This is a genomic window from Sphingomonas citri, from assembly GCF_019429485.1.
Taxonomy (GTDB): domain Bacteria; phylum Pseudomonadota; class Alphaproteobacteria; order Sphingomonadales; family Sphingomonadaceae; genus Sphingomonas; species Sphingomonas citri.
On the sequence record NZ_JAHXZN010000002.1, the window covers coordinates 282,095 to 397,437 of the forward strand.

A 115,343-nucleotide genomic window follows, 5' to 3' on the forward strand; every position below is an offset into this window, starting at 1 on the left:
GCGCGATCGTCATGCTCAGCTCGCGCGCGCCCACCTTGGCGCCGACGAAGGTGCCGCCGCGCGGCGAGGGCATCACCTCGGCGGCGTGGACGTCGGCGCGCTTGTCGAGTCCGAAGGTGACGATCTTGCCCGCATAAGGGTGCGCCGCCGCGATCAGCCGGTCGCGGTGCGGGCTGTCATATGGGACGATCGCGATGCCGCCGGGCTCCAGCCCCCGGAAGATCTCGCCCTTGGCGTCGGCGATCGCGCTCTCGTCGGGGAAGAACTCGGTATGCGCCGGCGCGATCGCGGTGACGATCGCGACGTGGGGGCGGACGAGCGTGGTCAGGTGCGCCAGCTCGCCGGGGTGGTTCATCCCCATCTCCAGCACCGCATAGTCGCTGTCGGCGGGCATGCGCGCGAGGCTGAGCGGGACGCCAGTATGGTTGTTGTAGCTTTTCACCGAGCGGTGCGCGCGTCGGTTGGGCGAGCGGTCGAGCGCGGCGAACAGCGCCTCCTTGGTCGAGGTCTTGCCGACCGAGCCGGTGACGCCGATCACTCGGCCCTTCACCCGCGCGCGGGCGGCGCGGGCGAGCGCCTCGAGCGCGGCGAAGGTGTCCGCGACGCGCACGACGGGATGCGTGGTATCGCTCGACACGATCGCGCCGGCGGCGCCCTGCGCGAACGCCTGGTCGAGGAAGCGGTGGCCGTCGCTCTGCTCGCCCGCCAGCGCGACGAACAGGTCGCCCTCGCCCACCTCGCGCGAGTCGAAGGCGACCCCGTCGGCGGCGAAGTCGGCGGTGGCGGTGCCGCCGGTGGCAGCGGCGATGTCGGACGAGGTCCAGAGGCTCATGCCACGCTCTCCACCATCCCGCTCACGCCGCCATCTCGCGCGCGACCGCGACGTCGTCGAACGGCAGCACCAGGTCGCCGACGATCTGGCCCTGCTCATGGCCCTTGCCCGCGATCAGCACGATATCACCCGCCGCTGCCTCGCGCAGCGCGGCGGCGATCGCGGCGCGGCGGTCGCCGATCTCGCGTGCGCCCGGCGCGCCCTCGAGCAGCTCGGCGCGGATTGCGGCGGGATCCTCCGAGCGCGGGTTGTCGTCGGTGACGATCACCACGTCCGCCGCTGCCGCCGCCACCTGCCCCATCGGCTCGCGCTTGCCGCGGTCGCGGTCGCCGCCTGCCCCCACCACCAGGATCAGCCGCCCCGCGACGTGCGGGCGCAGCGCCGCGCAGGCCGCCTCGATCGCGTCGGGCGTGTGCGCATAGTCCACATAGACCGGCGCCCCGCTCGCGGTAATCGCGGCGCGCTCCAGCCGCCCGCGCACCGGCTGGAGCCGCGCCAGCCCCGCGATCGTCGTCGCCACGTCGCCGCCGGTGGCGATCACCAGCCCCGCGGCGATGAGCGCGTTGGCCGCCTGATAGCCCCCGATCAGCGGGAGCTGGACGCGATGATCGACGCCACCGGCGCGGATCACCAGGCCCTGCCCGAGCAGCGTCGGCACGCGCTCGATCAGCCGCAGGTCGTCGCCGTGCTCGCCGACGGTGACGACGCGATTGCCGCGTTCGCGCGCGATGTCGATGACGCGCTCGGACTGCGGGTCGTCCGCCCAGACCACGGCGCTGCCGTCGTCGCTCAGCACCTGCGCGAACAGCCGCAGCTTGGCGGTGAAATAGGCGGCCATGTCGCCGTGATAGTCGAGATGGTCACGCCCGAGATTGGTGAAGGCGGCGGCGCGCACCGGCAGCCCCTCGGTGCGGTACTGGCTCAGCCCGTGGCTCGACGCCTCGAAGGCGAGGTGCGTGACTCCCTCGCGCGCCAGCCCGGCGACGTTCGACAGGAAGGTGACGACGTCGGGCGTGGTCAGCCCGGTGACGACGCGCTCGTCGGCGGTGGTGACGCCGAGCGTGCCGATCGAGGCGGCGTGCTCGCCCGCCATGCGCCACAGCTGGCGCGTCATTTCGACGGTGGAGGTCTTGCCGTTGGTGCCCGTCACCGCCACCGCGGTCGCGGGGAAGGGCGCGTAGAAGCGTGCGGCGAGGCGGGCGAAGGCCTCGCGCGGGTTGTCGTCGGCGACGTGGACCGCCCCTTCGACGTGCGCGCCGGGCCGCGCCACCACGGCCACCGCGCCGGCCTCGACCGCGGCGTCGATATAATCCTCGCCGTTGACGCGCAGCCCCTCGAACGCGCCGAAGAGGTTGCCCGGCGCGACCTTGCGATGATCGATCGCGAAACCGGTGACGGTCGCGTCGGCGGCGATAGCGGCGGCGTCGCCGAGAAGCGCGGAGAGCCTCATCGCGCGCGCCTCACTGGCCGCCGCTCTTGGGCACGTCGTCGCCCTGCCACAAGGTCGGCAGGATGTCCGAGACATCGACGTCGCGATGATCGTCGGGCACCACGCCGAGCAACGAGCCGACCCGCGCGATCGTGCGTCCCACCACCGGGGCGGCGTTCCACGCCGCGGTCTTCCACCCGCCCGTCTCCTTGGTTCCCTGCGGCGAGTCGAGCATCGCCAGCACGACGTAGCGCGGCGCATCCATCGGGAAGGCCGCGACGAAGGTGGCGACGTTGCGCGACCGGTCATAGCCGCCCGCCACCGCCGCTTCCGCCGTACCCGTCTTGCCGCCGACGCGATAGCCCGGCGCGTCGCCCTTGCGCCCGGTGCCGCGCATCACCACCAACCGCAGCATCTGCCGCATCCGCGCGCTGGTCGCCTCGCTGATCACGCGGCGGCCGACCGGGGCGTGGCCCGGCTGCAGCTTGAGCAAGGTCGAGGGGCGCCAGGTGCCGCCGTTGACCAAAGCGGCGTAGGCGTTGGCGAGGTGGAGCGGCGTCACCGCGATGCCATGGCCGAAGGCGGTCGTCATCGTCGTCGTGCGCGCCCAATATTTCGGCCACAGCGGCCGCCCCTTCTCGCGCACCTCGATGTCGGGGCGGGTGTCGAAGCCCAGCTTGCGGAACATCGTCTCCATGCGCTGCTGACCGACCTCGTCGGCGACACGCGCGGTGGCGACGTTCGACGAATAGATCAGCGTCTCCGCCATGTTGAGCCAGCGCTTCGGGTCGCCGCGCTCGTCGTGGATGGTGTAGCGGCCGACCTGGAGCGGGTGGGTGGCGTCGAAGCGCGCCTCCATCGAGGTGACCACGCCGGTGTCGATCGCGGTCGCCATGGTGATCGGCTTGAAGGTCGAACCCAGCTCGAACACGCTCTGCGTCGTCAAGTTGCGCAGCTGGTCGGTGCCCGACATGCCGACGCGATTGGGGTTGAAGGTCGGCAGCGACACCATCGCCAGCACCTCACCGGTGTGGACGTCGAGCACGATGCCGCCGCCGCCGCGCGCCGAGAAGGTGGTCATCGCGCGGCCCAGCTCGCTCTCCAGCGCGGCCTGAACGCGCGTGTCGAGCGAGAGCGCGACCGGCTGGCCGATGGTGGCGGGGTTGGTGAGCCGCTCGTCGAGCGCGCGCTCGATCCCGCTCATGCCATGACTGCCGCTGATGAAGCCGAGCGCGTGCGCGGCCAGCGTGCTCTGCGGGTAGAGCCGCTGCGTCTCGCGCTCGAACACGATGCCGGGCTCGCCGATCGCGTTGACCGCCTCGACCAGCGCCGGGCTGGCGCGGCGCTGGAGATAGGTGAAGCTCACCGGCTTGGTGATCTGCGCGTAGAACCACGACTGGTCGCCCTTCTCGGGCATCAGTTCGGCGAGCTTGCGCGCGATCTCGGACGGGTCGCCGATCAGCCTCTTGGGATGGACGCCGATCGTCCAGGCGTCGATCGTGCGCGCCAGCGGCGCGCCGTTGCGGTCGACGATGTCGCCGCGCGGCACCGCCGCGGCGACGCTGCCGCCGCGCTCGCTGCCGGCGAAGACGCCGAGTAGCGTCAGCCGCCCGATCACCACCAGCACGCCCGCGACGAACAGCAGCATCAGCACCATCAAACGCAGGTGCTGCGTGGCGAGCAGCTGCTGGCGCTGGTCGCCCGCGCGCGCGCCGCGGACCGGACGGGCGACGAGTGCGGTCACCGCAGGCGACCGCGCTCGGTGCGGGCCCGGCTGAGCAGGTCGCCGACGGTGGTCTCGCTCAGCAGCGCACGATCGAGCATCGCCACCTTGGCGGCGCGCGCGGCGCCGGCGCCCGTGGAGGCGGGTGCGGCCGCCGCCACCACCGCCGGCGTCATGCGGGGAGCGGCGACCGGCTTCGCCACCGCAACCTTCACCGTGGCGACCGGCGCGGCGGCCGCGGTCCGGACGGTGGCGGGAGCGACGGGAGTGGGAGCGGCAGAGGCGGTGACGGCGGTAGCGGCGGCGGGAACGATCAGCTGCGCGGTCTGCACCGGGGCGGCGGCGCCCGGCAGCGGCACGGGCACCGGCTGGTTGGGCGACAGGGAGGCGAGCGCGGCCTCGTCGCGAACGAACTGCGCGGCGGTCGGCACCGTCAGCGCCAGCGTGTCGCCGTTCCAGCGCTCGAGCTGGGCGAGGTTGGCGCGCACGTCGAACTCGGTCTCGAGCGCTCGGATGTCGCGCTCGGCCCCGACGATCTTGCGGTCGACCTGCTCCAGCCGCTTGCGCTCGGCGGCCACCTGCGAGGAGACCAGATAGAAGCCGATCGCGACCATCGCGCAGCTGGTGAGCCAGCCCAACCCCTTCAACCGATACATCGCCGCCATCGTCACGCCTCCCTTACCCAAGCCGCCGCCGCCGTCCGCCGTGCCGCGCGTAGTGTCGCCGAGCGGGCGCGCGGGTTCGCTGCCAGCTCGGTCTCGTCGGCGCGCTGCGCGCGCCCGATCATCTCGAAGGTCGCCGCGCGCCCCGGTGCCGCCGCCGGCAGGTGGCGCGAGCCGCCCGGTGCCGCGCCGGCGCGATCGCGCAGGAAGCGCTTGACGATGCGATCCTCGAGCGAGTGGAAACTGACCACCGCGAGCCGCCCGCCCGGCTTGAGCACGCGCTCCGCCGCGGCGAGGCCGCGCTCCAGCTCGTCGAGCTCGCCATTGACGTGGATCCGCACCGCCTGGAAGGCGCGCGTCGCTGGATCCTTCTTGTCGTGCGGGCGATGGCCGAGCGCGCGGCGCACCACGGAGGCGAACTGCGCGGTCGTGGTCAGCGGGCGTGCCGCCACCACCGCGCGCGCGATCCGGCGCGACTTGGGCTCCTCGCCGTAGCGGTAGAGCACGTCGGCGATCGCTTCCTCGTCGGCCGTGTTGAGGAAATCGGCGGCGGACGGCCCTTCCTGGCTCATCCGCATGTCGAGCGGGCCGTCGCCCTGGAAGGAGAAGCCGCGCTCGGGCTGGTCGAGCTGCATCGACGAGACGCCGATGTCCATCGTCACGCCGTCCACCGGCGCGAGGCCGCGCGTCTCCAGCTCCTCGGCGAGCGCCGAGAAGGTGGCGGCGACCATCGTCAGCCGCGGCGCATCGGCCGCGAGCGCGCGACCGGTCGCGACCGCGTCGGGGTCGCGGTCGAACGCGACCACCTCGGCGCCGGCGGCGAGCAGGGCGCGCGTGTAGCCGCCGGCACCGAAAGTCGCGTCGACGTGGCGCTCGCCGGGGGCGGCGGCGAGCGCGGCGAGCACGGGCGCGAGCAGCACGGGCACGTGCGGCGCGGCAGTGCCGTGGGGCAAGGCGGTCTCAGGGGCGGTCTCGCGTATCATAGCGCGATCCCCTTCTCCTCGCAGGTGAACTCGACATATTCCTTCAGGAATGGGTCGATATCCGGAGTCTCGAGCAGGATGTTGGGCGCCCAGATGGTGATCCAGTTGAACGCGCCGAGGAACACCGCCGCGCCCGCGATCCGCGCGTAGCGGCGCTCGAACGCGGGCATGATGAAGCGGCCCGAGCCGTCGAAGGGCAAAGGCTCGGCGCCGCCGGCGCGGTCGAGGATGTTGTAATCGACCTTGCCGGTGCGCTCGAACTGCGCCGCGTCGAGCGCCTCCAGCCGCGTTTTCCAGAACGGCACGAAGCCGGGATCATAGGCGATCAGGCAGCGGTGCTCGGGGTGCGGGGCGATGATGACCGTGCCGCCGTCCTTGCCGTCGTCGCGGGGGGCATTCTTGGCGAGCATCGCGCGAAGGGTGTTGGGAATAGCGACGCGGCCCTTGTCGTCGACAAGACCGAGCCCCTTTCCCTGATAGTCCACCCTGTCCGCCACGCCCACCTCACACCCGGGACGCAAAACCTCCCTGCCCGGCGAACGGCCATCACCGCCCGCCGACGTTGCCCGTCAGCAAACAACAGTGGTCTTGCCCCCAATGTCGTCGCATGGAGGTATCAGGGTTGCGTGGGGATGAGAAGGGAAATTCGGGGATAGGCGGGGAAAGTCCGGATTTTCTCGGCTAATCCGTTCGCTAGCGCGGCGGCGGAGGGCGTGAGCGAGCGCTCGCGCGAGTGGAACTCGGCGCCGAAGGCGAGTGCGGGCGAGCTTTCCCCGCTTTTCCCCAAGAGAATCGGGGAAGGCGCGGGAGCGAGAGTGCGCGCTGGAGGATCGGACCAGTTTTCGAGGGGATCTGACCGCTCCTCGCGTCGCATCTCCATCCGGCAAGGAGCAGTGCTCGCCTCGACGAGGAGGCCGGTTCCGGTACGATCGTCATCCCGGGCTCGAGCTGGGATCCATCGTTCCGCCGACACGACGGGTGGGAGGCTCGCGGCACCATGGATGCCGGGTCAAGCCGGACATGCCGAGCTCGCCAGAGGAAACTGGGCATCAACCCCGCCGACGGTGGCCGCTGATAGCGGCCAACGCGCTCCCCCGCCCCACGCGCGCACCCGGGCGCGCCGATCGTCACTGAGCGTGCGGCGCGGGCTTCTCGGCCGGCGGGGTGTTGGCGGCGCTGGGGGTGACGCCGAGCTCGGCGAGCGGCTCGTTGGTCGGCGTCACGGTGGGGATCGGGCCCGGCACGCTCATGTTGACCACCACCGCGGGCTGCGCCGCGCCGGCGACCGCGACCGGGCGCTCCTGATCGACGGTCGAGAAGATCGCGCTGGCCACGCCGATCAGCAACACGACCATGGCGAGCCCGACCATGCCGACCCGCACGCGCTGGCGCGCCTGTTCCGACTGCTGGCGCTCGACCGCCACCTTCTTTCGCTGCGAACCCTTCATCTCGTCGTGCGACGTTAACCGATCGTCGCGGCGCTGTCGATCACGCCCCGTCACGACGCTGCCGTACCAGCCCCTTCGCGGCCAGCCAGGCCGGGTCATAGAGCGTCGAGAGATAGCGGAAGCCGGTGTCACACAGGATCGTCGCGATCCGCTTGCCCGGCCCGAGCTGGCGCGCGAGCCGCACCGCGCCCGCGACGTTGATCCCGGACGACAGGCCGAGGCACAGCCCCTCCTCCGCCAGCAGCCGCTCGGTCCAGTCGAAACCCTCCTGGTCGGCGATGCGGAATTGCGCGTCGACCGGCGCGCCCTCGAGGTTGGCGGTGATCCGCCCCTGCCCAATCCCCTCGGCGACCGACGATCCCTCCGCGCGCAGCTCGCCGCACGCGTAATAGTCGTAGAGCGCGGCGCCGTGCGGATCGCTCAGCGCGATGCAGACGCGCTCGTCCTTGGCCTTGAGCCCCAGCCCCACCCCGGCGAAGGTGCCGCCGGTGCCGACCGCGCAGGTGAAGCCGTCGATTCGGCCCTCCATCTGCGCCCAGATCTCCTCGGCGGTGCCGACGATATGCGCGCGCCGGTTGGCGATATTGTCGAACTGGTTGGCCCAGATCGCGCCGGGCGTCTCCTCGGCGATGCGGCGCGAGGTGTGGACGAAATGATACTGGCTCGAATAGGGCGCGGCAGGAACGGTCACCAGTTCGGCACCGAGCGCGCGCAGCGTGTCCATCTTCTCCTTGGACTGGGTATCGGGCATCACGATGATCGTGCGATAGCCCTTGGCGTTGGCGACCAGCGCCAGCCCGATCCCGGTGTTGCCCGCGGTGCCCTCGACGATCGTGCCGCCGGGCTGGAGCTGCCCGCGCGCCTCCGCGTCCTCGACGATGAACAGGGCGGCGCGGTCCTTGACGCTCGCGCCCGGGTTGGTGAACTCGCATTTGCCGAAGATGTCGCAGCCGGTCGCCTCGCTTGGCCCCTTGAGCCGGACGAGCGGCGTGTTGCCGATCAGCGCCAGCGTGTCGCTTGTGGTATGCATGGCGCGCTAGATGCGGAGCCCGGGGGCAATGCGCAAGCGAGCAGATCTATCGCGGCGCCACCCCGGCCTTGGCGAGGTGCGGCGCGAGGCGCCCGGCGAGCCACAGGAAGAACATGCGATAGTCGGCGAGCAGCGACCAGATCGGGTGGCGGAAGGTCGCGGGTCGGTTGCGCTCAACCGCGAGATGCGCGCTCCAGGCGAAGGCATAGCCCGCGACCGGGACCGCGGCCCACCACCAGCCGCCGAACGCCAGCGCGGGCGCCGCCGCGGCGAAGCTGAGGGCGGTGCCGGCATAATGGAGCGCGCGGGTGGCAGGGCGCGCGTGCTCGCGGAGGTAATGCGGCCAGAAGTCGGCGAAGGTGCGCGGTGTCACGGGCGGATCTCCGTGTGCCATCCTCCGCGTTCGCGTGCCCGCGTCAACCCGTCTCTTCGCGCTCGCCACCGCGACCGGATCGTGCCATGTTCCTCATCCGTTCCCTCTCGCGAGTCGCCCGCCGGTGCCGAGCGCCGATCTTACCCTGCCCCCGCGGCCGCTGCGCTGGCTGTTCCTCGACCTCAACAGCTATTTCGCCAGCGTCGAGCAGCAGGTGCAGCCAGCGCTGCGCGGTCGCCCGGTGATCGTGGCGCCGGTCGGCAGCGACACGACGGTGGCGATCGCGGCGTCGCGCGAGGCCAAGCGGTACGGCATCTCGACCGGCACGCCGGTGTGGGAAGCCAAGCGCAAGTGCCGCGACCTGGTCGTCACGCCGGCGCGGCACGAGCTGTACGTCGCCTATCACCACCGGATCGTCGCCGAGGTGGAGCGCCACGTGCCGGTGACGCGGGTCTGCTCTATCGACGAGGTGGCGTGCCGGCTGCTCGACAATGAGAACGGCCGCGACGCCGCGATGGCGCTGGCCGGGCGGATCAAGCGCGGGCTGGCTTCCGCGGTCGGCGACTATCTCACCTGCTCGATCGGGATCGCGCCCAATCGGCTGCTCGCCAAGCTCGCCTCCGACCTGCAGAAGCCCGACGGGCTGGTGGTATTCGAGGCCGCCGCGCTGCCCGAGGCGCTGTACCCGCTCAAGCTGCGCGACATCGCCGGCATCGGCCCCAACATGGAGCGACGGCTGGCGCGCGACGGCGTCAACGACATCCGCCAGCTGCTCGCGCGCCGCCCGCGCGACGCCGGCCACGCCTGGGGCGGGAGCGACGGCGACCGGCTATGGTACCTGCTCCACGGCGTCGACCTGGCCGAGAAGCCGACGCAGAGCCGTACGATCGGGCACAGCCACGTGCTCTCCCCTCGCCACCGTGGCTATGAATCGGTGCGGCTGACGTCGCGGCGGCTCGCGCTCAAGGCCGCCAGTCGGCTGCGCCGCAAGGGGTATCGCGCGCGGCTGCTGGTGCTTCACGCGCGCTTCGAGGACGACAAGAGCAAGTGGCGCGCGAGCGTCAAGCTGCCGGCCACGCAGGACAGTTTCGTGATGCTGGCGCGGCTCGACGCGCTGTTCCCGCGGCTGCGGGCCGCGGGCGCGGCGCATCGCAGCGGCTGCCGCATAATCGGGGTGACTTTGGCGGAGATCGAGCCGGTCGCGGGCGAGCAGGGCTCGCTGTTCGCCGCGCTCGATCCCGACGATCCGCTCGCGCGCGAGACGCGCACGCTGGCGCTGAGCCGGGCGATGGACCGGATCAACGAGCGGTTCGGACGCAACGCGGTCTCGGTCGGCCCACTGAACGGCGGGCGGCTCGATCGTGTGGGCTCAAAGATCGCGTTCGGCCGCATTCCCGAGCTGTCCGAATTCCACGAGTGAGCGCTACCGAAATGGGTCGATGATATAATGACTTTAGTATGACAGGGTTGACGCCCTTTTCCGCATGCGCGAAGCGTGCGGACCTATGCAGAAGCTCGCTTTCCTCCCCCTCGCCGCCTCCTTGTTCGCGCTCGCAGCGTGCAATTCCGAGCCGTCCAAGCCGCAGGTGATCGACTCCAACCCCGATCCGATGGCGTCGCAGCTGGCCAACGCCGCGCCGGTCGAACTGCCGCCCGCGATCAAGGCCGACAAGACGATGCGCTGCAAGGACGGCAGCCTCGTCTACGTGACCTTCTTCACCGGCGACAAGCAGGCGGTGGTGCGCACCGAGAAGAACGGCACGCCGACGATGCTCAAGGGCGAGGGCGGCGAGGCGCCGCTCAGCGCCGAGGGCGGCTGGAAGCTGACCGGCACGCCGACCGAGATCACCCTCACCCGCCCCGGCAAGGGCGCGCTCTCCTGCCACGCCTGAACTGAACCGCGCCGGCGCCTCTCGCGGAGAGCGCCGGCGCTTCACCGCGATCACTCCTTGCCGCACGTCGCGGCCGCCCCTAGCGTCCGACGCTTATGGCAACCATCGCGATCTACAGCCTGAAGGGCGGCGTCGGCAAATCGACGCTGGCGGTGAACCTCGCCTGGTGCGCGGCCACGCTCTCCGCCCGAAGGACGCTGCTGTGGGACCTCGATCCCCAGGCCGCGTCGAGTTGGGTGCTGGGTGACGGCGCCGCGCACGATCGCGCCCAGGCGCTGTTCTCGCGCGACGTCGATCCCGAGCGGCTGATCGCGCGCACGCGCTTCGACCGGCTCGAGCTGCTGCCCGCCGACGCCTCGCTGCGCGACCTCAACCATCTGTTCCGCGAGCTCGACAAGAAGAAACGGCTGCGCAAGCTGATCGCCGACCTGGGCGACCACGACCATGTCATCCTCGACTGCCCGCCCGGGCTGACCGAGACCGCCGACCAGGTCGCGCGTGCCGCTGACCTGATCGTCGTGCCCGTGGTGCCCTCGGCCTTCTCGCAGCGCGCCTACGCCACGATCGAGCGCCAGTTCGGCGGCCAGGTCGCGATCCTGCCGGTCCACAACCTGGTCGACCGCCGCCGCGCTCTCCACGTCGCCGCGGTCGGGCAGCACGCCGATTGGCCCGCCATCCCCGCGGCCAGCGCGATCGAGGCGGCCACTGCCAAGCGGCTGCCGGTCGGCGCCGCCGCCCCCAACAACATCGCGGCCAAGGCGCTCGCGCAGCTGTGGCGCATCGTGGAGCAGCGCTGCGCTTGAGCGAGCCGCTAGACCCGTCGCTGCTGCTGGGGGCCTATTCGGTCGGTGTGTTCCCGATGGCGGACAGCCGCGACGCCGAGGACGTCTATTGGGTCGAGCCGCGCCGCCGCGCGATCCTGCCACTCGACGGCTTCCACCTCTCGCGCTCGCTGCGCAAGGTGATCGCGGGCGACCGGTTCCGCGTCACCGCCGACCGCGCCTTCGCCGACATCATCGCGCTGTGCGCCGAGAGCGCCGAGGACCGTCCCGACACCTGGATCAACGCCTCCATCGAGCAGGCGTTCGTTCGCCTGCACGGGCTCGGCCTGGCGCATTCGGTGGAGTGCTGGGACGGCGACCGACTGGTCGGGGGGCTCTATGGCCTGGCGCTCGGCCGTGCCTTCTTCGGCGAGAGCATGGTGAGCCGCGCGCCCAACGCCTCCAAGGTGGCGATCGCGGCGCTGGTAGCGCGGCTGCGCGCCGGCGGTTTCACCCTGCTCGACTGCCAGTTCATGACCGAGCACCTCGCCTCGCTCGGCGCGATCGAGGTGCCGCGCGCCGACTACATGACGTTGCTGGGCGCGGCGCTCTCTTCGACCGCCTCGTCGGCGGGGGCGGGCTCCTCCCCCGCCGCGCTGGCGGAGGCGGCGGGCGCGGGTGCCTTCGGCGCCCTGGACGCCGCGGCCGGCGCCGACGGCGCGGTACCCGGGAAGGTCATCGCGCAGCTCTTGGTCCAGACGTCGTAGACCGGATGGATCACGACGTTGGCGGCGGGGCGCTCCTTGTAGAGCCAGCCCGAGAAGGCGCGGCGCCACCCACCTTCGACCGCGCGGACGTCGAGCTGGACGAAGGCGCCGGTGAGCGGCTCGGGCTCCCACGGCGCGGTCTGCTCGCACGCGCGCAGCCGCACGATCACGTCGCCCGCGCGCACTGCCTGGCCGGGCTTGAGGGTGATATCGCGGCTGACGCCGTTGCGCTTGTTGAGCAGGCCCAGCACCGCGACGCGCTGCGCCATCGGGGTGGCGCCGAGATCGACCGGATCGTCCTGCGAGTCGAGCGACACCTCATCCGACGCGCGCGGCGCGGGCGCCTCCGTGGGCGCGGGCAGCGCGGTGCTCACGGCCGGCGAGTCGCCGTGGCGTGCGCCGCGCCAGCCCAGGGCCGCCCAGGTCGCCGCCGCCGCCACCACTAATAGCCCGCCGAGCGCGAGCCCCCGCCTCACGCGTCGGGGCTCCATGCCTCATAGTCGCCGGTGGCGGAGGCGCGATGGCCGCCCTTCTCCAGCGCGCCCTGGGGGCGATACGCCAGCGCGGTGCCGGTGAGATTGGGCACCGCCGGCTTCTGCCACTGGCGCGGCGGCGGCAGGTTCTGGTCGGGCGTGCCGTCGACCTGATGGTGCAGCCAGCTGAACCACTCCGGCGGGACGCGGCTGGCGTCGTTGGCGCCGGAATAGATCACCCAGCGGCGCGGGTTGCCCGCGGTGTCGCGGCCGCCTTCCCAATAGGTGTTGCCGAGCGAGTCCTCGCCGACCTGGCGCTTGCCGCGCAGCCCGAGGATGGTGCCCCAGCTGGCGCCGTTCCACCAGGTGAAGGGATTGAGGTTGATGCCCATGGTGCCCCGCGCTTACCCGCCCCGCGGGCGCGGTTCAATGCCTGCCGGTCGTTGCACAGCAATCCTTCCCGCGCGCGGGGGAGTTGAGTAACTTACCAGCTCACCCGGTCGCCCACCGCGATACCGAGCGTGGCGGCGCGGCCGCCGACCAGCTCGAGCACCGCGGCGACGGGCTCGCCCGAGCTCACCTTCGCCTCCGACAGCGGGGTCGTGCTCGGCGCGATCGCGGCGATGCTGTGATCGGCGCGGATGAAGACGATGTCGAGCGACAGCGGCGTGTTCTTCATCCAGAATTCCGCCACCTGCGGCGCGCCGCCGCCGGCGGGATAGGGCGCGAACAGCATCGCGTCGTCGGGCTGCAGGTCGGTGCGGAACATCAGCCCCTGCGCCTGCTGCGCCGCGGTCTCGGCGACCTCGGCACGGAAGGTGTGGCGCTTGCCGCCGCTCTCGATCGTCACCGGCATCGTGCGGCGCTGCGCATTGGTCGTCTCGCTCGTCATGGCGGGGGAGGCCGACGATGTCGCCTCTGGCGCACCGCGCCCGCAGGCGGCGAGCAGCAGCGCCAGGGCCAGCGGCAGCGCGGCGCGGCTCACTCGACCACCGCCACGGCGACCGCCAACGGCCCTTTGCGCCCCTGTATGATGCGCGCGCGCAGGCGCTGGTCGGGCTGCGCTTCCGAAACCCCGGCGCGGCGCAGCGTCTCCATGTGGACGAAGATGTCGCCCGGTCGGCCGCCCGAGACCAGGAAGCCGTAGCCCTTGATGCGGTTGAACCATTTGACCGTGACCTCCTCCCACTCGCCGGCCTCGGCGGCGAGCGCGGTGGGATCGACGCGGGCGCGGTCGCGATCGCGCATGGTCTCCAGCGCGACGCTGAGATCGATGTCCGCGATCGTCACCGCCTGCCAGCCGCGCTGCCCCCGCACCGCGGTGCCGCTGACCCGGGCGCCCTCCGGCAGCGTGCGCCGCCCGAACGCCTGGAGCACGCTGAAATGAAGCAGGATATCACCCATCGCGGGATCGTCCGCGACGATGAAACCGAAACCGCGCGTCGCGTCGAACCATTTGAGAACGCCTGATACCGCTACCGAATCGGCATCAGCCGTCGGCAGTCCGGCCGGATCGTGCGGATCGCCGGCGGTAGCGGAAGCCTCGTCTCGCACGTCGCGTCGTCGTCCCCTTCTTCGCCGTGTCGCAGCGTTAACGCTCGCTATCGGTGCACTGCACAATGATCCTTGGCAAGCGCCGATCGCTCATTCCTCGTCCAGAGTCGCGCCGGGCTCGGCCTCGACGATGCGTCGCGCCAGCGCGGGGGCGTGGCCGGCGCGCAGTAGTTGGCCGAGCTGACGCGCGCGCTGCAGGGCGTCAGCGGGGACCTCGGCGAACGGCCCGATCCGCTTGCGCCGAGCGAGCCGCAGCGCACTCTCCAGCGCCGCCGCCCGCGCCTGCTCGAGCACGGGGGCGGCATCCTCGGCATCGAGCCCGGCGGCGCGCAAAGTCTCGGCGACACGGCGCGCGCCATAGCCGCGCCGACCCAATGCGGCGCCTTTCTGCTCGGCGAAAGCGCGATCGTCGACATAGCCGAGCGCCGCCATCCGCTCCGCCACGCCGCCCGGGTCGGCGGGCTCCCCGTCCCAGCCGCGCTCGCGGATCTTGCGCGCGAGATAGGCGCTGAGCTTGCCGCGCGTGGTCGCAAAACGCTCGACGTAGCGGAGCGCGAGCCGCTCGAGCGCCGCCTGATCGAGCGGCGGCGGGCGGCGGCGCGAGGAAGGTTTGGGTGATTGGGGCAGCGACACGGCCATGTTTGTGCCACACTGGCATCCGATTTTGAACGCTCGGCCAAAGTACGCCTTTAACCGCTTAACTATTGCACCGGCGTGACCGCTGCGACAGGAACACAGGATGACGACCGACATCGCCCCGACTGCCCCCCAGACGCGACCGACGCCGACGGCCGATCCGCTGCCGCGCCGCTTCGCCGATTTCGCGACGCTGGGCGAGGCGCTCGACTATGCCGCGCGGGGCGGCCGCGGGCTCAACTTCCACGATGCGCGCGGCACGCTGGTGCGCGCCTACGGCTTCACCGCGCTGCGCGACGACGCGCGCGCCTGCGCCTATCGCCTGATCGCGGCGGGCGTCACGCCGGGTGACCGCGTCGCGCTGGTGGCCGAGACCAGCGCCGAGTTCGCCGCGCTCTTCTTCGGGGCGGTGCTCGCGGGCGCCTGGCCGGTTCCGCTCCCGCTGCCGACCTCGTTCGGCGGGCGCGACTCCTACATCGATCAGCTCCGCGTCCAGCTCGCCAGCTGCGATCCCGTCATGCTCGTCTTCCCGCCCGAGCTGGCGCAGATGGCGGGCGCGGCGGCCGATGCCTCGGGCGTGCGCGGCGTCGACTGGGTCGAGTTCGCCACTCAGTCCGGCCCGGAGACGCCGCTGCCGACGAGCACCGCGGACGACGTCTGCTACCTGCAATATTCGAGCGGCTCGACGCGCTTTCCGCACGGCGTGGCGATCACGCACCGCGCGCTGCTGAGCAACCTCGCCGCGCACGCGCACGGCGTGCAGATCATCGAGACCGACCGCTGCGTCTCGTGGCTGCCGTGGTACCACGACATGGGGCTGGTCGGCTGCTTCCTCTCGCCGGTCGCCAACCAGGTCTCGACCGACTATCTCAAGACCGAGGATTTCGCGCGCCGCCCGCTGTCGTGGCTCGACCTGATCAGCCGCAATCCGGGCACCTCGCTGAGCTACTCGCCGACCTTCGGCTATGACATCTGCGCGCGCCGCATCTCCAGCCAGACCAAGGCGTCGGACCGGTTCGACCTGTCGCGCTGGCGCGTCGCGGGCAACGGCGCCGACATGATCCGGCCCGACGTGATGCAGGCCTTCGTCGACGCTTTCGCCGACGCGGGCTTCCAGGCGACCGCTTTCCTGCCGAGCTACGGCCTCGCCGAGGCGACGCTGGCGGTGTCGCTGATGCCGCCGGGCGAGGGCATCCGCGTCGAGCTGGTCGAGGAGACCGAACTCTCGGGCATGCAGCACGGTGAGGACCGGCCGCAGCGCTACCGCGCGATCGTCAACTGCGGCAAGCCGGTGCGCGACATGGAGGTCGAGGTGCGCGAGGAGGACGGCACCCCGCTCCCCGACGGCGCGATCGGCAAGGTGTGGTGCCGCGGGCCGAGCGTGATGGTCGGCTATTTCCGCGATCCCGGCGCGACCGAGGCGTGCCTGATCGACGGTTGGCTCGACACCGGCGACATGGGCTACATGTCCGGCGGCTACATCTTCATCGTCGGCCGCGCCAAGGACATGATCATCATCAACGGGCGCAACCACTGGCCGCAGGACATCGAGTGGGCGGTGGAGCAGCTGCCCGGGTTCAAGGCCGGCGACATCGCCGCCTTCGCGATCACCACGCCCGGCGGCGAGGAGACGCCGGCAGTGCTGGTGCAGTGTCGCAGCTCGGACGAGGTCGAGCGCGTGCGGCTGCGCGACGAGATTCGCGACCGCGTCCGTTCGGTCACCGGCATGAACTGCGTCGTGGAACTCATTCCCCCGCGCACGCTGCCGCGCACCAGCTCGGGCAAGCTCAGCCGCGCCAAGGCGCGCAACCTGTATCTCGCCGGCGAGATCAAGCCCTACGACCTCGCCGCCTGAGGCGTGGGCCGGGGCCCGGCAGCGGGCACGCTCGCCTCGTTTGTGGTGGGTGAGGCGCGATGATTCTTCGTCCATTCCGGACGCTTTCTCCACCACCAATCCCGCTGCGGCGCGCAAGCGACTGACAACGCCGACCTTGTCTCCGGCAATCTCGTGCCGACGCGCTGGCATGTTCTTGCCGGCAGCAACGCTTCGTCAACGACGATGGAGCTAAGGCTCGGGCGTGACACGCGATCCCTCCCCCCTGTCGGCATCCGTGCCGATCCGCGCGCGCCTCGGCCTGCGTCGTAGCGCCGAGCGCGCCGCCGGCCACCGCGAGGTGACGGTGGAGCGGCTGGTGGCGCGGCGACTCGCGCCTGCGCTGCTCGCCACGCATCTGCTCGGCGCCGGCGCGGCGATGGCGCTGCTGCGCGACGCGGTGGCCCTGCCTTGGCTGATCGCTTGGGGCGCGGCGATGGCGGCGGCAGCGGCGACGCTCACCCGCATCCTCGTCGCGCGCGCCGAGCCCGAGGCGCCGCTGCCGCTCGCAGGCGCGACCGCCGCCGCGGCCGCGCTGGCGCTGGTCTGGGCGGTGATTCCGCTGCACCTCGCCGCCGCTACCGAACCGGCCGCGACGCACGCGCTCGACCTGCTGCTCGCCACGGTAATGACCGCCTCCGCGCTGACGCTCGCGACTCTGCCGAGCGCGGCGCTGGTCCTCGTCGCCGGCACCGCCGCCGCGACCGCCGCGCCGTTCGCGCTCACCGGCCGGCCCGTCGTGGCGGCCATCGTCGTCGCGCTCGCGCTGCTGCTCGCGGCGGGAATCTTCTCCCGCGCACGCGCGGCGGCGCGGATCGGCGCGGCGGAGAGCGCGTTGCGCGAACGCGAGGCGACGGTGCAGCTGCTGCTGCGCGACTTCGAGGAAGGCGCCGACTGGCTGTGGCAGACCGACGCCGCGCGTCGGATCGTCGGCGCGAGCGAGCGCTTCGCCCGGGCCTGCGGGGTGGCCGCCGCGGAGCTCGAGGGCACGCCCCTGCTCCAGTCGCTCGCGGGCGCCGACTGGGAGAGCGCCGCCGTCCCCGACGAGCTGCGCCTCATCGCCGACAAGATGACCCGGCGCGAGCCGTTCAGCGACGTCGCGCTGCCGGTCACGGTGCGCGGCGAGACGCGCTGGTGGCAGATCGCCGCGGCGCCGCGGCTCGACGCGGCGGGCCGCTTCACCGGCTATCGCGGCGTGGTGTCGGACATCACCGAGCAGCGCGCCTCGGCCGAGCGGATCAGCCGCATGGCGCGCTTCGACGCGCTCACCGGACTGCCCAACCGCCTCTCGGTCAACGAGGAGCTCACCCGCGCCCTGAGCGAGGCGGAGCGCTGGCGCGCGCGCTGCGCCTTCATGATGATCGACCTCGACCGCTTCAAGGCGGTCAACGACACGCTGGGCCACCCGGTCGGTGATCGCCTGCTGCGCCGCGTGTCGGAGCGGCTCGCCGAGCTGGTGACCGAGAACGAGCTGATCGGCCGGCTCGGCGGCGACGAGTTCGCCGTGGTGGTGCGCGACGCGAGCGACCCCGGCCGGCTCGAGCGGCTGGCGCACACCATCATCGAGACGCTGTCGCGCCCCTATGAGGTCGATCAGCACACGCTCTACATCGGCGCCTCGGTCGGCGTCGCTACCGGACCGCGCGACGGCCGCACCGCGGAGACGCTGATCCGCTCGGCCGACTTGGCGCTGTACCGCTCGAAAGACCGCGGCGGCGGCGTCTATCACGCCTACGTCCCGCAGTTGCACCTTGAGGCGGAGGAGCGCCGCGTGATCGAGCTGGCGCTGCGACGCGCACTCGACAACGACGAGCTCCATCTCGCCTATCAGCCCGTGGTTGACTCGCGCAGCGGCGCGGTGCGCGGTTTCGAGGCGCTGCTGCGCTGGAGCCATCCCGAGCTGGGCGATATTCCGCCGGCCAAGTTCGTGCCGATCGCCGAGGAGGCACGGCTGATCGCACCGATCGGCGAGTGGGTGCTGCGCACCGCCTGTGCGGAGGCGGCGGGCTGGCCCGACGACGTGCGCGTCGCGGTCAACGTCTCGCCCGAGCAACTCCACAACCCGCAGTTCGTCGGGGTGATCACCGACACGCTGGCGCGCACCGGCCTGCCCGCGCGCCGGCTCGAGCTGGAGGTGACCGAGAGCGTGTTCCTGCGCGAGGGCACCGGCGCGGTGAAGCTGCTCAAGCAGATCCTCGATCTCGGCGTCGGGCTCAGCCTCGACGATTTCGGCACCGGCTATTCCTCGCTCGGCTATCTGAGCGCCACCCGCTTCTCCTCGATCAAGATCGACCGCAGCTTCGTCCAGGCGGCGTCGCGCGGCACCGCCGAGGCAATCGCGATCATCCGCGCGGTGGTGGCGATGGCGCAGAGCATGGGCATGGCCACCACCGCTGAGGGGGTGGAGACCGAGGCCGAGTTGCGGCTGGCGCAGGAACTGGGGTGCGGCAGCATCCAGGGCTTCTACTTCGGCCGTCCGCTGCCGGTGAGCGAGGCGCGCGCGCTGGCGATCGCGGTGCGCCGCCCCGACGCCTCGCCTGCCGCCACGCGGGCGGCCTGAGACCTTCGGCGCGCTCGCCCCTTGACGAACGCGCGCGCGGCGTCCAACAGCGCCGCGGCACAGGAGTGTAGCTCAGTTGGTAGAGCATCGGTCTCCAAAACCGAGGGCCGTGGGTTCGAGTCCCTCCACTCCTGCCAACCCATATCGGTGGCGAAGGATAGATTCTCCGTCTTGCGCGTTCGCAAGCGCGGCGTAATAGCCCTATACCTCTGACGTACGTCAATCACCAAGGGAGTAGCCATATGCGTTCCATTCTCGCCGGCGCCGCTGCGCTGAGCCTCGTCGCCACTCCGGCGCTCGCCGCCACCGCCAACCCCGCCGCCAGCCTGTCGGTCGCCGGCGCGCGCGCGTCGACCTCGACGTCGAAGGACAGCCAGCTCGCCGGCGCCGGTGTGTTCGGCGCGATCATCGCCGCCGGCATCGCGGCGATCGGCGTGATCGCGATCGTCAACGACAACGACGATGATTCCGACAGCAACTGATCGGGCGCGGTCGCCACGGGCGACGCACCGTCGATAGCGAAGGATAGCGGAAGGGGTCGGCGCCGCGATGCGCCGACCCCTTCTTCATGGCGGCGATCTCGACGTGCATACCGCCACCGCGCTTGCCTTTTCACCGCGGCCAACTTATGTCCGCTCGCACTTCCGACAGCACGGACGGTCTATCATCGCTCTCCCCACCCGCGGGGAAGCGGTAGCGGGCCCATGCCGGTCGCTGCCGGGATATTCTATCACGGCTCAACAAGGGCTCAGTATCGTGGCGAAGACGACCCCGCTCGAGTTCATCCGACAGGTCCGCACCGAGACCGCCAAGATCGTCTGGCCGACCGGCCGCGAGACGGTGATGACGGGGGTGATGGTCGTGGTGATGACCACGGTGTTGGCGCTGTTCTTCCTGGCGGTGGACTCGTTCTTCAACGCCGTGGTCAAGGCGCTGCTGAGCCTGGCGAAGTAAGGACGGGAAGCACGACGATGGCGCGCTGGTACATCATCCACGCCTATTCGGGGTTCGAGGGCAAGGTCCGCGACTCGATCATGGCCGAGGCGACCCGCATGGGACTCGAGCAGTTGGTCGAGCAGATCGAGGTGCCCACCGAGACTGTCACCGAGGCGCGCCGCGGAAAGAAGATCGCGGTAGAGCGCAAGTTCATGCCCGGCTATGTGCTGGCCAAGCTGAACATGAACGACGACGTCTACCACCTCGTCAAGAACACGCCCAAGGTGACCGGCTTCCTCGGCTCGTCGGGCAAGCCGCAGGCGATCTCGGAAGCCGAGGCGGCGCGCATGCTGAACTCCAAGGAGGAGGCAGCGGTCGCACCCAAGACCAAGGTCAAGGTGGACTACGAGATCGGCGATGCCGTTAAGGTGCTCGAGGGCCCCTTCGCGAGCTTCAACGGCACTGTCGAGGAACTCGACTTCGACAAGTCCAAGGTCAAAGTCTCGGTCAGCATCTTCGGTCGCGCCACGCCGGTCGAGCTCGACTTCGAGCAGGTCGAGCGCAGCAAGTAGGCGCCGGGCTCCCGCTAGAGCGGGAGCGCCGCCCTGCTGGGCGATCCCTAACGCGGCCGCGCGGCGCCCTGCGTCTCAGCGGTCGTCGCGGCGCCGCCGGGCAGCATGCCCACGTCCCGGATCGGCACCTCAAGCAGCGCGGGAGCCGTCTGCCCGTCTGCCAGCCACGGTGCGGGGGCGTGCGGCGCGAGATCGGCGCGCTTGCGCTGCTGGCGCACCTCCAGCCCCGGCGTGAGCAGCGGTGTCGGCGTGCGGCGGAACTGTGCCGGGGTCATGCCGACGAACTCGCGGAACTCGCGGTTGAGGTGCGAGGCGTCGTAGAAGCGCAACTCGGCCAGCTCATCGGCACTCGGCACCGCCAGACCGCGCATCACCGCAGCCATGTCGAGGAAACGGCTGCGCCGCATCACCGTCTTGGGCAGGTGGCCGAAATGCTGGCGCACGGCGCGGTCCAGTCGGCGCCCGGAGATACCGAATTCCGCCGCGATCTCCGTCACCGGTCGGGTCGGGTCGACCCGCGCGATCCGCTCGAAGCGCGCGCTGATCATGTCGGGCGTCACGGCGCGGACGACGAGATGCTCGCGTACCACCTGGTGAAGCCGAGCGAAGGTCTGCTCCTGGTCGAACACGTCGTCGCCCGCCCAGCGTAAGGCCTCGTTCCACCGCCCCGGCACGATCGGCACGAGTCGATCGGCCAGCTCGTCCGCGGGCGCGTCGCTGAAGCCGAACCAGCCGGCGGGTCGGATCGCGAATCCCGCGGCCACGATCGGTCCGACGCAGCGCACCGGGAAGCGACGCTGCTGGGCGCCGAACAGCATCGGCCCTTCATAGTCCTGCCATGCCCCATCGATCATCGTCGACCACTGGCCGATCACCGGAACGCGGATGTAAGCTGTTTCATGCAATAGGAAATCTTCGAGCACGGCGTCGCCCGGCCGATCGAAGATGGTGACGAAGAAGCGCGCGACAAAAGGAGCGAGATCGTCGGGCGGCGTACGACTCAGCGATAGCGGCGCGCCGTCGCGTGAAGTACCTGTACGTGGGATGAAGCCGCCCATGACTTCGCGATTACGACTTGGCGCCGCCCTCGGCAATAATCGGGCTCGTAGAACTGACCGGATCGAGCGATAAATTACGTACAATTCGGTGGAAATTTATGACCCGGGCGGAGGGGCACGGTTGCGGTCCGAGACCTTGCCAACGCGCCCCGCTTCGGCTACGCGCGCCAGCTTCCACCGCATCACACGATGGAACACCGCGGGAGGGCGGGGCTGCGGCTGCGTCCGGACGAACCGCTAGACTTGAACCGGGCGCTTCCCTCGGGCGCGCCCAGTAACAGAGTGAGACGAATGGCAAAGAAGATCACAGGCTATATCAAGCTGCAGGTGCCCGCGGGCGCTGCCAACCCGTCGCCGCCGATCGGCCCGGCGCTGGGTCAGCGCGGCGTCAACATCATGGAATTCTGCAAGGCGTTCAACGCGCAGACCGCTGACATGGAGAAGGGGTCGCCGCTGCCCACCGTGATCACCGTCTACGCCGATCGCAGCTTCTCGTTCATCACGAAGACGCCGCCGGCGACCTTCCTGATCAAGAAGGCGGCCAACCTGAAGTCGGGCTCGAAGGAGCCGGGCAAGGTGTCCGCGGGCAAGATCACCCGCTCGGCGCTGGCCGAGGTCGCGCAGACCAAGATGAAGGATCTGAACGCGAACGATCTCGAGGCGGCGACCCGCATCATCGAAGGCTCGGCCCGCGCGATGGGCCTCGAAGTGGTGGAGGGCTGAGGCCGTGGCGAAGGTGAGCAAGAAGCAGAAGGCCTGGACGATCGACCGTGAGAAGCTGCACGGCGTCGACGAGGCGATCGCGCTGGCGAAGCAGAACGCGTCGTCCAAGTTCGACGAGACGATCGAGATCGCGCTGAACCTCGGCGTCGATCCGCGTCACGCCGACCAGATGGTCCGCGGCGTCGTCACCCTGCCCGCCGGCACCGGCAAGACCGTCCGCGTCGGCGTGTTCGCGCGCGGCGCCAAGGCCGACGAGGCACGCGCCGCGGGGGCGGACGTGGTCGGGGCCGAGGACCTGATGGAGACGGTCCAGGGCGGCACGATCGACTTCGATCGCTGCATCGCGACCCCGGACATGATGGGCGTGGTCGGCCGCCTGGGTAAGGTGCTCGGGCCCAAGGGCCTGATGCCGAACCCCAAGCTGGGCACGGTGACGATGAACGTGGCCGAGGCGGTGAAGGCCGCCAAGGGCGGTCAGGTCGAGTATCGCGTGGAGAAGGCCGGGATCATCCACTCGGGCATCGGCAAGGCGAGCTTCGGCGCCGAGGACCTGCGCCGCAACTTCGACGCGCTGGTCGACGCCGTCGTCAAGGCCAAGCCGTCGGGCGCCAAGGGCAAGTACGTCAAGAAGATCGCGGTCAGCTCGACGATGGGCCCGGGGATCAAGGTCGACGTCGCCGAAGTCGCGGGCGCCTGACGCCCCCGCCCTGGCGAGCCGGGGCGCCTCGACAGACGAACAGCGGAAGGGCCGGGAGCGATCCCGGCCCTTCTCGCATCCGCGCCCCGTCGCAACGGCGTGGAACCGCTTCCCGGATTGGCGTACGCCCGCGCTGACAAAGGGAGAGCGAGGATGGCGCAGTTCGGCGACTATCAGCTGGCGATCTATCTCGCCGGGCTGGAGGGCATCGTGCCCGAGTGGCCGGTCGATTTCGCCACGCTCGAACAGCGCGCCGAGGCGGCGATGCCGCCCTCGTTGCTCACCTACGTCCAGGGCGGCTGCGGGGACGAACTGACGCAGCGCCGCAATGCGAGCGCCTACGCGCACTGGGGCATGGTGCCGCGGATGATGGTCGACAGCGCGCAGCGCGATCTCTCCGCCGACCTGTTCGGCACGCGGCTCGCCTCGCCGCTCTTCATGACCCCGATCGGCGTCACTGGGCTATGCACGGCCGACTCGCACGGTGACCTCGCCGCCGCCCAGGCCGCGGCCGAGACCGGCGTGCCGCTGTGCGCCTCGACGCTCGCCAACGATCCGCTGGAGGACGTGATCACCGCCGCCGGCGACACGCCCGCGCTGTTCCAGCTCTACACGCCGCGCGACCGCGAGCTCGCCGCCAGCCTGGTGCGCCGCGCCGAGGCAGCCGGCTACCGCGCCATCGTGGTGACGCTCGACACCTGGGTTACCGGCTGGCGTCCACGCGATCTCAACACCGCCAACTTCCCGCAGCTGCGCGGACACGTGCTGGCCAATTACTTCAGCGACCCGGTGTTCCGCCGCCTGCTCGCGCGGCCGCCCGAGGAAGACCGCCGCGCCGCGGTGATGACCTGGGCGGCGACGTTCGGCCAGGTGCTGACCTGGGGCGACCTGCCGTGGCTGCGCTCGCTGACCGAGCTGCCGATCGTGCTGAAGGGCCTGTGCCACCCCGACGACGCGCTGCGCGCGATCGATGGCGGCGCCGACGCGGTCTATGTCTCCAACCACGGCGGCCGCCAGGCCAACGGCGGGATCGCCGCGATTGACCTGCTGCCCGACATGGCGGCGGCGGTGGCGGGGCGCATCCCGGTGTGGTTCGACGGGGGGGTACGCAGCGGCACCGACATTGTGAAGGCGGTGGCGCTCGGCGCGGATCTGGTCGGCGTCGGGCGGCCGTACAGCTACGGTCTCGCGCTCGGCGGCGCGGCGGGCTGCGCGCACGTGCTCAGATGCCTGCTCGCCGAGGCCGACCTGCTGATGGCGGTCAACGGCTGGCCGACGCTCGCCGCGGTGCGCGACGCGGGGGCGCGGCGGGTGGAGGGGTAGGCCCTCCCCGCTTGCGGCGTCGATCTTGCCTCAGCGCGCCCGCGCCGGCTGCGGCCCCACGGTGGCGGACACGCGAACCGGCACGCGGCCGATCTTGCGCGCGAGCCCCGGCGGATCGAGGAGCGTGACCCGACCGCCCTTCCACTGCAAATCGTTCTCGCGCCGCGCCTGCTGCACCATGCGGTTGACGTGGACCGAGGTGAGCCCCAGCGCGTCTGCCAGCGTCTCCTGCGTCAGCGGCAGGTCGAAGCTGGTGCCGCGCGCCATGCCGTTGAGCGTGAGCCGCTCGTGCAGCTCGAGCAGCAGGTCGCCGATCCGTTCCTGCGCGTTGAGCCGGCCGAGCCGGGTCACGTGCGCGAGCACATAGGCCTGATCGAGCGCGTCGCCCACGGCATAGACCGTGCCCAGCACCGAGCCGGGTGCGGCCGGCGGCGCCGCGCAGACCAGCACGTCGGTGAGGGCGACGATCGTCGCCACCGCGACCGGGCGCGGCTGCGGGCAGTGGCCGACCACGTCGCCGGGTAGCAGGAAGCTGAGGAACTGGCGCCGCCCGTCGGGCAGCAGCCGCACCCGCGCCGCCCAACCGCGCAGCAGCAGCAGCGGCTCGGCGATCTCGCGCCCCTCGCTCACCAGCTCGCGGCGCGCGCGGATCGTCTGCGCCTGCCCGGCGGCCGCGACGATCGTGTCGATCACCTCGGCGTCGAGCGGGGCCAGCGCGGCGAGCCGCTGCAGCGCGGGCTGGCGATCGTCGATGATGGTGGCGGCACGGATCATGGCACGTCCTCCGATGCGAGTAATTGGTCGAGTGCGGCGAGCACCGTCGGCACCGCGAAAGGCTTGGCGATACGCGGTACGTGGCGATAGGCGTCGGGCAGCGCCCAGTCATCGTAGCCGGTGACGAACACGAACGGCACGCCGCGTGCGGCGAGCCGGTCGGCGATGGCGAGCGACGAATCGCCCTCGAGATTGACGTCGAGCAGCGCGGCGGCGATCCCCTCGCGCTCGGCGAGATCCAGCCCGGCGGCGAGGCTGCTCACCGGGCCGATCACCAGCGCTTCCTCGGCGGCCAGCGCGCGGCGCAGATCGGAGGCGATGAAATATTCGTCCTCCACGACCAGTATCTGTTTGCCCGCGAGTCGCCCCGGCATCGTCACGCCCCTTCCTCGTCGCCGCCCAGCGGCAACCCGATGGTGCAGCGCACGCCGCCACCGCGGAACTCGAGCCGCGTCTCGGCACCGAGCCGATACGGTAGAGCCTCCTCGATCAACTCGGTCCCGAACCCCTGCCGCGCCGGCCGGATCGGGATCGCCGGCACGCCCTGCTCGACCCACCTAAGGTCAAGGCGGCGCGCCGATCTTCCATCTACATTAACATCCCAGACGATCGAGAGCGACCCTCCTGGAGCACGAAAAGCGCCGAATTTTAACGCGTTGGTCGCCAGCTCGTGGATCGCGAGACCGAGCAGCTCGACAGCCCCCACGGGCAGCGCCACGTCGGGGCCCGTCATGGTGAGCCCGGGCCCGTCGCTGACACCGACGCTCAGCAGCTCGTCGCGGATCAGATTCTCCAGGTCAACGGTGCCGCTGGCGTTGAGCGTCGCACTCACCTGCGTGCGCGCCAGCGCGTCCAGCCGGCCGCGGAAATGGTCGGCCACGTCGTCGAGCGACTCCGCGCCCTCGACCGTGCGCGCGAAGACGGAGCGTACCACGGTGAGGATGTTGCGGACGCGGTGCTGCAGCTCTGCGACGAGCACGCGCTGGCGCTCCTCGAGTGATTGCATGTCGCTGATGTCGGTCGCGGCGCCGAACCAATGCGTGATCTGTCCGGCGCCGTCGCGCACCGGCACCTGGCGGATCAGCAGCGCGCGATAGCCGACCCCGGCCTGGCGCACGCGGCACTGCACGGTCACGGGCTCGCCCGCGGCATAAGCACGGCGGAAGGCGCGGCTCACCTTGCCCGCCTCGCTCGGGTGGATGAGCTCCATCCAGCCGCCGTTCGAGGCCTGCTCGTCGGTCTGGCCGGTGATCGCGTGCCACTGCTGGTTCGACGCGATACGCAGGCCGTCGAGATCGACGCGCCACAGCATCGCGGGCACCAGCTCGAGCGTGACGCGGCGCTGCTCCTCGCTGTCGCGCAGCGCCATCTCGGCGCGTTTGCTGTGCAGCGCCTGCACGATCGCGGGGGCGAGCTCCTCCGCCGCGGCGAGGTCCTCGTCGCGGAAACCGCCGGCGCGGTTGCCGAGCCCCACCATGCCGATCACCGCGCCGTTCTGGTGCAGCGGCACGCCGAGGAAACACTCCAGCGGCGGGTGGCCCGCGGGCGTGCCGACGCGATCCGCGTGAGTCGCCGCGTCGTTGAAGATCAGCCCCTTCCCCTCGCGCAGCACGCGCCCGTACAGGCCGTGGATAGTCAGCCCGGTCGGCACCTTGCCGTGCGGCCAGTCGCTCTTCGCTGCCTCGAAGGCAGCCCAGCCGCGCTCGCTGATCGCGATCTCGTCGAGCAGGTCGGTGGCGCGGTCGATCTCGCCCATGAAGCTGAACGACGCCCCCGTGACGTCCTCGGCGACGCGCAGGCAGACGCGGCCGAGCGCCTCCAGCGAGGGGGCGGTGAGCGCCTCGTGGAAGATTCGGTTGATGCCCTCCAGCACCGCGTTCTTGCGCGCGAGCGTCGCCAGCAGGCTGGTCTCGTCGCGAGGCTCCATCCTCATCGCTCTCACCCTTCCCGGGCCAACGTCCTGCGACGTAAATAGCTCAAATCAAACACCTTAACCTATGTCCTGGGGCAGCAGACCCGCGGGTGACGGGCGCGCAAGCCCAAGTCGGCGTCGAGCACGGCCGGGCACGTCACGTTCGTCATCCCGGCGCCGAGCCGGATTCCATCGGGCCGCATACGCCTCGGCCGTCGCTCTCGCGGACCATGGATCCGGCTCGAGGCCGGGATGACGGACGTGGATGCGTCAGGCGCCGCGCCCGACACTGGGCTCAGTTCGCAGGGGCCGCCCCGGCGCGCCCGCGATAGCGGTCGAACCAGGCAAGGATCGCCGCCGCCTTGGCCGCCGACTGCGACGGCCGCGACGTGAAACCGCCGTGGCTCGCGCCCGGCACCTTCACCAGCGCGGTCGGCACCTTGGCGATCTGGAGCGCGGCATAATATTGCTCCGACTCGCTCACCGGGGTGCGATAATCCTCGCTGCCCACTACCACGAGCGTCGGCGTGGTCACGTTGCCCACGAGGCTGAGCGGCGAGCGCACCCAGTAGCTCATCGGATCCTCCCACGGCAGCTTGCTGAACCAGTAGCGCGAGGTGAAGGTGGTGTTGTCCATCGTCAGCGCCTCGCTGAGCCAGTTGATCACCGGCTTCTGCGTCGCCGCCGCCTTGAAGCGGTGAGTCTTGCCGACGATCCAGGCGGTCAGCACCCCGCCGCCCGAGCCGCCGGTGACGAACAGGTTATCCCCGTCGGCGGTGCCGTCGGCGATCGCGGCGTCGACCGCGGCCATCAGGTCGTCATAGTCGGCGGAAGGATAGTTCTTGTCGATCAGGTTGGCGAACTCGGCGCCGTAGGAGGTCGAGCCGCGCGGGTTGACCCACAGCACGGCATAGCCCGCCGCGGCGTAGAGCTGGACGTCGCTGGCGAAGGTCGGGCCATAGGCCGAGTGCGGGCCGCCGTGAATCTCGAGGATCAGCGGCACGCGCTGCCCCGCGGCGCGCGTCGGCGGCGTGGCGAGCCAGGCGTCGATCGCGCGGCCATCGGGCGCGGTGACGCTCAGCTTGCGGACGGGGGCGAGCGTCTTGGCGGCGGTCATCACCGCGTTGAGCTGGGTCAGCCGGCGCGGCCTGCCGCCGGCGAGGACCCAGACGTCGGCCGGCGCGCCCGCGTCACCGCCGGTGTAGGCGACGGTGCCGTCGCGCGAGACCGAGAAGTCGCCGCCGGTATAGGGCCGGTCGAGCCCGCTGCCCTGGAGATTGTCGGCGATCACGCTGAGCTTGCCGTCGGTGCCGACGCGCGCGAGCTTGCGCTGGCCGCGGTCGTCGTAACTGGCGTAGAGGCTGCGCCCGTCGCGCGCCCATTGCACGTCCTCGACGCTGCGATCGAGCGACGCGGTGAGCGAGCGTGGCGCGCCGCCGTCGGCCCCGCCGACGTAGAGCTGCGCGTCCTCATAGCCGCGGCGCTTGTCGTCGAAGCCGATCCAAGCGACTCGCTGGCCGTCGGGCGAGACGCGCGCGTTGGCATCCGGCCCCTGGCGCGTGGTCAGCGCGGTGACCGCGCCGGTGGCGAGGTCGACCGACTGGACGTCGGTGTTGAGCACCTCGCGCTCGGTGTCGCCGGCCCGGATCGCCGCGAACAGGATCCGGCGTCCGTCGGGGCTCCACGCCAGCGGGCCATCGTCGTCGAAGCGACCGAAGGTGAGCTGGCGCGCCGCGCCGCCGTCCGCCGCGACGACGAACAGGTGCGCATAGCCGGGCTTGCGATAGCCGGGGCCGTCGTTGCGATAGGTGACGCGGTCGATCACCTCCAGCCCCGGCGCCCATTTCGCGCCCTCGGGCTTGGCAGGCGCCTTGCCGAGCGTGGTGCCCTCGCCCGCGACATTGGCGACATAGGCGAGGCGGGTGCCGTCGGGCGACCAGGCGAGCGCGCTCGGGTCGCCGGGCAGCGAGGTGACGCGCGCGCTGCTGCCCGTCGCGAGCCAGCGCACGAACAGCTGCGACTGGTCGCCGTCACCCGCGACATAGGCGATCCGCGTGCCGTCGGGCGACCAGCGCGGCGAACTGCCCGAGGTGGCGAACGGGGTCTGGCGCCCGCTGGCGACGTCGACCAGCCACAGCGAGGAAGCCATGCGGTCGGTCATGATGTCGCCCGAGCGGCGGACGTAGACGATCGTCTTCCCATCCGGGCTGATCTGCGGGTCGCTCGCGACCGACAGGCCGAACAGGTCGGCGCCGGTGAAGAGGCGGGTGGGACCGTCCGCCGTGGCGGCGCGGGGCGGCTGCTGCGCGGCGGCGGGGGCGGCGAGCAGAGCGAGGCAGAGAGCGAGACGGGAGAGCGCTGGACGCACGATGAGGACGACTCCGCGGGGGATGGGACGGGCGCGATCATGGACGAAAGTATCGGCGGCGCAATGAGGCGGGTGGGTGAGGTTTGAGGCGAAGTGGAAGGCGCGAGGAGAAGCCCTCTTATAAGGAGCGGCGTCCTATCCCGAGCGCGAGCGTGCCCCGGCGAAGGCCGGGGCCCAGGTAGGGACGTGAGTGGCTCTCACACCGGGCTTCCCAACTGGGCCCCGGCCTCCGCCGGGGCACGCGCTCGCGATGGCGAATGCTCCCGACGGACGGCCGGACACGCGCTGCGGTAGATCATGAAACGAGTTCGGCATGAGGTCCGAGCGGGCGGCGCGACCTCCTGCTCCCCGCCCCGCCCCATATCGGCGGCGCCCCCTTCCCTCCCGCCCCGCCTCTGTTACGCTCCTCGCAACGACGAACATCGGGAGGGAACGGGCATGACCCCGGACGGCGACCAGCGCGCGAGCGGCTATGCGTGGTACGTGCTCGCGGTCCTGTTCGTCGTCTACATCCTCAATTTCGTCGACCGGCAGGTGATCTCGATCCTCGCCGAGGACATTAAGCGCGATCTCCACCTGCGCGACGAGGACCTGGGCTTCCTCTACGGCACCGCCTTCGGCGTCTTCTACGCGCTGTTCGGCATCCCGCTCGGCCGCCTCGCCGACAGCTGGCACCGCGTGCGGCTGATGACGGTGGGGCTGGCGCTGTGGTCGACCATGACCGCGCTCTCCGGCCTGGCGAGCGGGGGCGCGCAGCTCGCCGCCGCGCGCGTCGGCGTGGGGGTCGGCGAGGCCACCGCGTCGCCCTCGGCCTATTCGCTGATCTCGGACTATTTCCCGCGCAAGCTGCGCGCCACCGCGCTGTCGATCTACTCGGCGGGCATCTATGTCGGCGGGGGCTGCTCGCTGCTGGTCGGCGGGCTGGTGGTGCAGCATTGGCAGCGCGCCTTCCCGACCGACCCGCCGCTCGGGCTCGCCGGCTGGCAGGCGGCCTTCCTCGCGGTCGGGCTGCCCGGCCTGCTGCTCGCCGCGCTGGTGGCGACGCTGCGCGAGCCGGTGCGCGGCGCGGTCGAGGGGCTGCCCCCGCCGCCGGCGCATCCCGCGCCGTTCCGCGCCTTCGGCAGCGAACTGCTGACGATCCTGCCCCCGCTCACGCTGATCGCGGCGGCGCGGCGCGGGGTCGGCGCGCTGGCGGCCAATCTCGTCGCGCTCGCTGCGGTGGTCGCGGCGGTGGCGCTGCTGCAAGCGCTGGGCGAGCCGCTGCCGCAATGGATCGCGGTCGGCACCGGCGTCTACGCGGTCTTCTCCTGGGCAAGCGCGCTGCGCCGGCGCGACCCGCCGACCTTCGCGCTGATCGTCGGCACACCCGCCTTCCTGTGCGTGGTGGTGGCCTATGGGCTCAACGCCTTCCTGAGCTACGCCGCCTCCTTCTGGGCGGCGCCTTACGCGATGCGCGCGCTCGCGGTGTCGCCGGCAGAGGCCGGGTTGATCCTGGGCGGGGGCGCGGCGCTGTCGGGCTTCCTCGGGGTGACGAGCGGCGGGCTGATCGCGGACCGGCTGCGGCGGACCAATCCGTCCGGGCGACTGGTGCCGGTGCTGTGCGGCGCGGTGCTGCCGGTGCCCTTCCTCGTGATCGGCTTCACCGCGAGCGCGCCGCTGACGCTCTATCTGTGCCTATTCACGTCGCAATATCTGGCGAGCTGGGGTCTCGGCTCGGCCGCGGCGGCGACGCAGGACCTGGTGCTGCCGCGGATGCGCGGTACGGCGACGGCCACCTTCTTCATCGGCACGACTCTGCTCGGGCTGGCGCTCGGGCCGTATCTGGCGGGGCGGATCTCGACGCTGAGCGGCAGCCTGTCGACCGGGATGCTGGCGCTGCTCGCGGTGGTGCCGCTGGGCGTGGCGGCGGGCTTGGCGGCGTACCGGCTGGTGCCCGAGGCGGAGCGGACCCGCGAGGCGCGGGCGCGGGCGGCGGGGGAGCTGGGGTGAGGCGGCGGGGGTACGTCGTCTATCTCTCTTCGCCACCCGCGCGCCCCTCACGCATTGGCGTCATCCTGAACTGGTTTCAGGATCCACCGTCCCGCGAGCGCCTCGGCGTCTGAGTGTGCGACACGGTGGATCCTGAGACGAGCTCAGGATGACGCCAGTGGGAGCGGGCCGATGCGCCGCAGGAACATCGGCACCTGAGTTCGCGGCACGGTGGATCCTGAAGACGAGCTCAGGATGACGCCAGCGAGAAGGGACCGGCGTTACCGGCCCCTCCCTCACCCCGCCTGGAACACGCCGCAGGCGATGCGCGCGCCCGAGTTGCCGCTCGGATCGGTCTTCAGATCATCCTGCCCGGCGTGGATCACCATCGCGGCGCCGTCGGCGTCGAGCAGCCCGGCCATGGTCGCGCCCGGGATCGTCGCACCGATCGTGCCGCGGCCGTCGTTGCCGATGACGAGGTTGGGCAGGTCGCCCTGGTGCGGCCCCTGCGGGTTCATCGTGCCGTGCTTCATCTGCGTCGGGTTCCAGTGGCCGCCCGCGCTCTCGAAGCCCGGCGGATCGCAGCGGCCGACCATATGGACGTGCGCGCCGTGGGTGCCCGACGGCATGCCGCTGGCGTCCACGGTGAAGCGCAGCCCGCCCGCCACCTCGGTCGCGGTGGCACGGCCGGCCGGCGCGCCCGTCGCGGTGGCGAGCTGCGCGGTGGCGCTGGCACCGCCCGCGACCGGCGCGCCCGTGTCCATCTTCGCCTGGTCGTTGCACGCGGCGAGCGCCAGCGTCGCCAGCCCCACCGTCGTCATCGCCGTGATCCGTCGCATCGCTCGCTCCCTAAATCTCGCTGATCCATGTTCTTGCCGCAGGCAACCCGCGGGCCGCGCGCGCGGTTCCGCGCCCGACCGGCTTGGGTCAGCGGTGCCCGTGCGCGATCAGCGCGGTCATCCGCCGCCCGACATAGGCAGCCTGCACGATCGCGAGCACCAGCACCACGTTGAGCACCACGATCTCGATCAGGAAGAACCACAGCGGCGTTCCCGCGAACATGCTGAGTCCGAGCAGGATCGTGCGCGGGTTGGCGCCGAGCACCGCGGCGGCGGGCAGCAGCTTGCGCCCCTGCTCGCGCGCGATCTGCGCGATGCGGCGGCGTTCGGGCGGGTCAGCGGCGGCGCTTGCCACCAGCGCGTTCACCACCTGCGTCGGCCCTGACATCTTGTGCCACGCCCAGAGATAGAGGCCGGACAGCTTCACACCGATGCCGTCGCCGCCGGACTTGGCGGTCTGCAGCCACGGCACGTCATAGGCCCACCATTGATAGGTGCGGCGCTGGCTCTCGGCGAAGACCGACTGCACCGCGCGGCTCACCCCCGCGAGCAGCACGATCGGCCAGGCGACCCAGCCGATGCGGTCGTCCATCGCCGCACCCAGCAGCGTGTACATCACCGCGTGACCGGCATAGTCGCACAGCCCGTCGACGATCTCGCCCGAGGGCGAGGCGCGGCCCGACAGCCGCGCCAGCGCGCCGTCGGCGCCGTCCACCACGTGCCACAGGCAGTGGAGCAGGAAACCGAGCGCGATCGCCGCTGGCGTGCCCACCCGCGCGTACAGGACCGCCGCCGCCATCACCATCAGCGCGCCTGCGATCGAGACCATGTTCGGCGTCACCGGCGTGGGCACCAGCGCGCGCGCCAGCAGGTGCGCCAGCGGGTGATAAATCGTCCTGTTCAGAAAGCCTTGTAGCTCGCGCGGCTTCCCCGCCACAGCCGGTTCGGAATCGTTCACGCGTTCCTCGTGCATTTGCCCCGGCGCGCCTATACAGGCGATCGGTCCGCTTGACAGTTGCCACGTATCTGTCACGAAGCGGCAACGTATATGTCTTCAGCTCGGCTAGGGGCCGACAAGTGGGGTAGAATGGCTTCGATCAAGGTGGCGGTCATCGGGGTTGGGAACTGCGCGAGCAGCCTCGTGCAGGGCAAATACCACTATGCCGGCAGCAACACCGCCGCCGGTCTGATCCACGAGGAGATCGGCGGCTACAAGGTCGGCGACCTCGATTTCGTCGCGGCGTTCGACGTCGATTCGCGCAAGGTCGGGCTCGACCTCGGCGAGGCGATCTTCGCCAAGCCGAACTGCACCAAGGTATTCCACGCGGACGTGCCCAAGACCGGGACGATCGTGAAGATGGGTGCCAAGCTCGACGGCGTCGCGCCGCACATGCTCACCGCCGCCAACGACCGCGGCTTCGAGATCGACGACACGCGCGACGCGGAGAAGGCGGAGATCATCGCCGAGCTCAAGCGCTCGGGCGCCGAGATCCTCGTCAACTTCCTGCCGGTCGGCAGCCAGGAGGCGACCGAATTCTACATGGAGTGCGCGATCGAGGCGGGCCTCGGCGTGGTCAACTGCATGCCGGTGTTCATCGCCTCGCGCCCCGAGTGGGAGAAGAAGTTCGCCGACGCCGGCCTGCCGATCATCGGCGACGACGTGAAGGCGCAGGTCGGTGCGACGATCGTCCACCGCGTGCTGTCGAACCTGTTCGGCCAGCGCGGCGTGACGATCGATCACACCTACCAGCTCAATACCGGCGGCAACACCGACTTCATGAACATGCTCGACCGCAACCGGCTGGCGAGCAAGAAGGAGTCGAAGACCGAGGCGGTGCAGGCGGTGATCGCCGAGCGGCTGGCGGACGAGAATATCCACGTCGGCCCGTCGGATTACATCCCCTGGCTCGGCGACAACAAGCTTTGCTTCCTCCGCCTCGAGGGTGACCTGTTCGGCGGCGTGCCGATGAACCTCGAGCTGCGCCTGTCGGTCGAGGATTCGCCCAACTCGGCCGCGGTCGTGGTGGACGCGATCCGCTGCGTTAAGCTCGGCCTGGAGCGCGGCATCGCCGGTGCGCTCGAGGGTCCGTCGGCGTTCTTCTGCAAGCACCCGCCGCAGCAGGTGACCGACGACGTGGCGGCGGCGATGACCAACGAGTTCATCCACGCCGACGCGCGCCTCGCCGCCGAGTAAGGCCTACCCCTTGCATGCGCTCATCGTCGCGGCCGGCTATGGCAGCCGGCTGCGCGCGGTCTCTCCCTCGAAGCCGCTGACGCTCGTGCAGGGCGTGCCGCTGATCGAGCGCGTGCTACGTGCCGCGCTCGACGGTGGCGTCACCGACGTGACGGTCGTCACCGGGCACGAGGGCGAGCGGCTGGAGCGTCATCTCGCCGTGGTCGCGGCGACGCTCGACGTGCCGCTGCGCTGCGTGCGCACGTCCGACTGGTCGCTCGCCAACGGCCATTCGGTGCTGACCGGCGCCGAGGCGATCGGCCCGCGCCGCCACCTGCTGATGATGGCGGACCATCTGCTCGATCCGGCGCTGATCGCTCGCGTCGTGGCGGCGCCCGCGGCGGCGCTGACGCTCGGCGTCGATCGCCGGCTCGACAATCCCTTGGTCGACCTCGACGACGTCACGCGCGTGCGTACCGAGGGCGACCGCATCGTCGCGATCGGCAAGCACCTGCCCGACTATGACTGCTACGACACCGGCGTGTTCGCGGTCGACGCGCGCTTCCATGACGCGCTGCGCGAGTCGATCGCGGCCGGTGGCAGCGGGTCGATCTCGGCCGGGGTCGAGGCGCTGGCATCGCGCGGCGAGGCGCAGGTGATCGACGTCGGCGACGCCTGGTGGCTCGACGTCGACGATCCGCGCGCGCTCGACCAGGCCGAGGCCGCGCTGGCGGCGCACCCCCGCGCCGCCTGACAGCAAGAAAATGTAACCTCGATCAGCGGGAACGTGACTGCCCGCTATGCCATTGCCAGCGGCGAGACCCGACGACGAGGACCGCCATGGACACGAACAAGCACGGCTTCTCCTATCGCAGCTTCGCCGGCTGGCCGGCGCTGCTGGCGATCGCGCTGCTGATCGCGACGGTGCTGTACCTCAACTACGGCCGTGACGCGTCGGCGACGCGGCTCAAGCCGGCCACCGGCACCGCGCGCGCGATGGCGCTGGCGGCGCAGGGTGGCGAGAAGGTGCCCGAGCGGCCGTAGCGGGAACGCTTGAAGACAAGGCTTCGACGGGCTCAGCCTCCCCTCAGCGCGAACGGCTGGAGATGTCAGGCTTGGTCCTGAGGCATCCGTTCATGCTGAGGAGGGGTCGAGTCCGTCGCAGCGCCGTTGTGAAGCACGTCGCTCACGTCGCCTTACTCCACCCGCACGCGCAGCATCGCCGCGGCCGCCGCCAGCATCGTCGCGGCGGCGAAGGCCATCGTCCAGATCGGCGCGGTCGGGAAGAAATGCTTGGTGATCGATCCCATCACGGTCGCGACCAGCAGCTGCGGCAGTACCACGAAGACGTTGAACAGACCCATATACACCCCCAGCTTGCGCTGCGGCAGCGCCGAGGCGAGGATCGCATAGGGCATCGCCAGGATGGTCGACCAGGCGATGCCGATCGCCACCTCGCTCAGCAGCAGCCAGCGCGCGTCGGGCACCACGAACACGCTGGCGAAGCCGAGCGCGCCGCAGGTGAGCCCGATCGCGTGGGTGCGCGACTTGCCGACGCGCCGGGCCAGCCACGGCAGCAGGAGCAGCGCGGAGAGCGCCGCCACGCCATTGTAGGTGGCGAACAGCACGTCGACCCAGTTGGCCCCCTCCTGATAGGCCGGGCTGGCCGCGTCGGGCGCGCCGTAGAAGGCACCGGTGACGACGGGGGTGGTGTTGATCCACATGATGAACAGCGCGGACCAGCTGAAGAACTGGACGAGCGCGAGCCGTTTCATCAGCGGCGGCATACCCGCGAAATCGCCGACGAGATGCCCGAGCATACCCGCGCCCCGCGCTCGCCGTGCGCGCTTAATCGCGACCAGGCTGGCGAGGCCGTAGCCGGCGAGCAGCGCGCCGAGCAGGTACATCTCCTTCTCGAGCCCGAGCGCGGCGACGAGCGCCACCACCGCGGCGCCCGCGCCGAGCCAAGCGAGCGGCGCGCCGTCACCCCGCGCGGCCAGCGCGGCGTGGCCCTCGGCCTCGTCGGCGGCTGGGGCCCCGTCGAACGCCGCCATCTCCTCGGGCGCATATTCGCGCGTGGTCAGCACGGTCCACAGCACGCTCAGCAGCAGCGCGGCGCCGCCGGCCCAGAAGGCCACGCGGACCGAGTCGGGGATGACGCCCGGCGGCGCGACGTTCGACACGCCGGCTCGCTCGAGCAGCCAGGGGAAGATCGAGCCGACCACCGCGCCCGCGCCGATGAAGGCGGTCTGCACGCCATAGCCGGCGGCGTGCTGGTCGCGGTCGAGCATGTCGCCGACGAAGGCGCGGAACGGCTCCATCGAGACGTTGAGCGAGGCGTCGAGCACCCACAGCATCAGCGCGGCGACGAGCAGCCCCGGGCTGAGCGGCATGATCAGCAGCGACAGCGCGGCGAGCAGCGCGCCGGCGAGGAAATAGGGCCGCCGCCGCCCGAAGCGGCCGAGCCAGGTGCGGTCGCTGAGGTGGCCGATCACGGGCTGGACGAGCAGCCCGGTGAGCGGCGCGGCGACCCACAAGGCGGGCAGATCGTCGAGGCGCGTGCCGAGCGATTGGAAGATGCGGCTCATGTTCGCGTTCTGCAGCGCGAAGCCGATCTGGATGCCGAAGAAGCCGAAGCTGATGTTGGCCAGCCCGGCGAGCGACTGACGGCGGCGACGCGGCTGGGTCATGCGCGGGGGGCTGCGAGCGCGGTGGCATCCGCCGTGGCGTCCGCGCCGGTGCCGGCGGTGGGGTCGGCGTCCACCACGTTCTGCGCGAGCGGCGACGACCTACCCCCCAATTCCGACCACCCCGGCGAACGCCGGAGTCCAGTTGCGAGCGGCACGCGAGATGCGGAAACGCCTCCCAACTCAGCCCCGGCGTCCGCCGGGGCGGTGGTGGAGGAAGTCTCGCGCCCCTCACCACCCGCGTGCTCCGGCGTAGGCCGGAGCCCAGTTGCGGGCGGCGTGCGAGATGCACGAGCGTCTCCCAACTGGGCCCCGGCGTCCGCCGGGGCGGTGGTGGAGGAACCGACCGGCGCCTCTTCATCGCCCCACCCCGGCGCAGGCCCGGCCGCCGCCTCCGCCGGCGCACGCAGCGCCAGCAGCGCGCCATAGCCCTCGAAGCTCGCCCCGCTCACCCCGCTCGCCACCAGCGTCACGCCATCGGGCAGCGCCAGCGCGCGCGGCTCGGGTGTCAGGTTCACCACGCACAGCAGCCGCTCGTCGCCGGAGGCGCGCTCGAACGCCACCACCCCCGGCCCGAGATCGACGAAAGCGATCGTCCCGACGCGCAGCGCCGCATGCGCGCGGCGCAGCGCCAGCAGCCGACGCGTCCAATGCAGCAGCGAGCCCGCGTCGGCCTCCTGCGCGTCCACCGCCAGTGCGCCGTGGTCCGCGCCGAAGGGCAGCCACGGCGTCCCCGCGGTGAAGCCGTGCCCCGCCCCCTCCGCCTGCCACGGCATCGGCGTGCGCGCGCCGTCGCGGCTGAGCGTCAGCGGCCAGTTGGCGATCGCCTCCGGGTCCTGCAGCAGCTCGAACGGCACCGCCACCTGGGTCAACCCGAGTTCCTCGCCCTGGTAGAGGAAGATGTTGCCGCGCAGCCCCGCCAGCAGCACCATCTTGGCGCGCGCGAAGGCGTCGCGGTGCTCGGGCAGCGCCCAGCGCGACACGGCGCGCGGCGCGTCGTGATTCTCGAACGCCCAGCTCGGCCAGCCCTCGCCTGCGGCGCCGGGCCATTGCGCCAGCGCGGCGCGCACCAGTGCCGGGGTCAGCTGCTCGGCGTAGAGGAAGTCGAAGCCATAGGCCGTGTCGAGCCGGCGCGGCGCGGTATAGTCCTTGCGCACCCAGTCGCTCTCCTCGCCGCCGATCTCGGCGACGGTGAAGCGATCGGGGTATTCGTCGGTCAGCGCGCGGATGCGCTCGACGAAGGGCAGCATGTCGGGCTGATCCTGGCTGTGCTGCTTGAGCTGGAAGTCGAACGAGCGCGTCCGCGGCTTGTTCGAGGGGGGCGCGGGCGGGTTGTCGGTCAGCGCCGCGCTGCCCATCGCGTGGTTGATCGCGTCGAGCCGGAAGCCGTCGACGCCGCGCTCCAGCCAGAAGCGCCCGACCGCCAGCAGCGCCTCCTGCACCGCCGGCTCGCGCACGTTGAGCTGGGGCTGCTCGCGCAGGAAGGTGTGGAGGTAATATTGCTGGCGCCGCGCGTCCCAGGTCCAGGCCGGGCCGCCGAACACCGACTGCCAGTTGTTGGGCGGCGAGCCGTCCTGCTTCGCGTCTGCCCAGACGTACCAGTCATGCTTGTCGCCGTCGCGGCGCTGGCGGCTCTGGCGGAACCAGTAATGCTGGTCCGAGGTGTGCGACCACACCTGGTCGGTGATCACCTTGAGCCCCAGCGCGTGTGCGCGCGCCACTAGCGCGTCGAAGTCGGCGAGCGTGCCGAACGTCGGATCGACGTCGCAGTAATCGGCCACGTCATAGCCGAAGTCGCGCATCGGCGAGGTGTAGAAGGGCGAGATCCAGATCGCGTCGACGCCGAGCGAGGCGACATGGTCGAGATGCGCGGTGATGCCGCGCAGGTCGCCCACGCCGTCGCCGTTCGCGTCGGCGAAGCTGCGCGGGTAGATCTGGTAGACGGCGGCGCCCTTCCACCACGGGTCGGTCATTCTGTCTCTCCGATAGCGCACACGGCATAGCCGAGCGGCGGCAAGGTCACACGCAGCGATCCGGGCGCGGCCGCGCGCGTGGCGCAGCCCGCGCCCGCGAGCGTGGCGGCGGTGGCACCGCGCGCCCCGATCTCGACCAGCCGCTCGATCGGCCGGGTCGCGGTGTTGAAGGCGAGCAGGATCTCGCGCCCGCTCGCCGGGTCGACGCGCGACACCGCGAGCAGCCCGGGCTTGTCCTCGCGCGCGCGCAGCAGCGTCCGCCCCTCGCGCAATGCCGGCTCGGCGCGGCGCACGCGCGCGAGCGTCGCGATCTGGCGGAACAGCGGGTTGTCGCGGCCGAAATGCGCGGTGGCGGTGGTCGTGGTGGTGCCGAGCAGGCGATTGTCGTTGTAGCTGGCCACGCGGCTGGCGAACATGTCCTCGCGCGCGTCCTGGTCGTTGCCGTCGCCGATGAAGCCCTGCTCGTCGCCCGAGTAGATCGTCGGCACGCCGCGCAGCGTGAGCAGCATCGCGTTGGCGAGCTCGACCCGGCGCAGCACCTCGTCGTCGTTCGCCTGCGGCAGCGCCTGTCGCACGTAGAAGGCGAAGCGGCCGTTGTCGTGGTTGCTGACGAAGGTGGGGAGCGTGCGCGCGACCGCCTCGCCGCCCTCGTACAGCGCGTCGCCGCGGATCAGCGTCTCGAACGCGTCGGTGCCGCGCGTTCCCGCCACCGCGTCGAGCACCGCGCGGCGGAACGCGAAGTCGAGCACCGCGGGCAGCTTGTCGACGCGCGTGTGGACCGCGAGCGGGCCGGGATCGAGCTGATCGGCCGCCACCTCGCCGAAGACGTGGAAATTGGGGATGCCGCGCGCCTTCGCACGCGACAGGATCGCGGGGACGAATTGCTGCCAGAACGCGGGGTTGACGTGGCGCGCGGTGTCGATGCGGAAGCCGTCAACGCCGAAGCGATCGATCCAGCCGCCGAAGATCTCGATCATGCCGCTGACGACGCGCGGGTTCTCGGTCATCAGGTCGTCCAGCCCAACGAAATCGCCCATGGTCGAGCTCTCGTTGCTGAAGGTGGTGTTGCCGCGATTGTGGTAGAGCGTGACGTCGTTGAGCCAGGCCGGCGACTTGGCCTTCTCCTCGCCCTTGGGAACGAAAGGGGTGTAGGCGTAGCGGGGATCGGTCAGGCGCGCGAAATTGGCCGCGCTCCCGTCCTGGTCGCCGGCGAAGCCGGGGTTGATCGCGGCGCCGTCGACGCCGCCGCGGCGCTGGTAAGGATAGTCGGCGCGGCTGCGATAGGCGCAGTCGCCGCACTCGCGATACTGGATCACGTCGGCGGTGTGGTTGACGATGATGTCCATGTAGACCTTGATCCCGCGCGCGTGCGCGGCGTCGACCAGCGCCTTGAACTCGGCGTCGGTGCCGAGGTGGGGGTCGACATGCTCGAAGTCGGTGATCCAATAGCCGTGATAGCCCGCGCTCTCCTGCCCCCTGGGGCCCTGCACCGGTTTGTTGCGGAAGATCGGCCCGACCCAGATCGCGGTCGCGCCGAGAGCGTCGATATAGTCGAGCCGGCGCAGCAGCCCCTTGAGGTCGCCGCCGTGGTAGAAGCCCTTGGCGGTCGGATCATAGCCGGTGACGAGCCGGTCGCCGGTCAGGCCACCGCGGTCGTTGCTCGGATCGGCGTTATCGAAGCGGTCGGGGAGAGCGAAATAGATCACCTCGTCCTGCGGCGGTCGCGCGCGCAGGTCGGCCAGCGGGTCGGCGAGCGCCGGGGTGGCGGTGGTGAGCAGGGCCGCGAGGGACGCGAGGGCGAGCGGGCGGATCCGCACGCTTCCTTCCTTACTGCGCCGCTGCCCCTTCCCACTGGCGTCATCCTGAACTCGTTTCAGGATCCACGATCCCGCGAGCGCCGCGGCCGCTGAATACGCGGCACGGTGGATCCCGAAACAACTTCGGGATGACGGTAGGAAGGAGGGAGCGGCGCCGTGCCCCTCCGGTGACGGCAACGAGGGCGGAGCGGCGGCGTGCATCTTCTGCCGCAGCGACGGCGAAGAGGAAGCCACCCTCGCCTCACCCGTGTTCCCGCGCACGCGGGAACCAAGCGCCGCGAACGCGCCGCTCTGTGGCTCTAGGCTCCCGCTTTCGCGGGAGCACACCTCCAGCGAAGATCCCGGCACCACCATCCGCTCACCCTCCCCGTGCCGCGTCGGGACAGGCCGCGCGGTTCGGCACCTGATGCGGCGCGCCGGCGCGCTTGGCCAGCGCAGGGCATACGTATTCACAGCGCGGCGCGTGCGCGGTAGAAGATGCTCCCGCTGGAGAGACCGATCCGCCGCCATGGCGCTGTCCGACAAAGTCACCTCGTTCGACATCGCGGCGCTGGCCGGCGTCTCGCAGCCCACCGTGTCGCGCGCGCTGCGCGGCGACAAGACGGTGAGTGCGGCGACGCGGCTGCGCATCGAGGCGATCGCGCGCCAGCTCAACTACAAGGTCGACCGCGCCGCCTCGTCGCTGCGCAAGGGCGAGGCGCGCACGCTGGCGCTGCTCTTTTTCGAAGACCCGCTGCCCGACGATTCCCACATCAATCCCTTTTTCCTGTCGATGCTGGGGTCGATCCTCAAGACCTGCGCGCTGCGCGGCTACGACCTGCTCACGTCGTTCCAGCAGCTCTCCGCCGACTGGCACGTCGACTATGCCGATTCGCGCAAGGCAGACGGGCTGATCCTGCTCGGTTACGGCGACTGGCAGCTGTACCGCGCGCGCGTCGAGCAGCTGGTCGGGCAGAAGACGCGCTTCGTTCGCTACGGCTCGGTCGCGGCCAGCGGCGGGCTCGGAACGGTGATCGGCTGCGACAATCGCGCCGGCGGCGCGGCGGTGGGGCGCCACCTGATCGAGCGCGGGCGCCGCCGCGTCGCCTTCATCGGCGAGGCGAGCGATCACTATCCCGAGTTCCGCGATCGCTACCGCGGCCTCGCCGACGCGCTGCGCGAGGCCGGGCTCGCGGCGGATCCGGGGCTGCACGTCGACGCTCTATCGTCGGAGCAGGCCGGCTATGAGGCGACGCAGCGGCTGATCGCTCGCGGCATCGGCTTCGACTCGCTGTTCGCCGCCTCCGACCTGATCGCGCTGGGCGCGCTGCGCGCGCTCGACGAGGCCGGGCTGGTGGTGCCGCGTGCGGTGTCGGTGGTCGGCTTCGACGATATCCCCGCGGCGAGCCTGACACGCCCGCCGCTCACCACCGTGGCGCAGGATTACGCGCGCGCCGGAGCGGTACTGGTCGATACGTTGGTGCGCCAGATCGCTGGCGAGCCGACTGATCACCTCACTTTGCCCGCGACGCTGGTGGTGCGCGCGTCGACGTGAGGCAGCAGGCGGTCGCGTCACGGAAGGACGCTGAAGACGAGAGCCCGCCGGTGAAGGCGGCTCTCCCGGCGGCGATACGGTGACACTGCGGTCGATCGGGTCATCCCACCGGGTTTCCGACATCCGCCAACTCCGACCCGCGGCTTGCGCGACGCCGTTCACTTGCTGAAGAGCTGCACTCGTCCCTTCCCTCCGGCGTCAGCGCGTGACCGGCGCGCCGTGGGGCCGCGCGTCGAGCGTCTCGTGCATGCGCGCGGGACCGTCGAGCCGGAAGGGCGCGAGCTTCGCCGCGCCGTCGCGCGCCACGCCCACCGCAAAGGCCGCCGCGATCTGCGCCTCCCCCATCCCGCTGCCATAGCGCACGTCCACCGCCGCCACGGGCACGAACATCGCGCGCCCGCCCATGTCGATCGGCCGGATCGCGGCGCGCGGTAGCGTGAGCAGCAGCGGCAGCACGCGTGCTTCGCCCGGCGCGAGCACGAACGGCGCCACCGCCGGACGCACGCGCGGCTCGGCGAAGAGCGCGTCGAGCTCGGCCTGCTGGTCGCGGTGCGCGCTCAGCAGCCGCGCGGCGACCTGTACCGTCCCCGCCGACGCGTCGCCCGTGTTGACGATCTCCAGCTCCACGTCGAGCGTCGCGGTGAGCAGGTTGATCCCGCCGCGGCGCGGGCGCAGCGCCACGGTCAGGCGCGCGCGCGGTGGAGAAGCGGCGGGCGATGCCGGCAGGGAAGCGCGGGGCGCGGGGGCGATGGGCGACACCGGCGCTGAGGTTGGTGGCCGGTGCGCATGCGACTCCGCTGTCGGCGAAGAGATTGCCACCTCGCCGGAAGCCGTGCCGCTCAAGTCCTTGCGGCGCCGCTGCCACAGCAGCAGCGCGACGCCGCCGATCAGGACGAGACCACCCGCGATCAGCCAGTCGGCTCGCCACAGCGGCGCCGGCGGCGCGGAAGCGGGCGGAGGTACTGGTACGATGCCGGTCGCGGCCGCGGTCGGCGACTCTGCCGTCGACGGTGTGTCGACAGGAGCCGCGTTGGCCGGTGTCGCCGACGGCCTGGGCGCGGCGACCGGCGCCGCGACGCCGGCAGGCGCTGGGGTGGTACGTGGCGCCGGCGTCGGGGCGGCGCGCGGCGTCGCACTCGCTCGCGGCGCCGGCGCGAGGGTCGCACGGGGGGTGGGCGTAGGCGTGGGACGTAGCGCCGGCGCCGCTCGGACCGGCGCGACCACGGCGGGCGCGCTCGGCGTCGCACCCGGGCCCGGCGGCAGCGACCAGGAGATCGGCGGCGGGACCGCCGAATCGGCCGGCGGCACGGTGGTGACCGGCGCCGGCTTCGCCTGCTGCGCCGACCCGGGCACGGCGAGCGGCAGCGAGGCCAGCAGGACGAGGAGGTTACGCGTGAACATCGCCGCATCCGCTACCGCGCCCGCCGAGGAGGTCAACCGCCCTCCCCTGCGCTGTCCCGCCGCCTCCGCCCGGTTGACGCTCCAACACGACGGGCCTATATCACGACCACTTCCTTCGATCTCGGGACATGGCACGCCGTCGCGCAGCGGGTCATACGTATGGTTCGAAGGGTTCAGGACGCTGAAGGTCGCCGTCTCCCGCTTGGCCGGGATCAGACGCGCGGCCTTTCGCCGTTCGGTCCCATGCGCCCGTATATACTGGCTGACGAGGCACACGCTCCTATGGCAACCAAGGCGATCGACGCGGGCTCCGCGCGCTCCGACCGGCTCAGCGGCACGCGCAAGCGGCGCATCCGCAAGGTCTTCGGCAACATCCACGAAGTCGTGCAGATGCCGAACCTGATCGAGGTCCAGCGCGAGAGCTACGAGCAGTTCCTGCGCTCGGATCCCTCGATCGGCTATGTCTCGGGTCTCGAGAAGACGCTGCGCAGCGTGTTCCCGATCCGCGACTTCGCCGGCACCGCCGAGCTCGACTTCGTGACCTACGAGCTCGAGCCGCCGAAGTTCGACGTCGAGGAGTGCCGCCAGCGCGGCATCACCTATGCCGCGCCGATGCGCGTCACGCTGCGCCTGATCGTGTTCGAGGTGGATCCCGATACGGAGACCCGCTCGGTGCTCGATATCAAGGAGCAGGACGTCTACATGGGCGACATGCCGCTCATGACCGAGAACGGCACCTTCTTCATCAATGGCACCGAGCGCGTGATCGTCTCGCAGATGCACCGCTCGCCGGGCGTGCTGTTCGACCACGACCGCGGCAAGACGCACGCGAGCGGCAAGTATCTCTTCGCCGCGCGCGTCATCCCCTATCGCGGCTCGTGGCTCGACTTCGAGTTCGACGCCAAGGACATCGTCAACGTCCGCATCGACCGGAAGCGCAAGCTGCCGGTGACGGCGCTGCTGTACGCGCTCGGCCTCAACTCGGAAGAGATCCTCAACCACTTCTACAACCGCGTCACCTATGTGCGCGGCGAGGGTGGCTGGCAGATCCCGTTCGCGCCCGAGAACTGGCGCGGCGTGAAGCCGACGTTCGACCTGATCGACGCCGCCTCGGGCGAGGTGGTGTTCGCCGCGGGCACCAAGGTGACCCCGCGCGCCGCCAACAAGGCGGGCAAGGACGGGCTGCAGACGCTGCTGATCCCCACCGAGGAGATCTACGGCCGCTATTCCGCCTATGACCTGATCAACGAGACCACCGGCGAGATCTACGTCGAGGCCGGTGACGAGATGGGGCCGGAGAGCCTCGAGAAGCTCGACAAGGCCGGGATCGACCGGATCGAGCTGCTCGACATCGACCATGTCACCACCGGCCCGTGGATCCGCAACACGCTCAAGGCCGACAAGGCCGAGGAGCGCGAGCAGGCGCTGTCCGACATCTATCGCGTGATGCGCCCCGGCGAGCCGCCGACGCTGGAGACGGCGGAGTCGCTGTTCGCCGGCCTGTTCTTCGATCCGGACCGCTACGACCTGTCGGCGGTGGGCCGCGTCAAGCTCAACATGCGCCTCGACCTCGACGCCGAGGACACGGTGACGACGCTGCGCACCGAGGACATCCTCGCGGTGGTCAAGACGCTGGTCGACCTCAAGGACGGCAAGGGCGAGATCGACGACATCGACAATCTCGGCAACCGCCGCGTCCGCTCGGTCGGCGAGCTGCTCGAGAACCAGTATCGCGTCGGCCTGCTGCGCATGGAGCGCGCGGTGAAGGAGCGCATGTCGTCGGTCGACGTGTCGACGGTGATGCCGAACGACCTGATCAACGCTAAGCCAGCGGTCGCCGCGGTGCGCGAGTTCTTCGGTTCGTCGCAGCTGTCGCAGTTCATGGACCAGACGAACCCGCTCTCCGAAGTGACGCACAAGCGTCGCGTCTCGGCGCTCGGGCCGGGCGGCCTGACGCGTGAGCGTGCGGGCTTCGAGGTCCGCGACGTCCACCCGACGCACTATGGCCGCATCTGCCCGATCGAGACGCCGGAAGGCCCGAACATCGGTCTGATCAACTCGCTCGCGAGCTTCAGCCGCGTCAACAAGTATGGCTTCATCGAGACGCCGTACCGCAAGGTCGTCGACAACAAGGTCACCGGTGAGGTGGTCTATCTGTCGGCGATGGAAGAGGCCAAGCACACGATCGCGCAGGCCTCGGCGGATCTCGATGCGGACGGCCGGCTGACCGAGGAGCTGGTCTCCGCGCGTCAGGCGGGCGAGTTCCTGATGGCGCTGCCCGAGACGATCACGCTGATGGACGTGAGCCCCAAGCAGCTCGTGTCGGTCGCGGCGTCGCTGATTCCGTTCCTCGAGAACGACGACGCCAACCGCGCGCTGATGGGCTCGAACATGCAGCGCCAGGCGGTGCCGCTGGTCAAGGCCGAGGCGCCGTTCGTCGGCACCGGCATGGAGGAGACCGTCGCGCGCGATTCGGGCGCGGCGATCGCCGCCAAGCGCGCCGGCGTGGTCGACCAGGTCGACGCCAGCCGCATCGTGATCCGCGCCACGGGTGACGTCAGCGCGACCGAGTCGGGCGTGGACATCTACACGCTGATGAAGTTCCAGCGCTCGAACCAGTCGACCTGCATCAACCAGCGCCCGCTGGTGAAGGTGGGCGACGTGGTCAACGTCGGCGACGTCATCGCGGACGGCCCGTCGACCGAGTTTGGCGAGCTGGCGCTTGGCCGCAACGCCCTCGTCGCGTTCATGCCGTGGAACGGGTACAATTACGAGGACTCGATCCTCATCTCCGAGCGGATCGTGAAGGACGACGTGTTCACGTCGATCCACATCGACGAGTTCGAGGTGATGGCGCGCGACACTAAGCTCGGGCCGGAGGACATCACCCGCGACATCCCCAACGTCGGCGAGGAGGCGCTGCGCAACCTCGACGAGGCGGGCATCGTGTACATCGGCGCCGAGGTGGAGCCGGGTGACATCCTGGTCGGCAAGATCACGCCCAAGGGCGAGAGCCCGATGACGCCGGAGGAGAAGCTGCTCCGTGCCATCTTTGGCGAGAAGGCCAGCGACGTGCGCGACACCTCGCTGCGCCTGCCGCCGGGCGTCGCCGGGACGATCGTCGACGTGCGCGTCTTCAATCGCCACGGCATCGACAAGGACGAGCGCGCGATGGCGATCGAGCGCGAGGAGATCGAGCGCCTGAAGAAGGACTCGGACGACGAGCGCACGATCCTCAACCGCGCCACCTGGTCGCGCCTGCGCGAGATGCTGCTCGACCAGGTCGCGACGGCGGTGCCGAAGGGCCTGAAGAAGGGCGCCACGATCGACATGGACCTGCTCGACAGCGTCGACCGCCACGAGTGGTGGAAGTTCGCGGTGCAGGACGATGCGGTCCAGGCCAATCTGGAAGCGGTCAAGGCGCAGTATGACGAGGCCGCCAAGAAGATCCGCGACAAGTTCGAGGATCGCCGGGAGAAGCTGGAGCGCGGCGACGAGCTGCCGCCGGGCGTGCTCAAGATGGTCAAGGTGTTCGTCGCGGTGAAGCGCAAGCTGCAGCCGGGCGACAAGATGGCCGGCCGCCACGGCAACAAGGGCGTGATCAGCCGCATCCTGCCGGTCGAGGACATGCCGTTCCTCGCCGACGGGACGCCGGTGGACCTCGTGCTCAACCCGCTGGGCGTGCCGTCGCGCATGAACGTCGGGCAGATCTTCGAGACCCACCTCGGCTGGGCCGCGCGCGGTCTGGGGCAGCAGATCTCGCACGCGCTGGAAGACTGGCGCGAGGCTAACCCCGACGCCACCGCGGGCGAGATGCCCGCGGCGGTCAAGGAGCGGCTCGAGACCGTCTACGGCGAGCATTATCTCGACGACATCCGCGCCCGCGACGGCAACGAGATCGTCGAGCTGGCGCAGAACCTGAAGGCGGGCGTGCCGATGGCGACCCCGGTGTTCGACGGCGCGGTGGAAGCCGATGTCGCCGAGATGCTGGAGCTCGCCGGGCTCGATCGCTCGGGCCAGTCGGACCTGTTCGACGGGCGCACCGGCGATCAGTTCGACCGCAAGGTGACGGTGGGCATCATCTACATGCTCAAGCTGCACCACCTCGTGGACGACAAGATCCACGCGCGCTCGATCGGGCCGTACTCGCTCGTCACCCAGCAGCCGCTGGGCGGCAAGGCGCAGTTCGGCGGCCAGCGCTTCGGCGAGATGGAGGTGTGGGCGCTCCAGGCGTACGGCGCCGCCTACACGCTGCAGGAGATGCTGACGGTGAAGTCCGACGACGTGGTCGGCCGCACCAAGGTCTACGAGGCGATCGTCAAGGGCGACGACACGTTCGAGGCCGGCATCCCCGAGAGCTTCAACGTGCTCGTCAAGGAGATGCGCTCGCTGGGTCTCAACGTCGATCTCAAGACGATGGACCTGGGCGTGGACGAGGACGGCGTCGCCATCGCGGCCGAGTGAGCACATAACACCGTTCGTCCTGAGGAGCCGCTGAGCGAAGTCGAAGCGGCATCTCGAAGGACTGAGGCCGGGCGTGCCCTTCGAGACGGGCCTTCGCCTCGGCTCAGTCCCTCCTCAGGGCGAACGGATGTGGTTTTTCCCTCCCTGTGAGGAAAGCAAGATGAACGAACTGACCAATTTCGCCAATCCGCTCGCCAAGCCGGAGACGTTCGACCAGATCCAGATCGGGATCGCATCGCCGGACAAGATCCGCAGCTGGTCGTTCGGCGAGATCAAGAAGCCCGAGACGATCAACTATCGCACGTTCAAGCCCGAGCGTGACGGCCTGTTCTGCGCGCGCATCTTCGGTCCGATCAAGGATTACGAGTGCCTGTGCGGCAAGTACAAGCGCATGAAGTACAAGGGCATCGTCTGCGAAAAGTGCGGCGTCGAGGTGACCGTCTCGAAGGTCCGCCGCGAGCGCATGGGCCATATCGAGCTGGCCGCCCCGGTCGCGCACATCTGGTTCCTCAAGTCGCTGCCGAGCCGCATCGGCCTGCTGCTCGACATGCAGCTCAAGCAGCTCGAGCGCGTGCTGTACTTCGAGGCCTATATCGTGATCGAGCCGGGCCTGACCCCGCTCGAGAAGTACCAGCTGCTCACCGAGGACGAGCTGCTCGAGGCGCAGGACGAGTATGGCGAGGACGCCTTCTCGGCCGGCATCGGCGCCGAGGCCGTCCGCATCATGCTCGAGAGCCTCGACCTCGAGGGTGAGAAGGTCGCGCTGCTCGAGGAGCTGGCGACGACCAAGTCGGAGCTGAAGCCGAAGAAGATCATCAAGCGGCTCAAGGTCGTCGAGAGCTTCCTCGAGTCGGGCAACCGTCCCGAGTGGATGATCCTCGAGGTCGTGCCGGTGATCCCGCCCGAGCTGCGCCCGCTAGTGCCGCTCGACGGCGGCCGCTTCGCGACGTCGGATCTCAACGACCTGTACCGCCGCGTCATCAACCGCAACAACCGCCTCAAGCGCCTCATGGAGCTGCGCGCGCCGGACATCATCGTCCGCAACGAGAAGCGCATGCTGCAGGAGGCGGTCGACGCTTTGTTCGACAACGGCCGTCGCGGCCGGACGATCACGGGCGCCAACAAGCGTCCGCTCAAGTCGCTGTCCGACATGCTCAAGGGCAAGCAGGGCCGCTTCCGCCAGAATCTGCTCGGCAAGCGCGTCGACTATTCGGGCCGTTCGGTGATCGTGACCGGTCCCGAGCTCAAGCTGCACCAGTGCGGCCTGCCCAAGAAGATGGCGCTCGAGCTGTTCAAGCCGTTCATCTACGCGCGCCTCGACGCCAAGGGTCTTTCCATGACCCTGAAGCAGGCGAAGAAGTGGGTCGAGAAGGAGCGCAAGGAAGTCTGGGACATCCTGGACGAGGTGATCCGCGAGCATCCGGTGCTGCTCAACCGCGCGCCGACGCTCCACCGGCTCGGGATCCAGGCGTTCGAGCCGGTGCTGATCGAGGGCAAGGCGATCCAGCTCCACCCGCTGGTCTGCTCCGCGTTCAACGCCGACTTCGACGGCGACCAGATGGCCGTGCACGTCCCGCTGAGCCTCGAGGCGCAGCTGGAAGCGCGCGTGCTGATGATGTCGACCAACAACATCCTCAGCCCGGCGAACGGCAAGCCGATCATCGTGCCCTCGCAGGACATGGTGCTGGGCCTCTATTATCTGTCGATGGAGAAGCAGGGCGAGCCCGGCGAGGGCATGCTGCTCGGCGACATGGCCGAAGTGCACCAGGCGCTCTACGCGGGGGCGGTGACGCTCCACTCGAAGATCATCAGCCGCGTGCCGCAGACCGACGAGAACGGTAAGCAGTATCTCAAGCGCTTCGAGACCACCCCGGGCCGCATGCTGCTGGGCGAGACGCTGCCGAAGAGCCACAAGGTGCCCTTTGACGTCGTCAACCGGCTGCTGACCAAGAAGGACGTCGGCGACGTCATCGACGAGGTATATCGTCACACCGGCCAGAAGGAGACGGTGCTGTTCGCCGACGCGATCATGGCGCTCGGCTTCCGCCACGCGTTCCGCGCCGGCATCTCGTTCGGCAAGGATGACATGATCATCCCGGGCGACAAGGAGCAGCTGGTTGACGAGACGCGCGACCAGGTGAAGGACTATGAGCAGCAGTATCAGGATGGCCTGATCACGCAGCAGGAGAAGTACAACAAGGTGATCGACGCCTGGAGCCGCTGCGGCGACCAGGTGGCGGCCTCGATGATGAACGAGATCAAGGCGGTGAAGGTCGACCCGGAGACGGGCCGCGAGAAGCCGATCAACTCGATCTACATGATGGCGCACTCGGGTGCGCGTGGCTCGCAGGCGCAGATCAAGCAGCTCGCGGGTATGCGCGGCCTGATGGCCAAGCCCTCGGGCGAGATCATCGAGACGCCGATCATCTCGAACTTCAAGGAAGGCCTGACCGTCCTCGAGTACTTCAACTCGACCCATGGTGCTCGTAAGGGCCTTGCGGACACCGCGTTGAAGACCGCCAACTCGGGCTATCTCACCCGCCGCCTCGTCGACGTGTCGCAGGACTGCGTCATCATCGAGGAGGATTGCGGCACCGAGCGCGCGCTCGAGATGAAGGCGATCGTCCAGGGCGGGTCGACCATCGCGTCGCTCGGCGAGCGCATCCTCGGCCGCACTACGGCCGAGGACGTGGTCGACGCCAAGACGGGCAAGGTGGCGATCCCGGTCGGCACGCTGCTCGACGAGCCGATGGTCGCGCAGATCGAAGCGCTGGGCATCCCGTCGATGAAGATCCGCTCGCCGCTGGTCTGCGAGAGCAAGGTCGGCGTCTGCGGCAAGTGCTACGGGCGTGATCTCGCGCGCGGCACCCCGGTCAACATCGGCGAGGCGGTCGGCGTGATCGCGGCGCAGTCGATCGGCGAGCCCGGCACGCAGCTGACGATGCGGACCTTCCACATCGGCGGCGCGGCGCAGCTCAACGAGCAGTCGAACCTCGAGGCGCCGGTCGACGGCACCGTCGAGTTCCGCGACGTGCGCGTGATCGAGGACCAGCGCGGCCGTCGCGTCGTGCTGAGCCGCTCGGCCGAGATCGCGATCGTCGACATGGACGGGCGCGAGCTGGCGGTGCACAAGATCCCGTACGGCGCGTACGTGATGTTCGACGACGGCCACATCGTCTCCAAGGGCGACCGCATGGCCGAGTGGGATCCGTTCACCATGCCGGTGATCACGGAGACCGGCGGTACCGTGAAGTTCCAGGACCTGATCGAGGGCAAGACGCTCACCGAGCAGGTCGACGAGGCGACCGGTATCGCGCAGCGCGTTGTGACCGAATATCGCGCGACCACCAAGTCGAAGGAGGATCTGCGCCCGCGCATGACCCTGCTCGACGAGGGCTCGGGCGAGGCGGCGCGTTACCTGCTGGCGCCGGGCGCGGTGCTGTCGGTGGAGGACAATGCGACGGTGCAGGCGGGCGACGTGCTCGCCCGTGTCGCGCGCGAGTCCGCCAAGACGCGCGACATCACCGGCGGTCTGCCGCGCGTCGCCGAGCTGTTCGAGGCACGCAAGCCCAAGGAGAACGCGATCATCGCCAAGGTCTCTGGCCGTGTCGTGTTCGGCAAGGACTATAAGGCGAAGCGCAAGATCGGCATCCAGCCCGAGGACGGCGGCGAGGTCGTCGAGTATCTCGTGCCCAAGTCGAAGGTGATCGACGTTCAGGAAGGCGACTACGTCAAGCGTGGCGACAATCTGATCGGCGGCAGCCCCGACCCGCACGACATCCTCGAGGTGCTCGGCATCGAGCCGCTGGCGGAATATCTCGTGTCGGAGATCCAGGAGGTCTATCGTCTCCAGGGCGTGAAGATCAACGACAAGCACATCGAGACGATCGTCCGCCAGATGCTCCAGAAGGTCGAGATCACCGAGAGCGGCGACACCACGCTGCTGGTCGGTGAGCAGGTCGACCGCGAGGAGATGGACGCGATCAACGAGAAGCTGGAGGACGGTCAGGCGCGCGCCGCGGGCAAGCCGATCCTGCTCGGCATCACCAAGGCGTCGCTGCAGACCCGCAGCTTCATCTCGGCGGCGTCGTTCCAGGAGACCACCCGCGTCCTCACCGAGGCGGCGGTCCAGGGCAAGCAGGACACGCTGATGGGCCTCAAGGAGAATGTCATCGTCGGCCGGCTGATCCCGGCGGGCACCGGCGCGGGCATGAACCGCCTGCGCGTGGCGGCCTCGTCGCGTGACGCCGCGCTGCGCGTCCAGCAGCGCAAGCTGCAGGAGGCGATGATCGCGGCGGGCTCCGCCGGCACGGCGTCGCAGACCCGCGCCGCCGAGGAGGCACGCAGCCCGCGCGACGATGCCGGCACCGGCAGCGATCCGCTGGCGGCGGTGGTGCCGTCGGGTACCGGTACCGACGCCGACGCGGGCGAGTATCTCAACGAGGAGTGAGACGAGACGGGCGGCACCGCGCGCCGCTCGTCGACCTGATCGAGCCGCCGCCCGGGATGCCGGGCGGCGGCTTCTTTTTTGTGCCCCGTCGCGGCGGTGCCATCGCGGAGCGTCCTAAGATGAGCGGGTTATCCATGACGGAGCCCGCGCGTGATCGACCAGCCCCGCCCCTGGCGCCCCGAGGACGTGCTCGCCGACGGCGTCGATCACGCCGAGATCGACGGGGCACCCGTGCGCAAGGGCACCATCGCCGCCTTCCTCCGCAACGCACGTCGCTGGGCCGAGCCGGATGTCGCGCCGCCCGAACGCGCGCTGCTGACGGGCGCGATCGCCGAGGCGGTGCCGGTGCTCCGCTTGCTCGGCCTGTTCGAGGTGCTCGAGGTGCGCGATCCGGCGCTGCGCGCGCTGATCGACGCCTGCTGAGCCATGCCCGGCCGGTGCGGTCACGCGGCGCGGCGGCCGCCTCCCGCGCCGGAGCCGGACGACGCGCCGGCACCGCCCACTCGGCAGCCGCTGCGCCGTCGCCGGGGTCGAGCGCTACGGCAGCTCGCCCGCGCCAAGCGCCTGGTGCTCACGCTGTCGACGCTGGCGGCGGCGCTGTCGATCGTGACGCTCTCGACCAGCCCGCTCGAGTGGATCGGCGCCGGTGACGATCTCATGCCCGGGTCGCGGTGTGCCGTGCTCGGCGCCCGCGACCCGGCTCGGCCACTGCTGGCGACGCTCACGCTCCTCCCCGTGGTGGCGCTGTTGCTATGTGCCTGGTGGCGTCCGCGCTCCCGGCTCTGCCTTCTTCTCGGCACGGCGACGCTGCTGCTGTGGGTCTATCGCTTCCTGCTCCGCCACTTCGGCTGCTGAGCGGCCGGCAGGTTGACGGCACGTTAACCGATCGACGCGCAAGGTGCCGACGTGCCCGCCCCGCTCTCGTGCCCTGTCCCGCCGCCGCCCCGTGCCATCGCTCGGCTGCTGCTCGCGGCGACGATGATGCTGATCGCGATCGGCCTGCTCTCCCCCGACCCGCCGACGACGCGCCCTGCCGCCACCGCCGCGAGCGGGGATGCCGCGCTGTATCGTGCGATCGACCGGCGCGTCGCCGCTGGGCAGCATTATTACGCCGCGACCGCCGCCGAGCATCGGACCCGCGACTTCCCACTGCGGCCGTTCGTCGCGGTGAGGCTGCCGACGCGTGCCTGGTTCTATCGTCTGGTCGGCGCGGAGGGCGCTCTGTGGGTGCTGCGCGCGCTGGCGCTGCTCGCTGCGCTCGCCACCGCTTGTCGGCTGCGCGCGGCGGTCGGCCCGCGTCTCCTCTGGGGCGCCGCCAGCGCGATCGCCGCCGCGTCCTCGCTGCCGCTCGCCACTGCCGTGGTCGCGCTCTGGCCCGAGTGCTGGGCGGGGCTGCTGGTGGCGCTATCGCTCGCGTCGCGCGACCGGCACCACTGGCGTGTCGCCGCGCTGCTCGGGCTCGCTGCCGCGCTCTTCCGAGAGTTGGCGCTTCCCTATCTCGTCGCGATGGCGTTCGCCGCGGCACTCGAGCGGCGGCGTGGAGAAGCGCTGGGGTGGGCGGCCGTCGCGACCGCCGCCGTTGCCGCGCTCGCTGTCCATGCGAGCGCGGTCGCCGCCATACTGCGACCGGGCGACGCGGTCTCGCAGGGATGGATCCGCGCGGGCGGCTGGAGCTTCGATCTCGCAATGGCAGGCGCCACGACGCCGCTCGCGCTCGCTCCGACAGCGATCGTGGCCGTCCTCGTCCCGCTCGCCCTCTACGGCTGGGCGAGCGCGCCCGGAGGTTATGCACGGCGCGTCACTCTCACCTTGGTGACGTTGCTGCTACCCACACTGCTGATCGGCCGGCCCGAGAACAGCTATTGGGGGCTGATGCTCGCGCCGGTGTGGCTCGCCGGCCTGCCGCTCGCGTTTACCGCCATGGTCCGCGCGATTGCGCCTGCTGCAACGGCGACGCGCCAACTTGCAGTTGCGTGCTAACCGCGCGTTGACCACATGACGGCCAGTGCTGCAGCGCAGCATCAAGCCTAGGATCTCCCATGTTCTCGCTCGTCTACCTCATCATCAGCCATCGTCGCGCCGAGCGCGCCCGTGCTGCCGAGGCGCCGGTCGCCGCGCCGATCGTTCCGGTCTCGGTCACGGACGAGCCGTACCGCCTCGCTGCCTGAGGGAGCGCGGACCGACGCTCGGCCCAGTAGGAGCCGAAGTGGAGGTCCCAACCGACCGGCCGGAACCGATCGAGCCCCGAGCCGGGATAGAGCGTGAACTCACCGAAATAAGGTCGACCGGTGACGTCGTAGAGATCTACTCGTGCGAAGTCGTGCGGGGCGCCGAGCGTCTCGGCCGCCGCGATCATCCGATCGAGCGACGCCGGTGGAGTCACCGGGCGCGGATCAGCGGGAAATTCGAAGGCAAGGTCGAGCCGGCGCCATGCGCGGTCCAGCATCACGCGGCGGTGGCGATGCTCGCGGTCGAGATCGACCTGGATGAACTCCACTCGCCCGCCGAACACGAAGAACTTATAGTCGACCGGCAGCTCACGGCCGCAGCCGATCAGCGGCTCGACCAGCAGTTGCGGCGCGATCTCTGAGTAGAGCCACTCATGCAGCAGCGGCGCATAGGGCCGGCGCAGCCAGCGTGCCGCGCGGCGCCGCACCGCCGGCCAATCGAGCGACTCGCCGGCGCGGACGAACACGTTCTGCTGGCTCGCGTGCGAGGACTTGAGCACGAAGGGACGCGGCCAGGGCGGCACGTCGGGGAGCGCGGTGCCATGCCACAAGGTGAGGATCACCCACTCGCCGCCCAAGGCCGCGGCGACATGCGCCTTCACCGCGACCTTGTCGGCGAGTTTGGGCCAGCGCGGGTCGCGTTCGAACAACTTGCGCGCATACACCAACTCGCTGAAGCGTCGCGGTGCGGCGAGATCGGGCAGCCGCCCGAACCGCCAGAGATAGATCAGCCGCGGCAGCACGTTGGGCGCGCGGCGCGGGCGGCTCTGCTCGAGGTATGGCACGCTCGGTCCCGGACTGCGGAGGCTCGTCGGGCGGTTACCCAGACGGCTGGCCGGGGGCAAGCGCCGCCATCGCCGCGCCGGGGCGTTTGGCCGCAGTGACGCTCGGGGCGCCAACAACAAGCGCCCGGCGCGGGGGAGCGCCGGGCGGAGGTTGGTCTAGGGAGCACTAGACGGTTCGGTGCGGCGCCCGTGGGAGAGGCGCCGAAACTCGGATCAGAGCGTGTTGCCGGCGGTGGCGCTCACATTGTCGCCGGTCGCGTTGGCGGGCAGCGCGCCCAGGTCGGTGCCGTTGCCGACCGACGCGAAGTTACCCTCGGTGGGCAGCTCCTCGTTGAGCACCGTCTCATTCGCCAGCGTGTCGTTGGCGGCGGTGTCGTTGCTGGTCTTCGAACCGCAAGCGGCGAGCGCCAGCGCCAGGCAGATCCCGGTCGCACCGGCGACGATCTTCTTCATCAACTCCGATCCCCTTCAGATAGGCGGCGCCTCGCGCCGTCACCGCTAATCTACACTGCTCCGATCGGAAAACAAGTGAGTAGATGCCTTGACCGACCCATGGAGGCGAAAAGCGGCGGAGCGCGCACGATGACGCTCGCGCCCGAGAGGGCGGCGGTCTCCCTCATTGTAGGATGTAGTCAGGGGAGGAGGAACGTACCCTCGATCACGGTGACGCAGTCGCCGCGCAGGATCACCCGCTCGCCGTCGAGCCGGCAGCCCACGCGCCCGCCCCGCGCGCTCGCCTGGAACGCGCCGAACGAGTCGCGGCCGAGCTGCTCCGCCCAATAAGGCACCATTACCGCGTGCGCTGAGCCGGTCACCGGGTCCTCGGGGATGTCGAAATAGTCGGTGAAGACACGGCTGACCACCTCGGCGGTCTCGCCGCGCGCCGCGACGATATGGACGAACGGCCCGAGCGCCTTGATCGCACGCCCATCCGGCGTCGCCGCCCGCACCACCGCCTCGTCGGCGACGATCACGAGCGCATAGCCCTTCTCGTGCCACAAGGTCTCGACTGCCTCGACCCCGAGCGCCGCGACGATCTCCGGCAGCGCGCGCGGCGTCGGCTTCCACGCCGGCAGCGCCATGGCGTAGCTCGCCCCCACCGCGCCGTCTGCGCGCGCGACCTCGAGCACGCCGGCCTGCCGCGTGCGGAAGCGCACCGAGTCGCGGTTACCGTCCGATGAGAGCACGAAGTGGCCGCTCGCCAGCGTGGCATGCCCGCACAGCGCCACCTCCGCGGCCGGGGTGAACCAGCGCAGCTCGAAGTCGCTGTCGCCGCTCGAGTCGGGGACGAGGAAGGCGGTCTCGCTGAGGTTGTTCTCCTCCGCGATCTGCTGGAGCAGCCGGTCCTCGGGCCAGCTCGTCAGCGGCATTACCGCCGCCGGATTTCCTGCGAAGGCTGCGTCGGCGAAGGCGTCGATCTGGGCGAAGGGGATGCGCATCAATAGCCTACTCGCTTGCCGAACCAATGCGGCGTGACGTCTGCCTCGACCAGCGGATTGTCGGTGTCGACATGGCCCTCGGGGTCGAGGTGGATCAGCGTCTCGACGCGCGGGAAGGTCTGGCGAAGCGCCACCTCGACCCGCTCGACGATGTCATGCGCGTCGCGCACGGTGAGGCTCGGGTCCACCTCCATGTGGAACTGCGCGAAATCGTGGCTGCCGGCGCGGCGCGTGCGGAAATCGTGGATGCCGCGGATGCCGGGCTGCCGCGCGGCCACCTCCATGAAGGCGGCGCGCTGGTCCTCGGGCCATTCCTTGTCCATCAGCATGTCGATCGCCTGGCTCGACGCCTGGAACGCGCCCCAGGCGAGCCACAGAGCGATGGCGATGCCGAATACCGGGTCCGCGCCCGCCAGGCCGACATATTGGTCGAGCACCAACGCCGCGATCACCGCCACGTTGAGCAGCACGTCCGACTGATAATGAACGTTGTCCGCCAGGATCGCGACCGAGCCGGTGCGCCGGATCACGCTGCGCTGATAGGCGAGCAGCGCGAAGGTGGCGAGGATGGCGAGCACCGAGACGCCGATGCCCAGCCCCGCGTCCTCGTTGGCGGCGGGCGCGGAGAAGCGTTGGATCGCGCGCACCGCGATGCCGATCGCCGAGGCGGTAATCAGCACCACTTGGAAGAGCGCGGCGAGCGCCTCGGCCTTGCCGTGACCGAAGCGGTGATCGTGATCGGCGGGCTCGGCGGCGAGCTTGACGCCGTACAGCGTCACCAGGCTGGCGAGCAGGTCGAGCCCGGTGTCGGCCAGGCTGCCCAGCATCGCGACCGAGCCGGTGTGCCAGGCGGCATAGCCCTTCACTACCAGCAGCGACGTGGCCATCGCCACGCTGGCGAGCGCCGCGCGCATCGCCAAGGGCACGACGCGGCGGCGTTCCTCATTGGTCATGGGAACAGCAGCCCCTCGTTCCAGCAGTCGCCCGCGCGAGTGAACAGCCGTCGCTCGTGCAGCCGGTGCGCGCGATCCTGCCAAAATTCGATCTCCTCCGCGGCGACGCGATAGCCGCCCCAGAACGGCGGGCGCGGCACGTCCTGTCCGTCGAACCGCTCGCGTATCGCCTCGACGCGCGCCTCGAAAATAGCGCGGGAATCGAGCGGGCGCGACTGGTCCGAGGCCCAGGCGCCGAGCTGCGAGTCGCGGCCGCGCGAGGCGAAATAGGCGTCGCTCTCGGCGTCGCTGACGGGGCTCACCGCACCGGTGACGCGCACCTGACGACGCAGCGACTTCCAGTGGAATAGCAGCGAGGCCTGGGCATTGGCGCCGAGCTCCTCCGCCTTGCGGCTGCCGCGGTTGGTGTAGAAGACGAAGCCATCGGGGCCGTGCCCCTTGAGCAGCACCATGCGGACCGACGGCCGTCCGCCGGCATCGGCGGTGGCGAGCGCCATCGCGTTGGGGTCGTTGAGTTCGCTCTGTTCCGCCTCGGCGAGCCAGCGGTCGAAGAGCGCGATCGGATCGTCGGCCATGCCGCGCATCTAGGCGAAAAGGGCCGCGATTTCCACGCCCGATCGGGCGTGACCCGGACCGAGGGAACCCGCTCGGCAGCAAATGATTGAATCGCCTCCGGAACAAGGGAAGCGACATGGCCGCGCGGGCATATTGGCAGGGACAGATCAGGCTCGCGCTGGTGTCGATCCCGGTGGAGATCTACTCGGCGACCAAGTCGGGCGCGCAGGTCAGCTTCCACCAGATCCACGAACCCTCGGGCAAGCGGATCAAATATGAGAAAGTCGTGCCGGGCATGGGTCCGGTCGACACCGACGAGATCGTCAAGGGCTTCGAGGTCGAGAAGGGCGAATATGTCCTGCTGGAGCAGGACGAGATCGACGCGGTCAAGCTCGAGTCGAAGAAGACGCTGGAGCTCACCCAGTTCGTCGATGCCAGCGACATCGACGTGCTCTATTACGAGAAGCCCTATTTCGTCGTCCCCGCCGACGACCTCGCCGAGGAAGCGTTCATCGTGCTGCGCGAGGCGCTGCGGCGGACCAAGAAGGTTGGGCTGGGCCAGCTGGCGATGCGCGGGCGCGAATATGTCGTCAGCCTGAAGCCGTGCGGGCGCGGCATGGTGCTGGAGACGCTGCGCTACGCCGACGAGGTCAACAAGGCGCAGGGCTATTTCCGCGACATCCCCGACGAGAAGCCCGATCCCGAGCTGCTCGACCTGGCCGAGGCGCTGATCGAGAAGAAGAGCGGCGCCTTCGACCCGCAGGAGTTCCACGACCGCTACGTCGACGCGCTGCGTGGGCTGATCGAGCGCAAGCGCAAGGCGCACGGGCGCAAGATCATCGAGGACAAGGACGAGGGTGGCGGGCGCTCGGGCTCGAACGTGGTCGACCTCATGGCCGCGCTGAAGAAGTCGATGGAGGGCTCGCGCGGCGCGGCCAACGAGAACGCCGGCTCGGGTAGGGCCGCGGCGAAGCCGGCGACGAAGCGCGCGCCGGCGAAGAAGCCGGCGGCGCGCAAGCCGGCGGCGAAGAAGAGCGCGTGAGGGTCGCTCTCCTCCTCCGTCATCCCGGACCTGGTCCGGGATCCACTCGTCCGCGCGAGCATCTACTTCTGAATACGCAGCACGGTGGATCCCGGACAGAATCCGGGATGACACCGGTCGATGAGGCAATGGCGTCTTGCAGCGGCCACCCGCATGAGGATCAGGTCGAGTGACGAGGAAGAAGGTCGAAGGCGCCCCACCCGCCTCCCCTCCCTCATCCCCCGCCGACCCGCTCGCGCGCTACAACGCCAAGCGCGACTTCACCCGCACCGCCGAGCCTGCGGGCACGCTCGCACCCGGCAACGGCAACAGCTTCATGGTGCAGAAGCACGACGCGACGCGCCTCCACTGGGACTTCCGGCTCGAGATCGACGGCGTGCTCAAGAGCTGGGCGGTGACGCGCGGGCCGAGCCTCGACCCCGACGAGAAACGGCTCGCGGTTCGCACCGAGGACCATCCGCTCTCCTACGCCACGTTCGAGGGCACGATCCCCAGGGGCGAGTATGGCGGCGGCACGGTGATGCTGTGGGATCGCGGCACCTGGTCGCCGGTCGCGGGCAAGAGCGCGCGCGACCTCGACAAGGGCCATCTTCACTTCGTGCTCGACGGCGAGCGGATGAAGGGCGAGTGGCTGCTGATCCGGTTGCGCCCGCGCGGGAAGGAGAAGAACGAGAACTGGCTGCTGCGCAAGATCGACGACGCCTTCGCCGGCGGGACCGACACGCTGGTCGAGACCGCGCTGACCAGCGTCGCCACCGGCCGCACGATGCAGGAGATCGCCGAGGGCGCACCGCCGCATGAAGAGGCCGCCGCGGCGAGAGCGAAGCCTGCGAAGGCCAGGCCGTCCAAACGCGCGCGCAAGGCCGCCCTGCCCGCCTACGAGCCACCGCAGCTCTGCACCTTGGTCGATTCGGTGCCGGGCGGCAGCGACTGGATCCATGAGGTGAAGTACGACGGCTATCGCGCGCTCGTCGCGGTCGCCGGGGGACAGGCCAAGGTCTACACGCGCAACGGCCTGGACTGGACCGACAAGTTCGCCGGCATCGCGTCAGCCGCGGGCGCGCTCCCGGTCGGCAGCGCGCTGATCGACGGCGAGATCGTCGCCTTCAAGGACGGACGCCCGGACTTCTCGACGCTCAAGGACGCGATCAGCGGGGGCGGCGCGATGACGCTCTTCGCCTTCGACCTGCTCGAGCAGGACGGCGAGGACCTGCGCGGGCTCGCCAACGTCCAGCGCAAGGAGCGGCTGCGCGCTCTGGTCGGCGCGGGCGAGGAGCGGCTCCAGTTCGCCGAGCATGTCATTGGCGCAGGCGAGCGCCTGTTCGACACGATGTGCCGCGAGGGCTTCGAGGGCGTGGTCTCCAAGAAGGCCGACGCGCTCTATCGCGGCAAGCGCACCCAGGCGTGGCTCAAGGTGAAATGCACGCGCCGGCAGGAGTTCGTCGTGGTCGGCTGGACACCGTCGGACAAGCGCCACGGCTTTCGCTCGCTGTTGCTCGGCGTCAACGAGGGCGGCGAACTGCGCTACGCCGGCAAGGTCGGGACCGGCTTCTCGGGCGCGCTGATCGAGGAGCTGACCGCCCAACTCGAGAAACTCGAGCGAAAGACGCCGACCGTCGCGGCGCCCCGCGCGGCGGTACGCGGCGCGCGCTGGGTCAGCCCGAAGCTCGTGGCCGAGATCGCCTTCACCGAGACCACCCCCGAGGGCGTGCTGCGCCACCCGAGCTTCCTCGGCCTGCGCGGCGACAAGAAGGCCGCCGAGGTGGTGGTGGAGCGGCCCGCGCCGGCGCCGAAGGCCGCAGCGGCGCCGACCACCTCGATCAAGGTGTCGAGCCGCGACCGCGTCATCTTCCCGGAGAGCGAGGTGACCAAGGGCGATCTCGCCGATCATTATCTCGCCGTCGCCGGGATCATGCTCCCCTGGGTCGGGCACCGCCCGGTCAGCCTGGTGCGCTGTCCGCAGGGACGCGCCAAACACTGCTTCTTCCAGAAGCACGACGCCGGCTCGTTCGGCGACGCCGTGCACCAGGTGCCGATCCACGAGAAGGACGGCTCGACCGAGAATTACCTCTACGTCGACTCGGCGGACGGGCTCGTCGCCTGCGTCCAGATGGGGACGATCGAGTTCCACGGCTGGGGCTCGACCGTGGCGGCGCTGGAGCGACCCGACCGGATGGTGTTCGACCTCGACCCCGACGAGGATCTCGACTTTGCCGCCACCAAGCGCGCCGCCGAACATCTCAAGGAGCAGCTCGCCGAGCTCGGCCTGACGAGCTTCCCGCTGCTGTCGGGCGGCAAGGGCATCCATGTCGTGGTGCCGCTGACGCCCGCGGCGGAATGGCCCGCGGTGCGCGACTTCGCCGAGCGGTTCGCGCGCGCGCTGGCGCAGGCCGAGCCCGAGCGCTTCGTCGCCAACATGAGCAAGGCCAAGCGCAAGGGCCGGATCTTCATCGACTATCTGCGCAATCAGCGCGGCGCCACGGCGATCATGCCCTATGCCGCGCGCGCCCGCGCCGGGGCGCCGGTGGCCGCGCCGGTGTCCTGGACCGAGCTGCGCGACCTCGACACCGCGGCACGATGGCACGTCGGCGACGCCGCCGAGCTGATCGCGCGCGCCAACGGCCGCTCGCTCAAGGGCTGGGGCGTCGCGGATCAGGTGCTGCCCGAGGTGTGAGGGGGTGGGGACAAACTCTTCGCCGCTAGTGGAGAGGATCTTAGCGCCCGGCTGCCGCTATAATGGACGGATGCCGCTCCGCCGCCTCCGCGCCCCGACCCTCGTGACGCTCGCCGCTGCCCCGGTCGCGATCGGGTCGGTGCAGCTCTCCTGGATCGGCACCGCGCAGGACCGCCTGGCCGCCGACGCGGCGTTGCATGCGCTGAGCGACCGTCTCGCGGCCAGCGACAGCGCCACGCTCGTGCTCGACGGCTGGTGCGCCGAGCATCGCATGGCCGCCGATCCCACGATCAGAGCCGAGCGGATCCGCGCCGACGCGCGCCCCGCCCCGCCCGAGATCCGCGCCCTGCTCAAGGTATCCGCCGCCGAACGGCTCGGCTATCGGCACGTCCGGCTGCGTTGCGGCACGCACGTCCTCTCCGACGCGGACAATTGGTACGTCCCCGCGCGGCTCACGGCTGACATCAATCGCCAGCTCGACACCAGCGACACGCCGTTCGGCCGCGCCGCGCAGCCGCTGCAGTTCCGCCGTCACAGCTTGTCGAGCCGGCACCTCTGGCCGGCGTTTCCGCGGCGCCAGGAGAGGCGGGAGTCAGACCGCTGGCCGGAACGCGCCGGGATCGACGCGACGGAGATCGTGATCGAGAACCGCGCATTGCTGCTGCTGCCCGACGGCGCGCCGATCAGCGCTGTGGTGGAGCGCTATACCGGCGCGGTGCTCGCTTATCCCGCGCCGCCGGTCGCGCGCTGAATCATCGCGCCGCGGCTTTGCACTGCACCGCGGCATCGCCTAGGGTCGCCCCTGCCCGCGCACGGAGGACCGAGTGGCGACCCAGCCTGCCCTGTTCGATGCCGGGACCAACGCCCGCCGCTGGCTCGACGATTATGCCGGCGGCGCCGACGACGCGATGCGCGCGGGCGAGGCTACCGCAGCGCTGGCGATGCTCGAGGAGCTCGCCGCCGTCGCGGGCGATGATCTCGGCCACGCGCGCGAGCGGGTGCAGCGCCATGCCGCCGACATCGGCACTGGCTTCCGCATCATCGGCGAGGACAGCGAGCGCCCGTGGCCGGTCAGCCCGATCCCGCTGCTGATCGACGCCGACGAGTGGACCCGGATCGAGCGCGGCGTGGCCCAACGCGCCGACCTGCTCGAGACGATCCTCCAGGACCTGTACGGCGCGGCACAGCTGGTCGAGCGCGGCCACCTGCCCGCCACGCTCGTCACCGGCAGCCCCTATTTCCTCCGACCGCTCGTCGGCCTGACGCCTCCAGGCGGCTATCACCTCCGCTTCGTCGCGGTCGATCTCGGGCGCGGCCCCTCGGGGGAGTGGCGCGTGCTCGCCGACCAGCTGCGTGCGCCCACCGGCGCAGGCTATGCGCTGGAGAACCGGCTCGCGGTGAGCCGCACGCTCGGCGGATTGCAAGGGCGGCTCAACGTGCGCCGCCACGCCCCCTTCTTCGCTGCCTTCCGCGACGGGCTCGCCGCCGCGTGCCGCCGCAGCGACCCGCGGATCGGGCTGCTCACCCCCGGCCGCTACAATCCCAGCTATCCCGAGCAGGCGCATCTCGCACGCTACCTCGGGCTGCTGCTGGTCGAGGGGGACGATCTCGCCGCGCTCGAGGACCGGCTGTACGTGCGCACGATCGGCGGGCTCAAGCGCGTCGACGCGCTCTGGCGGCGGCTCGACCCGCGGCTGCTGGACCCGCTCGCGTTCGACTCGCACTCGCGCATCGGCGTGCCGGGGCTGATCGACGCCTGGGCCGCGGGCAATGTCGTGCTCGCCAACGCGCCCGGCGCGGGGGTGCTGGAGAGTGCAGCGTTCGGCGCCTTCCTGCCTCAGCTCGCCACCCGGCTAACCGGTGCGGACCTGATGCTGCCTAACATCGCCACTTGGTGGTGCGGCCAGGAACGCGAGGCGCAGCACGTCGCCGCCGAGCTGCCGTCGCTGCTGCTCTCCTCCGCCTTCGGCGCGCGCACGCTCGGCCTGCCCGGCGAGGCGGCAGTGGCAGGCGCCGACCTCTCCGAGGCGCAGCGTGCCGCGCTGCTGGAAGGGATGGCGGCGCGGCCGCAGGACTATGTCGGGCAGGAGATCGTCCGCCTCTCGACCATGCCCGTGGTGATCGCCGACCGGATGGAGCCGCGCCCCTTCACGCTGCGGGTCTTCGCCGCGCGCGACCGCGACGGGCGCTGGCAGGTGATGCCCGGCGGCTTCGCACGTATCGGCGCCCACCCGGATCCACGCGCGGCGGTCATGGGCGAGGGCAGCTGGTCCGCCGATGTCTGCGTTCATGGTAGCGATCCGGTCGCGCCGGTGTCGCTGCTGCCCGCGGTCGACACGCTCCACGTGCGCCGCAATCCGGGCACGCTGCCGAGCCGGGTCGCGGACAATTTCTTCTGGCTCGGCCGCTATCTCGAGCGCGGCGAGGCGATGCTCGCGGTGATCCGCGTGATGCTGGGCAACTCGATCGACGCAGACGCCGGCGCCGCGCTCGGCACCGCGACGGTTGGCAAATTGGTCAACGAGCTGGTCGGTGCGGGTGCCGCGCCGGCACCGCCATCGCTGCGCCGCGCCGACCTCACCCAGTTCGCGCGCACCGCGATGGAGGCGCGCGCCGACGGCTGGCAGTCGGTCGCCGCGATCAACGCGCACGCGCAGCGGATCGCGGGCGGCTCGCGCGACCGGCTCTCCGCCGACATGATCCGGCTGCTCGACGCGCCTTTCCCCACGCACCGCGGGCTGCTCGACCGCGCCGGCTCGCTCCAGCGCCGCTACGCCGCCATCGCGGGACTGTCGGCAGAGCATATGGGGCGAACCGCGGCGTGGCGCTTCCACGACCTCGGCCGGCGCATCGAGCGCGCGCAGGCGATCGCGCGCGCCGCGCGGGTGTTCGGCGCGACCGGTGCCTCGCTCGACGACCTCTCGACCCTGCTCGACCTCGGCGACAGTCAGATCAGCTACCGCCAGCGCTATCTCACCGGGATCGCGCGCGTGCCCGTGCTCGACCTGGTCGTGCTCGATCCCGGCAACCCGCGCGCGCTGATGTTCCAGGTCGAGGCGATCCGCGACCATCTCGCCCGGCTGCCGGTACTGGAGGACGACGGCATGGCCGAGGCGCAGCAGATCGAGGCGACCGAGCTGTACGCGATGGTCGCGCCCGAACAGGCCGCGACGCTGACCGGCGAGCTGCTGCTCGCGGTCGAGCAGCGGCTCGGGCGGCTGTCCGACGCGGTGGCGCGGCGCTACTTCCTGCAGGGCGCGGAGCCGCTGCGCGCGGGCGGGCTGACGCTGGCATGAGCGACGTGCTCACGCCCGCGCCGCTTCCCGCCGTCGCGGGACAGGTCATGCGCTACGACATCGTCCACGTCACCCGCTTCGACTATGGGAATGCCGTCAAGTTCGCGCGCTGCAACCTGCGGCTGCGCCCGATCGACTGGCCGGGGCAGCGCGTCGAGTCCTACGCGCTGACGGTCGCGCCGGCCGGGCGTGTCCAGCCGGCGCGTGCCGAGGCCGGGCTGGCGCATGTCGCGCGGCTGGTGATCGAGGAGCCGGTGCGCTCGCTGACGATCGAGAGCCGCGCGCGCGTGACGATCGATCGCGCCGTGCCCGTGCCGCAGGCGGACGACCCATCGCTCGCGGAGGTAGCGGCACTGGCGCGCGCCTCGAACGACCTCTCCGCGGCCGGGCCGGCGGCCTATCTCTTCCCGTCGCCGCTGATCCCGCTCGATCCCGCCATCGCCGATTATTGCCGCGCCGATCTCGCTCCCGGGCGCAACGCGCTGGACGCGGGAATCGCGCTGGCGCGGCGCATCCAGCGCGACTTCGTCTTCGATCCCGCCGCCACCTTGGTCGACACCCCGCCGCACGAGGCGTTCCGCCAACGCCGCGGCGTGTGCCAGGATTTCGCCCAGGTGATGATCACCGGGCTGCGCGCCGCCGGTCTGCCCGCCGCTTACGCCTCGGGCTATATCCGCACGCTGCCCCCGCCCGGACAGGAGCGGCTGGTCGGGGCCGACGCCACCCACGCCTGGGTGCTGCTGTGGTGCGGCCCCGCGCGCGGCTGGGTTGGGCTCGACCCCACCAACGGCATCTGGATGGCGAGCGACCATGTCGTGGTCGCGATCGGGCGCGACTATGCCGAGATCGCGCCGGTCGACGGTGTGGTGCTCGGCTCGGGCGCACAGGCGATGGAGGTCAACGTCGACGTCGCGCCGCTGGCCGGCTGAGCCCGCGGCTCAGCCGCGCCGCGCGATCGTCTCGATCGCATGGGCCGCGGCGCGACGCGCGCTGTCGGCCAACGCGGTCTCGCCCTCCGAGAAGCGCAGCCACAGCCGGCCGAGCGCGGCGAAGCCGAGCGTCCCCGCGATTCCTGCGACGCGATGCGCCATGTCCGCCAGTGCGGCCGGATCGCGCTCGTCGCGCGCGGCCACCAGCATCGCGCCGAAGCGCTCGACCAGCGCCGTCACCTCGGCGGCACCGAAGCTCGCCTCGAGCCGGTCGAGCGTCGCCCATGTGGCGTCGCGGTGCCAGTCCGCGAGCGCGCCGGCGAGCGCCTCGGGCATGGCCGCCGCCGACACCGCCGCGTCATAGCCGAGCGCGCGCCAATCGTGCCGGTCGATCCAGTCGTCCGGCGCGAGCGCGACCACGGGGAGGTACGGCACCTCGGCCAGCGCACGAACCCGCGCGGGCGCCGGTGCGCCGGGCGTGATCGCGACGAGCGCGGCGTCGGGCGGGCCGGCGTCGGCGCACGGACCGGCCGCCCCGTCGCAGAGCCGCCAGCCGGCGACGTGCAGCGTGGTCGCGGCGGGTCCGACGAGCATGAGACAGTGATTCTTCTTTATCCGCATCAAAGTTCCACCGTTCCGGTCGAAAAATCGCTCGACAGACCGGTCCCATCGCGAAACCTTCCTACCGGAAAAAAGATAAGCAAGTCGGTATGATGTCAGAGCAGGAGCAGAGATTAGGGGGTCGAGCCCTCGTCGCTGACGATCACCCGCTGACTCGCGAGGGGTTGTCGCTTGCCGCACGGGCGGCGCTGCCCGGCGTCTCGGTGGTCGCGGTGGGTACCGTGGGCGAGGCGAGCGAGGCCGCCGCGCGCGGACCGTTCCGCATGATCCTGCTCGACTTCCACCTGCCCGACGCGAACGGCTTCTCGGGCCTGCTGACCTTGCAGATGCACGCGCCGCGGACGCCGGTGGTGCTCGTCACCGCCAGCGAGGAGCCATCGCTGGTCGAGGCGGCGCGCGCGCTCGGCGCCGCCGGCTATCTGTTCAAGAGTCTGCCGCTCGACGCTTTGGCCGAGCGGCTGCGCCGGATCGACGCGGGCCAGACCGCCTTCCCACCGATCAACGGCGCCGCGCCCCAGCTCGGCGACCTTCGCGCGCGCATCGAGACGCTCTCGCCGGCGCAGCGCGGCGTGCTGATCGCGCTCGCCGACGGTCGCTCGAACAAGCAGCTCGCGCGCGACCTCGACGTCACCGAGGCCACGATCAAGGCGCATATGACCGCGATCTTCCGCAAGTTGGGCGTGACCAACCGCGCGCAGGCGATGCTGGCGGTACAGCCGCTGCTCGGCGCCGCACCGCGGTGACCGCGGTGGCGCGCCCCCGGCCGCCCTCGCGTCGACGCTTCCTGCTGGCCGCCGCGCTCGTCCCGCTGCTGATGACGGCTCTGATCGCGTGGACCGACGCGGAATATGCGCGCTCGCTGCGGTTGCAGGCGGCGGCGACCCGCTCATTCGACCGCGAGCGCGCGCAGGTGATGCTGCTCTCCGCGATGAAGGACGCCGAGACCGCGCAACGCGGCTACCTCCTCACCGGCGATCCCGCCTTCCTCAATCCCTATGCGCCCGCCCGCCGCCTCGCGTCGAGACTGCGCGCGATGGAGGGAGTCGCCGCACCCGAGGTGGCCGCGCTGATCGACAGCAAGTTCGCCGAGCTGGACCGCACGCTCGCGCTTTTCCGCGGCGGGAAGCACGCCGCGGCGCGTGCCGCGGTGGCCGACGGCGAGGGCCGCCGCGTCATGGACCGGCTGCGCGCCGCCCTCGCGCGCGCGGGCACCAGCGAGCGGGCGCTGACCGCCGAACGCCGCGCCGCCTTCGCGCGGCAGCGGGGCGAGCTCCGGCTGCTGCTGCTCGCCACCGGCGCCGTGCTGACGCTTGCGCTGGCGGTGACGCTGCGCTCGCTGTGGCGGTCGCGCTGCGAGGCCTATGATGCCGCGCTCGACGCCTATGAGAAGGGCGAGCGCAATGCCGCGATCCTGCGCGGCACCAGCGACGCGCTGCTGATCCTCAATCCCAGCGGCACGATCGAGATGATCAACGACGCCGCCAGCGCGCTGCTCGGCTACACGCCCGAGGAGCTGGAGCGGCGCGACGTCGTCACGGTGCTGCGCATCGCCGAGGGCAGCGGCGCCTTCCACCAGCGCATCGGGCTGCACGACGGTCGGCTCGATCGCCCCCTCCTCACCGACCGGGTCGCGCGCCACCGCGACGGCAGCGAGCGGCACGTCGACGTCGCTATCGGTGTGATGCGCGTGCCGAGCGGCGACCATCTCGTGCTGTCGCTGCGCGACGCCTCCGAGCGCACCCGGATCGAGCGCGCCAAGGACGAGTTGATCTCCACCATCGGGCACGAGCTGCGCACCCCGCTCACCTCGGTGGTGGGGTCGCTCGCGTTGCTGCGCGGCGGTGCCGCTATGGACCTGCCGCCCCAGGCGGCGCGGCTGGTCGACATCGCCGACAACAACGCGCGGCGCCTGATACGGCTGATCAACGATCTACTCGACATCGACCGGATCGAGTCCGGCCAGCTGGCGATGGCGCGCACGCCGCTCGACCTGCGCGAGGTGGTGGCGCGCGCCGCGCTCGACAGCGACGGCCTGGCGCGCAGCCGCGACGTGGTGCTCACCGACGCGTCCGCGAACGCCCCCGTGCCGGTCGAGGGCGACGCGGAGCGGCTGCTGCAGGTCGTCACGAACCTCGTCTCCAACGCGATCCACGCGTCCCCAGCGGGTGCCACGGTGACGATCGCGTCGCGGGTCGAGGCGGGGCGCGCGCTGATCGCCGTCGAGGATCGCGGCGAGGGCGTACCGGCGGCGGTGCGGCCGCGGCTGTTCGAGCGATTCGAGAGCGGCCGCGCCGCAACGCACGCGCCCGCCTCGGGGTTGGGGCTGGCGATCTCGCGCGAGATCGTCCGCCGCCACGACGGTACGATCTGGTTCGAGGACCGCGACGGCGGCGGTACGCGCTTCGCCTTCGCGCTGCCGTTACCTGGATCGGTGCTCGGAGGCACGCCCGCCTCCGACGCGCCGCTGCCGCTGCTGCTTCACCTCGATGACGACCCCGACGTCCGCGACACCGTCGCCGCGGCCCTCGTCGGGGTCGCACGCGTGCTGCCGGCGGCGAGCCTCGCCATGGCGCGCGCGCTGCTGCGCGGCGGCGCGCCGGACCTCGCATTGCTCGACATGCAGGTGGTCGACGGGCACGGGCCCGAACTCGCGCCCGAGCTGGTCGACGCGAACGGTGCGCCGGTGCCGGTGGTGATCTACTCGGGCCAAGCGGTACCGCCCGCGCTCGCCGCCCGCGCGACGGCGGTGCTCACCAAGGGGCGCCACGATCTGCCCGAGCTGGTCGCGACGGTGCGGCGGCTGCTCGCCGAGCGACGCGCGCCGGTCGACGCCTGATGCCGCTGCGCCTGCTCTTCGTCGACGACGACCCCGATATCCGCACCATCGTCGAGCTGGCGCTCGGGCTCGACCCGACGATCGCGCTGCGCGTCGCCGCCAGCGCGGGCGAGGCGTTGAACGCGCTCGCCGCGACGCAGCCCGACGCCGCGCTGCTCGACGTGTCGATGCCCGACATGGACGGGCCTGCGCTACTCGCCGCGCTGCACGACCGCAGCCCCGGTCTGCCGGTGATCTTCATGACCGCGCACGGGCGCGAGCGCGAGGTCGCGGCGCTGCGCGCGATCGGCGCGCGGGGCGTGATCGTCAAGCCGTTCGACCCGCTGTCGCTGTCGGCGCAGATCCGCGCGCTGCTCAGCGGCTGAGCGTCGCCTCCAATCGCGCGATCGCACCGGCGAGCTGGCGCACGCTGAGCGGGGCGGCGAACTCGATCGCGAACGCCTCGCCCCCGGTCCAGGCGAGCTTGCCGCGCACGACCAGCTCGGCATCGATCACCACCTCCATCGCGCTGCCGGCGTCGGCCGGGGGCGCACCCGCGACGCGCACCCCGCCGAGCCCGAGGTCGATCGCGCGATGCTCGGTGAGCCGCGCGTCGGTGACGAGCTCGACCGGGCCGTCGTAGCTGAACCGCGGGCTGCGCGGCGTCTCGGCCACCACGCGCAGCGTCTCCTCGCCGAGCGGCTCGTCGAAGCTCAGCCCTACCATCGCATCGCGGACCCAGCGCACCGTGGCGGCGCGCGCGATCAGCCCGCGCGTCTCGATCGTAACCGCGGTGCCGACGGCGGGCGGCGGATCGAGCTCGATACCCGCACCGCCCGGCCCGAGGTTGCGCACGGTGCAGACGTGCTGCCGTCCCGCGACCATCAGGCGCCCGAGCGCGTAGAGCGTGCGCTCGCGCGGGGTGGCGCGCTGCTCCTCGCCCGCGCGCGACGGCACCTGATCGGCCCCCTGGCTCATCCCGTCCTCCGTCATGCGCCAGCGCGCCGCGTGATTGGTCATCCTGCCCGCCCCAACAATGATCCGACGCTGTCGCGGTCGAACTTCAACCGCAGCGTCACATACGGCCCCCGCCGCGTGTAGCGATCCTGACCGAAGTCACGGTCACGATAGCCGCTGACGTTATAGCCCGCGCTGATCCACAGGTCACGTGCCGGCGACACGCCCAGGTTCGGTCCCGCGCTGAAGGCCATGGTGTGGCTGGAGATACCGTGCTGCACCGAGCCCTGCACGCCGAGATCGAAGCGGCGGCCGAGATCGCGGCGCAGCTCGACGCCGACCACCTGTGTGAGCCCGGTGTAATCGTCCGCCCCGAAGCTGCCGCGCACCCATTTGATGCCGTGGTACAGCGTCAGCTCGGTGCCGTGGCCCTCGCCCTCGGCGCCGCTGCGATAGTTGAGCGCGGCGTTGTTGATCGTGCGCAGCGTCGCCTGGAAGGCACCGCCGCCCGCACCGACGCCGAGCACGTTGCGGTCGGTGACACCCGCGTCGGCCTCGTCGTGGCGAAGCGAGAGCCGCTCCAGCAGCGACCAGCGCCCGTCGAGCGGACGCCACGCCAGCGCCACGTCGCCCGCGAGCGAGGTGGCCTTGGCGTCGGGCGACTGGGTCACGCTGTACCAGCGCAGCCCCGCCGCGAGCGTGCGCCCCTCGCCGAGGGAGCGCAGGGCGCTGCTGGTGAGCCCGAAACGATCGCCGGCGTCGCTGCCGCGATATTCGGCGCGACCGTTCCACGACCAGCGCCCCGCACGGTAGCTCGCGCCGAGCGTCACCGCGGCATAGTCCGCGCCGGTGCCATCCTGCGTGGCGGTGCCGGTCACGCCCGACTGGAAGGCATTGACGGTGGCGCCCTCGGGCAGGTGGCCGCGCAGCGTGCTGCTCGCGTCGAGCGTCGCGTCGACGATCCAGCGCGAGCCGAGCGGCAGCGACTGGCTGAGCCCATATTGCGCGAAGACGCGCTGCGCGTTCTCGCTGCCGACCGCCTGCTGGTTGAGCGTGCTCATCAGCTTGCCGCCCGTCCAGGGCGCGACGTCGAAGCCGAGCCGGGCGGTCTGCGCGGTGTAGCTGGCGCCCTCGGCGATCTCATAGCCGCCGATCAGCCGCACCGTCGGCGCGACGCGATAGGCGGCGCTCAGCTGATGGCGCACCGGGAAGTCGACGCTCGCCTTGTCGCCGCCGGGTGCCACCTGGGTCTGACCGGTGAGGGTCAGCTTGCCGTCGAGCACCGCCCGCGTGCCGCCGAGCGTCAGCAGCCGCGAGTCGCGCGCCTGGCCGTCGACCCCGCGATCGGAGGCGAGCTGCGCCCCGGCGAACAGCGCGCCCGTCTCGCGGCGCCACTCTAGCCGCGCGTCGAGCGCGCTGCGGCTTCCCGGCGCGTCAAGCTGGCGCTGGTACCAGCCGGTCGCGGTGAGCGACAGCGCGCCGCTGAGCTGGACGCGACCGTCGACGCCGAGCCGGCGCGCGCCGACGTCCACCACGTTCTGCTGCGACACGCCGAAGCCGCGATCCTGCTGGCGCGCGTAGACGAGCAGGTCGCCGCGCGCGCCGTGATGCTCGGCCTCGGCCAGCCAGGCGCGGCCGGCCCCGAACCCGCCGCGGCCCCCGGTCGCGGCCTCAGCGCGCAGCTCGGTCGCCGCGCCGGCATGCGCCTTGAGGTCGACTGCGACGAGGTCGGCGGTGGCCGTGGTCTCGTCGTGCAGCGCGGTGGCGCCGAGCTCGACCTTGCCGCTCGCCAGCCGCACCGCGCCGCGCGCGCCCGCCACCTTCTTGCGGCCGGTGCCATAGGTCTCATAATCGACCACGATCACCACCGGGTTGAGCGCGGCGTCGCGCGTCAGCACCGGCTCGCGGAAGCGGATCGTGCCCGCCGCGGCGTCGATGTCATAGTCGATGTGGCGCGTCATCTGCGTGGTCGCGACGATGCGGTCGGGGCGGAAGCGGTCGCGTACCTCGATCCGCAGCTTGTCGCTATTGGGCACGATGTCGCGCGCCATCAGCCGGTACGGTCCGCTGAGTCCGTTGCCCGCGATCTCGTCCCGCGCGTAGCGCTCGTCGGTGTGCGCGGCGAAGGCGCTGAACAGCAGCCGCTCGCCGTCATACTCGGCCTTCAGCCCATTGAGCGTGCGGCTGTAACGGCCGAGCCGGGTCTGCGTCAGCCCGGTCTCATAGTCGCCGAACAGCGCGTAGAACTCGCGCCGCTCCAGCCGCAGGTACAGCTTGCGATCGGTCGCGGCGTCATAGCCCTGGCGCGTGCCGTCGCCGTAGACGGTGTAGTAGCGGTCGGGGTCGATCGTGCCGAGCAGCCCGCGCGTCGGGTCGCGGCGGCGGTCGCTGTCGTAGGCGATCGTCGCCAGCCACGAACCCTTGATCCGCCCCTTGGCGTAGAGCGCGAGCTGGCCGTCGCGCACCGTGCCGCCGCGCACGCCGGCGGGCAGCGTGCCGCCGTGGCGGCGCAGCGTGTCATAGCCGAGCGTGCCGGCGCCGAAGCCGACGACGGTCCAGCTCCGCGCCGGCGCGGCGAGCCAGCCGGTGAGGTCGACGGTGCGGCGCGTGTCGCGGTCGGCGAGCTCCACGTGCGCGCGCACCGCGCCGCTCTGCATCGTCGGTTCGAGCGCGATGAAGGCATAGCCGTCGTCGCCGACCACCTGCGCGCTGTGCGTGCCGCCGTCGGCGACCCGGCGGCGCTCCTGCGCGATCGCGACCTCTTCGGCGACCGCATAGGGCGCGTCGACTCGCACGGTCAGCAGCGTCCCGGCGCGTACCGGGCGCCCGCTCGCGTCGGTGGCGCGCAGCGCGAGCAGCGGGCGGGCGAGCCCATCGGCGACCAGCCGGCTCTTCTCGGGAATCGCGACGACCTGCGCGGGCGCGCCGGACGTGTGGACGGTGCGGGTCAGCGTCGCCGCGACCGCGCCGTCCGCGCCGAGCACGCGCGCGACGAGTTGATTATCCCCCGCACGCAGCGGCACACCGGACCAGCGCGCCACCGCGATGGTGCGGGTGGGGTCGAGGTCGGTGCCGTCGAACGCGAGCGGGTCGCTCGGCTCGCCGTTGATCGTCAGCGCGACGCGCTGGCCGGGCAGGTGCTTGATCGCGACGCGGACGGCGGGCGCGCGCGGGTTATGATCGGGCTCGGGGAACAGGAAGGCGATGCCCGGCGCCTCGCCGGCGAACCAGTCGCGCGCGGCGCCCGCCGCGGCGGCGTCGGCGAGCACCGGCACCGGCAGCGCGGCGGCCGCGGCGGCGGTGCGGCCGGTCGGGCGGAGCTGGAAATCGACTCGCTTCAGCAGCCCGCCCTCGCTCTCGACGAAGCGCGAGGTGGCGCTGCCGGCCTGACGGGTGTCGGCGTCGCACGCCACCGGCGCGTGGCTGGCGGGCACCGAGTCGCGGTCGAGCGCGACGACGTGGCGACCTGGGCGCACGCCCTCGAGATGGTACAGACCGTCCTTGTCCGTGACGACATAGGTGCCGTCCTCGAGCAGCAGCCGGATGCCGGGCACGCCGCGCCGCCCCGCCACCGGATCGCGGCAGTCGCCCTCGGTCACGCGACCGATGACGGTGAAGCCGTCCGAGAAGAGCAGCGGCCGGATCCGCACCGCCGCCGCGGCCTCGTTGCCGGTGACTCCCGCGCTGCCGCTGGCGAGCACGCGGTTGACCGTGTCGCCGGGCCTGGCGCCCGCAGCGATGGAGACGGTGTAGCGCAGCTCCGCGGTGGCATGCGCCGCGATCTCGGACACCGCGAAGGTGAGCTTTCGCCCGTCCGGCGCGAGCTCGGGCTCGGCGACCCCGCGGGTCGAGCCGCGCTGGTAGCGCAGCCCGGCGGGCAGAAGATCAGTGACCGAGACGGCCCGCGCCGCCTGCTCGCCGCGATTGGTGATGGTGACGCGATATTGCACCACGTCACCCGGCGACGCCTCGCGCGTCGAGGCGGTCTTGCTCAGCAGCAGGATGGTGTCGCCGGTGCGATCGAGCGGGATATCGGAGTAGAAGGGATCGGGCGTGGTGATCGTGAAGCCGGCGCCGAACGAGGCGGCGTTGATCATGTACGGCCGCCCCCCCGGGTCGAGCAGCCGCGCCAGCTCGCCCGGGTCGCGCGTCGACGGCGCGACATAATTGGCGGGCGGGACGATGCGCAGGTGGTAGGTGCCGGGCGCGACCAGCGGAAAGCGGTAGTTGCCGGTGGTGAAGCGATACTCGCGGCCGCTCGAATCATGCGCCGAGCCGCCGCTGATGACGGTCGCCGGATAGGCGCTGACGCCGTCGTCGCCGTAGACCTGCGCAAGATTGCCGTCGCCGTCGAGCAGCGTCACCTCGGCGCCGTCGACCAGCGCGCCGGTGGCCGAGTCGAACACGTAGCCCGCCGGGTCGACGAGCACCGACGCCTGCGATGCCATGCTCAGCGCGTTGCCCGCGTATGACATGCGCAGCCGCATGCCGCGATTGCGGGTCGGGTCGCAGGCGGCGAGCTCGGGCTGGGTGCCGCCGCCCGGCACGCCGCCGGCGAAGACGCCGGTGTTCGGCCCGGTCTCGAGCAGCGGCAGCTTGACGGTGCGCGTGTCGGTGGTGACGTCGATCCAGTCGGTCTCGCGCACCGCCGGATCGTGGTTGTCCGCGGCGGCGTCGAGCACGATGATCATCGGCTGCTTGGTGTCGATCGTGCGCAGCGGGGCCGCGCGCGCGAGATCTGCGGCCTCGATCGGCGCCGGGGTGAACGGCGCCGCGGCATCGGGGTCGCAGCGCATGCCGGTGAGCCGATAGCCGATCGGCAGCAGCCGAAAGCTCAGCGAGCTCGGCCGTCTTGTGCGGTCGACCGCGAGCGTGACGGTGTTTGAGTCGATCGTCGTGCGCGCGCTCGCGCCGCCGAAGCTGAGCCGCGCGGTGTTGCTCACCTGCGCGAGCTGGCCCTCCGCGCCGGTCGCCAGCGCGGCGAGCGCACACAGCGTCGCCGCCGCGAGCGTGCGCAGCGTGGCGAAGGCAGAGAGGGCGCGCGATGCGGGCATGCAGGGTCCCTGCCCGGCGCGCGGGGGCGCACCGGGATGGATGACGAGCGGGGCTGAGCGGGGCTTAGTCGATCGTCACCTTGAACGACGCCGCCACCGAGCCGCCGCCGCTGACGGTGCCGACATTGGCGACGACCTTCTTGGCGACGCCGTCGAACGAGGCGGTGACGCCATCGGTCTCGGTCGCGTCGTCGGAATCGTCGTCCTCGGTCGATCCGTTGACGACGCAGGCGATGCCGAGCGCGCCCGGCGTGCCGATCGAGATCGAGCCGGGCACATAGGTGGTGTGCGCGGGGACGACGTCGTTCAGCGTCACGCCGTTGGCGCTGGCGTTGAGCGTGGCGTTGCTGACGCGCAGGCAATATTCGACCGTGGCGCCGGGGATCGCCTTGGGATTGGCGGAGCCGAGCCCGTCCGCCAGCACGCGCGCCGATTTGGCGACGCTCAGCGCGACGTTGTTGATCGCGACGAAATAGCCCGAATAGGCGCGGCCCTGACCGTTGCGAGCGATGTCGCCGAGCAGCGCGCCGTCGCTGTCATCGTCGGCGAAGACGATGTCGACGGTGCCGTCGGCGCCGTTGAGATTGAGGTCGGTCGCGATCAGCGCGCTGCCCTGCGTCCCCGACTGGCCGCCCGCCGCGGCGACGACCCGGAGCGAGTCATAGGCATATTGCGCGCCCGCCTGGTTGGGGACGTTGCCGACGATGAAGACGGTGACCGAGGCGTCGGGGGCGAGCTCGTCGATCCACGTCTGCGTGTCGACGCCCGCGTCGTAGCGGCCGTTGCCGTTCGAATCGACATAGGCGCGCAGGCTGGTCAGATCGAAATTGTCGCTGCCGGGGAACAGCCCGAGCGAGATGTTCTGCTGATCGGGATCGAGCAGGAAGTCCTGCACGTCGTTGGTCAAATTGGTGACGCGGAAGGTCGTTACCGCATTCTGGTCGCCCAGATTGACCTGGGTCGGCCCGGTCTGCGCCGTGACGACGGTGAAGTTGACCTTCTTGTCGACCACGAACGAGGCGGTGGTCGAGGTGGTCGACTGGTTGGTGCCGTTGACCGAGTAGGTCACAGAGGCGGTGTTGTCGATCCGCGTGCCGGCGGTGGTCAGCTGCGCCGCCGCGGTCTGCGCCTGTGCCGCGCCGGCAAGGCCGGCGAGGGCTGTCCCCGCCAGCAGCACGGCCATGGCCCTTCTCACGAACATGTTGGGTCCTTCCTGTTAAACGTGGGTCGTCGGGATCACTTGAGCGCGGCCTGGAAGGCGAACTCGCCCTGCGCGCCGGGCGCGAGCGGGCGCGCGAGGCGCCAGCGCACATGGGTGACGTCGTCTGCCGCGGCGGCGCGGCGCGCGCCGTTCGCCGCCACGGTCAGCTGATCGAGCGCGCCATAGGCGCGGCCGTCGACCGACAGCTCGGGTACGGCCGAGCCCGGCAGCGGCGCGCGATAGGCGACCCCGCGCGGCACCGGATTGTCGAACACGATGTTGCTGAGCGGCTGCGTGCCGGTGTTGCGATAGGCCAGCACGAAGACGACCCGGTCGCCCGGCACCGCGCGCTTGGCTGGCACCAGGGCGACGCGCGTGGTGCCGTCGGCGGCGCGCTGCTTGCTCTCGACCAGCACCTTGGAGGTGACCTGGAGCGGGCCGGCGGGAGCTGCGGCGACGGTGGCGGGCGCGGCGAGCGCCGCACCGAGCAGCAGGAGCGGACGGATCATGCGGAGACTCCTCACAGGATGATGGCTTTGAAGCGGATGGTGCGGGTGGTGCCGGCGGGCATGTCGCCGAGCGCGACGCGAACGGTGCTGCCGTCGAGCTGCGCGACATCGCCGTCGGCCCCGTCGCTGAGCGGGCGGTCGTCGAGCGTCATGCTGCCGGCCACGAAGCGCGTGCCCTCGGGCACGACGTCGCTGACCTCGACCGCGGGGCAGGCGCGCGCGAAGCGGGCGACCAGCGTGTAGGTCACGATTGAGCCGACCATCGCGCGCGCGCTGCCGTCCGGCGCGACGACCGACTGCGCCTTGTCGAGCCGCGCCGCGGCGGTGTCGGCGGTGAGCCGGCTGGTGGCGCTCGCGCGCGCGCCATTGGTCCCCACCACCGCGTCGGTACCGGCGGGGCCGCCCGCAGGGAGCAGCGTCCCCGCGGCACCGCTGCCCGCGTGCGCCGTCGCCGTGGCGGCAACGGTCGCGCCGTTCGCGGCACCGGCGATCAGCACGAAGACGCGCGCGCTGGCACCCCCGGCGAGCGTCACCGTCGCCTCGCCCTGGTCGATCGCGGGATCGTAGCGGCCGTTGCCGTCGACGTCGGGCACGATCGCGGTGACGCTCGCCCCCAGGTCGACGGTGGCGGTGAGATCATAAGGCGCGGGCGCGTTGCCGCTGTTGGTGACGGTGAAGGCCACCGGGAGGGTCGCGGCCCCGGTCACCGCCACGCTGGCGGCGTCGGCGGCGAGCGCGACATCGACCAGCGCGTCGACCGCGACCGAGACCGTGTTGCTGTCGATCGCGCGCGGCGCGTCTCCGGCGACGATCAGCTGCGCGGTGTTGACGATGCGCGTGCCGGCGGGCGTGGCGGCGCGCGACGGTGCCGCGAGCGACAGCGCCGCCGCGATCACCGCCATCCCTGCCGTCCACCGTCCCGGCGTCATCGCCTTCACCCCGCGTCTCGCCCGATGTGGGCGTGCGAGAGTGATCAGCGGCCGATCTGGTTAAGCAGGTGCTAGCGACGTCGCTTCATTGCCGGCTGTTAAGACCGAAGTCGAACGGGCAGACCGCGCATTTTACATCGAACGCCGCACGGCCGGACCGATCGATCGATCGCGGCGCCTTGCCTCCATCGGGGGGCGGGTCCAGCATTACGGCGCATCGATGCGTCCGCGCGCGGGCGCGCATCCGGGGGGTAGAGAATGACCGAGGCGCCCGCGATCCTGGTCGGCTGGAAGCGCGACCGCACGCGCCACGGCTACGTGGTGACGCTGCAGCTGGCCCGCTCGGCGGAGGACGTGCGGCGGCAGGATTATGAGCGCGTCAGCCTGGCGGTGAACGAGCGCCAGCTGCGCTCGCTCACGCGCGACCTGGTCCGCGCGCTCGACGACCGCGGGCTCGATACCTTCCACCGCCCGACCGGCTGGCGTCGCTGGACCGCACTGCTGCGCAAGGGGGCGCCGAGGTAGCGAGAGGCGCGCCGCGCTCGCAGGTGAGGAGTGAACAGCAGGGAGCGTCGCCTTGACGCGAGCGAGCTCCCCTTCAGGACTCCGCCGCCAAACTTCGGGAAGGTTCCTTACCCTCCGTCATCCTGGACTTGTTCCGGTGACGTGAGAGGGACGGGGAAAACACATGCGCCGTCATCCCGTCCGAGGCTATTTCCCCGCCCCTGGCTCGGCAGCGTGAAGCGGCGCGTGGATGCGCGCGAAGGTGGCCGGCGGCAGCTTGCTCTCGGCGCGATCGTAGGTGAGCAGGCCGTTGATCTCGCCCTCGACGTCGGTGGTCTGGGTATAAACCGCCGCGCTCAGCCCCAGCTCGCGCGCCTGGCGGATCACCTCGTCGTACTTGCGCTGGTAACGCGCCTGATAATCGGCCTTGTCCTTGGCGGTCTGGTAGCCCCAGTTGTTGCGCGCCGGGAACCAGAGATGCCCCGGCACCGGCAGGCCGATCCCGCCGAACTCGCCGATTACGATCGCGCGATGCGTCTGATGCGTCGGCGCCTTGGGCACGTCCTCGTAGGTGTGGATGTCGTACAGGTCGGACCCGGCGTCACCGGTGTCGAGCCAGCCCGATACCTTGTTGACCAGCCGGCTGGGATCGAGCTCGTGGACCATCTTGGCGAGGCGCGTCGAGGCATATTGCCCCCAGCCCTCGTTGTTGACGACCCAGGTCACGATCGAGGGATGGTTGCGTAGGTCGCTGATCATCCGCGTGAGCTCATATTCGAACTCGTTGGTGGTCTCCTGCGGCATCAGCGCCTCGCCCTGCGACGACGGGCGGACGAACTGGTCGAGGCTCTCGTCCTCCTCGCCCGAGGGCATGTCCTGCCAGATCAGGATGCCCATGCGATCGGCCTCATAGTAATATTGCGCCGGCTCGACCTTGATGTGCTTGCGCAACATGTTGAAGCCCGAAGACTTGAGATAGTCGATCTCGAAGCGGATCGCCTCCTCCGACGGCGGGGTGAGCAGCCCGTCGGGCCACCAGCCCTGATCGAGCGTACCGTTCTGGAAGAGCGGCTTGTTGTTGAGCATCATCACCGGCTGGCCGGGCACCTTGCCCGCGCCGATCGAGCTCTTGCGCATCGCGAAATAGCCGTCGACCGTGTCGCGCGCGCCGCCCTGCACCGCGGCGGTGCGATACAGCGCCGCCTCCTGCGCGGTGAGGATCGAGTCACCGCGCTGGCGATGCGGGCTGTTGTCCGGCCCGGTGTAGGGGCTGCGCACCTTAACCAGCTCGACCTTGAGATCGTAGAGGAAGGGATCGTCGGGCGACCACAGATGCGCGTCGGGGATCGCCAGCGTGGCGGGGCGGTTGCCGCGCACCAGCGTGGTCGCGACGGTGCGGCCCTTCTGCGAGGCGGTGATTCGCACCGCGTCGTCGTCCGCCGCGCTGCGGTTGAGCGCGACGTCGACCGAGAGCGTGCCGCGGTCGATATCCGGCGTGATCTTCATGTCCTCGACATGGAGCGCGGGGACGGGCTCGAGCCATACCGTCTGCCAGATGCCGGTGACGGGCGTGTACCAGATGCTGTTGGGCTTGAGCACCTGCTTGCCGCGCGGCTGCGCGCCGGTGGAGGTCGGGTCGGTGACCTGCACCACCAGTTCGTTGTCGCCGGACTTCAGGTAATCGGTGACGTCGAGGCTGAACGCGTCCGACCCGCCGCGGTGCGTGCCGACCAGGCTGCCGTTGACCATGATGCTCGCCTCATAGTCGACCGCGCCGAAGTGGAGCAGCACGCGCTGCCCCTGCCAGTCGGCGGGCACCGCGAAGCTGCGCTTGTACCACAGCCGATCGTCGGGCGTGACCGAGCGCGCCACGCCCGAGAGGCGCGATTCCACCGCGAAGGGGACGAGGATCTTGCCGTCCATCGCCGCGGGCTGCGGCGCCGCCTTGGGGCGCACCGCATAGTCCCATTGACCGTTGAGGTTGAGCCACTTGGTCCGCTTCATCTGCGGGCGCGGGTAGCTGCGCCAGGCATTGTCCGGGGTGACGGCGCGGCCCCAGCGCGTGACGAGATCGCTGGTGTAGATCTTGCCGGCCGGCGTGGCGGGGGCGGTCTGCGCCGCCGCGAGCGGACAGGTCGCCGCGCCAGCGAGCGCCGCGACGATGATGGCCAGCTTGCTCATGTCTCTCTCCCTGCGAGGCGTTCCGCCCGTCTTGTCAGCGAGATGGCACAGGCAGTCCGATAAAGGAAAGAGTATTGTCAGATTATTCTACGTTCCCACCAGCGTCGCGTGCCGCGGCATCTGCGCCACCTCGCGCCGCACCAGCTGCGCCCATAGCGAGAGAAACTCACGCGCCTCGTCGAGCGGCTCGGCGGCGGCGAGCGGGTGATGGCCGTTCGGCAGCACCCCCTGCCCGATCAGCACCTGCACCCACGCCACCTCGGTGAACAAGTCGTCCTGCTCGCGCAGCACCACGCCCTGCTCGCGCCACAGCGCCAGCTTTGCCGCGAGCGTCTCGGGCAGCGGCAGCTCGCGGCAGTCGCGCCAGAACGCGCCGTCGCGCCGGTTGGCATGATAGTGGAGCACGAGGAAGTCGCGGATCCGCTCCCACTCGGTCGCGCTCTGGCGGTTGAAGGCGTCGCGCGTCGCCGGCCCCGCGGCCGCACCGGGCAGCAGCGCGATCAGCCGCGCGATCGCCGACTGGACGAGGTGGAGGCTGGTCGACTCGAGCGGCTCCATGAAGCCCGCCGCCAGCCCGATCGCGACGACATTGCCGCACCACGGCTCGCGCCGCCGCCCGGTGGTGAAGCGGATCGCGCGCGGCGCTGCCTCGGTGCCGCCGTCGAGCCCGGCGCGCAGTACCTGCTCGGCCGCGGCGTCATCGAGGTGCGCGCTGCTGTAGACGATGCCGTTGCCGGTGCGGTGACGCAGCGGGATGCGCCACTGCCAGCCGGCGTCGTGCGCGGTGGCGCGCGTGTAGGGGATCGGCGGCGCGACGCGTGTGCAGGGCAGCGCGAGCGCGCGGTCGCACGGCAGGTGGCGTGACCAGTCGTCGTACGGCACCGCCATCGCGCCGCCGATCAGCAGCGCGGCGAAGCCGGTGCAGTCGACGAACAGCTCGCCCTCGACGCGCCGGTCGCCGTCGAGCCGCAATGCCGTGAGCGCCTCGTCCGCGCGCTCGACACCGAGGATGCGCCCCTCGACTCGCTCCGCCCCGCGCGCCTCGGCGAAGCGGCGCAGCAGCGCGGCGTAGAGCGCGGCGTCGAAGTGGAAGGCGTAGGGCATCTCGGGCAGCAGCGCGGCGGTGCGCGCGCGGCCGAGCTGCATCCGCCCCTCGCGCGCGGCGACCTCGTTGAGCGAATGGTCGCCGAGCGGCGCCACCGTCCCCGCCGCCCGCGCTCGCAGCCAGCGCTGGTGAAACGGTACCAGACCCGAATCGCGCCCGACGTCGCCGAAAGCGTGGAGGTAGCGCTCGCCCGGCGCGCCCCAGCCGGCGAACTCGATGCCCAGCTTGTACGTGCCCTCGGCGGCATCGAGGAAGGCGCGTTCGTCGAGGCCGAGCGCCTGGTTGAAGGTGCGGATCTGCGGGATCGTCGCCTCGCCGACGCCGACGGTGCCGATCGCCTCGGACTCGACCAGCCGCACGTGCCAGCCGGGGCCGAGCAGGTGCGAGAAAGCCGCGGCGCACATCCACCCCGCGCTGCCGCCGCCGGCGATGACGATGGTGCGCATGCGTAGCTCCCCGCGGCCGGATCGGCCGCGACGATGGTGATCGGTCAGCGCGCCCGGGGCAAGACGCGGCTGGTTCGACCAACGGCGCGGCCGCGCCGGGATCGCCGCGAGCACGTTGCCTTCAGGATGGTTCAGACGTCAGAAGCTGAGCCCCACGCGAATCCCGCCGAAGCGTCGGAAGTCGCGCGGCAGCAGCGCCGCGGTGGCGACCTGGCCGCCGAAGTTGTTCGCGTTGTTGACAAGTGACGTATAATGCCGCTGGTCGAAGACGTTGTCGACGAAGACGGCGGCGTCCCAGTGGCGATCCGCGTCGCGCAGCCCCAGACTGATGTTGGCGATGTGATAGGCGCGCTGCCACAGCTCAGGATCGCGCGGCGCGTACGACATCGCGCCCTGATATTGCCACGCCGCCTGCATCACTGCGCGATAATGCTGGCCGAGCTCGGGTGCATATTCGGCGGACGCGTCGAGCCGCCAGGTCGGCGCCTGCGGCAGACGCTCGCCCGACAAGTCCTGCCGCGCCGGCGAACCGACACAGCCCTGCGCGACCGTCTGCAGCGGGAAGCAGGGCGCGGAGGAGAAGGAGAGATAGCGGGCGCGCAGGTAGGTGGCGTTGGCGGCGAGGGTGAGATCGCCGGTCGGCCGTGCCGCGCTCTCCACCTCCACGCCGCGCGTGACCAGTCGGCCGACATTGGTCAGGCGATTGCGATAGCTGCCGTCCGCATAGAATTCGACCGTCTGCGCCTGCAGGTCGCGGTAATGCGTGCCGAAGAAGGTGAGGTTGGTGGTGAGGCGCCGATCGAACCACTGGCTGCGAACGCCGATCTCCTTGTCGCGCGACCGTTCCGGGCGGATCGGTCCGCCATCGGCCCGTTTCTGGTCGAAGCCGGTGGTGAGGTCATAGGCCTGGCCCTTGTAGCCGGTCGCATAGGTGGTGAAGAGCATGAGGTCGCGCGTCGCCTGATAGGTCAGGCCGAGCCGGTAGGTCGCCGCGTCGTCGCTGTCATGGCCGGCGTAATGGTGCGTGGCCTGCGGGTCACGCTGGGCGACGAGCAGGTCGTCGAACGTGTAGCGGACGCGCTCGTTCTGGACGCGACCGCCGACGGTAGCGGTGAGCGAGGGCACGAATTCCCAGTCCAGCTGCCCGAAACCGGCGATCTGGCGCGAGCCGGCGGTCGCGTGGAGATGGGAGAGAGCGAAGCCCGGGCCGCGCTCGAACGGTCGCTCGAAGCGGGTGTCGGCATAATAGAGGCCGAGCGCGTAGCGGAAGGCGGAGTCGCCGGGCGAGAGGATCCGCACCTCCTGCGTGAACAGTCGCGACCCGAAGCGCCCGATCTCGCGCGCGTTGCCCAGGGGCGCGGACGAGGCGGTATCGTCGAAGTCGAGATAATCGTAGAGCTTGAAACGATCATAGTTGGTCAGGCTCAGGAAATTGAGCTTGCCGAGATCCCATTCGCTGCGCAGCAAAGCGCCGCTGCCGTGATAGTCGGTGCCCGATCGGGCGTTGTACGCGACCGACTGGTTATCGGCTCCGGCCTCGACCCCGGGTAGGACCACCGCCGGGGTGAGCGCGGGATCGCTGCGCAGTCGAGCCGCGGGATCCAGGCGGACGAAGGGTCGGCCGAAGGCCGTGCTGCCCTCGGCATGATTGCCGGAGAGCGTGAAGGTGAGGTCCGGTGTCGCGCGCCAGCGCAGCTTGCCGCGGGTCGTGATCGTGTCGCGCCCGCCGATGCGCTTGCCCCTGACGGTGTCGCGGAGGTTGCCGTCCCAGTGCGTGAAGCCGCCGGTGACGACATAGCCCAGCGTGTCGGTCAGCGGTCCGGTGATGCTGAGCTGCTCGGCGAACTCGTGATCATCGGTGAGGCGCGCGTTGGCGCGGACGTGCAGGTCGTTCGTCGGCTGCGTCGTCATGATCTTGATAAGGCCCGCCGAGGCCGCCTTGCCGTAGAGCGTGCTCTGCGGCCCCCGCAGCACTTCGATCATCGCGACGTCGGGTAGATCGCCGATGGCACGCGCGAGAAAGGCGACCGGCGCGCCGTCCACCGTGACGGCGACGCTCGACTCCACGCCGATCGCATAGGCGAAGGTGCCGACGCCGCGGATCGAGACGTTGGTGTTGACCGGCTGGTTGGCGGGACGGACGACGAGCGAGGGCATCACCCGCTCCAGTTCCTGGAAATGGTGGACACCCTGCGCTTCCAGCTGCGCGGGATTGACGACCTGGACCGCCAGCGGCACGTCCTGGATGTTCTCGAAGCGCTTCTGCGCCGTGGTGGTGACGACGACCTCGCCGTCCGGTCCCTCGGTGACGATGCCCGGAAGGGGGGCTTGGCTCGATGCCTGGGCGTGCGCCTGGCCGATGCTCAGCGCGGTCGCGGCGACGGCGATCAGATATTGGCCGGCGCTCGAAACCCTGATGTGCATGTGCCCTCCCCTGATCGCGTGCGGACCTGAGAGCTTTGTAGAGGTTCGACGCGCGCGCCCGTCGAAGGAGGACGCTTTTATCGAGCGCGCGAGGCCGCGACGGCGAGCGGCGATCGGCGTGTGGACGAAGCACCGTGCGCCCCGAGCGGATCAAGCCTTACCGGTCTCGACCCCCCGGCGCGGCGCGGGCGATCGGCGGGCGGCCCGTCACATCGCCTTCAGCGCCTCCGCGTGGCGTGCCACCATTGCCGCATTGCGCGCCGCTGCCGCCTTCAGCGCCGCCGCGCCGCCACCCGCGGCATAGGCCTGGTGCAGCGACAGCGCGCGCGCGTGCGCGGCGCGCTGCTGCGCGACATAGGTGGCGTCGCGTGCCAGGCCGGTCTCGGCCCGCAGCTCAGCGATCAGCTCGGTCTGGAGCGGGCTGATCGCCGTCGCGGGCACGCGCACCCTGGCGCGCGCCGCCGCCGCGCGCAGCGTCGCGCTGCCACGCGCGTGATCGGCCAGCATCATGCGGGCGAACTCGCGCACCTTCGCGTCGGTGGTGGACTCGAGCACCATCTGGCTCGCCGCGCGTTCGTACAGGTCGGCCGCGCCCGCCGCCTCGAGGTAGCGCGCGGCCGACATCGCCTGCGCTCCCGCGGGAGCGGCCGTAACCGCAGCGGCTATCGTCAACAGCCCGGCGGTCAAGCGCATCGTCCCTCTCCTCACAGGCCGAACGCCGACTTGAGCCGCGCCACCGCGTAGAGCTCGGCGTCATAGGCGCCGCGCACCAGCCGGCCCATGCCGAAGAACTCGTGGGTCACCCCGTTGTACGTCCGCTGCTGCACGCTCACGCCGGCGCCGCGCAGCGCCTGGGCGAGCGTCTCACCGTCGGAGCGCAGCGGGTCGATCTGAGCGTTGACGATCGTCACCGGCGGCAGGCCGCGCAGGTCGGCCTTCACCAGGTTGAGCCGCGGGTCGGCGGCGTCTCCGGCGTTCGCGCCATGATAATGCGCGAACCAGCCGAGCATGGCGGTGTCGAGTGGAGTCGCGCCCGCGGAGTCGCGCCGGGACGGCAGCGCGGGGTCGCTGTTGGCGATCGGGTAGATCGCGAGCACGTGCGCCGGCCGCGCCAGCGCATGGTCGCGCGCGGAGATCGCGGTGTTGAGCGCGAGATTGCCGCCCGCGCCCTCGCCCGCCAGCGCCACGCGCGCCGGGTCCGCCCCCCAGGCGGCGGCGTGCTGCACCGCCCAGCCATAGGCCGCGGCGGCGTCGTCGTGCTGCGCCGGGAAGCGGAACTCGGGCGCGCGGCGATATTCGACCGAGACCACGATCGCATTGAGCTGCTTGGCGAGCAGCCGCGGAGTCGCGTCATAGGCGGTGAGATCCGCCAGCACCCAGCCGCCGCCGTGATAATAGACCAGCAGCGGCAGCGGCGCGCCCGTTCCCGCCGCCGCACCCGGCCGGTAGAGGCGTGCATATTGCATGGGGTCGGTGCCGTAGGCGAGGTCCTGCGTCGTCACCGTCGCGTCGGGCGCGACCGACATGCCCGACTTTCGGATCGCGGCATTGTACGCGTCCGCCGCCGTGGGCTCGAGCCGCGCCTCGACCGGTGTTAGCGTCGCGATCGGTCGAGCGCCGAGCAGCGGCAACTGCTCCAGCACGCCTCGCATGTCGTCCGCAACGGCTGGCGCTGGCCCGGCCGCGGTGGGCGGGGGAGGCGGCGCATCGTTGAGCGCGGCCGGCGATTGTGCCGCCGCGCCGACACCCCATGCCAGCGCGGCCGCCGCGGCCGCACACCATCCCCGTCGCATCCCTGCCCCCTCACGCTCACTCGCGCCGCAGCGCCTCAACCCCTGTATTCGCCGGCCCGTTCCGGCCGTGAAACGCGACCCAGGTCAATAATCGCGCGACACCCGCACGTTGGCACTTTGCCGCCCCAGCGTCGAGATCGACGACAGCAGCGACAGCCAGCGCGTCACCTGAAACTCGACCCGCGTCGCCGAATAGCCGGCGCCGTCGGTGATGATCTCGGCGTAAATGCGGCGTGTCACATATTTGCCCGCCGCGATCGACGTGCCCTGACCGGTCTGCGGGTCGGCGGGCAGGATGCGCAGCCGGTCCAGCCCGGCGGCGCGGCGCACCGCGTTGATCGGGTTGAGCCCGCCGCCGCCGTCCTGCAGCGCCGCCACCGCGGCCGCCAGCTGGAGCGCCTCGGGCGCGGAGAGGTTGGTGATCGAGGTGCCGAACAGCAGCCGCGACAGCAGCTCGTCCTGCGGCAGCGCGGGCGTGCTGGTGAAGCTGATCTCGGGCTTGAGCGCGACGCCGGTGACCCGGATCGTCGCGTTGAGCCCGGTGGTGTTGGCGCTCGCCTCGATGTCGAGGGCGGGGTTGGCGGGCACCTCGCCGGCGAAGCGGATGATCCCGCGCGACAGCTCGAACTCGCGCCCGGCGAACTCATAGTCGCCGCGCACCAGATCGGCGCGGCCGGTCAGCGCCGGGTCGGTCGGCGTGCCCGCGATCTGTACCTGCGCGGTCCACTCGCTCGACAGGCCGAGACCGGTGACCATCAGTCCGTTGCGCGCACGCGCGCGGACGTCGAGCCGCCACGGTGCCGCCACCTCGTCGTCGGCATTGTCGCCGCCGGGCACGTTGATCTCGCGCACCGCGACCTGCGGCAGCGCGCTCGCGACCGTGGCCTGGCCGAACTTGTAGCGGCTGGTGTCGAGCCGCACGTCCCCGCCGATCACGCCGCCATCGCCGTCGGAGCGGAAGGTGATCGGCCCGGTGACGGTCGCGCCGATGTCGTCGCGGTCGATCAGCACGGCGTGATCGGCGTCGACGCGCAGGTCAAGCGCGACGCCGGTCGAGCGCAGGTCGAACCAGCCGCCGCCCGACACCTTGCCGCCGCGGGCGGTGTCCCCGGTGAAGCGGTCGAGCTGGAGCCGGGAGCCGCTGAAGCGCCCGCTCGCCGCGACGTTGGTGATCGAGGTGCCGGTGGTCGCGCTCTGTATCCGCGCGCCGGCGGCGCGAACCACGCCGCGCAGCTGCGGCGCCTGGGTGGTGCCGGAGACGTCGGCGGCGAAGGCGACCGGGCCGGTCAGGTCGAACAGCTCGATCCGGGTGAGCCGCCACAAGGTATCGGCCGGGCCGCTGTAGCGCACCTGCGCGAACAGCCCGGCGCGCGACAGCCGCTCGACCAGGCTGCCGCTGCCGAGCGGCTTGAGCTGCGCCTGCGCGCGACCGACGATCTTGCCCGCCGACTGCATCACCACACGAGCGCCGGCATGATCGGGCGCGAGCACCGCCGCCAGCCCCATGTCGACCGGCGTGGACGAGGTCACCAGCCCCGATCGGGTCAGCCCGCGCACGGTGAGGTCGGCGCGCCCGGTCGGCGCCGCGCCCGCGCGGGCGTCGAGCCGCAGCGAGCCGCTCGCGCTGCCGCCGAGCCCGAGTCCGCTATAGCCTATGTCGAGCACTGCCAGCGGCAGGTTGGCGAGCGTGGCGCGGACGCTCGTGTCGTCGTCGCCCAGCCGGCCCGACACCTCGGCCGAGCCGCCCGCGAAGCTCAGCCTGGTCGGCGCGAGCGTCCAGGCGTCGCCGTCGCGGCGCAGCACCGCGGGCGTGTCGAGCCGGATCGGGCGCTGGCCGATGCTGCCGCTGGCGCGCACGGTATAGCCGTCGGGCGTCACCGCGGTGACGGTCTGGACGCGGAAGCCGACCCCGCGCGAGCCAGCGATCGCGGCGCGGATCTCGCCGGTCTCCCCCGCCAGCGCGACCGTGCCGTCGAAGCGCGACACCGAGAGCGCGCCGTGGCGCAGCCCCGCGCCGCGCGCGGTGGCGTCCAGCTTGGTGCCGGCGGGATCGAGCAGCGCGGTGAACTGAAGCCGCGCCACGCGCACGGAGGCGAAGGCACCGATGCGGGCGTTGCGCGCCTGGAGTTCCGCGGCGATGCGCTGGACCTCGCCGACGGGCGCGAGGTCCAGCGCGCCGCTCCAGCCGCCGCCGTTCACGTTCAGGCGCCCGCGGAAGCCGCCGTCGACGATGTCGAGCGCGCCGGTCGCGCGCGTGCCGCTGACGTCGAGCCGCTCGACGAGGATGCGCGACTGGCCATCGCCCGGCGGCAGCACGATCTGTCCCGCGCCCGCGAAGTCGCCGAGCCGCGATCCGCCCGCGGCGGTGAAGGCGAAGCCCTGCGCGGTGGGATCGAGGTGCGCGCGCACCGCGGCGAGCCCCAGCGTCGCGTTGGGGTGCGCGAAGACGAGATCGAGCGTCGGCCGCTCGATCCTGCCGTCCAGACGCAGCGTCACGGGGCCGTAGGTGCCCTGCGTCCCCGCGCCCTCGAAGAAGAAGGTGCCGTCGCGGCGACGATAGCCGTTCCCCGCGAACCGCAGCGTCGGCGCGGTGAGCACCAGCCGGGTGAAGTGGAGGATCCCGTCCGGGGTGCGCTCCAGCTCGGTCTCGATTCGCGGAAGGCCGCCGGTGAGCGAGCGGAAGAAAGCGTTGTCGAGCCGCAGCACGCGCGCGGTGCCGCGCCCGACCACGCGCGTGCCGTGACCGTTCGGCCCCGGCACCGCCTGGAGTCGCGAGTCGACCTGCACCAGCCCGATACCGGGGATGAGATAGCGCCCGAGCCCGCCGCTCAGCGCGACGTCATAGCGCCCGGTACGCAGGTCGAGCCGGAGCCCGATCTCGCCGGCGAGCTGGTCCGAGTGCAGCCGCAGCCGGTCGCCGGCGACCTGGGTGGCGGTGACCTTGAGCAGGCCGTCGACGCTGAGGTTGCGCAGGATGCCGCCGGCGACGTCGCCGACGCCGGTGACGCGCGCCGCGGTGAAGCGCGCCGGCACCAGCACCGGGGTCTTCGACCATCGCCCGCGCCCCGCCGCGCGCGCCTGCTCGAAGCCGGTATCGTCGAACGCGAAGCGGTCGGCGGAGAGGCGATAGTCGAAGGAGAAGGTCCGGAAATTGCCGTCGAGGATGGCGCGCAGTCGCATGTCGCGCGCGGTCATGTTGCGGAACAGCGCCGCCGGGCGCAGCAGCCGTGCGCTGACGCGCACGTTGCGGAACGCGCTGGCGGCGAGGTCGACCATCCCCTCGACTTGGGCGGCGATCGCGGGTGAGCGCAGCGCCAGCGCGCCGTCGAGGCGGCGGTCGGCGAAGGTGGCATGCCCATCGACCGCGACGCGCGGTGCGGTGAGCGACTGGAGCTTGCCGCCGGTCACCGCGCTCGGCGCCACCGTGCCGATCAGCCGGTAGCGCCCGTCGCGATTGGCGAGCGCGAGGTCGATCACGCGCGCCGCGCCGGCCTGCGCCACCGCCCGCCCGTCCCAGCGGTGCCAGTCGCCGTCCCCCGCGACGTCGAGCGCGAGCGCGCGGTTGAGCCCGGTCAGCTTCGCCAGCACGCCGCGCGCGGTGCCGCGCGCGCGCGCCTCCAGGTCGAAGCGGCCCGCGTCGGGGCGCGAGTCGAGCCGCAGGTCGAGCGAGTCGCTGCCCTGCACCAGCGCGGCAAGGTCGACCAAGGCGTGCCCGTCGCGGATGTCGGCGCGCCCGCGCAACCGGCCGTAGCGCACCACGCCGGTGACCCGCGGCGCCACGATCAGCCGGTCGACCGCGAGCCGCCGGATGGCGATGTCGAACCTGGGCAGCAGCGGCCCGCTGCGGCCGGTGTCGCGCGGCTCGGGCAGCTTGGCGAGCGTCGCGCTGGCGATATCGAGCGAGGTGATGTCGAGGCGATTGTGCCACCAGGCGAGCGGCGACCAGTCGAGCCGCGCGCGCGGCACGGTCAGCACGAGCCCCTTGGGATCGTACAGCCGGACGTCGACCAGCTCGGCGCGCCCGTACAGCGAGCCCTCGATCCGTCCGATGCGGAAGCGCAGTCCGTTGTCGGGGCGCAGCGCGTTGACCCGGTCGGCGACGAAGCGGTGCCCCACGCCGGTGTCGAGCACGAACACGACGAGCAGCGCCAGCGCGACCAGCCCCGCCAGCGCCAGCCCGAGATAGCGCAGCACGCGGCTCAAAAGGCCTGCCCCAGCGAGACGTAGACCGCGAGCCGGCTGTCGCCCTTCTGCGGGTTGATCGGGGTGCCGAGATCGACGCGGATCGGCCCGAAGTTCGAGTAATAGCGCACCCCGATCCCGGCGCCGTAGCGGAAGCCGGTGAGGTCGGGCAGCCCGCCGGTGTAGATGTTGCCACCGTCGAAGAAGGGCACCACGCCGAAATTGCCGAACGCCCTGATCCGCGCCTCGAGCGCGAACTCGGCCAGGCTGCGCCCGCCGATCGGATCGTTGTTGGGGTCGCGCGGACCGATCGACTGAAAGCCGTAGCCGCGCACCGAGGCGCCGCCGCCGGCGTAGAAGCGCCGCGACGGCGCGATCTGGTCGCGCGGCGCGCCCAGGATCGTCCCCGCGCGCACGCGGCCCGCCAGCACCGTCCCCTTGGTGACCGGCTGGTACGCGCTCGCGTCGAGCTGGACCCGCGTGTAGCCGAAGGCGCGGTTCTGCAGCGACAGCTCGGGGCTCACCCGCCCGGCGAGGCGGAAGCCGCGCGTCGGGTTGAGCAGGTCGTCCGACCCGTCATAGCCCAGGCTGGTCGGCAGCGCGCCGATCAGGAAGGTGCGGCGGCGCGGCTCGCCGGTGGAGAGGATCACGTCGCGCTCGTCCGAGGCGACCAGCTCGGCGCCGAGCGACCAGGTCCAGGTCTTCTGGAAGAAGATATTGGTCTGCCGCTCCAACGCCGCGGACAACGACAGCGTGTTGGCCTCATAGGCGTCGCGCAGCAGGTGCGCCGCGGCGAACTGCGCGGTGAGCACACGATCGCGCGCGTGGAAATTGTTGCGGCGGAAGGTGACCTGGCCGAGCTGCTCGCGCGTGCCGGCGACGCCGCGCAGCGTCACCGCCCCCTCGGGTGGGAACAGGTTGCGGTGGGTCCAGCTCACCTCCGAGCGCGCGCCCTCGCCGGTGCCATAGCCGAGCTCGACCGCGACGGTGCGCGGCGGCGCCGGCTCGAGCCGCACCGCCACGTCGACCACCGACGGGTCGTCGGCCGCGACCGCGCGCACGTCCGCGGTGGAGACGAGCCCGGTCTGCACCAAGGCGCGGCGCAGGTCGTCGAGCTGCGACGCCTCGTACGAGTCGCCGCTCTTGAAGCGCGCTATATCGGCGACGTGCGCGGCGTCGAACACGCGATTGTCGGGGTTGGCGGTGATACGCCCGAACCGCCGCGCGGTGCCCGGCGTTACCTCGACCGACACGGTCGCGCTCTGCGCGGCGCGGTCGACCACCACCTGCGGGTCGCCGATCCGCGCGAAGGCGAAGCCCTCCTCCCCCGCGCGCGTGCGCAGGTTGGCCTCGGCCGCGGCGATGGCGTCGCTGTTGACCGGGTCCTCGGGGCGGACCGCGAAGGCGTCGCGAAGCGTCTGCGCCTTCGCGCCCGCGGCCTCGACGCCCGCGAGCGTCACGCCGGCGAAGCGGTAGAGCGTGCCCGGCGTCGCCACCAGCACCACCACGGGGCGCTTCTCGGCGCGCTCGAAGCGTGTCGCCACCGCGGCATCGTAGAAGCCCTCGCCCTTCAGCAGGGTGAGCAGCAGCTCGGCGTCCTGCCGCGCGCGGCGGTCGAGCTGCGCCGGATTGGCTTCCTTCCCCTCGTTGCCGGCGAGCACCGACAGTTCCTGGAAGCGCTGGCGCAGCAGCGGCGTGCCCGCGGCGTCGAGCCCGTCGATGCGCCAGGCGTAGCGCGTGGTGGCGCCGATCTGCGCGCGCTCGGCCACCGGCGCGGCGGGGGCGGCGCTGAGATCGGGCCAGTCGACGCCGATGTCGGGCAAGGCCGCGAGCGGTGCGGTCGGGTCGACGTCGTCGAGCGCACCGGCGCCGGTGTCGGTCTGAGATGGAGACGGCGACGCGGCCGCCGGCGCCTGCTGGGCGCGCGCCGGTACAGCTCCTGTCATCACGCCGACCACGGCGCAGACCAGCGCGCCGCGCCGCCCCACGTCCGGCCTCATCCGCTCCGTCTAGCCGCCGCAGGTGGAGAGAAGAAGGGGGGAAAACCGACCGATCGCGGCCGGGATCGCGCGTCCGGCACGGTCGGTCGCGGCTGGCGTGCGCGGCGAGGGCGTGGCAGAGCGCGTCGATGCCCCCTTCCCGCTCCCCGCTCGCCGGCGGTTTCCCCATCGCCGCCCTGATCCTTGGCGGCACGATCCTCGGTCTGATGGCCGGCGAGCCGACGATCGGCTTCCTCGTCGGCTTGGCGCTGGGCGTCGCGATCGCTCTGTGGGTCTGGTGGCGCGACCGCTAGGCGACCACCTCGACCTACCCGCCGTGTTCCTGCGCTAGCGCGAGCAGAAGCGGGACCGCGCCTCTCGGTTGCACCGAGCTAGCCGAAATAGCGATATCGCGCCGGAAAGTACGCGGTCGTAACGAAAACGTCGCGAAAACGTCGCGGCGTTTACATCGAGCCCCCCTAGCGGCCCGCGCCGAGACGGCACTCATGCCGCTTTGGGGGTAATCGATCATGCTATCCTATGTCGGCCTGCTGCGGGCGTCGGCCGCGCTCGTCACCATCGCCGCGCTATCCGGGACCGCGAGCGCACAGACCGTTGCGCCGGCCGCTGCCGCCACGCAGGCGAGCGACTCCGCCGCCGACCAACCCGGCGAGGACATTGTCGTCAACGGCACCTATGCGCGCAGCATCGACGCCGCGGTCGAGACCAAACGCCGCGCCGCCTACGGCGTCGACTCGATCAGCTCGACGGACATCGGCAAGTTCCCGACGCAGAACGTCGCCGAGGCGCTCCAGCTGATCCCGGGCGTGGCGATCACGCGCCCGCGCGGCGAGGGGCTGTACGTCAGCGTCCGCGGGCTCGGGCCGCAGTTCCAGAACACGCTGATGAACGGGCGCACCGTCGCGCTCAACGACCTCATCGAGAACGGCGGCGCCAACGGACGCCAGTTCCGCTTCGAGATGCTGCCGGCCGAGTTCACCTCGCGCATCGACGTGGTGAAGACGCCCACCGCCGACATGAGCGAGGGCGCATTGGGCGGCAACATCGACGTGACCACCTTCCGCCCGCTCGAGGTCGGCAACAAGACCACGCTCAACCTGCGCGGCACCTACACCACGCAGGCCGAGAAGGTGCGCCCCAACGCGACGTTGCTGACCAGCGCTACCACCGACGACGGCACCTTCGGTCTGCTGGCGGGGGCGCAATATTGGGCCAAATCGGTGCGCAACGACCGCTTCATGGGGTTCGGGTGGATCGCGGACCGCTATGCCACCACCGCGACCGGAGGCCTGCCCAAGGGGCTCTACTCGCCGACGCGCACGCGGCCGACGGTCGAGACCGAGGATCGCGAGCGCGTGTCGGGGATGATCTCGGCGCAGTGGCGTCCGTCCGCCGAGCTGGAGACCGTCGTGGACGTGGTCGCGACCCGGCTCGACGTCGCCTACGACGAGTTCGGCCTCGACATCTATCCGGACGACGGCAAGGGCACCTACAATCCCTCGGGGTCGTCGATCGTCCCCGGCTCGGTCGTCACCGACGGCGACACGATCACCAGGGCGACGATCAACAACGTCCGCTTCATGGCGTCGCGCGAATATAGCCTCAACCGCCACGACCTGCTGACGGTCGGGCTCAAGCAGCGCTGGAACCCCGATCGCTGGCATCTGTCGGCCGACGTCAACTGGTCGGCGGCGCACAGCTATCACCCCGACTATCGCGAGGGCACGGTGCGCAGCCGCGCGATCTTCATCGCCCCGCTCAGCTATGACGCGACCGGCGGCTACAAGGTACTGCCCAGCCTCACCACGCCGGTCGACGCCACCGACCCGGCGAACTACAGCCTCTACACCTTCAACATCGCGCCCAAGGACAGCAAGGACTGGGATCTCTACACGCGCGCCGACGTCGCGCGCGACCTCGACGGCTTCGTCTCCAAGCTGGCCGCGGGCGGGGAGTATCACCGGCGCCGACGCGACTATTTCCGCCGCGACTTCCTGGTCAACCCGCCCGCCGGCACGCCGCTGAGCGTGCTCGGCAGCGGCGCCTATGAGCAGCTGCCGTTCGACGACTTCCTCAAGGGCGTCCCCGGCAACGCGCCGCGCACCTTCCTCGTGCCGGTGACGAGCGCCTATCTCGACGCCTTCTTCACGCCCGCGGTGGAGAATTCGGCACTGACGCTGGCGGACCGGCGCTCGAGCTTCACCGTCACCGAGCGGATCGCGGGCGGCTATATCCGCGCCGACTATCAGTTCCCGGTCGGCGCGGTGGCGGTGAGCGGCAACGTCGGCGTGCGCTACGTCCACACCGACCAGGTCGCGAGCGGCACGCTGACCGCGGGCTCGGTCGCGACGCCGGCGAGCTTCCCGAAAACCTTCAACAACTGGCTGCCCAGCTTCAACCTGCGCGCCGATCTCACCACCAAGCTGGTCGGCCGCCTCGCCGCCAGCCGCGTGCTGACGCGCCCCAACGTCACCGACGTCGCGCCGCGTATTACCGTCTCGACCGACGCGGCGACCGCGAGCGGTGGCAACCCGCAGCTCGTCCCGTTCCTGGCGACGCAGTTCGACGGTTCGCTCGAGTGGTATTTCGCGCCCTCGGGGCTGCTGTCGGGCGCTGTCTTCTACAAGGCGCTGGACAATTACATCACGCAGAACAACGTCCAGTTTGAAATACCGGGACGCGGCAACGTCAATCTCTCCACGCAGATCAACGGCGGCGACGCCAAGGTCTACGGCGCCGAGTTCGCCTACAGCCAGGTGTTCACCTTCCTGCCCAAGCCGCTCGACGGGCTCGGCGTGCAGGCCTCGTACACGCACACCTCGGTGCAGGCGGACTATAAGGCGGGCGACCGCGAGATCCGCGACCAGCTGCTCGGCCTGTCGAAAAACAGCTTCAACCTGGTCGGCTTCTACGACATGGGGCCGGTGTCGACGCGGCTCTCCTACGTATGGCGCGACCGCTATCTCAACGGCACCGGCAGCACGGTGCAGGCGCCGAGCTATGTCGCACCGTTCGGCTCGCTCGACGGCAACTTCTCGGTCAAGGTGGCGTCGCAGCTGACGCTCAGCCTGGAGGGGATCAACCTCGCCGGTGCGCGGCAGAACACGTACAACGACAAGGAGCTGCGCTTCGGCGAGGTCAATTACTACGGGCGCACGATCCTGTTCGGCGCGCGCGCGGAGTTCTGAGCGTCAGGCTCCTCCCCGCTCGCGGGGAGGGGACCGCCGCGAAGCGGCGGTGGAGGGGGGCTCCGCAGGCGCTGCGTCTGGTGGAGAGCCCCCTCACCACCCGGCTTTGCCGGGCGGTCCCCCTCCCCGTGCCCGGGAGGATCTTGGGTCAGAACCGATAGGTCAGCCCGACGTAATAATCGGTGCCGTAGCGCTGGTAACGCCGCACCTGGCGCGGGTCGCCATTGGTGTACTGGTAGAAGGCCTGATCGGTCAGGTTCTTCGCCTGCGCCAGGATGGCCAGGCCCTGGAGCGGACCGCTCTGGAATTCATAGCCGATCTGCGCGTCGAGGATGCCCTCCGCCTTGGCGGTGTTCAGCTCCGGCGTCGCCGACAGGCCGCGCACCTCGGCGAGGAAGCTCGAGCGGTAGCGATAGGTCGTGCGCGCCTGGAAGCCCCATTTCTCGAAATAGGCGGTGCCGTTCAGCACCCACTTCGACAGGCCCGGCACCGTCTGCGTGTCCGCCGGCGCGCTGTCGTAACGCACCGCCGAGCTGGTGTAGCTGCCGCTGCCGAACAGGCCGAAGCCGTCGAGCGAGCGCGTCAGCATACGCAGCGGCAGCGACAGCGTCGCCTCGGCACCGAGGATCTCGCCGCGGCCCGAGTTCGCGGGCAGCTTGAACAGGCCGTTCTGCGCATTCTGCGCGCGCACGATCGCCTGCTGCTCGGGCGTGAGAGAGCTGAGCAGCGGCGAGAAGTCGTAGAGCACGTTGTTGTTCGGATCGACATAGTCGGTCAGCCGCTTGTAATAGCCGGTCAGCGCGACATAGCCGCCGCCCGGGAAGTACTTCTCGAACGACATGTCGATGTTGGTAGATTTGTACGGGCGCAGCTGGAAGTTGCCGCCGTCCGACGAGAAGGGGCTGTTGAGCGGGTCTGAGCCGCGCCCGACGTTGCCCGGCGTGATCGCGACGTTCTGCGAGATCCGCTCCTGGTCGAGCCGCGGGCGCACCATCGTCTGCGACGCGCCCATCTTGACGAAGCCGCTCGGGATCAGCTCGACCGACAGCGTCGCGCTCGGCAGCACGTTGGTGTATTTCGCGCCGCCCGACACCTCGGACAGCGTCACCGCGCCGGCGTTGAGCCCGGCGATGCGACCGTCCGAGCTCTGGTCGGTGTGCACCACCTGGACGCCGAGCGAGCCCTTCATCGCCTTGCCGCCGGCGGTGCCGTCGAACACCAATTTGGCATAGCCGGTCGCCACCTTCTCCTTCACGCCCCACACCTTGGCGAGGCTCTCCGGGCGGTTGTCGAACACCGGGGTGAGCAGGTCGAGCACGCCGCGCGAGTCGAGCGCGAGGATGTTGGGCACGCCGATGAAGCCGAGCGAGACCGGATCGAGCACCACGTCGCTCGGCACCGCGATCGAGGTTGTGGTGCCGCTGGCGACGGTGCAGCCGGTGCCCATGCCCGACGGGCAGTAGAAATAGGAAGTGTACTGCGCCTTCTTCTCGCGCTGCGAGTAATTGGCGCCGACCTCCCAGCCGCGGATCACGCCCAGGTCGGCGAAGTCGCCGGCCAGGCTGGCGCGCAGCGACTTGAGATCGTCGCTGAACTTGGGCCGGTTCTGGAAGCCCGCCTGCACCACCGCGGTGGTGCCGTTATAGCCCCAGCCGCCCGGGTCGGTGATGCGGATCACGTCGGTGTTGGTATAGTCGAGCGTCGGCACGATCGAGTAGATGCCGCTGTTCTGGCGCGTGATCGTGATCGTGTCGCGCTGACCGGTCCCGCCATAGCCGGTGCCGGAATAGGTCTCGATCAGCTCGTCCTGGCGGTTGGCGTGCGACCAGCTCGCGTCGACGTTGAGGTGGATCGAGTCCGACAGCTTGAGATCGTTGTTCCAGCCGAACGAATACATGTCGGCGCGGCGCTCGTTGAGGTCGTTGCGCTGCACGGTGTACTGGGGCGAGAAGGTCGCGGTCTGGACGTAGCCGTCCTGCACCGTCACCGAGCCGGGATTGGGCGCGACGTTGTATCCGAGCGGGAACTCGATCCCGCGCAGGTGCTGCGTCTCCTCGAAGTGGGTGTAGAGCGCGTCGAAGGTCGAGTGGAACGAGTCGCTCGGCTGCCACTCGATCGTGCCGACGCCACCATAGCGCTTGAGCAGGTTGGACTGGACATAGGGCTTGGCGCCGCCGAGCAGGCACGGGTTGCCGGCCGCGTCGCAGTTGACGTTGCGGTCGTTGAGCCCCGGATAGCCCCAGGCCTCGTACTTGTCGTAGTTGGTCGGCGACTCCTGCGCGGCGAGGCCGATCGAGATGCCGAGCGTGTCGCCCGCAAACTTGTCGACGAAGGTGGCGGTGGCGCGATAGCCGTAGCGCTGGCCGTCCGGGTTGCGCTTGCCGATGCCGTTCATCTGGCCGCGCGCCGAGACGACGAACAGCCGCTCCTTCTGGTCGAGCGGGCGCAGCATGCGCAGGTCCACCGTGCCCGACACGCCGGCCGCGATCAGCGACGCGTCTGCCGACTTGTAGACGTTGACGTTGCTGAAGAACTCCGAGGGGTACTGGTCGAACTCGACGCCGCGATTGTCGCCGGTGGTGACCTGCTCCCGGCCGTTGAGCAGCGTGGTCGAGAAATCGGGGCCGAGGCCGCGGATCGACAGGCTCTGGTCGCGGCCCTCGACGCGCTGCGCGGTGACGCCCGGCAGACGCGCGAGCGAGTCGGCGACCGACACGTCGGGCAGCTTGCCGATGTCCTCGGCCGAGACCGAGTCGACGATGATGGTCGAGTTGCGCTTGATCTCGGCCGACTTAGCGAGGCTGGCGCGGATGCCGGTGACGACGATCTCGTCCGCGCCCGCGTCGGTCGCGGTGGGATCGGGGTTGGCGTTGGCGTCGGGCGTGGGATCGGCCGGCGGCGCGGGCTGGTCGACCGTCGCCTTGGCGGTCGGGTTGGCGGTGGGCGCGTTCGCCTGCGGCGGCGCCTCCTGCGCCTGCGCGGCGGCGGCGACGAGCAGCAGCGCCCCGGCGAGCGCACCGCCGCTTGCGTGCGAGACGAGGCGCGTGCGCGCCGACGATATGGATGACGAGCGGTCCAAGACGATCCTCCCCTGTCCCGGCGGCCGCGTTGGTGCGACCGTGCCTGGGTTGATGCCGCCGATTAGGCCCGCGCCGGACCGCGTCACAAGAAAGCCACATACGTATTCAGCCGCCTCGGGGCGGGCTGTGGCGCGTCGGACACAGCGGCTCAGTCGAAGCGGCGGATCCAGTTCAACGTCACCTCGGCGCCGTGCGTCTCCATGGTGAACGGCGTGCGAATGACGTCGTGTCGATACTCTTCGAACCGTATCGGTCGAATGAGACGAGCGACACGGCGATAGCCGCGCGGAACGCCACCGTTCGCCGCGTCGCCCAGCGATGGCAGCGCAGCGGCGCGAACGATGACGACGCTGTCTTGATCGATCATCGCCATCTCGGGGGTGAGCGACGCTGCTATCGCCGCGGTACCGCCGAGCGCAGCGACATTGGTTGATCCCAAGATCGTCAGCCAGTTGGACGACCGCGGTCGCCGATGCGCACTAGTGAGGCGGACTTCACTGAAATAAGCGCCGACCGCATCATACTCCAGTGCCGGGTAATTTAGCAGCCAGGGGTACTGATAGGGTTCGTCCATCTCGGTGCCGGGAACAGATAAGGCGCCCAGACCCGCGGTCCCATGAACGACAGCGAGCAGCGACGACCAGCGCGCGATCATCGCGATGAACCGAGCGGGATCGGCGAAAACGATGTTGGGTGGGAAATGAACTTTGATGTTCGAGAGCCGCGCGCCGGCAGATCCATCACTCGCCAGCAAGATGAAGCGATACAAAGCGGGGTCGTCGTGCTCGGCGCGTTTGTAGCGCTTCACGGACAGGTAGAAGCTCGGTTCGATGAGGCGCCTCTGCTCGCGATAGGGCGGCGGCAGACCACCGTCGCGCCACCGTCGCGGCCAGCCGCCGTCGCCCAGATCGTAGTGAGTTACCCCGTCGGGACACAGGCTGAGATACTCCTCCAGACAGGCGAGGGCGGCGCGCCGCTTGTCAACGTCGCAGCCGCATTCGAAGTAGAGCGATGCCATGATGCCGACGCGGGAGACGATGCGATGCCGCGGGATCTTGCGCCACTTGCCATCCGCGGCGAACACCTGCCGGTGACCGAGATGGATGCCGATGCCGCGGCACTCTATGTCATCCGCAGCGCACCGCAGATCGGTCGGGAAGAGCACCGGCGGCCTCGCTGTTCACGCGTCACCCATGATTATAGGCGTACGGAGCGCACGACGACTCTTGCGCGTGGCGGAACGCGGCGGGGGCGCGCGACGTTGGCGCGCTTCAGCCGACGGAGACTGTCATGACCCGTGCCCTGCCCCGCGCCGCCTTCCTCGCCGCCCTCCCGCTCGCACTCGCGCTCGGCGCCTGCGGCAAGGGCGACCAGACGATCACGGTCGACGAGAACAACAATGTCGTCGCCAACGAGAGCCAGGCCAACGGCCTCACCGCCTCGGGTGCGGCGGGCGACGTGATGGCGACGGACAATGCCATGAGCGGCAACGGCATGATGATGGAGAACAGCGACACGCTCGGCGACCTGTCGAACGGCACGATGTCGGGCACTAAGTAGGAAGAACAGGCGGGCGACGATGCGCCCGCCGCGTGTTTGAAGCGTTCAGTTTCTGAGCGGAAGCCGGCGTCGCTGGGCGGACGTGGCGATGTTCGCAAATCCTCCCCTGCAAGGGGAGGTGGCAGCCCGTAGGGCTGACGGAGGGGTGACCCGGCCGGCGCAGGTCTCTGGTCTAACGACTGGCGACACCCCTCCGTCGTGCTTAGCGCGCCACCTCCCTTGCAGGGGAGGCTCAAAAGCCAGCCTTCCTACCTACTTTCCCGCCTCCCACGCGCGCTGGCCGCCGATCCATGTCTCCAGCACCTTGGTCTGGCGCAGCTCCGACGCGCCCGCGAGCATCGGGTCGCGGTCGAGGATCAGGAAGTCGGCGCGCTGGCCGGGTGCCAGCACCCCAAAGCGATCCTCCGCGAAACCGGCGTAGCTCGCGCCGCCGGTATAGGCCCACCACGCCTGCTCGCGGGTCACAGCCTGCTCGGGGTGCCAGCCGCCGATGGGCTCGCCGTTCGCATCGGTGCGCGTGAACGCCGCCGCCCAGCCGGCCCAGGGATCGGGCCGCTCGACCGGCACGTCCGAGCCGAACGCCAGCTTGGCACCGCTGTCGAGCAAGGACTTCCACGCATAGGCGCCCGCCAGCCGCGCCGGGCCGAGCCGCGCCTCCGCCATCAGCCGGTCGCTGGTCTGATGCGTCGGCTGCATCGAGGCGATGATGCCGTAGCGCCCGAACGACTTGAAGTCGGCGGGATCGACCACCTGCGCGTGCTCGATCCGCCAGCGCCGGTCGCCAGTGTAGGTCTGCGACAGCTCGGCGATCGAGTCGATCACCTGCGTATCGGCGCGGTCGCCGATGGCGTGCACCGCCACCTGGTAGCGGTCCATCGCGGCGCGGCTCATGATGTTCTGCAGCTGGTCGTCGCTGAGGAAGCCGAGCCCGCGCTGCCCCGGCGCGTCGGCGTAATCGGCCTTGAGCCACGCCCCGCGCGAGCCGAGCGCGCCGTCGGCGTAGAGCTTGACCCCCTCCAGCCGCAGCCGGTCGTCGTACAGCCACGGGGTCGGCCCGGTGCCGCCGATCGTCACCGCGGTGTCGATGCCGAGCGCGTAGGACATGATCCGCACGCGCAGCGCGCCGGTGTCGCCCATGCGGCGATAGGTCATCCAGTCGTCGAGGCTCGTCCCCATGTCCGCGATCGCGGTGACACCGTAGCCGAGCAGGATCTGCTGCGCCTTGAGGAAGGCGGCGGTGCGGTCCTTCGGGCTGACCTTCGGGATCACCTTCTCCATCAGGTCGGTGGCGCGATCGACGAGGGTGCCGAGCGGCTTCTCGAGCCGCCCGCCCGCCGGGTTGGGCGTCGCGGCCGTGACGCCGGCGGCCTTGAGCGCGGCCGAGTTGGCCCATATCGCGTGGCCGTCGGCGCGCGTCATCACCACCGGCCGGTCGGCCACCGCGGCGTCGAGGTCGGCAGCGGTGGGAAAGCGGCCGAGCCCCCACACCTCCTGGTTCCAGCCGCGGCCGACGATCCATGGCCGCTCCGGGTTCTCGCGCGCATAAGCGGCGATCTTGGCCTTGGCGTCGTCGAGCGTGCGCGTGTCGGAGAGATCGAGCGTCAGCGCGGCGATGCCGAGCTGGACGACATGGCCGTGCGCGTCGATCATGCCGGGGACGAGCACGCGCCCCTTCATATCGGCGCGCCAGTCGTAGCGTGGGCCGGGGTTCTTCTTGGTCGGCTTGGGCGGCTGCTCGTCGGGCGCGATCAGCCGGACCACCTTGCCCTGCGCGTCGATCACCATCGCCTTGAAGCGGACGACTCGCTGGTCGCGGTCGAGCGTGAGGCCGGTGACATTGTCGATCAGCGCGTCGGCCGCGGCCCCGCTCGCCGAGACGAGCAGGCAGGTCGCGACGGCGGTGCCGAGCAGGCGCGGGAGCAAGCGGCGGTTCATGCGCTCGCCATATGATCGCGCGCGGTCTTTGGCGAGGGTGCGATGCATCGGGTGTGGAGTGGGTTGGCGATCGGCGCGGTGCTGCTGGCCGCCCCCGCGCGGACGGAGAAGGCCGCCGATTACACGTTCGTTTATGTCGCGCCATCCGCGGCGACGCGCCTGTCCAGCCTGCGCCAGTGGCTCGAGCAGGACCGCGCTCGCTTCCGGCGGACGGCGGCGACAGAAGCGGCCGCGGATCGCGTCGAGGCGGCAAAGGACGGGCATCCGTTTCACCAGCACGAGGCAACGCGGGCGTGGAAGGTGGTGACCGAGACGCCGCTGCTGCTCAGCCTCTCCGCCGAGACCTATCGCTACACCGGCGGCGCGCACGGCGGCACCGCGATCGACTCGCTGGTGTGGGAGAAGGTGCGGTCGCGGCGGCTGGACCCGCGCGCGCTGTTCGTGTCGGCGGACGCGCTCCAACGCGCGCTCGGCGCGCGCTGGTGCGCTTGGCTGCCGCGCGAGCGCGCGCGTCGGCTCCAGGTGGACGAGGTCGACGATCCCGTTTTCCCCTGCCCCAAGATCGCCGAGCTGACGCTGCTGCTCGGCTCGACCGACCGGCGCGCGATCGACCGGGTCGGGCTGATCGCCGGGCAATATGTCGCCGGCGCCTATGTGGAGGGCATGTACGAGATGACCGTGCCGGTCACGCCCGAGCTGCTCGCCGCAGTGCGGCCCGAGTGGCGCAGGGCGTTTCGCGTCGGGCAATGACCGTGCCGCCTGACCGTGCTCCGGCGGACGCGCAGCCCAGGGCCGCGGGCGCGACGCCGGTGACGCTGGATTCCTGCCTCCGCAGGAACACGAGAGAGGGTATCTTAGTGGCCCGCGGCCTCACCCGCCCTTCCGGCAATCCTCCGCCGTCACCGTGTAGCTCGTCTGCTCGCCCGGCCTGACGTCGCCGCGCAGCACCTCGCGACCGCTGCGGCACAGCAGCCGCACCATGCCGTCGAACGCCGGGCGCGTCGCCCAATAGCCGCGCGCGAACGCGTGCAGCGGCCGACGTCTCGCGCCGAGCCCGTCCTCCAGCACCGCCCCCGCGATCAGCGCGCGCGGGTCGTACACCACCACGAAGCCGCGGGTGGCCAAGTCGATCGCGCTCACCGCCACGCCCGCGACGATCACCAGCAGCGCGATGCGGAGCGAGAAGAAGTAGCGCTGCACCGGGGACCAATGCGCGTCGGCGCGGGGGTGTTCCTCTATCCTCGATCATGGGCTAGCACGGCGCGATGGCCAGCCTTCCCGTGTCCGATCCCGCCCTGCCCGTCTCGATCGACGACGTCCGCGTCGCCCATGCGCGCATCGCGCCCTCGATCGTGCGCACGCCGACGCTGATCAGCCGCACGCTCTCGGAGCTGACCGGCGCGACCGTCTATCTCAAGTTCGAGAACCTCCAGTTCACCGCGGCCTATAAGGAGCGCGGCGCGCTCAACACCTTGCTCCAGCTGTCCGACGAAGCGCGCGCCAAGGGCGTGATCGCGGCCTCGGCGGGCAATCACGCGCAAGGGTTGGCCTATCACGCCAACCGGCTCGGTGTGCCCGCGACGATCGTGATGCCGCGCAACACGCCGACGGTGAAGGTCACCCAGACGCAGGCGCACCGCGCCGACGTGATCCTGGAAGGCGATACCTTCGACGCCGCCTACGCGCACGCGCGACTGCTGGAATCGGAGCGTGGCTTCACCTTCGTTCACCCGTTCGACGATCCGCGCATCATCGCCGGCCAGGGTACGGTGGCGGTCGAGATGCTAGAGGATCACCCCGACATCGACACGTTGGTGGTGCCGATCGGCGGCGGCGGGCTGATCTCGGGCATGGCGACGGTGGCGCGCGCCGCGGCGCGCCCGATCGAGGTGGTCGGCGTCCAGGCCGAGCTCTACCCCTCGATGTACAACCGCATCAACGCGACGCAGCTCGCCTGCGCCGGCGACACGCTGGCGGAGGGCATCGCGGTCAAGGAGCCGGGCGGCATCACCGCGCAGATGGTGGCGCGGCTGGTCGACGAGATCGTGCTCGTCTCGGAGCGCAGCCTGGAGGAGTCGGTGAGCCTGCTGCTCCAGATCGAGAAGACCGTGGTGGAGGGCGCGGGCGCGGCCGGGCTCGCCGCCTTGCTGGCGCATCCCGATCGCTTCCGCGGACGCACCGTGGGCGCGGTGCTGTGCGGCGGCAATATCGACACGCGGCTGCTCGCCAACGTGCTGCTGCGCGACCTCGCTCGCTCGGGGCGGCTGGCGCGGCTGCGGCTCCAGCTGCAGGATCAGCCCGGCGCGCTGTACGGCGTGATGCGCGTGTTCGATCGCGAGCGGGTCAATATCATCGAGATCTACCACCAGCGCGTGTTCACGACGCTGCCCGCCAAGGGCCTGATCACCGATATCGAGTGCGAGGCGCGCGACCGCGCGCATCTCGACCGGCTGATCGTCGCGCTGCGCGAGGCCGGCTACGAGGTGCGCCCCGTCGACCTCGCCTGATCCGACATGAGCAAGGCAATGGCGCCGAAATCTTGGTGAATCCACTTTTCACCATCGGCGCGACCCTACATATGGGAGATCACGCACCGGGGGCGGAGTCGAAGAGGAGGCTGAAGGCGGTGACCGCGCCATTTCGATTCCCGCGCTTCTTCGTCACCAGCCCGCAGCCGTGCCCGTACCTGCCCGGCCGGCAGGAGCGGAAGGTCTTCACCGAACTGAGCGGCCCCAACGCGGGCGAGCTCAACGATGCGCTCGGCCGCATCGGCTTCCGCCGCAGCCAGTCGGTCGCCTATCGGCCGAGTTGCGCGGGTTGCGCCGCCTGCGTGTCGGTGCGCGTGCTCACGCACCAGTTCGAACCCAACGCGAGCCAGCGCAAGCTGATGCGCCGCCACGCCGATCTCGAGGTCAGCGCGTGCCGCCCTTGGGCGACCGACGAGCAATATCAACTGCTGCGCCAGTATCTCGCGGCGCGTCATCCCGGCGGCGGGATGATCGGCATGGACGAGATGGACTATGCCGACATGGTCGAGCAGTCGCCGGTCAACTCGGTGGTGGTGGAATATCGCGAGCCCGCGGACGGCGACCGCCCCGGGCGGCTGGTCGGCGCCTGCCTCACCGATCGCCAGACCGACGGGCTGTCGATGGTCTACAGCTTCTTCGCCACCGAGCAGGACGCGCGGCCTGGGCTGGGCAACCTGATCATCCTCGATCACATCGCGCGCGCGCGCGAGGCCGGGCTGCCCTATGTGTACCTGGGCTATTGGGTGAAGGGCTCGGCGCGGATGGCGTACAAGACACGTTATCGCCCGCTCGAAATGCTCGGCCCGCGCGGCTGGACGCTGATGCCGGAGGAAGAGAGCGCCGCGATCCGGGTGTGAGGGGTGGCGGAGCGGTGTGCTAGCGCGACGCAGGCAGCTCCTTCCCGCCCGCTGGCGTCATCCTCAAGCCGTTTCAGCATCTACCACACGCCCTCCCCTTGGAGTCATCCTGAACTCGTTTCAGGATCCACGGCGCGGCAAGCGCCTCCAGCCGGAGAGTGCGCGGGGCGGTGGATCCTGAAACGAGTTCAGGATGACGGCGGCGGAGGAGGAAGGGGCGGTGAGCGCCGCACCGCCGTGCTCCTGCGCACGCAGGAGCCCAGGGCCACTACGCGCGCCACCCGCTACCCTGGGTTCCTGCCTCCGCAGGAAAACGGCGTCGGCAAAGCGCCCGCCTCACTCCCCCGCTAGATAGCGCGCGAGCGGCTCGATCATTTCCTCGGGGATACGACGCGCGATCACCGGCATTACCTGCTGCGGCTGGCGCGCGTCGACGATCTTCTCGTCGCCGCGCCAGTGACGCAGCCGTTCGGCGAGATATACCGCGCGCTGGCCCGCGAGCACCGGCTGCGGCTTGCCCGGCGCGTGGCAGCTCGCGCAGGCCGGCAGCTGGCGCTCGGGCAACCCTCGCTCGACGATCAGTCGCGCGCGCGCGTCGCGCCCCGGTGCCGCGCCCAGCCCCGGCATTGCCGCGAAATGCGCCGCCAGCGCGCGGCGCTGCGCGGGCGTGAGCACCGCGGCGACATTCCCCATCACCGCGCTCTGCCGCCGCCCGTCGGCGTAGGCCGCCAGCGCTGCCTCGAGATAGCCGGCACGCTGCCCGCCGAGCACGGGAATGTCGGGCTGGCCGCGCCCGCGCCCGTCCGCGCCGTGGCAGGCGACGCAGCCCGCCAGCGTCGCGCCGGCGAGCGCGCGCGCGTCGGTCGTCCCGGCGCCGGTCGCGCCACCGCTGAGCAGGCGGTACTCCGCCGCCGACATTACCGGCAGCCGCCGCACGAAGGCGACCATGCGGCGGATCTCGTCGTCGCGCCCCTTCCCGCCCCAGGCGGGCATGCCGCTGTATTTCACGCCGTGACGCAGGATGTAGAACAGCTGTTTGTCGGTCCACTGTTTGGCGTTGACCGACAGATCGGGCGCGGGTGGCATCGCCTGCTGCATCACCGGCGACGGGCGCTGGCCGGGTGCGCCGTGGCAGGTCGCGCAGGCCGCGGCGAAATGGCCCGCCGCGCTCACCATCGCGCCGTCGTGCGCGATCGGGTCCGCAGGCGAGTCGAAGAAGCTGTGCGTCTTTACCGAGTTGCGCATGGTCCAGTGGAGGAACCACTCGGTCACCGCCCAGTGGCCCGACGAGGCCGCGATGTTGAAGATGCCCGACCAGGCGAACAGCAGCCCCGCCGCCGCCAGCGTCGCCAGCGCGGCGACCAGCCGCTTCCAGGTCACCCGGATCGTCATGCCGCGCGCGGCTCCCGCAAGAGGGTGGCGAGCAGCCACAGCCCACCGAGGCAGTAGCTCGCGCCGCCCACCACCAGCATCACCACGCCGCCGAGCTGCTGGTCGGCGAGCGCGTCGAGTCTCGGCGCTGGATGCATCGCCATCATCGCGTAGAGCGGACGCGGCGCCAGCCCGATCAGCGCGCCCAGCAGGGTCATGTGCATCGAGGTGAGCAGCAGCGCCGCCGCCCCCGCGGCGGGCTGCACCAGCGCGGCGCGCCACAGCGCGACGCCCGCGGCGAGGAACAGCGCCTGCTCGGCCAGCGCGACCGCGACGTGCGCGTCGGCGAGCGCGCGCAGCGCGGGGAAGTGCCACGCCCAGACGATCGCGAACTCCACCATCGCCCAGAGCAGCGGTGCGCCCGCGCCAGTCGGACGCCGCGGCAGCGCGGCGGCGAGCGCCGGCGCGGCGACCGCCACCGCGCCCATATGCGCCGCCATATGCCCGGTCATGCCCAGCCCGGCGAAGGCGAGCGCGGTGGCGCCGAGCGCGAGCGCGAGCGCGAGACCCAGGGCGGAACCGGGCGCGGCTCTCATCGGCAGTCCGTCAGCAGCAGCGCGGGCGCGGCGGTGAACAGCACCGCGACGAAGCTCAGCCCGGCGAGCAGCAAGGTCGCTGTGGCGAGGAAGCGCAGCCGGTCGATGTCGGTGCCCTCGTCGTGCGGCGGGTCGTCACCCGGCGTGCGCGACTGTACCCAGGCGATCCAGCCCGAGGCGAGGATGATCGCCAGCGCCGCCCCCGTGCCGACCACGAAGGCGACCGGGAAGCGCGGGAAGGCACCGAGCTTGGCGCAGCTCACCGCCACCCAGAGGTAGCAGAACAGGAAATGCACCGCCCAGACGGTCGGCGGCACGATCAGCGTCCACAGGGTGACGCGCAGCCCGCGCACCCGCTCGCCCAGGCTCTGCCGGCCGCGGGGGGCGTCCTCCTTCATGCCGCCCCCGGGAACAGGCCGATCGTGGCGTAGGTCACCACCGCGGTCAGCGCCATGAAATGCTGGTAGACGGTGATGTTGCGCAGGTCGGCGTCATGGCGCGGCGTCATCCGCCCGGCGAGACTCCGCGCCAGCGTGTAGAGCTGCATGATCGCGCCGACCCCGCAATGCGCCGTCGTCCAGATCGCCAACGTCCACACGATCGCTGGATAGACATGGAGCTCGGGCTTCAGGCCACTCAGCCACGGCCCCGCCAGCCCCGCGCCGATCGCGCCGAGCGACAACAGCGCCGCCGTCGCCAGCGCCGCGCGCGCGGCGCCCACCGCCGCGCGCCGGTTGAGCTCGCGCGCGGCGACGGTCAGCGCCCAGCTCGCCAGCATCACCGCCATCGCCAGCATCGGCCAGAAGCTGCCCGGACCGTCCATGCCGGGGCCGCCCGGCGGGAAGTCCTCGTGCCGCGTCCAGAAGAAGTAATAGCCGAACACCAGTCCCGAGAAAGCGGTGGCGTCGGCCATCATCGTGATGAACATCGCCCACCAGCCGCTCGCCGACGCGCCCGAGATGTACAGCGGCAGGTCGATGCCGTGCCCGATCGGCTTGCAGTCCTTCTCCGGGATCTCGGCGGTGCCGGTCCACAGCCAGTAGAGCACCATCGCCAGCGTCACCACCGCCCCGACCAGCGCCGCCCAATAGAGATGATAGGTCGTCAGGATGAAGACACTGCCCAGCGCGATCGCGGTGAGCATCGGCACCACGCTGGGCCCGCCGAGCCGCAGCACCTGCACCGGCCGCGCGTCGAGCACGCTGGTGACGATCGTCTCGCGCCGCCCTTCTTGCGCGTCGGGCAGGAAGAAGCGGCCCTCGTCCACCTTGGCGACGAAGTTCTTCTGGTCCCAGATCGGGTAGCGGCTTTCGATCAGCGGGATCGAGCGGATTCCCCAATCCTCGTCGTCGGGATGGGCGAGCCACTCGAGTGTCCCCGCCTGCCACGGGTTGCGCAGCGACTTGGAGCGTCGCGGGCTCAGCGCGAGGTCGATGCACACCAGCAGCACGCCCGCCGCGAACACCCACGAGCCGATCGTCGAGGCGAGATTCAGGCCGCCGATGCCGAGCTCCTCCGGATAGGTGAAGACGCGCCGCGGCATGCCCATCAGCCCGGAGAAATGCATCGGGAAGAAGGTGAGGTTGGCGCCGCCGAACAGCAGCCAGAAGGCGGTGCGCCCGATCCGGTCGGACAGCTTCTTGCCCGTGATCAGCGGCCAATAATAATAGAGGCCGCCGAACAGCGGGATCAGCGTGCCGCCGATCAGCACGTAGTGGAGGTGCGCGACGATGAAATAGGTGTCGTGCGCCTGCCAGTCGAACGGCGCGATCGCCACCATCACGCCGGTCAGCCCGCCGATCACGAAGATCGCGATCGAGCCGGTGACGTAGAGCAGCGGCGTCGACCAGGTCACGCGCCCGGCCCAGAGCGTCGCGATGAAGGCGAAGATCTGGATGCCGGTCGGGATCGCCACCGCCTCCGACGCGGCGGAGAAGAACGCCAGGCTGATCTTGGGCAGCCCGGTGGTGAACATGTGATGCACCCACAGCCCGAAGCTGAGGAAGGCCGTCCCCACCGCCGCGAGCACGATCCACGGATAACCCAGCAGGTGGCGCCGCGCGAAGGTCGGCACGATCATCGCGAACAGCGCGATCGAGGGCAGGAAGACGATATAGACCTCGGGGTGGCCGAAGATCCAGAACAGGTGCTGCCACAGGATCGGGTCGCCGCCCTTGGCCGCGTCGAAGAAGGGCCAGCCGAGCAGCCGCTCCAGCTCGAACAGCACGTCCCCCGCGATCAGCGGCGGGAAGGCGAACAGGATCATCACCGCGACGACCAGGATGTACCAGGCGTAGAGCGGCATCAGGTTGAGACGCATGCCAGGCGGGCGGCATTTGAGCACGCCGGTGATCAGCTCTACCGCGGCGGCGACCGAGGACACTTCGATGAAGCTCAGCCCCAGCATCCAGATGTCGGCGCCGAGCCCGCTGAGGTCGGTGCGCGTGGTGAAGGGCGGGTACATGAACCAGCCGCCGTCGGGCGCGGCGTCGAAGAAGATCGAGCCCGAGACGAACACGCCGCCGATCAGGAAGCTCCAATAGCCGAACGCGCTGAGCCGCGGGAACGGCAGGTCGCGCGCGCCGAGCAGCTGCGGCAGCAGGATGATCGAGACCGCCTCGAACATCGGCACCGCGAAGAGGAACATCATCATCGAGCCGTGCAGCGTGAACAGCTGGTTGAAGGTCGACGGCGTGACCAGCTCGTTGCCCGGCTGCGCCAGCTGCACGCGCATGATCAGCGCGAGCACGCCGGCGAACAGCATGAAGCCGAAGGCGGTCAGCGTGTACCACACGCCGACCTGATTGTTGTTGGTGTCGGTCCAGCGCAGGAACAGCCCCTTGGGCGGCGCCCAGACGGCGCGCAGCCGCTCCTCCTGCGCCGCGCGCAACGCGGGATCGTCCTGCGCGTGGAGGCTCATCGATTCGTCTCCAGCCAGCGCGCGATCGCGGTGGCGTCCGGCGCGGACATCTGCGGGTAAGCGGGCATGCGCGCGCCGGGCTTCACCGCGGGCGCGTCACGGATGAAGCGGACGAGGTTGGCGGTGGTGAGCGGCTGGATCCCCGCCGCCATCGTCGCGCGCGCGCCGAGATGCGTGAGGTCGGGCCCGATCGCGCCCGCCGCGCCGGTGCCGCGCACCGCGTGGCAGCCGCCGCAGCCGTAGGCGTCGAACAGCCGCGCACCCGTCGAAGCGGCGGTGGTGACCGGACGGCGCTCGGCGGCGAGCCAGGCGTCGAAGGCGGCGGGTTCCATCGCCACCACGTCGAACGCCATCAGCGCGTGGCTCAGCCCGCAGAACTCAGCGCATTGCCCGCGGAAGCGGCCGGCGCGCGTCGCGTGGACGACGAGTGTGTTGGTGCGCCCCGGCACCATGTCCATCTTGCCGGCGAGCCCGGGCACCCAGAAGCTGTGGAGCACGTCCCCGCCCTCGAGCGCGAGCACGACGTCGCGCCCGACCGGCAGGCGCAGCTCGTTGGCCGAGGTCACCACCGCGGCGCCGGCGCGCCGATAGGCCATGCGCCACCAGAATTGCTCGCCGGTGACGGTGACGCGCAGGTCATCCCGCGCGGCGCGGATCGGGCGCATCGCGGGCAGCGTCGCGATCAAGAGCGCGAGCAGCACGACGCTCGGCACGATGCCGCCCGCCCACAGCACCAGCCGCATGCCTTGTCGGTGGCTCAGCGCCCCCTCGCGCGAGCGCGACGCGGTGACCATCAGCGCGGCGAGCGCCAGCGCGATCACGACCGCGCCGAGCACCATCCAGCCGGTCAGCCCGGCGAGCCAGGCGGCCTCCGTGCCGAACGTGGTGAATGCGGATTGGCGCCCCGAGCCGATGATCGTGTCCCCCTCGTTCGTGAAGGATCGTGACGGAGCTTTGTTCCTGGCCGCGCGGTGACGAAATGTTGCTGCGGTATCGATTGCGTCGCCTCCTCGTGCCCCGGCGCAGGCCGGGGCACGAGGAGGAAGACCGGCAGTAGCCCCCTCCACGACCGTCATCCTGAACTGGTTTCAGGATCTTCCGTGCCGCACATCCGGCCGCGGCGGCGCGTGCTGGCCGGTAAATCCGGAAGCGAGTTCAGGATGACGCGGAGACTGTACGCTTCCGCCTTGCCGCGGGCGCAACACTGTCCCGCGCAACATCTCGCCCGCCGGACGGTTATCCTCCGTGATGCGCCACTCCGACGATCCGCCGCCGCCCTGGTGGGAGAGCGGCACGGTCTATCAGATCTACCCGCGCTCGTTCCAGGACGGCGATGGCGACGGCGTCGGTGATCTCGCCGGGATCGAGCGCCGACTCGACCATGTTGCCGCGCTCGGTGTCGACGCCATCTGGTTGTCGCCGATTTTCCCCTCGCCGATGGCCGACTTTGGCTATGACGTCGCCGATTACTGCGGCATCGAGCCGATGTTCGGCGACCTCGCCGCCTTCGACCGATTGCTCGCCGCCGCGCACGCGCGCGGGCTCAGGCTGCTGCTCGACTTCGTCCCCAATCACTCGTCCGACCAGCACCCCTGGTTCCAGGCGAGCCGCTCGAGCCGCACCGACACGAAGCGCGACTGGTACATCTGGCGCGATCCCGCCCCAGACGGCGGCCCGCCCAACAACTGGATCAGTGATTTCGGCGGCTCCGCCTGGGAATTTGACGCGGCCACCGGGCAATATTACCTCCACGCCTTCCTCAGGCAGCAGCCCGACCTCAACTGGCGCAACCCGGCGCTCAAGGCGGCGATGCTCGACGTCATGCGCTTCTGGTTCGACCGCGGGGTCGACGGCTTCCGCATCGATGTGCTGTGGCACATCGTCAAGGCCGAGGGTCTGCCCGACAACCCGCCCAATCCCTATTGGCGCCCCGGCATCACCGAGCGCGACCGGCTGATCCAGCAGCATTCCACCGACCAGCCCGAGGCGCATGCCATCGCCGCCGAGATGCGCGCGCTGGCCGACAGCTACGGAGAGCGCGTGCTGATCGGCGAGATCTTCCTGCCCAACGATCGCCACGCGCGCTGGTACGGCACGCCCGAGCGGCCGCAGGTGCACCTGCCCTTCAACTTCCAGCTGATCGAGAATGCGTGGAATGCGGCGTCGCTACGGCGGGTGATCGGCGACTATGAGGCGTCGCTGCCGACTCACGGCTGGCCCAATTGGGTGATCGGCAGCCATGACGCGCCGCGCATCGCCGCGCGCGTCGGTGAGGCGCAGGCGCGCGCCGCGGCGATGCTGCTGCTGACGCTGCGCGGCACCCCGACGCTGTACCAGGGCGACGAGCTCGGCGTCGGTCAGGTCGAGATCCCGCCCGAGCGCGTGCGCGACCCGCAGGAGCTGCGCCAGCCCGGCATCGGCATCGGCCGCGACCGCTCGCGCACGCCGATGCCGTGGGACTCGAGTCCGTTCGCCGGCTTCTCCACGGTCGAGCCGTGGCTGCCGCTCAACCCCGACTGGCGCACGCGCAATGTCGCCGCGCAGGAGGCGGACCCGCGCTCGATGCTGACGCTCTACCGCCGCCTGCTCGCGCTCCGCCGCGCGCATCCGGCGCTGGCCGTCGGCAGTTTCGCGCTGCTCGACGCCGCGCCCGACGTGCTGGCGTACGAGCGGCGGCACGGCGACGCGGTGCTGCGGGTGGCGCTCAACCTGTCGGCCGAGCCGCGCCCGCTGCCCTTCGACGGCGCGGTGCTGCTGTCGACGCTCGTTGGCGGGGGTGACGGCGTGCTGCGCGCGGACGAGGGCGTGGTGATGCGGTGAGTGTTTCTCCCACCGGCCTCTCGCCCGCCGTCATCCTGAACTTGTCTCAGGATCCACCCTGCCACAGACGAACCCGCCGCGATGCCCGCGGTGACGTGGATCCTGAAACGAGTTCAGGATGACGGCAGGAGAAGGGGAAACGCCCACGCCCCGCATGACGAAGGACCACATATGAAGATCGCCATGCTCGCCCCGATCGCCTGGCGCACCCCGCCGCGCCATTATGGCCCGTGGGAGCTCGTCACGCACCTGCTCACCGAGGCGCTGGTCGCGCGCGGCGTGGACGTCACTTTGTTCGCCACGCTCGACAGCCTCACCGCGGGCACGCTCGACGGCGTCGTCCCCGCGCCCTATTCGGAAGACCCGAGCATCGACGCCAAGGTGTGGGAATATCGCCATCTCGCGCACGTGTTCGAACAGGCCGACCAGTTCGACCTGATCCACAACCAGGCCGATTTCCCCGCGCACGCCTTCGCGCGGCTGGTCGACACGCCGCTGGTGACGACGATCCACGGCTTCTCGTCGGATCGCATCCTGCCGATGTACCAGCCCTTCCAGGACCGCGTCCATTATGTCGCGATCAGCGACGCCGACCGCCACCCCGCGCTGCGCTATGCCGCGACGATCCACCACGGCATCCCGCTCGACGACTTCGCGTTCGATCCGCGCGGCAGCGACGACCTGCTCTTCTTCGGCCGCATCCACCCCGACAAGGGCGCCGAGGAAGCGATCGCCGCGGCGCGCGCGAGCGGGCGCCAGCTCCACCTGTACGGCATCGTGCAGGACCAGGGCTATCACGAGCGCGCCGTGTCGCCTGCGCTCGGTGGCGCCGGAGTGACGTGGCACGGCGCGGTCGGTGGCGCCGAGCGGGTCGCCGCGCTGGGGCGCGCGCGTGCGCTGCTGCACCTGATCAACTTCGACGAGCCGTTTGGCCTGTCGGTGGTGGAGGCGATGGCGTGCGGCACGCCGGTGATCGCCAACCGCCGCGGCGCGATGCCCGAGCTGATCGAGCACGGCGTCACCGGCTTCCTAGTCGAGAACGTCGACCAGGCGGTGGAGGCGATCGAGCATGTCGGCGAGCTCGACCGCGCCGCCTGCCGCCGCCGCGTCGAGGAACGGTTCAGCGTCGCGCGCATGGCCGACGACTATGCGGCTTTGTATCAGCGGATCATCGGCTAGCGGAAGTGAGTCGGGCGCTAGG

The 115,343-nt window shown here is 70.8% G+C and carries 90 protein-coding genes, 1 tRNA gene and 1 pseudogene (1 of these 92 cut by a window edge); 40 read left to right on the forward strand and 52 right to left on the reverse strand.

Translation table 11 applies throughout. The features are described 5' to 3' along the window. The 9 genes from KZ820_RS09450 to KZ820_RS09490 form a co-directional block, all read right to left on the reverse strand. Positions 1-832 carry the 5' portion of a UDP-N-acetylmuramoyl-tripeptide--D-alanyl-D-alanine ligase gene (locus KZ820_RS09450; protein ID WP_219748382.1) on the reverse strand. Its footprint begins 539 nt before the window's first position, so 832 of the gene's 1,371 nt are visible here — the first part of the coding sequence; its start codon is at positions 830-832; its stop codon lies off the left edge, out of view. 22 nt (positions 833-854) lie between these two features. Further along, positions 855-2,282 carry a UDP-N-acetylmuramoyl-L-alanyl-D-glutamate--2,6-diaminopimelate ligase gene (locus tag KZ820_RS09455; RefSeq protein ID WP_219748383.1) on the reverse strand — a complete coding sequence of 476 codons (1,428 nt, stop codon included), beginning with the start codon at positions 2,280-2,282 and terminating at the stop codon, positions 855-857. Positions 2,283-2,292: 10 nt separating this feature from the next. After that, positions 2,293-4,005 (reverse strand): peptidoglycan D,D-transpeptidase FtsI family protein, encoded by a 1,713-nt coding sequence (locus KZ820_RS09460; RefSeq protein WP_219748384.1) that lies wholly within the window; start codon positions 4,003-4,005, stop codon positions 2,293-2,295. Then, on the reverse strand, positions 4,002-4,649 hold the full coding sequence (locus KZ820_RS09465; RefSeq protein ID WP_258047999.1) for a hypothetical protein: 648 nt from the start codon (positions 4,647-4,649) through the stop codon (positions 4,002-4,004). The genes KZ820_RS09460 and KZ820_RS09465 overlap by 4 nt, the downstream gene beginning before the upstream one ends. A gap of 2 nt (positions 4,650-4,651) precedes the next feature. Then, positions 4,652-5,629, reverse strand: coding sequence for a 16S rRNA (cytosine(1402)-N(4))-methyltransferase RsmH (gene rsmH, locus KZ820_RS09470; RefSeq protein WP_219748385.1), 978 nt, complete (start codon positions 5,627-5,629; stop codon positions 4,652-4,654). Further along, a complete protein-coding gene (locus KZ820_RS09475; RefSeq protein ID WP_219748386.1) occupies positions 5,626-6,126 on the reverse strand; it encodes a division/cell wall cluster transcriptional repressor MraZ in 501 nt (166 codons plus the stop codon). The genes rsmH and KZ820_RS09475 overlap by 4 nt, the downstream gene beginning before the upstream one ends. Before the next feature lie 630 nt (positions 6,127-6,756). Then, positions 6,757-7,077: a hypothetical protein gene (locus tag KZ820_RS09480; RefSeq protein WP_258048001.1), complete on the reverse strand. Its 321-nt coding sequence runs from the start codon at positions 7,075-7,077 to the stop codon at positions 6,757-6,759. Positions 7,078-7,117: 40 nt separating this feature from the next. Then, positions 7,118-8,107, reverse strand: coding sequence for a cysteine synthase A (locus tag KZ820_RS09485; RefSeq protein WP_183923493.1), 990 nt, complete (start codon positions 8,105-8,107; stop codon positions 7,118-7,120). Between the two features lie 46 nt (positions 8,108-8,153). Beyond that, entirely contained in the window at positions 8,154-8,480 is a 327-nt protein-coding gene (locus KZ820_RS09490; protein WP_373369017.1) for an Mpo1-like protein, read from the reverse strand. 124 nt (positions 8,481-8,604) lie between these two features. On the opposite strand from KZ820_RS09490, the gene KZ820_RS09495 reads away from it, so the two are divergent. From KZ820_RS09495 to aat, 4 genes are all read left to right on the forward strand, one after another. Continuing rightward, on the forward strand, positions 8,605-9,900 hold the full coding sequence (locus KZ820_RS09495) for a Y-family DNA polymerase (protein ID WP_219748388.1): 1,296 nt from the start codon (positions 8,605-8,607) through the stop codon (positions 9,898-9,900). An 85-nt stretch (positions 9,901-9,985) separates the two neighbouring features. Next, the gene (locus tag KZ820_RS09500; protein ID WP_219748389.1) at positions 9,986-10,372 is read left to right on the forward strand and encodes a hypothetical protein; all 387 of its coding nucleotides are present in this window, start codon (positions 9,986-9,988) and stop codon (positions 10,370-10,372) included. A 95-nt stretch (positions 10,373-10,467) separates the two neighbouring features. Continuing rightward, positions 10,468-11,175 carry a ParA family protein gene (locus KZ820_RS09505; protein ID WP_219748390.1) on the forward strand — a complete coding sequence of 236 codons (708 nt, stop codon included), beginning with the start codon at positions 10,468-10,470 and terminating at the stop codon, positions 11,173-11,175. Further along, positions 11,172-11,900, forward strand: a complete 729-nt coding sequence (gene aat / locus KZ820_RS09510) for a leucyl/phenylalanyl-tRNA--protein transferase (protein WP_219748391.1) — start codon at positions 11,172-11,174, stop codon at positions 11,898-11,900. Before KZ820_RS09505 ends, aat begins: the two co-directional genes overlap by 4 nt. A 35-nt stretch (positions 11,901-11,935) precedes the next feature. Here aat and KZ820_RS22305 read toward each other — a convergent pair. From KZ820_RS22305 to KZ820_RS09535, 5 genes and pseudogenes are all read right to left on the reverse strand, one after another. Further along, positions 11,936-12,391 (reverse strand): annotated as a pseudogene (locus KZ820_RS22305) (DUF2155 domain-containing protein); the annotation flags it as partial. After that, complete coding sequence (locus KZ820_RS09520) at positions 12,373-12,765, reverse strand: NADH:ubiquinone oxidoreductase subunit NDUFA12 (protein WP_219748392.1); 393 nt, start codon at positions 12,763-12,765, stop codon at positions 12,373-12,375. The gene KZ820_RS09520 and the pseudogene KZ820_RS22305, both read right to left, overlap by 19 nt. A gap of 92 nt (positions 12,766-12,857) precedes the next feature. After that, positions 12,858-13,358, reverse strand: coding sequence for a DUF192 domain-containing protein (locus tag KZ820_RS09525; protein ID WP_308462178.1), 501 nt, complete (start codon positions 13,356-13,358; stop codon positions 12,858-12,860). Further along, positions 13,355-13,927, reverse strand: coding sequence for a cold-shock protein (locus KZ820_RS09530; RefSeq protein ID WP_308462179.1), 573 nt, complete (start codon positions 13,925-13,927; stop codon positions 13,355-13,357). The genes KZ820_RS09525 and KZ820_RS09530 overlap by 4 nt, the downstream gene beginning before the upstream one ends. Before the next feature lie 90 nt (positions 13,928-14,017). Next, entirely contained in the window at positions 14,018-14,566 is a 549-nt protein-coding gene (locus tag KZ820_RS09535) for a regulatory protein RecX (RefSeq protein ID WP_219748393.1), read from the reverse strand. A 100-nt stretch (positions 14,567-14,666) separates the two neighbouring features. Between KZ820_RS09535 and KZ820_RS09540 the strand changes: the two genes are divergently transcribed. The 6 genes from KZ820_RS09540 (at position 14,667) to nusG (ending at position 20,504) form a co-directional block, all read left to right on the forward strand. Beyond that, entirely contained in the window at positions 14,667-16,418 is a 1,752-nt protein-coding gene (locus KZ820_RS09540; RefSeq protein ID WP_219748394.1) for a fatty acyl-AMP ligase, read from the forward strand. 223 nt (positions 16,419-16,641) lie between these two features. Then, a complete protein-coding gene (locus KZ820_RS09545; protein ID WP_308462180.1) occupies positions 16,642-18,996 on the forward strand; it encodes a putative bifunctional diguanylate cyclase/phosphodiesterase in 2,355 nt (784 codons plus the stop codon). A gap of 61 nt (positions 18,997-19,057) precedes the next feature. Further along, positions 19,058-19,133: transfer RNA gene (locus tag KZ820_RS09550), tRNA-Trp, on the forward strand. Between the two features lie 105 nt (positions 19,134-19,238). Then, positions 19,239-19,478 carry a hypothetical protein gene (locus KZ820_RS09555; protein WP_219748395.1) on the forward strand — a complete coding sequence of 80 codons (240 nt, stop codon included), beginning with the start codon at positions 19,239-19,241 and terminating at the stop codon, positions 19,476-19,478. 274 nt (positions 19,479-19,752) lie between these two features. After that, complete coding sequence (gene secE / locus KZ820_RS09560) at positions 19,753-19,950, forward strand: preprotein translocase subunit SecE (protein ID WP_183923513.1); 198 nt, start codon at positions 19,753-19,755, stop codon at positions 19,948-19,950. A 17-nt stretch (positions 19,951-19,967) separates the two neighbouring features. Next, positions 19,968-20,504 carry a transcription termination/antitermination protein NusG gene (gene nusG, locus KZ820_RS09565; protein ID WP_183931637.1) on the forward strand — a complete coding sequence of 179 codons (537 nt, stop codon included), beginning with the start codon at positions 19,968-19,970 and terminating at the stop codon, positions 20,502-20,504. A 47-nt stretch (positions 20,505-20,551) separates the two neighbouring features. Here nusG and KZ820_RS09570 read toward each other — a convergent pair whose 3' ends face one another. Next, the gene (locus KZ820_RS09570) at positions 20,552-21,562 is read right to left on the reverse strand and encodes an AraC family transcriptional regulator (protein WP_219748396.1); all 1,011 of its coding nucleotides are present in this window, start codon (positions 21,560-21,562) and stop codon (positions 20,552-20,554) included. A 291-nt stretch (positions 21,563-21,853) separates the two neighbouring features. On the opposite strand from KZ820_RS09570, the gene rplK reads away from it, so the two are divergent. The 3 genes from rplK to KZ820_RS09585 all read left to right on the forward strand — a co-directional run bounded on the left by rplK (position 21,854) and on the right by KZ820_RS09585 (position 24,305). Continuing rightward, positions 21,854-22,285 (forward strand): 50S ribosomal protein L11, encoded by a 432-nt coding sequence (gene rplK / locus KZ820_RS09575; RefSeq protein WP_132909404.1) that lies wholly within the window; start codon positions 21,854-21,856, stop codon positions 22,283-22,285. 4 nt (positions 22,286-22,289) lie between these two features. After that, positions 22,290-22,982 (forward strand): 50S ribosomal protein L1, encoded by a 693-nt coding sequence (gene rplA / locus KZ820_RS09580; protein WP_132908955.1) that lies wholly within the window; start codon positions 22,290-22,292, stop codon positions 22,980-22,982. Positions 22,983-23,135: 153 nt separating this feature from the next. Beyond that, positions 23,136-24,305, forward strand: coding sequence for an alpha-hydroxy-acid oxidizing protein (locus KZ820_RS09585; protein WP_219748397.1), 1,170 nt, complete (start codon positions 23,136-23,138; stop codon positions 24,303-24,305). A gap of 30 nt (positions 24,306-24,335) precedes the next feature. Here KZ820_RS09585 and KZ820_RS09590 read toward each other — a convergent pair whose 3' ends face one another. The 4 genes from KZ820_RS09590 to KZ820_RS09605 all read right to left on the reverse strand — a co-directional run bounded on the left by KZ820_RS09590 (position 24,336) and on the right by KZ820_RS09605 (position 29,362). After that, a complete protein-coding gene (locus tag KZ820_RS09590; protein ID WP_219748398.1) occupies positions 24,336-25,079 on the reverse strand; it encodes a Crp/Fnr family transcriptional regulator in 744 nt (247 codons plus the stop codon). Continuing rightward, positions 25,076-25,453: a response regulator gene (locus tag KZ820_RS09595; RefSeq protein ID WP_219748399.1), complete on the reverse strand. Its 378-nt coding sequence runs from the start codon at positions 25,451-25,453 to the stop codon at positions 25,076-25,078. Before KZ820_RS09595 ends, KZ820_RS09590 begins: the two co-directional genes overlap by 4 nt. 2 nt (positions 25,454-25,455) lie before the next feature. Then, positions 25,456-27,012, reverse strand: a complete 1,557-nt coding sequence (locus KZ820_RS09600) for a sensor histidine kinase (protein WP_219748400.1) — start codon at positions 27,010-27,012, stop codon at positions 25,456-25,458. 274 nt (positions 27,013-27,286) lie between these two features. Beyond that, positions 27,287-29,362 carry an alpha/beta hydrolase family protein gene (locus KZ820_RS09605; RefSeq protein ID WP_219748570.1) on the reverse strand — a complete coding sequence of 692 codons (2,076 nt, stop codon included), beginning with the start codon at positions 29,360-29,362 and terminating at the stop codon, positions 27,287-27,289. A 435-nt stretch (positions 29,363-29,797) separates the two neighbouring features. Between KZ820_RS09605 and KZ820_RS09610 the strand changes: the two genes are divergently transcribed. Then, entirely contained in the window at positions 29,798-31,348 is a 1,551-nt protein-coding gene (locus tag KZ820_RS09610) for a spinster family MFS transporter (protein WP_219748401.1), read from the forward strand. 275 nt (positions 31,349-31,623) lie between these two features. Here the strand turns inward: KZ820_RS09610 and KZ820_RS09615 are convergent, their stop codons facing one another. Both KZ820_RS09615 and KZ820_RS09620 read right to left on the reverse strand, forming a co-directional pair. Continuing rightward, positions 31,624-32,166 (reverse strand): superoxide dismutase family protein, encoded by a 543-nt coding sequence (locus tag KZ820_RS09615; RefSeq protein ID WP_219748402.1) that lies wholly within the window; start codon positions 32,164-32,166, stop codon positions 31,624-31,626. Positions 32,167-32,254: 88 nt separating this feature from the next. Next, the gene (locus tag KZ820_RS09620; protein WP_308462181.1) at positions 32,255-33,124 is read right to left on the reverse strand and encodes a CDP-alcohol phosphatidyltransferase family protein; all 870 of its coding nucleotides are present in this window, start codon (positions 33,122-33,124) and stop codon (positions 32,255-32,257) included. Positions 33,125-33,253: 129 nt separating this feature from the next. Between KZ820_RS09620 and KZ820_RS09625 the strand changes: the two genes are divergently transcribed. The 3 genes from KZ820_RS09625 to KZ820_RS09635 all read left to right on the forward strand — a co-directional run bounded on the left by KZ820_RS09625 (position 33,254) and on the right by KZ820_RS09635 (position 35,383). Then, positions 33,254-34,360 carry an inositol-3-phosphate synthase gene (locus KZ820_RS09625; protein WP_219748404.1) on the forward strand — a complete coding sequence of 369 codons (1,107 nt, stop codon included), beginning with the start codon at positions 33,254-33,256 and terminating at the stop codon, positions 34,358-34,360. Positions 34,361-34,370: 10 nt separating this feature from the next. Next, on the forward strand, positions 34,371-35,093 hold the full coding sequence (locus tag KZ820_RS09630; protein ID WP_219748405.1) for a phosphocholine cytidylyltransferase family protein: 723 nt from the start codon (positions 34,371-34,373) through the stop codon (positions 35,091-35,093). Between the two features lie 86 nt (positions 35,094-35,179). Next, positions 35,180-35,383 carry a hypothetical protein gene (locus tag KZ820_RS09635; RefSeq protein ID WP_219748406.1) on the forward strand — a complete coding sequence of 68 codons (204 nt, stop codon included), beginning with the start codon at positions 35,180-35,182 and terminating at the stop codon, positions 35,381-35,383. 152 nt (positions 35,384-35,535) lie between these two features. On the opposite strand, the gene KZ820_RS09640 is transcribed toward KZ820_RS09635, so the two are convergent. From KZ820_RS09640 to KZ820_RS09650, 3 genes are read right to left on the reverse strand one after another with little or no spacing between them, the layout of a single operon-like run. Continuing rightward, a complete protein-coding gene (locus KZ820_RS09640; RefSeq protein ID WP_219748407.1) occupies positions 35,536-37,029 on the reverse strand; it encodes an MFS transporter in 1,494 nt (497 codons plus the stop codon). Beyond that, positions 37,026-38,999 carry an alpha-glucosidase family protein gene (locus KZ820_RS09645; protein ID WP_219748408.1) on the reverse strand — a complete coding sequence of 658 codons (1,974 nt, stop codon included), beginning with the start codon at positions 38,997-38,999 and terminating at the stop codon, positions 37,026-37,028. The genes KZ820_RS09640 and KZ820_RS09645 overlap by 4 nt, the downstream gene beginning before the upstream one ends. Beyond that, the gene (locus KZ820_RS09650) at positions 38,996-40,810 is read right to left on the reverse strand and encodes an alpha-amylase family glycosyl hydrolase (RefSeq protein WP_219748571.1); all 1,815 of its coding nucleotides are present in this window, start codon (positions 40,808-40,810) and stop codon (positions 38,996-38,998) included. The genes KZ820_RS09645 and KZ820_RS09650 overlap by 4 nt, the downstream gene beginning before the upstream one ends. Positions 40,811-41,324: 514 nt before the next feature. On the opposite strand from KZ820_RS09650, the gene KZ820_RS09655 reads away from it, so the two are divergent. Then, a complete protein-coding gene (locus KZ820_RS09655) occupies positions 41,325-42,350 on the forward strand; it encodes a LacI family DNA-binding transcriptional regulator (RefSeq protein WP_219748409.1) in 1,026 nt (341 codons plus the stop codon). A 198-nt stretch (positions 42,351-42,548) separates the two neighbouring features. On the opposite strand, the gene KZ820_RS09660 is transcribed toward KZ820_RS09655, so the two are convergent. Continuing rightward, positions 42,549-43,751: an LPXTG cell wall anchor domain-containing protein gene (locus tag KZ820_RS09660; protein ID WP_219748410.1), complete on the reverse strand. Its 1,203-nt coding sequence runs from the start codon at positions 43,749-43,751 to the stop codon at positions 42,549-42,551. 282 nt (positions 43,752-44,033) lie between these two features. On the opposite strand from KZ820_RS09660, the gene rpoB reads away from it, so the two are divergent. The 5 genes from rpoB (at position 44,034) to KZ820_RS09685 (ending at position 54,645) form a co-directional block, all read left to right on the forward strand. Beyond that, a complete protein-coding gene (gene rpoB / locus KZ820_RS09665) occupies positions 44,034-48,215 on the forward strand; it encodes a DNA-directed RNA polymerase subunit beta (RefSeq protein WP_219748411.1) in 4,182 nt (1,393 codons plus the stop codon). Between the two features lie 160 nt (positions 48,216-48,375). Further along, positions 48,376-52,665: a DNA-directed RNA polymerase subunit beta' gene (rpoC, locus tag KZ820_RS09670; protein ID WP_219748412.1), complete on the forward strand. Its 4,290-nt coding sequence runs from the start codon at positions 48,376-48,378 to the stop codon at positions 52,663-52,665. Positions 52,666-52,815: 150 nt separating this feature from the next. Beyond that, positions 52,816-53,088 carry a hypothetical protein gene (locus KZ820_RS09675; protein WP_219748413.1) on the forward strand — a complete coding sequence of 91 codons (273 nt, stop codon included), beginning with the start codon at positions 52,816-52,818 and terminating at the stop codon, positions 53,086-53,088. A 144-nt stretch (positions 53,089-53,232) separates the two neighbouring features. Then, positions 53,233-53,520, forward strand: coding sequence for a hypothetical protein (locus tag KZ820_RS09680; protein ID WP_219748414.1), 288 nt, complete (start codon positions 53,233-53,235; stop codon positions 53,518-53,520). Positions 53,521-53,571: 51 nt separating this feature from the next. Continuing rightward, positions 53,572-54,645: a hypothetical protein gene (locus KZ820_RS09685; RefSeq protein ID WP_219748415.1), complete on the forward strand. Its 1,074-nt coding sequence runs from the start codon at positions 53,572-53,574 to the stop codon at positions 54,643-54,645. Between the two features lie 73 nt (positions 54,646-54,718). Here the strand turns inward: KZ820_RS09685 and KZ820_RS09690 are convergent, their stop codons facing one another. The 5 genes from KZ820_RS09690 to pdxH all read right to left on the reverse strand — a co-directional run bounded on the left by KZ820_RS09690 (position 54,719) and on the right by pdxH (position 58,645). Further along, a complete protein-coding gene (locus KZ820_RS09690; RefSeq protein WP_219748416.1) occupies positions 54,719-55,678 on the reverse strand; it encodes an ATP-grasp fold amidoligase family protein in 960 nt (319 codons plus the stop codon). Positions 55,679-55,891: 213 nt separating this feature from the next. After that, complete coding sequence (locus tag KZ820_RS09695; RefSeq protein WP_219748417.1) at positions 55,892-56,131, reverse strand: hypothetical protein; 240 nt, start codon at positions 56,129-56,131, stop codon at positions 55,892-55,894. 179 nt (positions 56,132-56,310) lie between these two features. Further along, entirely contained in the window at positions 56,311-57,117 is an 807-nt protein-coding gene (locus tag KZ820_RS09700) for a PhzF family phenazine biosynthesis protein (RefSeq protein WP_219748418.1), read from the reverse strand. Continuing rightward, complete coding sequence (locus KZ820_RS09705) at positions 57,117-58,070, reverse strand: cation diffusion facilitator family transporter (protein WP_219748419.1); 954 nt, start codon at positions 58,068-58,070, stop codon at positions 57,117-57,119. The genes KZ820_RS09700 and KZ820_RS09705 overlap by 1 nt, the downstream gene beginning before the upstream one ends. After that, complete coding sequence (gene pdxH, locus KZ820_RS09710) at positions 58,067-58,645, reverse strand: pyridoxamine 5'-phosphate oxidase (protein WP_219748420.1); 579 nt, start codon at positions 58,643-58,645, stop codon at positions 58,067-58,069. Before pdxH ends, KZ820_RS09705 begins: the two co-directional genes overlap by 4 nt. Positions 58,646-58,761: 116 nt before the next feature. On the opposite strand from pdxH, the gene ku reads away from it, so the two are divergent. From ku to KZ820_RS09735, 5 genes are all read left to right on the forward strand, one after another. Then, positions 58,762-59,667: a non-homologous end joining protein Ku gene (ku, locus tag KZ820_RS09715; protein ID WP_219748421.1), complete on the forward strand. Its 906-nt coding sequence runs from the start codon at positions 58,762-58,764 to the stop codon at positions 59,665-59,667. Positions 59,668-59,836: 169 nt separating this feature from the next. Then, positions 59,837-62,341, forward strand: a complete 2,505-nt coding sequence (ligD, locus tag KZ820_RS09720) for a DNA ligase D (protein WP_219748422.1) — start codon at positions 59,837-59,839, stop codon at positions 62,339-62,341. Between the two features lie 70 nt (positions 62,342-62,411). Then, complete coding sequence (locus tag KZ820_RS09725) at positions 62,412-63,092, forward strand: hypothetical protein (protein WP_219748423.1); 681 nt, start codon at positions 62,412-62,414, stop codon at positions 63,090-63,092. A gap of 73 nt (positions 63,093-63,165) precedes the next feature. Continuing rightward, positions 63,166-65,637, forward strand: a complete 2,472-nt coding sequence (locus KZ820_RS09730; protein ID WP_308462182.1) for a circularly permuted type 2 ATP-grasp protein — start codon at positions 63,166-63,168, stop codon at positions 65,635-65,637. Positions 65,638-65,684: 47 nt separating this feature from the next. Further along, complete coding sequence (locus KZ820_RS09735; protein WP_219748573.1) at positions 65,685-66,566, forward strand: transglutaminase family protein; 882 nt, start codon at positions 65,685-65,687, stop codon at positions 66,564-66,566. Between the two features lie 9 nt (positions 66,567-66,575). On the opposite strand, the gene KZ820_RS09740 is transcribed toward KZ820_RS09735, so the two are convergent. After that, positions 66,576-67,160, reverse strand: coding sequence for a hypothetical protein (locus KZ820_RS09740; RefSeq protein ID WP_219748424.1), 585 nt, complete (start codon positions 67,158-67,160; stop codon positions 66,576-66,578). Positions 67,161-67,279: 119 nt separating this feature from the next. Here KZ820_RS09740 and KZ820_RS09745 point away from each other — a divergent pair, with 119 nt between their 5' ends. From KZ820_RS09745 to KZ820_RS09755, 3 genes are read left to right on the forward strand one after another with little or no spacing between them, the layout of a single operon-like run. Continuing rightward, positions 67,280-67,930 carry a response regulator gene (locus KZ820_RS09745; protein WP_219748574.1) on the forward strand — a complete coding sequence of 217 codons (651 nt, stop codon included), beginning with the start codon at positions 67,280-67,282 and terminating at the stop codon, positions 67,928-67,930. A 5-nt stretch (positions 67,931-67,935) separates the two neighbouring features. Further along, positions 67,936-70,023 carry an ATP-binding protein gene (locus KZ820_RS09750; RefSeq protein ID WP_308462183.1) on the forward strand — a complete coding sequence of 696 codons (2,088 nt, stop codon included), beginning with the start codon at positions 67,936-67,938 and terminating at the stop codon, positions 70,021-70,023. Continuing rightward, on the forward strand, positions 70,023-70,388 hold the full coding sequence (locus KZ820_RS09755; protein ID WP_219748425.1) for a response regulator: 366 nt from the start codon (positions 70,023-70,025) through the stop codon (positions 70,386-70,388). Before KZ820_RS09750 ends, KZ820_RS09755 begins: the two co-directional genes overlap by 1 nt. On the opposite strand, the gene KZ820_RS09760 is transcribed toward KZ820_RS09755, so the two are convergent. The 5 genes from KZ820_RS09760 to KZ820_RS09780 all read right to left on the reverse strand — a co-directional run bounded on the left by KZ820_RS09760 (position 70,378) and on the right by KZ820_RS09780 (position 78,625). Beyond that, positions 70,378-71,022 carry a PilZ domain-containing protein gene (locus KZ820_RS09760; RefSeq protein ID WP_219748426.1) on the reverse strand — a complete coding sequence of 215 codons (645 nt, stop codon included), beginning with the start codon at positions 71,020-71,022 and terminating at the stop codon, positions 70,378-70,380. The two genes, KZ820_RS09755 and KZ820_RS09760, sit on opposite strands and share 11 nt — an antisense overlap. Then, a complete protein-coding gene (locus KZ820_RS09765; protein ID WP_219748427.1) occupies positions 71,019-76,013 on the reverse strand; it encodes a DUF11 domain-containing protein in 4,995 nt (1,664 codons plus the stop codon). The genes KZ820_RS09760 and KZ820_RS09765 overlap by 4 nt, the downstream gene beginning before the upstream one ends. A 64-nt stretch (positions 76,014-76,077) precedes the next feature. Continuing rightward, the gene (locus KZ820_RS09770; protein WP_258048005.1) at positions 76,078-77,214 is read right to left on the reverse strand and encodes a hypothetical protein; all 1,137 of its coding nucleotides are present in this window, start codon (positions 77,212-77,214) and stop codon (positions 76,078-76,080) included. A gap of 35 nt (positions 77,215-77,249) precedes the next feature. Continuing rightward, positions 77,250-77,723 carry a hypothetical protein gene (locus tag KZ820_RS09775; RefSeq protein ID WP_219748428.1) on the reverse strand — a complete coding sequence of 158 codons (474 nt, stop codon included), beginning with the start codon at positions 77,721-77,723 and terminating at the stop codon, positions 77,250-77,252. Positions 77,724-77,734: 11 nt separating this feature from the next. Next, positions 77,735-78,625: a hypothetical protein gene (locus KZ820_RS09780; RefSeq protein ID WP_219748429.1), complete on the reverse strand. Its 891-nt coding sequence runs from the start codon at positions 78,623-78,625 to the stop codon at positions 77,735-77,737. Between the two features lie 285 nt (positions 78,626-78,910). On the opposite strand from KZ820_RS09780, the gene KZ820_RS09785 reads away from it, so the two are divergent. Further along, entirely contained in the window at positions 78,911-79,177 is a 267-nt protein-coding gene (locus KZ820_RS09785) for a hypothetical protein (protein ID WP_219748430.1), read from the forward strand. 186 nt (positions 79,178-79,363) lie between these two features. Here the strand turns inward: KZ820_RS09785 and KZ820_RS09790 are convergent, their stop codons facing one another. From KZ820_RS09790 to KZ820_RS09820, 7 genes are all read right to left on the reverse strand, one after another. Beyond that, positions 79,364-81,337: a glycoside hydrolase family 2 protein gene (locus KZ820_RS09790; RefSeq protein ID WP_219748431.1), complete on the reverse strand. Its 1,974-nt coding sequence runs from the start codon at positions 81,335-81,337 to the stop codon at positions 79,364-79,366. Positions 81,338-81,424: 87 nt separating this feature from the next. After that, positions 81,425-82,888 (reverse strand): tryptophan halogenase family protein, encoded by a 1,464-nt coding sequence (locus tag KZ820_RS09795; protein WP_219748432.1) that lies wholly within the window; start codon positions 82,886-82,888, stop codon positions 81,425-81,427. Positions 82,889-83,026: 138 nt separating this feature from the next. Further along, entirely contained in the window at positions 83,027-85,312 is a 2,286-nt protein-coding gene (locus KZ820_RS09800) for a TonB-dependent receptor (protein ID WP_219748433.1), read from the reverse strand. Between the two features lie 207 nt (positions 85,313-85,519). Next, complete coding sequence (locus tag KZ820_RS09805) at positions 85,520-86,005, reverse strand: DUF4142 domain-containing protein (RefSeq protein WP_219748434.1); 486 nt, start codon at positions 86,003-86,005, stop codon at positions 85,520-85,522. An 11-nt stretch (positions 86,006-86,016) separates the two neighbouring features. Continuing rightward, positions 86,017-86,964: an alpha/beta hydrolase gene (locus KZ820_RS09810; protein ID WP_258048006.1), complete on the reverse strand. Its 948-nt coding sequence runs from the start codon at positions 86,962-86,964 to the stop codon at positions 86,017-86,019. A gap of 225 nt (positions 86,965-87,189) precedes the next feature. Then, a complete protein-coding gene (locus tag KZ820_RS09815; RefSeq protein ID WP_308462192.1) occupies positions 87,190-91,299 on the reverse strand; it encodes a translocation/assembly module TamB domain-containing protein in 4,110 nt (1,369 codons plus the stop codon). 5 nt (positions 91,300-91,304) lie between these two features. Next, entirely contained in the window at positions 91,305-93,287 is a 1,983-nt protein-coding gene (locus tag KZ820_RS09820; protein WP_219748436.1) for an autotransporter assembly complex protein TamA, read from the reverse strand. Positions 93,288-93,415: 128 nt separating this feature from the next. Here KZ820_RS09820 and KZ820_RS09825 point away from each other — a divergent pair, with 128 nt between their 5' ends. Continuing rightward, positions 93,416-93,580, forward strand: a complete 165-nt coding sequence (locus tag KZ820_RS09825; RefSeq protein WP_219748437.1) for a hypothetical protein — start codon at positions 93,416-93,418, stop codon at positions 93,578-93,580. A gap of 216 nt (positions 93,581-93,796) precedes the next feature. Then, positions 93,797-96,475, forward strand: a complete 2,679-nt coding sequence (locus KZ820_RS09830; protein ID WP_219748438.1) for a TonB-dependent receptor — start codon at positions 93,797-93,799, stop codon at positions 96,473-96,475. A gap of 148 nt (positions 96,476-96,623) precedes the next feature. Here KZ820_RS09830 and KZ820_RS09835 read toward each other — a convergent pair whose 3' ends face one another. Further along, the gene (locus KZ820_RS09835) at positions 96,624-99,554 is read right to left on the reverse strand and encodes a TonB-dependent receptor (RefSeq protein WP_258048010.1); all 2,931 of its coding nucleotides are present in this window, start codon (positions 99,552-99,554) and stop codon (positions 96,624-96,626) included. 149 nt (positions 99,555-99,703) lie between these two features. Then, the gene (locus KZ820_RS09840) at positions 99,704-100,720 is read right to left on the reverse strand and encodes a type VI immunity family protein (protein WP_219748439.1); all 1,017 of its coding nucleotides are present in this window, start codon (positions 100,718-100,720) and stop codon (positions 99,704-99,706) included. Positions 100,721-100,845: 125 nt separating this feature from the next. Between KZ820_RS09840 and KZ820_RS09845 the strand changes: the two genes are divergently transcribed. Continuing rightward, the gene (locus KZ820_RS09845) at positions 100,846-101,115 is read left to right on the forward strand and encodes a hypothetical protein (protein ID WP_183924640.1); all 270 of its coding nucleotides are present in this window, start codon (positions 100,846-100,848) and stop codon (positions 101,113-101,115) included. A gap of 252 nt (positions 101,116-101,367) precedes the next feature. On the opposite strand, the gene KZ820_RS09850 is transcribed toward KZ820_RS09845, so the two are convergent. After that, positions 101,368-103,050, reverse strand: a complete 1,683-nt coding sequence (locus tag KZ820_RS09850) for an amidohydrolase (RefSeq protein WP_219748440.1) — start codon at positions 103,048-103,050, stop codon at positions 101,368-101,370. Positions 103,051-103,092: 42 nt separating this feature from the next. Here KZ820_RS09850 and KZ820_RS09855 point away from each other — a divergent pair, with 42 nt between their 5' ends. Next, on the forward strand, positions 103,093-103,800 hold the full coding sequence (locus KZ820_RS09855) for a DUF4163 domain-containing protein (protein ID WP_219748441.1): 708 nt from the start codon (positions 103,093-103,095) through the stop codon (positions 103,798-103,800). Between the two features lie 120 nt (positions 103,801-103,920). Here the strand turns inward: KZ820_RS09855 and KZ820_RS09860 are convergent, their stop codons facing one another. Continuing rightward, entirely contained in the window at positions 103,921-104,250 is a 330-nt protein-coding gene (locus tag KZ820_RS09860) for a hypothetical protein (RefSeq protein WP_219748442.1), read from the reverse strand. A 65-nt stretch (positions 104,251-104,315) separates the two neighbouring features. Between KZ820_RS09860 and KZ820_RS09865 the strand changes: the two genes are divergently transcribed. Continuing rightward, positions 104,316-105,557 carry a threonine ammonia-lyase gene (locus KZ820_RS09865; protein ID WP_219748443.1) on the forward strand — a complete coding sequence of 414 codons (1,242 nt, stop codon included), beginning with the start codon at positions 104,316-104,318 and terminating at the stop codon, positions 105,555-105,557. Positions 105,558-105,676: 119 nt separating this feature from the next. Next, the gene (locus KZ820_RS09870) at positions 105,677-106,435 is read left to right on the forward strand and encodes an arginyltransferase (protein WP_219748444.1); all 759 of its coding nucleotides are present in this window, start codon (positions 105,677-105,679) and stop codon (positions 106,433-106,435) included. A gap of 336 nt (positions 106,436-106,771) precedes the next feature. Here KZ820_RS09870 and KZ820_RS09875 read toward each other — a convergent pair whose 3' ends face one another. From KZ820_RS09875 to coxB, 5 genes are read right to left on the reverse strand one after another with little or no spacing between them, the layout of a single operon-like run. Next, positions 106,772-107,827 carry a c-type cytochrome gene (locus KZ820_RS09875; protein WP_219748445.1) on the reverse strand — a complete coding sequence of 352 codons (1,056 nt, stop codon included), beginning with the start codon at positions 107,825-107,827 and terminating at the stop codon, positions 106,772-106,774. Next, positions 107,824-108,402: a cytochrome c oxidase assembly protein gene (locus KZ820_RS09880; RefSeq protein WP_219748446.1), complete on the reverse strand. Its 579-nt coding sequence runs from the start codon at positions 108,400-108,402 to the stop codon at positions 107,824-107,826. The genes KZ820_RS09875 and KZ820_RS09880 overlap by 4 nt, the downstream gene beginning before the upstream one ends. Beyond that, complete coding sequence (locus KZ820_RS09885) at positions 108,399-108,800, reverse strand: hypothetical protein (RefSeq protein ID WP_183924624.1); 402 nt, start codon at positions 108,798-108,800, stop codon at positions 108,399-108,401. Before KZ820_RS09885 ends, KZ820_RS09880 begins: the two co-directional genes overlap by 4 nt. Further along, complete coding sequence (gene ctaD / locus KZ820_RS09890; RefSeq protein WP_219748447.1) at positions 108,797-111,322, reverse strand: cytochrome c oxidase subunit I; 2,526 nt, start codon at positions 111,320-111,322, stop codon at positions 108,797-108,799. Before ctaD ends, KZ820_RS09885 begins: the two co-directional genes overlap by 4 nt. Beyond that, a complete protein-coding gene (gene coxB, locus KZ820_RS09895) occupies positions 111,319-112,239 on the reverse strand; it encodes a cytochrome c oxidase subunit II (protein WP_308462193.1) in 921 nt (306 codons plus the stop codon). Before coxB ends, ctaD begins: the two co-directional genes overlap by 4 nt. 331 nt (positions 112,240-112,570) lie before the next feature. Here coxB and KZ820_RS09900 point away from each other — a divergent pair, with 331 nt between their 5' ends. Next, positions 112,571-114,142 carry an alpha-amylase family glycosyl hydrolase gene (locus tag KZ820_RS09900; RefSeq protein WP_219748579.1) on the forward strand — a complete coding sequence of 524 codons (1,572 nt, stop codon included), beginning with the start codon at positions 112,571-112,573 and terminating at the stop codon, positions 114,140-114,142. A 171-nt stretch (positions 114,143-114,313) separates the two neighbouring features. Continuing rightward, the gene (locus tag KZ820_RS09905; RefSeq protein ID WP_219748449.1) at positions 114,314-115,321 is read left to right on the forward strand and encodes a glycosyltransferase family 4 protein; all 1,008 of its coding nucleotides are present in this window, start codon (positions 114,314-114,316) and stop codon (positions 115,319-115,321) included. The last annotated feature ends 22 nt before the right edge of the window (positions 115,322-115,343 follow it).

What these genes read in the sequence shown, in the direction of transcription:
- KZ820_RS09455 (WP_219748383.1), bottom strand. Translation starts at nt 2,282, where the DNA reads ATGAGGCTCTCCGCGCTTCTCGGCGACGCCGCCGCTATCGCCGCCGAC.
- KZ820_RS09465 (WP_258047999.1), bottom strand. Translation starts at nt 4,649, where the DNA reads ATGGCGGCGATGTATCGGTTGAAGGGGTTGGGCTGGCTCACCAGCTGC.
- rsmH (WP_219748385.1), bottom strand. Translation starts at nt 5,629, where the DNA reads ATGATACGCGAGACCGCCCCTGAGACCGCCTTGCCCCACGGCACTGCC.
- KZ820_RS09480 (WP_258048001.1), bottom strand. Translation starts at nt 7,077, where the DNA reads ATGAAGGGTTCGCAGCGAAAGAAGGTGGCGGTCGAGCGCCAGCAGTCG.
- KZ820_RS09485 (WP_183923493.1), bottom strand. Translation starts at nt 8,107, where the DNA reads ATGCATACCACAAGCGACACGCTGGCGCTGATCGGCAACACGCCGCTC.
- KZ820_RS09500 (WP_219748389.1), top strand. Translation starts at nt 9,986, where the DNA reads ATGCAGAAGCTCGCTTTCCTCCCCCTCGCCGCCTCCTTGTTCGCGCTC.
- KZ820_RS09505 (WP_219748390.1), top strand. Translation starts at nt 10,468, where the DNA reads ATGGCAACCATCGCGATCTACAGCCTGAAGGGCGGCGTCGGCAAATCG.
- KZ820_RS09520 (WP_219748392.1), bottom strand. Translation starts at nt 12,765, where the DNA reads ATGGGCATCAACCTCAATCCCTTCACCTGGTGGAACGGCGCCAGCTGG.
- KZ820_RS09535 (WP_219748393.1), bottom strand. Translation starts at nt 14,566, where the DNA reads ATGGCCGTGTCGCTGCCCCAATCACCCAAACCTTCCTCGCGCCGCCGC.
- KZ820_RS09540 (WP_219748394.1), top strand. Translation starts at nt 14,667, where the DNA reads ATGACGACCGACATCGCCCCGACTGCCCCCCAGACGCGACCGACGCCG.
- KZ820_RS09555 (WP_219748395.1), top strand. Translation starts at nt 19,239, where the DNA reads ATGCGTTCCATTCTCGCCGGCGCCGCTGCGCTGAGCCTCGTCGCCACT.
- nusG (WP_183931637.1), top strand. Translation starts at nt 19,968, where the DNA reads ATGGCGCGCTGGTACATCATCCACGCCTATTCGGGGTTCGAGGGCAAG.
- KZ820_RS09570 (WP_219748396.1), bottom strand. Translation starts at nt 21,562, where the DNA reads ATGGGCGGCTTCATCCCACGTACAGGTACTTCACGCGACGGCGCGCCG.
- rplK (WP_132909404.1), top strand. Translation starts at nt 21,854, where the DNA reads ATGGCAAAGAAGATCACAGGCTATATCAAGCTGCAGGTGCCCGCGGGC.
- KZ820_RS09585 (WP_219748397.1), top strand. Translation starts at nt 23,136, where the DNA reads ATGGCGCAGTTCGGCGACTATCAGCTGGCGATCTATCTCGCCGGGCTG.
- KZ820_RS09590 (WP_219748398.1), bottom strand. Translation starts at nt 25,079, where the DNA reads ATGATCCGTGCCGCCACCATCATCGACGATCGCCAGCCCGCGCTGCAG.
- KZ820_RS09595 (WP_219748399.1), bottom strand. Translation starts at nt 25,453, where the DNA reads ATGCCGGGGCGACTCGCGGGCAAACAGATACTGGTCGTGGAGGACGAA.
- KZ820_RS09600 (WP_219748400.1), bottom strand. Translation starts at nt 27,012, where the DNA reads ATGAGGATGGAGCCTCGCGACGAGACCAGCCTGCTGGCGACGCTCGCG.
- KZ820_RS09610 (WP_219748401.1), top strand. Translation starts at nt 29,798, where the DNA reads ATGACCCCGGACGGCGACCAGCGCGCGAGCGGCTATGCGTGGTACGTG.
- KZ820_RS09615 (WP_219748402.1), bottom strand. Translation starts at nt 32,166, where the DNA reads ATGCGACGGATCACGGCGATGACGACGGTGGGGCTGGCGACGCTGGCG.
- KZ820_RS09625 (WP_219748404.1), top strand. Translation starts at nt 33,254, where the DNA reads ATGGCTTCGATCAAGGTGGCGGTCATCGGGGTTGGGAACTGCGCGAGC.
- KZ820_RS09635 (WP_219748406.1), top strand. Translation starts at nt 35,180, where the DNA reads ATGGACACGAACAAGCACGGCTTCTCCTATCGCAGCTTCGCCGGCTGG.
- KZ820_RS09640 (WP_219748407.1), bottom strand. Translation starts at nt 37,029, where the DNA reads ATGACCCAGCCGCGTCGCCGCCGTCAGTCGCTCGCCGGGCTGGCCAAC.
- KZ820_RS09645 (WP_219748408.1), bottom strand. Translation starts at nt 38,999, where the DNA reads ATGACCGACCCGTGGTGGAAGGGCGCCGCCGTCTACCAGATCTACCCG.
- KZ820_RS09655 (WP_219748409.1), top strand. Translation starts at nt 41,325, where the DNA reads ATGGCGCTGTCCGACAAAGTCACCTCGTTCGACATCGCGGCGCTGGCC.
- KZ820_RS09660 (WP_219748410.1), bottom strand. Translation starts at nt 43,751, where the DNA reads ATGTTCACGCGTAACCTCCTCGTCCTGCTGGCCTCGCTGCCGCTCGCC.
- rpoB (WP_219748411.1), top strand. Translation starts at nt 44,034, where the DNA reads ATGGCAACCAAGGCGATCGACGCGGGCTCCGCGCGCTCCGACCGGCTC.
- rpoC (WP_219748412.1), top strand. Translation starts at nt 48,376, where the DNA reads ATGAACGAACTGACCAATTTCGCCAATCCGCTCGCCAAGCCGGAGACG.
- KZ820_RS09695 (WP_219748417.1), bottom strand. Translation starts at nt 56,131, where the DNA reads ATGAAGAAGATCGTCGCCGGTGCGACCGGGATCTGCCTGGCGCTGGCG.
- KZ820_RS09700 (WP_219748418.1), bottom strand. Translation starts at nt 57,117, where the DNA reads ATGCGCATCCCCTTCGCCCAGATCGACGCCTTCGCCGACGCAGCCTTC.
- KZ820_RS09705 (WP_219748419.1), bottom strand. Translation starts at nt 58,070, where the DNA reads ATGACCAATGAGGAACGCCGCCGCGTCGTGCCCTTGGCGATGCGCGCG.
- pdxH (WP_219748420.1), bottom strand. Translation starts at nt 58,645, where the DNA reads ATGGCCGACGATCCGATCGCGCTCTTCGACCGCTGGCTCGCCGAGGCG.
- ku (WP_219748421.1), top strand. Translation starts at nt 58,762, where the DNA reads ATGGCCGCGCGGGCATATTGGCAGGGACAGATCAGGCTCGCGCTGGTG.
- KZ820_RS09725 (WP_219748423.1), top strand. Translation starts at nt 62,412, where the DNA reads ATGCCGCTCCGCCGCCTCCGCGCCCCGACCCTCGTGACGCTCGCCGCT.
- KZ820_RS09735 (WP_219748573.1), top strand. Translation starts at nt 65,685, where the DNA reads ATGCGCTACGACATCGTCCACGTCACCCGCTTCGACTATGGGAATGCC.
- KZ820_RS09740 (WP_219748424.1), bottom strand. Translation starts at nt 67,160, where the DNA reads ATGCTCGTCGGACCCGCCGCGACCACGCTGCACGTCGCCGGCTGGCGG.
- KZ820_RS09745 (WP_219748574.1), top strand. Translation starts at nt 67,280, where the DNA reads ATGTCAGAGCAGGAGCAGAGATTAGGGGGTCGAGCCCTCGTCGCTGAC.
- KZ820_RS09755 (WP_219748425.1), top strand. Translation starts at nt 70,023, where the DNA reads ATGCCGCTGCGCCTGCTCTTCGTCGACGACGACCCCGATATCCGCACC.
- KZ820_RS09760 (WP_219748426.1), bottom strand. Translation starts at nt 71,022, where the DNA reads ATGACCAATCACGCGGCGCGCTGGCGCATGACGGAGGACGGGATGAGC.
- KZ820_RS09765 (WP_219748427.1), bottom strand. Translation starts at nt 76,013, where the DNA reads ATGCCCGCATCGCGCGCCCTCTCTGCCTTCGCCACGCTGCGCACGCTC.
- KZ820_RS09770 (WP_258048005.1), bottom strand. Translation starts at nt 77,214, where the DNA reads ATGTTCGTGAGAAGGGCCATGGCCGTGCTGCTGGCGGGGACAGCCCTC.
- KZ820_RS09775 (WP_219748428.1), bottom strand. Translation starts at nt 77,723, where the DNA reads ATGATCCGTCCGCTCCTGCTGCTCGGTGCGGCGCTCGCCGCGCCCGCC.
- KZ820_RS09780 (WP_219748429.1), bottom strand. Translation starts at nt 78,625, where the DNA reads ATGGCGGTGATCGCGGCGGCGCTGTCGCTCGCGGCACCGTCGCGCGCC.
- KZ820_RS09785 (WP_219748430.1), top strand. Translation starts at nt 78,911, where the DNA reads ATGACCGAGGCGCCCGCGATCCTGGTCGGCTGGAAGCGCGACCGCACG.
- KZ820_RS09790 (WP_219748431.1), bottom strand. Translation starts at nt 81,337, where the DNA reads ATGAGCAAGCTGGCCATCATCGTCGCGGCGCTCGCTGGCGCGGCGACC.
- KZ820_RS09795 (WP_219748432.1), bottom strand. Translation starts at nt 82,888, where the DNA reads ATGCGCACCATCGTCATCGCCGGCGGCGGCAGCGCGGGGTGGATGTGC.
- KZ820_RS09800 (WP_219748433.1), bottom strand. Translation starts at nt 85,312, where the DNA reads ATGCACATCAGGGTTTCGAGCGCCGGCCAATATCTGATCGCCGTCGCC.
- KZ820_RS09805 (WP_219748434.1), bottom strand. Translation starts at nt 86,005, where the DNA reads ATGCGCTTGACCGCCGGGCTGTTGACGATAGCCGCTGCGGTTACGGCC.
- KZ820_RS09810 (WP_258048006.1), bottom strand. Translation starts at nt 86,964, where the DNA reads ATGCGAGGCGTGCTGGAGCAGTTGCCGCTGCTCGGCGCTCGACCGATC.
- KZ820_RS09820 (WP_219748436.1), bottom strand. Translation starts at nt 93,287, where the DNA reads ATGAGGCCGGACGTGGGGCGGCGCGGCGCGCTGGTCTGCGCCGTGGTC.
- KZ820_RS09825 (WP_219748437.1), top strand. Translation starts at nt 93,416, where the DNA reads ATGCCCCCTTCCCGCTCCCCGCTCGCCGGCGGTTTCCCCATCGCCGCC.
- KZ820_RS09830 (WP_219748438.1), top strand. Translation starts at nt 93,797, where the DNA reads ATGCTATCCTATGTCGGCCTGCTGCGGGCGTCGGCCGCGCTCGTCACC.
- KZ820_RS09845 (WP_183924640.1), top strand. Translation starts at nt 100,846, where the DNA reads ATGACCCGTGCCCTGCCCCGCGCCGCCTTCCTCGCCGCCCTCCCGCTC.
- KZ820_RS09850 (WP_219748440.1), bottom strand. Translation starts at nt 103,050, where the DNA reads ATGAACCGCCGCTTGCTCCCGCGCCTGCTCGGCACCGCCGTCGCGACC.
- KZ820_RS09855 (WP_219748441.1), top strand. Translation starts at nt 103,093, where the DNA reads ATGCATCGGGTGTGGAGTGGGTTGGCGATCGGCGCGGTGCTGCTGGCC.
- KZ820_RS09865 (WP_219748443.1), top strand. Translation starts at nt 104,316, where the DNA reads ATGGCCAGCCTTCCCGTGTCCGATCCCGCCCTGCCCGTCTCGATCGAC.
- KZ820_RS09875 (WP_219748445.1), bottom strand. Translation starts at nt 107,827, where the DNA reads ATGACGATCCGGGTGACCTGGAAGCGGCTGGTCGCCGCGCTGGCGACG.
- KZ820_RS09880 (WP_219748446.1), bottom strand. Translation starts at nt 108,402, where the DNA reads ATGAGAGCCGCGCCCGGTTCCGCCCTGGGTCTCGCGCTCGCGCTCGCG.
- KZ820_RS09885 (WP_183924624.1), bottom strand. Translation starts at nt 108,800, where the DNA reads ATGAAGGAGGACGCCCCCCGCGGCCGGCAGAGCCTGGGCGAGCGGGTG.
- ctaD (WP_219748447.1), bottom strand. Translation starts at nt 111,322, where the DNA reads ATGAGCCTCCACGCGCAGGACGATCCCGCGTTGCGCGCGGCGCAGGAG.
- KZ820_RS09900 (WP_219748579.1), top strand. Translation starts at nt 112,571, where the DNA reads ATGCGCCACTCCGACGATCCGCCGCCGCCCTGGTGGGAGAGCGGCACG.
- KZ820_RS09905 (WP_219748449.1), top strand. Translation starts at nt 114,314, where the DNA reads ATGAAGATCGCCATGCTCGCCCCGATCGCCTGGCGCACCCCGCCGCGC.